The organism is Halomonas cupida (genome assembly GCF_900142755.1).
GTDB classification, from domain to species: domain Bacteria; phylum Pseudomonadota; class Gammaproteobacteria; order Pseudomonadales; family Halomonadaceae; genus Halomonas; species Halomonas cupida.
This window is the reverse complement of the sequence record NZ_FRCA01000007.1, coordinates 1-115,343: the sequence shown is the minus strand read 5'-3', so window position 1 is coordinate 115,343 and position 115,343 is coordinate 1. Positions and strand designations below refer to the sequence as shown.

101 protein-coding genes, 1 tRNA gene and 2 pseudogenes (1 of these 104 running past the window's edge) are annotated in these 115,343 nt (G+C 59.2%); 52 read left to right on the top strand and 52 right to left on the bottom strand.

Translation table 11 applies throughout. The features are described 5' to 3' along the window. On the top strand, positions 1 to 23 hold the 3' end of the coding sequence (locus tag BUE38_RS13660; RefSeq protein WP_200802185.1) for an alpha/beta fold hydrolase. 892 nt of this gene lie to the left of the window's left edge; the window shows 23 of its 915 coding nt (coding positions 893-915); its start codon lies off the left edge, out of view; the stop codon is at positions 21 to 23. 132 nt (positions 24 to 155) lie between these two features. Here BUE38_RS13660 and BUE38_RS13655 read toward each other — a convergent pair whose 3' ends face one another. The 11 genes from BUE38_RS13655 to BUE38_RS13610 all read right to left on the bottom strand — a co-directional run bounded on the left by BUE38_RS13655 (position 156) and on the right by BUE38_RS13610 (position 9,196). Further along, complete coding sequence (locus BUE38_RS13655) at positions 156 to 1,982, bottom strand: DUF4209 domain-containing protein (protein WP_084541937.1); 1,827 nt, start codon at positions 1,980 to 1,982, stop codon at positions 156 to 158. Positions 1,983 to 2,093: 111 nt separating this feature from the next. Beyond that, complete coding sequence (locus BUE38_RS22605; protein WP_143166324.1) at positions 2,094 to 3,068, bottom strand: hypothetical protein; 975 nt, start codon at positions 3,066 to 3,068, stop codon at positions 2,094 to 2,096. A 348-nt stretch (positions 3,069 to 3,416) separates the two neighbouring features. Beyond that, the gene (locus BUE38_RS13645) at positions 3,417 to 4,349 is read right to left on the bottom strand and encodes a Shedu immune nuclease family protein (protein ID WP_073435771.1); all 933 of its coding nucleotides are present in this window, start codon (positions 4,347 to 4,349) and stop codon (positions 3,417 to 3,419) included. Between the two features lie 637 nt (positions 4,350 to 4,986). Next, on the bottom strand, positions 4,987 to 5,469 hold the full coding sequence (locus BUE38_RS13640) for a LabA-like NYN domain-containing protein (protein ID WP_200802184.1): 483 nt from the start codon (positions 5,467 to 5,469) through the stop codon (positions 4,987 to 4,989). Positions 5,470 to 5,542: 73 nt separating this feature from the next. Continuing rightward, complete coding sequence (locus BUE38_RS13635) at positions 5,543 to 5,938, bottom strand: GFA family protein (protein ID WP_073435886.1); 396 nt, start codon at positions 5,936 to 5,938, stop codon at positions 5,543 to 5,545. A 27-nt stretch (positions 5,939 to 5,965) separates the two neighbouring features. Then, on the bottom strand, positions 5,966 to 6,346 hold the full coding sequence (locus BUE38_RS13630) for a VOC family protein (RefSeq protein ID WP_073435769.1): 381 nt from the start codon (positions 6,344 to 6,346) through the stop codon (positions 5,966 to 5,968). 178 nt (positions 6,347 to 6,524) lie between these two features. Continuing rightward, on the bottom strand, positions 6,525 to 6,677 hold the full coding sequence (locus BUE38_RS22600) for an NYN domain-containing protein (RefSeq protein WP_174788039.1): 153 nt from the start codon (positions 6,675 to 6,677) through the stop codon (positions 6,525 to 6,527). Then, positions 6,677 to 7,387: a class I SAM-dependent methyltransferase gene (locus BUE38_RS13625; RefSeq protein ID WP_073435768.1), complete on the bottom strand. Its 711-nt coding sequence runs from the start codon at positions 7,385 to 7,387 to the stop codon at positions 6,677 to 6,679. Before BUE38_RS13625 ends, BUE38_RS22600 begins: the two co-directional genes overlap by 1 nt. Before the next feature lie 51 nt (positions 7,388 to 7,438). Beyond that, positions 7,439 to 8,077 carry a glutathione S-transferase family protein gene (locus BUE38_RS13620; protein ID WP_073435767.1) on the bottom strand — a complete coding sequence of 213 codons (639 nt, stop codon included), beginning with the start codon at positions 8,075 to 8,077 and terminating at the stop codon, positions 7,439 to 7,441. Positions 8,078 to 8,148: 71 nt separating this feature from the next. Beyond that, a complete protein-coding gene (locus tag BUE38_RS13615) occupies positions 8,149 to 8,694 on the bottom strand; it encodes a DUF4256 domain-containing protein (protein ID WP_073435766.1) in 546 nt (181 codons plus the stop codon). A 109-nt stretch (positions 8,695 to 8,803) separates the two neighbouring features. Next, positions 8,804 to 9,196: an NUDIX hydrolase gene (locus tag BUE38_RS13610; protein ID WP_073435765.1), complete on the bottom strand. Its 393-nt coding sequence runs from the start codon at positions 9,194 to 9,196 to the stop codon at positions 8,804 to 8,806. A gap of 148 nt (positions 9,197 to 9,344) precedes the next feature. Between BUE38_RS13610 and BUE38_RS13605 the strand changes: the two genes are divergently transcribed. Next, complete coding sequence (locus tag BUE38_RS13605; protein ID WP_073435764.1) at positions 9,345 to 9,935, top strand: GNAT family N-acetyltransferase; 591 nt, start codon at positions 9,345 to 9,347, stop codon at positions 9,933 to 9,935. Positions 9,936 to 10,173: 238 nt separating this feature from the next. On the opposite strand, the pseudogene BUE38_RS23270 reads toward BUE38_RS13605, so the two are convergent. After that, positions 10,174 to 10,388, bottom strand: a pseudogene (locus tag BUE38_RS23270) (IS5/IS1182 family transposase); the annotation flags it as partial. A 261-nt stretch (positions 10,389 to 10,649) separates the two neighbouring features. Here BUE38_RS23270 and BUE38_RS13600 point away from each other — a divergent pair. After that, positions 10,650 to 12,161, top strand: a complete 1,512-nt coding sequence (locus BUE38_RS13600) for a hypothetical protein (protein ID WP_234986977.1) — start codon at positions 10,650 to 10,652, stop codon at positions 12,159 to 12,161. Positions 12,162 to 12,290: 129 nt separating this feature from the next. Here the strand turns inward: BUE38_RS13600 and BUE38_RS23510 are convergent, their stop codons facing one another. After that, entirely contained in the window at positions 12,291 to 12,491 is a 201-nt protein-coding gene (locus BUE38_RS23510; protein ID WP_371860412.1) for a helix-turn-helix domain-containing protein, read from the bottom strand. A 527-nt stretch (positions 12,492 to 13,018) separates the two neighbouring features. On the opposite strand from BUE38_RS23510, the gene BUE38_RS13590 reads away from it, so the two are divergent. Beyond that, on the top strand, positions 13,019 to 19,840 hold the full coding sequence (locus tag BUE38_RS13590; RefSeq protein WP_073435763.1) for a LysM peptidoglycan-binding domain-containing protein: 6,822 nt from the start codon (positions 13,019 to 13,021) through the stop codon (positions 19,838 to 19,840). A 131-nt stretch (positions 19,841 to 19,971) separates the two neighbouring features. On the opposite strand, the gene BUE38_RS22590 is transcribed toward BUE38_RS13590, so the two are convergent. Then, the gene (locus BUE38_RS22590) at positions 19,972 to 20,157 is read right to left on the bottom strand and encodes a hypothetical protein (protein ID WP_143166322.1); all 186 of its coding nucleotides are present in this window, start codon (positions 20,155 to 20,157) and stop codon (positions 19,972 to 19,974) included. 90 nt (positions 20,158 to 20,247) lie between these two features. Here BUE38_RS22590 and hemB point away from each other — a divergent pair, with 90 nt between their 5' ends. Beyond that, positions 20,248 to 21,222, top strand: a complete 975-nt coding sequence (hemB, locus tag BUE38_RS13585; protein ID WP_073435762.1) for a porphobilinogen synthase — start codon at positions 20,248 to 20,250, stop codon at positions 21,220 to 21,222. A 213-nt stretch (positions 21,223 to 21,435) separates the two neighbouring features. Here the strand turns inward: hemB and BUE38_RS13580 are convergent, their stop codons facing one another. The 4 genes from BUE38_RS13580 to BUE38_RS13565 all read right to left on the bottom strand — a co-directional run bounded on the left by BUE38_RS13580 (position 21,436) and on the right by BUE38_RS13565 (position 26,212). Further along, entirely contained in the window at positions 21,436 to 22,992 is a 1,557-nt protein-coding gene (locus BUE38_RS13580; protein WP_084541934.1) for an alpha/beta fold hydrolase, read from the bottom strand. 206 nt (positions 22,993 to 23,198) lie between these two features. Beyond that, entirely contained in the window at positions 23,199 to 23,585 is a 387-nt protein-coding gene (locus tag BUE38_RS13575) for a tautomerase family protein (protein ID WP_073435761.1), read from the bottom strand. Between the two features lie 96 nt (positions 23,586 to 23,681). Continuing rightward, positions 23,682 to 24,119 (bottom strand): VOC family protein, encoded by a 438-nt coding sequence (locus BUE38_RS13570; RefSeq protein WP_073435760.1) that lies wholly within the window; start codon positions 24,117 to 24,119, stop codon positions 23,682 to 23,684. 146 nt (positions 24,120 to 24,265) lie between these two features. Then, positions 24,266 to 26,212, bottom strand: coding sequence for a Na+/H+ antiporter NhaC family protein (locus tag BUE38_RS13565; RefSeq protein WP_073435759.1), 1,947 nt, complete (start codon positions 26,210 to 26,212; stop codon positions 24,266 to 24,268). A gap of 297 nt (positions 26,213 to 26,509) precedes the next feature. Here BUE38_RS13565 and BUE38_RS13560 point away from each other — a divergent pair, with 297 nt between their 5' ends. Beyond that, a complete protein-coding gene (locus BUE38_RS13560; protein ID WP_073435758.1) occupies positions 26,510 to 27,913 on the top strand; it encodes an aspartate aminotransferase family protein in 1,404 nt (467 codons plus the stop codon). Continuing rightward, a complete protein-coding gene (locus BUE38_RS13555; protein ID WP_073435757.1) occupies positions 27,910 to 29,415 on the top strand; it encodes an aldehyde dehydrogenase in 1,506 nt (501 codons plus the stop codon). The genes BUE38_RS13560 and BUE38_RS13555 overlap by 4 nt, the downstream gene beginning before the upstream one ends. A gap of 97 nt (positions 29,416 to 29,512) precedes the next feature. Here the strand turns inward: BUE38_RS13555 and BUE38_RS13550 are convergent, their stop codons facing one another. From BUE38_RS13550 to BUE38_RS13540, 3 genes are read right to left on the bottom strand one after another with little or no spacing between them, the layout of a single operon-like run. Next, on the bottom strand, positions 29,513 to 30,619 hold the full coding sequence (locus BUE38_RS13550) for a mandelate racemase/muconate lactonizing enzyme family protein (protein WP_073435756.1): 1,107 nt from the start codon (positions 30,617 to 30,619) through the stop codon (positions 29,513 to 29,515). A 13-nt stretch (positions 30,620 to 30,632) separates the two neighbouring features. Then, positions 30,633 to 32,057, bottom strand: a complete 1,425-nt coding sequence (locus BUE38_RS13545; RefSeq protein WP_073435755.1) for a YfcC family protein — start codon at positions 32,055 to 32,057, stop codon at positions 30,633 to 30,635. Positions 32,058 to 32,065: 8 nt separating this feature from the next. After that, positions 32,066 to 33,256, bottom strand: coding sequence for a M20 metallopeptidase family protein (locus BUE38_RS13540; protein WP_073435754.1), 1,191 nt, complete (start codon positions 33,254 to 33,256; stop codon positions 32,066 to 32,068). 483 nt (positions 33,257 to 33,739) lie between these two features. Between BUE38_RS13540 and BUE38_RS13535 the strand changes: the two genes are divergently transcribed. Beyond that, entirely contained in the window at positions 33,740 to 34,621 is an 882-nt protein-coding gene (locus BUE38_RS13535) for a LysR family transcriptional regulator (RefSeq protein WP_073435753.1), read from the top strand. Positions 34,622 to 34,663: 42 nt separating this feature from the next. Further along, positions 34,664 to 34,765, top strand: a pseudogene (locus BUE38_RS23505) (aldehyde dehydrogenase family protein); the annotation flags it as partial. Between the two features lie 465 nt (positions 34,766 to 35,230). Here BUE38_RS23505 and BUE38_RS13530 read toward each other — a convergent pair. From BUE38_RS13530 to gatC, 5 genes are all read right to left on the bottom strand, one after another. Further along, positions 35,231 to 35,764, bottom strand: coding sequence for a fimbrial protein (locus tag BUE38_RS13530; protein ID WP_073435752.1), 534 nt, complete (start codon positions 35,762 to 35,764; stop codon positions 35,231 to 35,233). A 392-nt stretch (positions 35,765 to 36,156) separates the two neighbouring features. After that, complete coding sequence (locus BUE38_RS13525; protein ID WP_073435751.1) at positions 36,157 to 36,708, bottom strand: cupin domain-containing protein; 552 nt, start codon at positions 36,706 to 36,708, stop codon at positions 36,157 to 36,159. 121 nt (positions 36,709 to 36,829) lie between these two features. After that, the gene (gene gatB / locus BUE38_RS13520; protein WP_073435750.1) at positions 36,830 to 38,296 is read right to left on the bottom strand and encodes an Asp-tRNA(Asn)/Glu-tRNA(Gln) amidotransferase subunit GatB; all 1,467 of its coding nucleotides are present in this window, start codon (positions 38,294 to 38,296) and stop codon (positions 36,830 to 36,832) included. Continuing rightward, entirely contained in the window at positions 38,296 to 39,756 is a 1,461-nt protein-coding gene (gene gatA, locus BUE38_RS13515; RefSeq protein WP_073435883.1) for an Asp-tRNA(Asn)/Glu-tRNA(Gln) amidotransferase subunit GatA, read from the bottom strand. Before gatA ends, gatB begins: the two co-directional genes overlap by 1 nt. 122 nt (positions 39,757 to 39,878) lie before the next feature. Continuing rightward, positions 39,879 to 40,166 carry an Asp-tRNA(Asn)/Glu-tRNA(Gln) amidotransferase subunit GatC gene (gene gatC, locus BUE38_RS13510; RefSeq protein ID WP_073435749.1) on the bottom strand — a complete coding sequence of 96 codons (288 nt, stop codon included), beginning with the start codon at positions 40,164 to 40,166 and terminating at the stop codon, positions 39,879 to 39,881. A 174-nt stretch (positions 40,167 to 40,340) separates the two neighbouring features. On the opposite strand from gatC, the gene BUE38_RS13505 reads away from it, so the two are divergent. The 7 genes from BUE38_RS13505 to tldD all read left to right on the top strand — a co-directional run bounded on the left by BUE38_RS13505 (position 40,341) and on the right by tldD (position 50,401). Continuing rightward, the gene (locus tag BUE38_RS13505) at positions 40,341 to 41,378 is read left to right on the top strand and encodes a rod shape-determining protein (protein ID WP_021817118.1); all 1,038 of its coding nucleotides are present in this window, start codon (positions 40,341 to 40,343) and stop codon (positions 41,376 to 41,378) included. Between the two features lie 73 nt (positions 41,379 to 41,451). Then, positions 41,452 to 42,345, top strand: coding sequence for a rod shape-determining protein MreC (mreC, locus tag BUE38_RS13500; protein WP_084541954.1), 894 nt, complete (start codon positions 41,452 to 41,454; stop codon positions 42,343 to 42,345). Further along, on the top strand, positions 42,345 to 42,833 hold the full coding sequence (gene mreD, locus BUE38_RS13495; protein WP_073435747.1) for a rod shape-determining protein MreD: 489 nt from the start codon (positions 42,345 to 42,347) through the stop codon (positions 42,831 to 42,833). The genes mreC and mreD overlap by 1 nt, the downstream gene beginning before the upstream one ends. Before the next feature lie 4 nt (positions 42,834 to 42,837). Continuing rightward, positions 42,838 to 43,440: a Maf family protein gene (locus BUE38_RS13490; protein WP_073435746.1), complete on the top strand. Its 603-nt coding sequence runs from the start codon at positions 42,838 to 42,840 to the stop codon at positions 43,438 to 43,440. Positions 43,441 to 43,591: 151 nt separating this feature from the next. After that, a complete protein-coding gene (rng, locus tag BUE38_RS13485; RefSeq protein WP_073435745.1) occupies positions 43,592 to 45,055 on the top strand; it encodes a ribonuclease G in 1,464 nt (487 codons plus the stop codon). A gap of 4 nt (positions 45,056 to 45,059) precedes the next feature. Next, positions 45,060 to 48,953: a YhdP family phospholipid transporter gene (locus BUE38_RS13480; RefSeq protein ID WP_073435744.1), complete on the top strand. Its 3,894-nt coding sequence runs from the start codon at positions 45,060 to 45,062 to the stop codon at positions 48,951 to 48,953. Then, entirely contained in the window at positions 48,950 to 50,401 is a 1,452-nt protein-coding gene (tldD, locus tag BUE38_RS13475) for a metalloprotease TldD (protein ID WP_073435743.1), read from the top strand. The genes BUE38_RS13480 and tldD overlap by 4 nt, the downstream gene beginning before the upstream one ends. A gap of 148 nt (positions 50,402 to 50,549) precedes the next feature. On the opposite strand, the gene yjgA is transcribed toward tldD, so the two are convergent. Next, on the bottom strand, positions 50,550 to 51,056 hold the full coding sequence (gene yjgA, locus BUE38_RS13470) for a ribosome biogenesis factor YjgA (protein WP_084541953.1): 507 nt from the start codon (positions 51,054 to 51,056) through the stop codon (positions 50,550 to 50,552). A gap of 119 nt (positions 51,057 to 51,175) precedes the next feature. On the opposite strand from yjgA, the gene pmbA reads away from it, so the two are divergent. After that, positions 51,176 to 52,516, top strand: a complete 1,341-nt coding sequence (gene pmbA, locus BUE38_RS13465) for a metalloprotease PmbA (RefSeq protein WP_073435741.1) — start codon at positions 51,176 to 51,178, stop codon at positions 52,514 to 52,516. A gap of 346 nt (positions 52,517 to 52,862) precedes the next feature. Then, complete coding sequence (locus BUE38_RS13460; protein ID WP_143166321.1) at positions 52,863 to 53,909, top strand: DUF1214 domain-containing protein; 1,047 nt, start codon at positions 52,863 to 52,865, stop codon at positions 53,907 to 53,909. Positions 53,910 to 54,036: 127 nt separating this feature from the next. On the opposite strand, the gene BUE38_RS13455 is transcribed toward BUE38_RS13460, so the two are convergent. The 4 genes from BUE38_RS13455 to BUE38_RS13435 all read right to left on the bottom strand — a co-directional run bounded on the left by BUE38_RS13455 (position 54,037) and on the right by BUE38_RS13435 (position 57,403). After that, a complete protein-coding gene (locus BUE38_RS13455) occupies positions 54,037 to 55,164 on the bottom strand; it encodes an HlyD family secretion protein (protein WP_073435739.1) in 1,128 nt (375 codons plus the stop codon). A gap of 5 nt (positions 55,165 to 55,169) precedes the next feature. Continuing rightward, positions 55,170 to 55,535, bottom strand: a complete 366-nt coding sequence (locus BUE38_RS13450; RefSeq protein ID WP_073435738.1) for a DUF3302 domain-containing protein — start codon at positions 55,533 to 55,535, stop codon at positions 55,170 to 55,172. A gap of 471 nt (positions 55,536 to 56,006) precedes the next feature. Further along, positions 56,007 to 56,372 carry a hypothetical protein gene (locus tag BUE38_RS13440; protein ID WP_073435736.1) on the bottom strand — a complete coding sequence of 122 codons (366 nt, stop codon included), beginning with the start codon at positions 56,370 to 56,372 and terminating at the stop codon, positions 56,007 to 56,009. 407 nt (positions 56,373 to 56,779) lie between these two features. After that, positions 56,780 to 57,403: a glutathione S-transferase family protein gene (locus BUE38_RS13435; RefSeq protein ID WP_073435735.1), complete on the bottom strand. Its 624-nt coding sequence runs from the start codon at positions 57,401 to 57,403 to the stop codon at positions 56,780 to 56,782. A gap of 136 nt (positions 57,404 to 57,539) precedes the next feature. On the opposite strand from BUE38_RS13435, the gene BUE38_RS13430 reads away from it, so the two are divergent. Together BUE38_RS13430 and BUE38_RS13425 are read left to right on the top strand one after the other, a co-directional pair. Continuing rightward, positions 57,540 to 58,115, top strand: coding sequence for a hypothetical protein (locus BUE38_RS13430; RefSeq protein WP_073435734.1), 576 nt, complete (start codon positions 57,540 to 57,542; stop codon positions 58,113 to 58,115). A gap of 216 nt (positions 58,116 to 58,331) precedes the next feature. Next, complete coding sequence (locus BUE38_RS13425) at positions 58,332 to 58,778, top strand: SRPBCC family protein (RefSeq protein WP_073435733.1); 447 nt, start codon at positions 58,332 to 58,334, stop codon at positions 58,776 to 58,778. Positions 58,779 to 58,900: 122 nt separating this feature from the next. Here BUE38_RS13425 and BUE38_RS13420 read toward each other — a convergent pair whose 3' ends face one another. Beyond that, positions 58,901 to 59,191, bottom strand: coding sequence for a hypothetical protein (locus BUE38_RS13420; RefSeq protein ID WP_073435732.1), 291 nt, complete (start codon positions 59,189 to 59,191; stop codon positions 58,901 to 58,903). Positions 59,192 to 59,681: 490 nt separating this feature from the next. On the opposite strand from BUE38_RS13420, the gene BUE38_RS22580 reads away from it, so the two are divergent. Together BUE38_RS22580 and BUE38_RS13415 are read left to right on the top strand one after the other, a co-directional pair. Beyond that, positions 59,682 to 59,942, top strand: a complete 261-nt coding sequence (locus tag BUE38_RS22580; RefSeq protein ID WP_143166320.1) for a hypothetical protein — start codon at positions 59,682 to 59,684, stop codon at positions 59,940 to 59,942. Between the two features lie 39 nt (positions 59,943 to 59,981). Beyond that, positions 59,982 to 60,203 carry a hypothetical protein gene (locus tag BUE38_RS13415; RefSeq protein WP_073435731.1) on the top strand — a complete coding sequence of 74 codons (222 nt, stop codon included), beginning with the start codon at positions 59,982 to 59,984 and terminating at the stop codon, positions 60,201 to 60,203. A 362-nt stretch (positions 60,204 to 60,565) separates the two neighbouring features. Here BUE38_RS13415 and BUE38_RS13410 read toward each other — a convergent pair whose 3' ends face one another. Beyond that, complete coding sequence (locus BUE38_RS13410) at positions 60,566 to 61,699, bottom strand: phosphotransferase (RefSeq protein WP_073435730.1); 1,134 nt, start codon at positions 61,697 to 61,699, stop codon at positions 60,566 to 60,568. 665 nt (positions 61,700 to 62,364) lie between these two features. On the opposite strand from BUE38_RS13410, the gene BUE38_RS13405 reads away from it, so the two are divergent. Next, positions 62,365 to 62,565 carry a glycine zipper domain-containing protein gene (locus tag BUE38_RS13405; RefSeq protein WP_073435729.1) on the top strand — a complete coding sequence of 67 codons (201 nt, stop codon included), beginning with the start codon at positions 62,365 to 62,367 and terminating at the stop codon, positions 62,563 to 62,565. 121 nt (positions 62,566 to 62,686) lie between these two features. Here BUE38_RS13405 and BUE38_RS13400 read toward each other — a convergent pair. The 6 genes from BUE38_RS13400 to bioB all read right to left on the bottom strand — a co-directional run bounded on the left by BUE38_RS13400 (position 62,687) and on the right by bioB (position 67,485). After that, positions 62,687 to 62,771, bottom strand: a tRNA-Leu gene (locus tag BUE38_RS13400). 44 nt (positions 62,772 to 62,815) lie between these two features. After that, positions 62,816 to 63,517: a dethiobiotin synthase gene (gene bioD, locus BUE38_RS13395; RefSeq protein WP_073435728.1), complete on the bottom strand. Its 702-nt coding sequence runs from the start codon at positions 63,515 to 63,517 to the stop codon at positions 62,816 to 62,818. A gap of 32 nt (positions 63,518 to 63,549) precedes the next feature. Then, on the bottom strand, positions 63,550 to 64,365 hold the full coding sequence (locus BUE38_RS13390) for a methyltransferase domain-containing protein (RefSeq protein WP_073435727.1): 816 nt from the start codon (positions 64,363 to 64,365) through the stop codon (positions 63,550 to 63,552). Beyond that, positions 64,362 to 65,174 (bottom strand): alpha/beta fold hydrolase, encoded by an 813-nt coding sequence (locus tag BUE38_RS13385; RefSeq protein ID WP_073435726.1) that lies wholly within the window; start codon positions 65,172 to 65,174, stop codon positions 64,362 to 64,364. Before BUE38_RS13385 ends, BUE38_RS13390 begins: the two co-directional genes overlap by 4 nt. Continuing rightward, entirely contained in the window at positions 65,171 to 66,367 is a 1,197-nt protein-coding gene (gene bioF / locus BUE38_RS13380) for an 8-amino-7-oxononanoate synthase (RefSeq protein WP_073435725.1), read from the bottom strand. The genes BUE38_RS13385 and bioF overlap by 4 nt, the downstream gene beginning before the upstream one ends. Next, positions 66,367 to 67,485 carry a biotin synthase BioB gene (gene bioB / locus BUE38_RS13375; protein ID WP_084541932.1) on the bottom strand — a complete coding sequence of 373 codons (1,119 nt, stop codon included), beginning with the start codon at positions 67,483 to 67,485 and terminating at the stop codon, positions 66,367 to 66,369. The genes bioF and bioB overlap by 1 nt, the downstream gene beginning before the upstream one ends. 184 nt (positions 67,486 to 67,669) lie before the next feature. Here bioB and BUE38_RS13370 point away from each other — a divergent pair, with 184 nt between their 5' ends. From BUE38_RS13370 to BUE38_RS13350, 5 genes are all read left to right on the top strand, one after another. Then, on the top strand, positions 67,670 to 68,299 hold the full coding sequence (locus BUE38_RS13370) for a ComF family protein (RefSeq protein ID WP_084541931.1): 630 nt from the start codon (positions 67,670 to 67,672) through the stop codon (positions 68,297 to 68,299). Positions 68,300 to 68,594: 295 nt separating this feature from the next. After that, on the top strand, positions 68,595 to 69,581 hold the full coding sequence (locus BUE38_RS13365; protein ID WP_073435724.1) for a serine/threonine protein kinase: 987 nt from the start codon (positions 68,595 to 68,597) through the stop codon (positions 69,579 to 69,581). A gap of 338 nt (positions 69,582 to 69,919) precedes the next feature. After that, positions 69,920 to 70,477 (top strand): GTP cyclohydrolase I FolE, encoded by a 558-nt coding sequence (gene folE, locus BUE38_RS13360; protein ID WP_073435723.1) that lies wholly within the window; start codon positions 69,920 to 69,922, stop codon positions 70,475 to 70,477. A gap of 87 nt (positions 70,478 to 70,564) precedes the next feature. After that, positions 70,565 to 71,011: a dihydroneopterin triphosphate 2'-epimerase gene (gene folX / locus BUE38_RS13355; RefSeq protein WP_073435722.1), complete on the top strand. Its 447-nt coding sequence runs from the start codon at positions 70,565 to 70,567 to the stop codon at positions 71,009 to 71,011. Between the two features lie 102 nt (positions 71,012 to 71,113). Then, positions 71,114 to 72,574, top strand: a complete 1,461-nt coding sequence (locus tag BUE38_RS13350) for an NAD-dependent succinate-semialdehyde dehydrogenase (protein WP_073435721.1) — start codon at positions 71,114 to 71,116, stop codon at positions 72,572 to 72,574. Between the two features lie 454 nt (positions 72,575 to 73,028). Here BUE38_RS13350 and purH read toward each other — a convergent pair whose 3' ends face one another. The 7 genes from purH to dsbD form a co-directional block, all read right to left on the bottom strand. Further along, positions 73,029 to 74,609 (bottom strand): bifunctional phosphoribosylaminoimidazolecarboxamide formyltransferase/IMP cyclohydrolase, encoded by a 1,581-nt coding sequence (purH, locus tag BUE38_RS13345; protein ID WP_073435720.1) that lies wholly within the window; start codon positions 74,607 to 74,609, stop codon positions 73,029 to 73,031. Between the two features lie 80 nt (positions 74,610 to 74,689). Beyond that, positions 74,690 to 75,022 carry a DNA-binding transcriptional regulator Fis gene (fis, locus tag BUE38_RS13340; RefSeq protein ID WP_084541930.1) on the bottom strand — a complete coding sequence of 111 codons (333 nt, stop codon included), beginning with the start codon at positions 75,020 to 75,022 and terminating at the stop codon, positions 74,690 to 74,692. Then, positions 75,019 to 76,077 carry a tRNA dihydrouridine synthase DusB gene (gene dusB, locus BUE38_RS13335; protein ID WP_073435719.1) on the bottom strand — a complete coding sequence of 353 codons (1,059 nt, stop codon included), beginning with the start codon at positions 76,075 to 76,077 and terminating at the stop codon, positions 75,019 to 75,021. Before dusB ends, fis begins: the two co-directional genes overlap by 4 nt. Before the next feature lie 91 nt (positions 76,078 to 76,168). Further along, complete coding sequence (gene prmA / locus BUE38_RS13330; RefSeq protein ID WP_073435718.1) at positions 76,169 to 77,083, bottom strand: 50S ribosomal protein L11 methyltransferase; 915 nt, start codon at positions 77,081 to 77,083, stop codon at positions 76,169 to 76,171. 121 nt (positions 77,084 to 77,204) lie between these two features. Further along, positions 77,205 to 78,545, bottom strand: a complete 1,341-nt coding sequence (gene accC / locus BUE38_RS13325) for an acetyl-CoA carboxylase biotin carboxylase subunit (protein ID WP_073435717.1) — start codon at positions 78,543 to 78,545, stop codon at positions 77,205 to 77,207. A 232-nt stretch (positions 78,546 to 78,777) separates the two neighbouring features. Next, positions 78,778 to 79,251, bottom strand: a complete 474-nt coding sequence (accB, locus tag BUE38_RS13320; RefSeq protein WP_073435716.1) for an acetyl-CoA carboxylase biotin carboxyl carrier protein — start codon at positions 79,249 to 79,251, stop codon at positions 78,778 to 78,780. 185 nt (positions 79,252 to 79,436) lie between these two features. Continuing rightward, a complete protein-coding gene (gene dsbD / locus BUE38_RS13315; protein WP_073435715.1) occupies positions 79,437 to 81,380 on the bottom strand; it encodes a protein-disulfide reductase DsbD in 1,944 nt (647 codons plus the stop codon). A 256-nt stretch (positions 81,381 to 81,636) separates the two neighbouring features. Here dsbD and BUE38_RS13310 point away from each other — a divergent pair, with 256 nt between their 5' ends. Beyond that, positions 81,637 to 82,848 carry a DUF2333 family protein gene (locus BUE38_RS13310; RefSeq protein WP_073435714.1) on the top strand — a complete coding sequence of 404 codons (1,212 nt, stop codon included), beginning with the start codon at positions 81,637 to 81,639 and terminating at the stop codon, positions 82,846 to 82,848. A 114-nt stretch (positions 82,849 to 82,962) separates the two neighbouring features. Here the strand turns inward: BUE38_RS13310 and ppa are convergent, their stop codons facing one another. Beyond that, a complete protein-coding gene (gene ppa, locus BUE38_RS13305; RefSeq protein WP_073435713.1) occupies positions 82,963 to 83,496 on the bottom strand; it encodes an inorganic diphosphatase in 534 nt (177 codons plus the stop codon). Between the two features lie 280 nt (positions 83,497 to 83,776). Between ppa and BUE38_RS13300 the strand changes: the two genes are divergently transcribed. Then, a complete protein-coding gene (locus BUE38_RS13300; protein WP_371860411.1) occupies positions 83,777 to 85,423 on the top strand; it encodes a bifunctional protein-serine/threonine kinase/phosphatase in 1,647 nt (548 codons plus the stop codon). Positions 85,424 to 85,543: 120 nt separating this feature from the next. On the opposite strand, the gene BUE38_RS13295 is transcribed toward BUE38_RS13300, so the two are convergent. Beyond that, entirely contained in the window at positions 85,544 to 86,494 is a 951-nt protein-coding gene (locus BUE38_RS13295; RefSeq protein WP_073435711.1) for a LysR substrate-binding domain-containing protein, read from the bottom strand. 153 nt (positions 86,495 to 86,647) lie between these two features. Between BUE38_RS13295 and BUE38_RS13290 the strand changes: the two genes are divergently transcribed. Then, on the top strand, positions 86,648 to 87,574 hold the full coding sequence (locus BUE38_RS13290; RefSeq protein WP_073435710.1) for a DMT family transporter: 927 nt from the start codon (positions 86,648 to 86,650) through the stop codon (positions 87,572 to 87,574). Between the two features lie 126 nt (positions 87,575 to 87,700). Here BUE38_RS13290 and BUE38_RS13285 read toward each other — a convergent pair whose 3' ends face one another. Next, positions 87,701 to 88,960 carry a 6-phosphofructokinase gene (locus BUE38_RS13285; protein ID WP_073435709.1) on the bottom strand — a complete coding sequence of 420 codons (1,260 nt, stop codon included), beginning with the start codon at positions 88,958 to 88,960 and terminating at the stop codon, positions 87,701 to 87,703. Positions 88,961 to 89,493: 533 nt separating this feature from the next. Here BUE38_RS13285 and mpl point away from each other — a divergent pair. The 3 genes from mpl to BUE38_RS13270 all read left to right on the top strand — a co-directional run bounded on the left by mpl (position 89,494) and on the right by BUE38_RS13270 (position 92,212). Further along, positions 89,494 to 90,876, top strand: coding sequence for a UDP-N-acetylmuramate:L-alanyl-gamma-D-glutamyl-meso-diaminopimelate ligase (mpl, locus tag BUE38_RS13280; RefSeq protein ID WP_073435708.1), 1,383 nt, complete (start codon positions 89,494 to 89,496; stop codon positions 90,874 to 90,876). Continuing rightward, positions 90,869 to 91,495, top strand: a complete 627-nt coding sequence (locus BUE38_RS13275; RefSeq protein ID WP_073435707.1) for a flavin prenyltransferase UbiX — start codon at positions 90,869 to 90,871, stop codon at positions 91,493 to 91,495. Before mpl ends, BUE38_RS13275 begins: the two co-directional genes overlap by 8 nt. A gap of 93 nt (positions 91,496 to 91,588) precedes the next feature. After that, the gene (locus BUE38_RS13270; RefSeq protein WP_073435706.1) at positions 91,589 to 92,212 is read left to right on the top strand and encodes a LysE family translocator; all 624 of its coding nucleotides are present in this window, start codon (positions 91,589 to 91,591) and stop codon (positions 92,210 to 92,212) included. Positions 92,213 to 92,231: 19 nt separating this feature from the next. Here the strand turns inward: BUE38_RS13270 and BUE38_RS13265 are convergent, their stop codons facing one another. From BUE38_RS13265 to BUE38_RS13255, 3 genes are all read right to left on the bottom strand, one after another. Further along, positions 92,232 to 93,635 (bottom strand): bifunctional DedA family/phosphatase PAP2 family protein, encoded by a 1,404-nt coding sequence (locus BUE38_RS13265; protein WP_234986974.1) that lies wholly within the window; start codon positions 93,633 to 93,635, stop codon positions 92,232 to 92,234. A 175-nt stretch (positions 93,636 to 93,810) separates the two neighbouring features. After that, positions 93,811 to 94,740, bottom strand: a complete 930-nt coding sequence (locus BUE38_RS13260) for a diguanylate cyclase domain-containing protein (protein WP_073435704.1) — start codon at positions 94,738 to 94,740, stop codon at positions 93,811 to 93,813. Next, positions 94,737 to 95,600, bottom strand: a complete 864-nt coding sequence (locus BUE38_RS13255; RefSeq protein WP_073435703.1) for a hypothetical protein — start codon at positions 95,598 to 95,600, stop codon at positions 94,737 to 94,739. Before BUE38_RS13255 ends, BUE38_RS13260 begins: the two co-directional genes overlap by 4 nt. Before the next feature lie 150 nt (positions 95,601 to 95,750). Here BUE38_RS13255 and BUE38_RS13250 point away from each other — a divergent pair, with 150 nt between their 5' ends. From BUE38_RS13250 to BUE38_RS13165, 18 genes are all read left to right on the top strand, one after another. Continuing rightward, positions 95,751 to 97,037 (top strand): glutamate-5-semialdehyde dehydrogenase, encoded by a 1,287-nt coding sequence (locus BUE38_RS13250; protein WP_073435702.1) that lies wholly within the window; start codon positions 95,751 to 95,753, stop codon positions 97,035 to 97,037. Positions 97,038 to 97,039: 2 nt separating this feature from the next. Next, positions 97,040 to 97,708, top strand: coding sequence for a nicotinate-nucleotide adenylyltransferase (gene nadD / locus BUE38_RS13245; protein WP_073435701.1), 669 nt, complete (start codon positions 97,040 to 97,042; stop codon positions 97,706 to 97,708). 102 nt (positions 97,709 to 97,810) lie between these two features. Next, entirely contained in the window at positions 97,811 to 98,173 is a 363-nt protein-coding gene (rsfS, locus tag BUE38_RS13240) for a ribosome silencing factor (protein ID WP_073435700.1), read from the top strand. Continuing rightward, complete coding sequence (rlmH, locus tag BUE38_RS13235; protein ID WP_073435699.1) at positions 98,170 to 98,637, top strand: 23S rRNA (pseudouridine(1915)-N(3))-methyltransferase RlmH; 468 nt, start codon at positions 98,170 to 98,172, stop codon at positions 98,635 to 98,637. Before rsfS ends, rlmH begins: the two co-directional genes overlap by 4 nt. A 27-nt stretch (positions 98,638 to 98,664) precedes the next feature. Beyond that, complete coding sequence (gene mrdA / locus BUE38_RS13230) at positions 98,665 to 100,566, top strand: penicillin-binding protein 2 (RefSeq protein WP_073435698.1); 1,902 nt, start codon at positions 98,665 to 98,667, stop codon at positions 100,564 to 100,566. Then, positions 100,563 to 101,720, top strand: a complete 1,158-nt coding sequence (gene rodA / locus BUE38_RS13225; protein ID WP_073435697.1) for a rod shape-determining protein RodA — start codon at positions 100,563 to 100,565, stop codon at positions 101,718 to 101,720. The genes mrdA and rodA overlap by 4 nt, the downstream gene beginning before the upstream one ends. Positions 101,721 to 101,844: 124 nt before the next feature. Continuing rightward, entirely contained in the window at positions 101,845 to 102,906 is a 1,062-nt protein-coding gene (mltB, locus tag BUE38_RS13220; protein ID WP_073435696.1) for a lytic murein transglycosylase B, read from the top strand. After that, a complete protein-coding gene (locus BUE38_RS13215; protein WP_234986973.1) occupies positions 102,903 to 103,865 on the top strand; it encodes a septal ring lytic transglycosylase RlpA family protein in 963 nt (320 codons plus the stop codon). The genes mltB and BUE38_RS13215 overlap by 4 nt, the downstream gene beginning before the upstream one ends. A gap of 76 nt (positions 103,866 to 103,941) precedes the next feature. Further along, positions 103,942 to 105,162 carry a D-alanyl-D-alanine carboxypeptidase family protein gene (locus BUE38_RS13210; RefSeq protein WP_073435695.1) on the top strand — a complete coding sequence of 407 codons (1,221 nt, stop codon included), beginning with the start codon at positions 103,942 to 103,944 and terminating at the stop codon, positions 105,160 to 105,162. A 59-nt stretch (positions 105,163 to 105,221) separates the two neighbouring features. Then, positions 105,222 to 105,377 (top strand): hypothetical protein, encoded by a 156-nt coding sequence (locus BUE38_RS22975; protein WP_159438888.1) that lies wholly within the window; start codon positions 105,222 to 105,224, stop codon positions 105,375 to 105,377. Positions 105,378 to 105,460: 83 nt separating this feature from the next. After that, entirely contained in the window at positions 105,461 to 105,769 is a 309-nt protein-coding gene (locus BUE38_RS13200) for an HP0495 family protein (protein WP_084541929.1), read from the top strand. Continuing rightward, entirely contained in the window at positions 105,769 to 106,446 is a 678-nt protein-coding gene (gene lipB, locus BUE38_RS13195; RefSeq protein ID WP_073435693.1) for a lipoyl(octanoyl) transferase LipB, read from the top strand. Before BUE38_RS13200 ends, lipB begins: the two co-directional genes overlap by 1 nt. Before the next feature lie 80 nt (positions 106,447 to 106,526). Then, entirely contained in the window at positions 106,527 to 107,528 is a 1,002-nt protein-coding gene (lipA, locus tag BUE38_RS13190; protein WP_073435692.1) for a lipoyl synthase, read from the top strand. A gap of 353 nt (positions 107,529 to 107,881) precedes the next feature. Beyond that, positions 107,882 to 110,470, top strand: a complete 2,589-nt coding sequence (locus BUE38_RS13185) for a DUF3141 domain-containing protein (protein ID WP_073435691.1) — start codon at positions 107,882 to 107,884, stop codon at positions 110,468 to 110,470. Positions 110,471 to 110,749: 279 nt separating this feature from the next. After that, positions 110,750 to 113,383: a type I DNA topoisomerase gene (topA, locus tag BUE38_RS13180; RefSeq protein ID WP_073435690.1), complete on the top strand. Its 2,634-nt coding sequence runs from the start codon at positions 110,750 to 110,752 to the stop codon at positions 113,381 to 113,383. Then, positions 113,380 to 113,859, top strand: coding sequence for a DUF6586 family protein (locus tag BUE38_RS13175; protein ID WP_073435689.1), 480 nt, complete (start codon positions 113,380 to 113,382; stop codon positions 113,857 to 113,859). Before topA ends, BUE38_RS13175 begins: the two co-directional genes overlap by 4 nt. Before the next feature lie 272 nt (positions 113,860 to 114,131). Beyond that, positions 114,132 to 114,644, top strand: coding sequence for a L,D-transpeptidase family protein (locus BUE38_RS13170; RefSeq protein ID WP_307725395.1), 513 nt, complete (start codon positions 114,132 to 114,134; stop codon positions 114,642 to 114,644). 177 nt (positions 114,645 to 114,821) lie between these two features. Further along, complete coding sequence (locus BUE38_RS13165) at positions 114,822 to 115,085, top strand: Lpp/OprI family alanine-zipper lipoprotein (protein ID WP_073435687.1); 264 nt, start codon at positions 114,822 to 114,824, stop codon at positions 115,083 to 115,085. Positions 115,086 to 115,343: the final 258 nt, after the last annotated feature.

The window sequence follows — 115,343 nt, the reverse complement described above, 5'->3', positions numbered from 1 at the left end:
TGGGCCGTAGCGTCACGACCTGAGCCACATCATCCTTGCGGATAGCGGGCCTGGCCGGAGAGTCGGCCATGGCTCGTACGTCGTCGGGAAGGAAGGTACCGTTGTAGCGGTATAGATGGTGTGAGGGCGGTGGGGGAATTTGTCCGGTGCATTAGTTATTGCCTCTTAGGATTTCCATCCACGATTGAGCGAATAACCAATCTAAGAATCATCCACCAAGCGTAAATGGTATGTATTGATGACGAGGTATTATCGTCCAACAAACCATGGGCCACTTCATTACGCAAATTAAATCCAAGCGCATCTGTAAAAACGCTCTTTATCTCAAAAGTTAAATCTTCGCCGAATAATTTAAGCGCTTCTTTCATCTCCATCAGTGTGCTTAAACCATTCTCATTTTCAATGCCTTTCCTATCAATATTACTCGTATGGGCACCTGCTTCCTTTAACTGTGATCGCACAATATGTTCGGTTTGCGGGCAAAGCAAGTGAATCGCGGCGCCAAATTCGTGTTCAAAACCTAGCCAAAGCGCATATCCCAGTAGCTGCTCTCGACTTTGTGGAACTATAGGCGAGTGGTGACAAGCGGCCACCATAAGCTCTTTTGTAAACCTATGCTCCATAAGCAATTGTCTAAGTGCTGGCAATACTTGACCTTCAACTACAAGCTGAATTTCAATAGAAAACTGTTGCTGAATTTGCCTGCGCAGCGCTGCTTGATTAGCAGGATCATCTTCACCAGCCCCCAAATTCATGGCAGGGGTTTTTGCGATTACACGCCCATCTCTGCTCATATGGCTTGATCCAAATAAGCTGGCAAACAGGCTTTTCTGCATTATTTCTTTCGCGCTTTCACTAAGCTCCTTGTATTTGGGCCCGCTAAATAATCCTGTAAAATACATTAGCGCTTCTACTGAACTTCGCTTCCCCGAAACAAGCTCACTTGATTTCTTCGCAATATCGGAAATGTCGATCCCTTGGGTTTTTACTATACCCATTTCGTCTAAGGAGGCTTTTCCTGAGGCTGCTACTTTGTCACGAATTGATATTATCTTTTCCTCGACGCCATAAGTAGCTCGATTCTTAGTAGGAATGCGGCGATATGCTTGTATAGCGTTTTCATAGAAGGAGTTAGCAACCATATTGCTCCCGCTAGATCGCGAATCTGCTTCTAGCTCGAAACACTCAGCTATCGCAATTAAAGATTCCAGCCATCCATTCTCATCGTCGCATTGCTGGTACTTCTTTGAAGCCAACTCAAAGTACGACCTGGCAGAATGGAAGTCACCATCTCCCAGTAAGTCTTTTGCTTTTCTGTGAAGAGAAACCGCTATATCTTCTTTAAAATCACTATCAATTTTAAGATTATCCAATAAATCCGCTATCCAAAGCGTCATAAATTTGCTTCTTGGATATTCAGAACAAAAGCCTGAAAACAGCTGACTCTTGATCGCGCTCAAGCGATCAAAGTCTCTGATTTGTATACACAGTCGTGCAGCACGTTCCCAACAGTCGTTAACATCACGATGCCATGTTTCATCGTCAATCGGTTGGGAAACATATGAATCTATTGCCACCTTCGCATGCTCTGGTTTTTTTGGTTTTCTTAACAGCCATAGCAGATCGGCGAGTCTTGCCTTTAACAATGGCTCATTGACGTCATTGAGAATTTCCTCAAAAAAGATCAGCTCTTCTTGCGTAAAGTCATCAGGCAGAGCTGATCTACGTCCTGCCTGAAAGTCTTGAAAGTAGGCTTTGAAGGGTTCATTGATACTGCTCGGTGCCAACATCATTGATGCCGATCGTGCTAGCAGATCGAGAGCTTTGGAATGCTCTTTCTTTCCCAGCTCTAACATTTCCTTTGAATACTTCTGCAGACACCTCCTAACCGAAGAGTACCCATAGCGGTCATCTGGTGGGACGTCATAAACCCAGTTGCATTCCAGAAATAGATCTCGAGTTAACTCTAAGAAATTTTCCATAATGACCTTTTTTCTTGGAGAGTCACGTAATTGCATAATGCCCGCAACAGCGGAAATTTAGGAGCTTTAGTGAGTAAATTTTCCGAATGTTTAAGATTGTTATATTTTAATTCACAACAACCTCCAGAAGCACTCTTCGTCAGCGATACAATCAATACCTTTCAGGTTTTTGTCTATATCTTCTAGGAACTTAGCTACTTCTGGATTAAGAGGTGATCGATAGGCAAGCGCGAGAGCAGCAATAAACGCAAACTGCGACACTATTTTCATGTCCTCAAGAAATGCTTTCGTTTCATTAGCAGATGCTTTCCCATAGGTAAGATATATACCATCTCGATAGTTGGCTTTTCCTCTGTATCGAAATGCACAATGCATAAATGCTACTGTTTTAGGAAGCTGCCTATTTCTCTCTTCTTTGGCGATTTTAGTTCGGAAATCACTATAGTCGGCCCTTTTGAGAACCCTCTCTTTGGCTAACCATGTGTAGTATTTTGCATTTCCTGAAAGATACTCCAGAATCATGCCTTTTGCGGCATCTTCATTCTCAGGAAACGATTTACTTAAGCTAAAGCTACTAGCCGATGCATACTTCGGAAGCAACGAGTTATATTTTTCATTATTTACATGCACTGCTTTCATATTCAGAGGGTGTGGCATCTGGTCGCACAAATTTGAACCAAACGCTCGATAAACAGATGCATGGTTATCGTCAACAGATTGACCCGTAGAGCCAAGCATTGATAAAACTGAAAAATATACTGAGTAATACCAGCTAACAATTGCACTAGGAAGCACCCATGACTCTTTGCTGGCATTTTTAGCTGATGTTTGTAGAGCGAGGCAGCCAGTAAGCGATGAGTACAACGACTCAAAAATATAGCTATTATTCAGAGGCGCCAACTTCCTTGGGTATGCAGCCTTAAAATGGCTAACGCAAGATTCAAACTGCTCTTTAGCTGAACTTCCATGCTCGTTTATTATTTCAAAGCGTAGAGCCTTCATCCAATTAATTGTACTTTGCCTAGCAAACGTCGGCACTCGAAGATCATCTTCTTTGATCACTTCCGTGTACAGCCAGTTGTCCATAAGCTCTCCGAAAATGTAATAATTATAATTTTCCACTCTACATAACTTCAATGAACCCGGCGGCGCGTTCATTCAGGTTACACAGCCCATCACTCACGATCTACCCCCATTGAAATTAAAATGAATTAAGCATAAATAGGCGAAATAATATAGATTATCGTGCCGGCTGCATAACACGGCTGAATCAGCATGCCGCTTTCGCAGTAAGGGCCGCTTTGGGTCCATAGCGCCTAAGCATGAGCATTGCTGTTTCGGCCAGAAGCTGCCTTTTAGTCGTCTCTGATATAGCGCCTGGCTTTGCGGCGTGCCGCAGCGCAGGCACGTACGGCAACAGCCACTTGTTAGGCATTACTTGACCATATCCAGAATATCTTGTGTTTTTTGGAATAGCTCATCGTAGGTCAGTATTTCAACATTTGTAGTGCTATTCCTGAATAACTCAAAAGACTTATATTGCGTAGCTTCTTGTAGCTCTGACTCTAACGTACCAGCAATAACAAGACACTTTGGGTTAAAGGCACTAAAGGTATCACTGCCATCATTATGGCTTAACTTATAATACTCTTTTATTAGTTGGTCTTTGTAATTAAGAACCTGAACAAAGGAGCCGGATAACTCTTCACTAATAGAGTAAGCATTCCCTCTATACTTTTTCCCTAATAACTTGGTCTTTGGCGTCTTGATTTCTACTAGCACTATGTTTCCTGTAAGCTTACTTGCATAGATGAAATCAACAAGATTACCACCTGAATTGCTTATGGATTTACCACCTACGTAGCATTTACTACCCAGCTGGAACATGCTTTGAGGAAATACCTGAGATAACACTGAAGGACATTTTTTAAGTAAGTTTTGCCAAACCTCTTCAGATGGATTTTCACTGTTATTTCGCCATACCCCTAAGGCCTGCTCTAAAGATATTTCCACCTCATCGTCTAACTTAACTTCCGCAAACTCTTTCGACGAAGAAATTATACCTGAAATATTTTTTAGATGATCTTCTCTTGCTTTTTTGAGCCATTCAGCTGAGTAAATTTCTGGCTGTCTATCGACGATAACATGGTGATTTGGACAAAGTAGAAGATAGTTATCAATCTCAAGTAGAGAAGTTTCATTTTTAGATGGGTTGTGTCTCGGCCCATGCGAATGAACAGCTTCAATCGAAGCCAATTGACCGATAAATGATGCTCCGTCGAGCATGAGATTTTGCTCACAGCCAGGAAATGAGCACTTGTAGCCACTAAGTACCGCTAGCTCCCTTTTAGCTTTTGCACTTAGCATGAGCCTTCTTTGCACTTTTCTTCCCTCAATTTCTCAGTCTGATTTTGCCTAACAGTGATTATACACCCCTCTACATAACCTCAATGAACCCGTCGGCGCGTTTCTGCGGGTTATACAGCCCTTTGTTCACGATCTACCCCATTGAAATTAAAATAAATTAAGTATAAATAGGCAGCATAGCATAGTTTATCGAGCCGGCTGTATAACACGGCTGAAACAGCATGCCGCTTTCCCCGGAAGGGCCGCTTCGGGTCGGAAGCCGTCACCCAAGCAAGCCACAGCCATGCAGACTTTCGAGCTTCCAAGCCTCACAACGCTCGCAAAATTTATCCAATATGTCTCTTTTAGCAGACAGTAATGCTTATGGCCACTTTTCGGTACAGTTATTCATCAACCTGCAGCCAACGAGGCTGGCCAGATGGTCTTAAAAAAGGGTAGCAGGGGGCCGTTAAGGAGTTGTAGGGTGAGCAGCCACTCACTTCCAGCCGGAGCAGCAGCATAGGCCCGCGCTACCCATCCGCTGGTCGGTTTGCACTGTCACTGGTGGGAACATTCTCGATGCCAAACGGGCGCTACCTTCAAGGCAACCGACCTTGAAGCCGTGATGGAGCATGGCTGGTCCGAAGGTTGGTAGGCGTCAGCTCAACAGCAGCTCACCGTCGATGGGAATGAACCTGTTGGCGGCTTTGATCAGTGAGTTTGCGGTAAGGCTGGAGACACCGTACACCTCGACATGCTTGCCTTTATCGATTCTCAGCTTGTCGACCAGCAGTGCAAAATCTCCGTCGCCGGTGACGAGTATCAGGCTGTCCGCGTTATCGGCGTACTCGAGTGCATCAATGGTGATGCCAACGTCCCAGTCGCCCTTGGCAGAGCCGTCGGCCCGTTGGATAAAGGGCTTGAGCTTCACCTCAAAGCCGATGGCGCGCAGGATATTCTGGAACTCGTATTGCTTCCTGTCGCCACGATCAATGGCATAGGCGATAGCCTTGACGATGTTGTAGTCCGCGGCGACCCCCGACCAGAATCGGTTGTAGTCGAAGTTGCGGCGAAAGGCCTGGCGGGTGGTGTAGTACACATTCTGCACATCGACCAGGATCACAACGTTTCTTTTCATCATCCGACACTCTCGTAAGTACGCTTGGCAAACCATACATGAACTGATGCTGCCTGTTGGTCGAATATGCCTTGAGCTATCGATCCGCTGGGTGGTTTGTCCCATCGCTGGTGGGCACGTTCTCGATGGCAAAGGGGTTGATACCATCGAGGCACCCGACATTGAATCCGTACTGGTGCGGGGTCGAGCGGGTCTTGTGGTGGGTGTAGATGCCGCAATTGGAGCAGAAGTAGTGCTCCGCCACCTGGCTGTTGAACTGGTAGGCCTTGAGGTGCTCGGTGCCCTTGAGGATACGTAGGCCATCCAATGGCACATAGCCCATGACGGCGCCCTTGCGCCTGCAGATCGAGCAGTTGCATCTCTTCAGGTCCATGAGGCCATCGGGCAGGTCAAGCTCCAGTTCCACCAGGCCGCAGTGGCAACAGGCTCGGTGTCTGGGCTGTATCTCCACGCCGCCGATGTGTTTGAGCACTGAGGCACCTCGCATTATACGGGCTTGTTATACGGGCTTGCTGGACACGTGACTGGAAAAGAACGTGATGACATGTCCAGCGGGCTCGCGGACGGTAAAGGTCTCATGGTCGATTTCCGGGCGCGGCTCGATGGGGGAGGTCGCAAGTCCCTGTGACGTCAGTCGCTGATGCATCTCGTGCAGGTCATCCACCATGAGGTCGAAGGCCGCGTCACCTGCTGTGACGCTGTCATCCTGCATCAGGATCAGGTGCGTGCCCCCACGCAACTCGTAGACGGATATCTTGGGCCCATCAAAGATGGGCCGCATGCCAATGGTGCGCATGAACTCGGCGGATGCTTCCATCCGGTCAGTCTGCAGTACGATGTGTGCCACGCTCACTGCAGGGCGTTGGTCGTTTGTGTTCATTTCGGGACTCCCATGCCCACCGCATCTGTGCCCCTGAGACGAGGCCGTGGGCGCGTTGGAAAGGTTGTCGCTAAAGCCTCCTTGCCCCATGATAGACGCCGTTTCCGATGTGGGAAGCATGCCAACACTGATAAAGAGAGCTTGAGTGAAGGAGCTGTCGGGAGCCGGTTGGTGGGTGTCAGTTCAACAGCAGTTCTGCGTCGATAGGGTTGAACTTGCTGGCGGCTTTAATCAGTGAATTGGCGGTAAGGCTGGGGACACCATACACCTCGACATGCTTGCCTTTATCCTGGCGCAGCTTATCGACCAGGATCACAACCTTGTCTGTCATCAGCAGATACTCTCGGAATTGCGCTTGGCGAACCAGGCGTGGATCACCCCGGATTGGAAGAACTGAACCGGTGTCGCAAAGCCGCCAGCCTGGATGATAGTTGCGGTTTCGGTGGGCGGAAGAATGGCGACATCCTTGGCATAAGCCTCCATTATCCTGCTCAGGTCCTCGGCGGACAGATTGGCTCCGGACATGACGCGTTGCCATACTTCCAGCAGTAATGGATATTCTTCGGAGCTGGTGTCTGATGCCAAGTCGGCGTTAGCCAGTATGCCGCTCGGTTTGAGTCTGGCAGCAATCTCCTTGAAGAATGCCGAACGAGAGTCCCTGTCCAGAATGAACTGGGAAACCAGCAAGCTGGTCGCGGCATCAAAGCGCGGCACTTCAGGGAGCGAGTCGAGATATCCTTCATGGAAGGAGCAGCGTGATGTTATCGATGCTGCTTCGGCAGATTGTCTGCAAACGTCGAGCATCGGACCCGAAGGCTCAACGGCGGTGAAGTGCCAGCCTGGAAACCGGCTGGCGAGATGGAGCAGTTCCCTGCCTGTCCCAGCTCCAACACATAACATTCGAGCATCCGCTGGAAGTTCGGCGAAAACGGACTCAAGAAGGAAGTACAGCCCATCATTGATGGGCGCCATTCTTGTCCACTGAGTGTTGTAATTCGAGGCCTGCTGATCGAATAGCGCCTTGAGTTGTTCCTGATTCATGAGCTTCCTTCTCTGTATCTCTATGGGCTTTGGTTCTCGTGCTCAGTCGCATCAGTCCGCTGCGGCGAAATGCGCCATCTGGTCAGCATGTGCTTTCACGAAGGCCGGGCGAGCGACGGCGCGGGCGATATAATGGCGGCAGGCGGGGGAGGCTTGCAGTCCGTCGAAGCGGTCGACAAGGCGCAGCACATCCACCATGACAATGTCGGCGATGGAGAAGGTGTCGGCAAGCCATTCGTGTTGGGCGAGCACCGGCTCCAGGCGTTCCAGCCGTAGTTTGAGAAAATCGTCCAGAAACTTCCACGCCGGTGTATCACCGTTATCACCCGAGAAGTTCAGTAGCGCCCAGGGCAGGCTGGCCATCTCCACGGAATTGAGGGCGGCGAACAGCCACTCAATCGCCTTGCTACGATGGAGCGGATCGGCGGGCAGAAGGGTGTCACTGAGACTCCCCAGATGCAGCAGGATAGCGCCGCTCTCGAAGATCGAGAGGTCGCCATCGATCAACCACGGCACCTGGCCGAAGGGCTGATGCGACAGGTGCTTGGCACTGCGTTCGTTGAACGGCACGCTCTCGACGCGGTAGGGTAACCCGGCTTCCTCCAGTGCCCAACGTATTCGCAGGTCACGTACAAAGCCCCGTGGCAGCTCGGGTACCCAATCGAAGGTGGTGAGAATCAGAGTGCTCATTCTGTGTCTCCTGCTGTTGGCGTCAGTGCTGCCATCCGGTTACTTGAGGGCGCGTCGAGATGCGCGATGGCCTACACGCGCAACAGGCCCCGGAAGCCGCGTGCGCCATAGTAGGAGTCGGCGCCATTGTGATAGGTGAAGACCGCGCCGTAGCGGTAGTCGCAGAACAGGGCGCCGCCGCGCTTGCGGATCTCGTCGGGGGTGGCGATCCAGCTTGATGTCTTGGCATCGAAGACACCGAGTTGCTGAAGATCGCGGTACTGGGCTTCTGTCAGTATCTCGATGCCGATTTCCGCCGCGACATCGAGGGCGCAGTTCTCCGGCTTGTACTTCTTGCGTGCCTCCAGCGCCTCGCGGTCGAAACACAGGCTGCGGCGTCCGCTGGGGCTCTCCGCCGAGCAGTCGATGAACAGGTATTCACCGGTCTTCGGGTCATGTCCCACCACATCCGGCTCACCACCGGTGCGCTCCATCTCGTGCAGCGCTTTCAGTTTGGCGGTCTTGCCCGTCAGCCTTTCCAGCACCTTGTCCCAGTCAAGGTCCTGATGCCGTTCCTTATGCTTGTCGAAGCGCTCCTGCAGGGTCTGAAGAAGCTCTTCACGCTGCTGTGCCTTCATGGTGATGATCCTGTTGTGAAAGACGATTCTGTGGTGAAAGATGATTCTGTGGTGAAAGATGATTCTGTTTTAAAAATAGTCGCTGGCAATATAGCTCAGTCATCCGACTTTATTGGCGCTTGGCCAGTTTCTGGTGCCATGCCCGAATGGATCTTGCGTAGCCGGCGGGTAGATTGCTCGGGAGGTTGTCCACGGGAAAGGTCTCGATCCGGCTGTGCTCATGGCTTACCACGGGATGGAAGGGGCCGGACAGGTGGCATCCATAGGTGACAATGAAGACGTGCCGGTCGGCAATTACCTCGAACAGATAACTATCAATGATGTCCCGGGCGCGGACATCGACGCCAAGCTCCTCCTTGAACTCCCGTTCCAGGCCTTCCTCGGAGCTCTCTGCAAGCTCGATACGGCCACCCGGCAACTCCCATTCGTCGCGATCATTGAGTGCCAGCACCACTTCGTTGGATGGGAGCAGCAACACACCTTTGATGGATACGGGAAACACAGCGGATTCTCCAGGTTGATCATTTCTAAAGGGGGACGCGCCCGGCGTAGAACGCGGCGAGAGGAGATGGTCGAGATCTTTGCGCCTCATTCCTGACGGAGGCACTATAGCCTCGTGAACGCGATATCTCCTGTACGAGGAATTGGATATGGACATCACACTTCTCCCCTTGCCTGTGAAGACCCGGCGGCTGACCCTGCGGCGCTTCGTGGCAGACGACTTCCCATCCTACGCAGACTATCACTCGCGACCTGAGGTCTATCAGTACCTCTATACCAGCCCTCCTGAAGGCAATGCACTACAAGCACAGTTCGACAACACCCTTGGCGGTGCGTTTGCCAAGGATGGCGATGCCCTTCATCTAGCGGTAGCCAACGAGAGCGAGGATATCGTCGGTGAAGTGCTGTTGAAGCTGGCCAGCAAGGAAGCCTGTCAGGCAGAGGTCGGTTATATCTTCCATCCGGGCTTTACCGGCAGGGGATATGCCACGGAGGCCGTATCGGCAATGATTGACCTGGGCTTCAACGACCTGGGATTTCATCGGATATTCGCCCGACTCGATACACAGAACCAGGGGTCCGTTGGTGTCGTGGAGCGACTGGGGCTGCGTCGCGAAGCCCACCTGATGGAAAACGACCTCTTCAACGGCGTCTGGGGCGATGAGTATATTTACGCCACTCTGGCCCGAGAGTGGAACCGAGAGGGCCGTGGAGATCCTCAACCATCGGATCTGGAATAACTGGTCCCGATACCGGGCCCTTAATACCAAACCCCGGCACCAGGCCCCCAATCCTGCGTCAGGACACTGTGATCTACTCCATGGTCTTCTCCGAGCTCTGCAAGGAGCCGCTGAGCAATTCATCGCTGGACGGTTGATGCGCTCAGCGCTGCTGATTCAATGTTGCAGCGGCCATGTTCCGACCTATTCGAGTTGTTGGTTTCCCTGCCGGGCGAGGTTGCCGGCTGGCAGGGCTGCTTCAGGACGTACTTGTCTCATCAACTCGGCCCTCGCATCGCGTCCCCAGCACCAGAATGGCCGATCCCAACAGGCTGAATCGCTGCGCCTGCTCCTGGCTAGCCCCTGGTAGCGCACCGTTCGATAGCCGAAGACGTTCTTGATGACATGAAACAGGGGCCCGACCGTGGCGCGGATGCTGGCCTTGGCATTCTCGTACTCCAGTAGCAGCGCTTCCTTAAGGAAAATGGCCTAAGTAGAGTCGAACTACTATGGTCAATAAGTACTAAATTAATAATAGTTTTGTACTAGGGTGCGTCGGCATGCCGTTGCTTCCGCGTAGGACGCTGCTACCGCCAGGGCCTTCTGCATTCGCTTCGAAGGTGTGCGGTGCACCCGGGGCAGTATCCGATCGATGTTCTCATCGACCCGCCCCGTCCCGGACCGAACGCAGCGGATCCGGGAAATCCCCAGCAGGTGGAACTGAAGGAGATAACTATGAAAAAGCATGCATTAGGGATCGCTTCTTTCGTCATGGCTGCAGCTTCGCCCGGTATTTGGGCATCGGAGGAGGCGACTCATGACGAGGACATCGCCAGCGAAGCCCCGTTCTTGACCATGACGGCGCAGAATTTGAAGCTGGCGGACTCTCCCATTCACCCTTTTATCAACTCTGCATTACCCGACCCACCACAGGATGTTTATTCAGGGCCTTTGTTTCAACTGAGACATGACTATCCGGAAGACCCGCCGTCAACACCAACGCTGCCCTGGAAGGAGGTCACCAATAACGGCCGTATTACGACTGAAAATTCGCTGGAATATGTTGATGCGTTGAAGCAGTACGTTTCAGACGATATGCGGCAGTTGCTTTATAACTATGAGCAATGGAATCCAAGCGAAGCGCCCTGGTGGGAGTCTATCTGGTTGGGCTCAGAGCGTGAGCCGATCCATGGATTTTATGTTGGCTCAGGCTTTCCTGCCGGAACCTTGCCTGAGCAAGATCTCGATTTCACAACCTATGTATTGACGCTATACGACGAAGCGGCCGCGGCCACGTTGGGAAATATATGGGGAACCACGCTTGAAAGTGCTCATAATCCAAACTTGAATACCGCGGATGCGCAATATGCCGAGGGTAGCGTTATTGTCAAGTTCGCTTTTGTGACGACATGTGGTGCTGACTGGGCGCCAATGGACGGCACAGTGTCCTGGCCTATTTACTCAACCTTGAATGAAAGCAATGGGTCGGGAAATAATCCTCAGGCTTCAAACTGTCCCAACAACGGCTCGGAAGGTTCTCCAACTGATCCCGCTCTGACCAATGTTTACCTGATGCAGTTTGATATTATTGTCAAGGATAGTCAGGCTGCTCCTGAAACGGGTTGGGTATTCTCAACGTTAGTCTATGACAAGAGTGCACAGGGAGATGATGCCTGGGATAAAATGATCCCGTTGGGTGCCACCTGGGGCAATGATCCGAATATCGTCAACACATCCAGTTCAGCCTTGACGCCTCCAGTGACGGTGAACACAGACCTGGAGCAGAACTGGATCAATCCTGACTCTCCAGCGTATGCGACAGCGACGCTAGGTTGGGACGGACGTCTTTCGGGGCCCAACGACGGTGCAGTGGTTACGCCTGCATGGGCAGGTAGCCATTATTACCCTGAAGGCCTGGCCTCTGCCGGTTGCCTGGGGTGTCATAGTAGTGCGCAATATCAACAGAAGTCCTTCTTGCTGCCTTCAACGACTTACCCGCCCAGAACATCGAATGCACCGGGCTCGGGTGCAAAAGCCCTGGTCCTGAATGAACCGGGATCGGAAGCCTGGATGAAATGGTTCCAGAGCCGCCCGGGAACAGACGCCATGGATCCGGGGGCTGAGCAAGTTGGCCTGGATTACGATATGGTGACGTCATTTAAAGCCATTCCCATGTGGCAAGCAGCGATGGAAAATATGCAAAAGGACGATGCAGAGAACGCTTCTTTGGAGCGGGTGACAAATTAGCCATGAATTTTGGCGAGTTGTTAACCTGGCATGCTTTCATGTTGGGTTAATCGCGGCACAGGGACGTGCCGACGAAAATCAAATCAATCAGGATGGGCTGTTTGATTGTCATGTGAATAACGGGAGACGTTATTGACTTTTGGTTCGCAGCGCCTGGCTCAGCCGAGTTGGGCGCTGACCGTGCCCAGAATGCGCAGCGTAACGTCTACCGCGCTCCTGGTTGCGTCGTATCTCTCGACTGATGGTCGAGGGAGAGCGCTCCATCAATCGATCGATCTGTCTCATGCTTGCGCCTTGGACAAGACTGACCTGGGTGGTCAGGTGTTGCACTCAGTTTCTGTGGCCAGGACCATTGCTCTGTTATGCCGGTCTGTGGACTGAACCGTAACCAGTGTGAAGCGAATAGTCCGGCGCAAACCACATAGCAGGAATCGCACCAGAGAAAGGCAGGAGCCCGTATTCGCAACGTACCCAATGCCTGCGTGGTCTCGGTATCCGGAGTGTTGCCTGATACCTATCGGGCTCGGGTATGGCGCTATGTTCTGTCAATGGTGTGGTGCGATTGCTGTGTTAACTGGATTGTGTCGCTTGATCGAAGTTTTTTTCTGCATGGGTGCGTGCGCGTAACTATATTTCCGGCATGAATGTGAGGTTTTTCCTTGTCCGGGAGTTCGCCGTGGCATGGGGAATTGCTTGTGTAGAAAAAACTTAATGAAAAAGGAGTAAATCTTTCACTTTTTCCTGTCTGTAGGTCTAGATTGATTCAGAGCCCCATCCCTGAGGCAGGGAAGGCCTTGCTCGACCGATGACTGATGGTCGATGGCCTTCGCCCCTCGGGACCAGGAAGGAGAAGTGCTTTGATCAATCTGGTACGCAGTGTCCATCAACTGTTCCGGCCCGACGCCGCGGATACGTTTTCCTCGATCCTCGGCTCGGCGATTTTCAGCAGGATCCAGAGCCCCCCTCCGTCACCTCCTACGCCACCTCCTACGCCGAGATACACCCCGGCCTTTGATGCTGAGCCTGCCTGGAATGCAGGTTTCCAGGCGCCGGTCTTCCACTATCAGCCGCCTTTGAATAATGGCGAGGGGCTGGGCGTCTATTCGCCCAGTTACTCACAACCGTTGCTGGCCCAGCAGACCAACCTCCCTTATCTGGACAATGATCCCTTCCAGACCCAGTACCCGCTCCTCGACACCAGCGGTCAGGGGCCAACATTTGACGTCACCCAGGTCGATAACCCAGGGACCGACAATGGCAATGGTCTCAGCGCCGATGATGCTGAGGCCATTGCCTCGGATATCGCCGATGGTAAAAGCATTGATCAGGTCGCCGACGACTATGAGATCAGCCGCGAGGAGATCCTCGAACAGCTCGAAGCGGATGGCCTCGACGTCGATATCACTGAGTCCGATGACGGCCAGGAAAGCACTACCGAGATCAGCGACCCGGAAAGCGGTGACACGGTTGCCAAACACGAGAGCACCGAGCAGCAGGATGGTGTCGTCGTCGAGGAAATCACCGATGCCGATGGCGAGACCACCACCGCGGTGATCGATGAACAAGGTCGGCGCACTGAGTTGAAACCCGAGCAGGACACCACTCGCGAGGGAATCAACGACATCGTCGAAGGTGTTGCCGACGGCCAGAGCATCGAGGAAATTGCCGAAGCCCAGGGGCTGTCCCCCGAGCAGGTGGTCGCCCAGGTCGAGGCCGCTGGTTACGAATACGAAACGGGGACCGAGGGGGAAGGTCCAGCCATTACCTCGACGACACGCATTACGACTGAAGACAGTGGAGATGAGGTCGTCAGCCATGAGGCAGGTCCCTCTGGGGCCACCACGTCGGTGGTGACCGACACCAATGGCAACGAGACTCGACGTACCGAGAATCGTGATGGCAGTACCACACAAACGGTCAGCGAGCCGGATGGCCGTGAGACGACGACCCGTGTGGATGCCGATGGCAAGACAACCACAGAAGTCACGGACAACGGTTATACCCTGATCACCCCGCCAGATGGCGATCTGACCTTGCGCCGCGACGAGGATGGCAAGGAATTCACTATTGCCCGGGGTACGGAGGAGCAATCTCTAGCGGAGGAGGTGCTCAAGCTCAATCCCGATGATTCGCAAGAGGACAAGGTGCTCCAGGCGGTCATCGAGGAAATGCTGGTGGATCGCACCGATGACGGCAAGATCAAGGATATCGAGGACCTGAAAACCGACCTTGGGGATAAAGAAGAGGCCGTTCAGAGTGCCATCGATGAGATCGTCGGTGAGGATGGTGATGAGAGCGATGTCATCAAGGAGGGTGAAAACACCAGCGACAGTGATCCCCTGGGTATCCCGCCAGACGAGGAAACTTCCAATGGTGAGGCCTGGGTCCCGATGCAGTATGACGGCAAATGGGTCTGGGTGGACCCAGGCCTGGTCGAGCCTCTTGAGGCGGCGGAGACTGCGCGTGTTGCCCTGACTCAGGCACAGGCAGAGGCCTGGCAACATCAGGAACAGGTCAATGTCTATGCGCTGGATCCGGATAATGAAGCGACCATGGACAATGTAAGCGAGCGGATCAATGAGTTGATCGCTCCCCATGGCCTGCGCTGGGACCCTCAGAAGCCTGAGGGAAGCCTGGCAGAAGCTCAGGAACGCCTGGAAAACGCCAATACCTGGATCGACTATCTCGATCTGCAGGAAGAGTACCGGGGCCTGCAGGAGGAAGCCAACGGGCTCAAGGAAGACGCCCTCGAGATCTATGCCAACGACGAACGCTTCGAGAAGTATTTCCAGAAAGACGGTTTCGAGGATGTTACCGAGAGAGGTCCGCAAAATTCCATCAAGGAAACGGAGCATACGGGAGAACTACTGTACCAGTCCGTCGTGGAAAAGGATGGGCAGCTATACCTGCGCAATGTCTATGCGGATCGTGATGAGCCCTTGCTTGTTCCGACTCCGCTGACGCGGGATCCTGCCGAGAATGCCAATGGATTGTCGGAAGCCCAGCAGGAACTCAATCAACAGTGGCATGAGCTGAAAGTCGGTGACGAGCCAGGGCAGTTGCAGGACGATGCACTGGCTGCTTTCCGCGAAGCCAACCCCAAGTATTTCGATCCTGACGGTTACACGAAAGAACCTCAGGGACGAGGAAATTACGCTCCAGAGACGGGCGAGTTGACGGATACCAGGGTTGTCGAGCGCGATGGCCAGCTCTATGTCGTCAATACCTATGGCGAAGGCTACGACAGGAATGAGGTAGAGAAGCCGCTCACCTATGCGCCAGGCGAGGAGCCCGAAGACCTGACTCAGGCACAGCGTGATGCCAACCAGGCCTGGCAGGATTTCGCTCAGGAGCGGGACATCAATCCAGACCTTGAAACACGCATGCTCGAGGATGTGCGCGACCGACACCCCGATTACTTCAAGTCTGAGGGTTTCACCAAAGTCACACCGAACCGGTCAGGACCTCCGAATGAAGACCCCAGTGGCGCCTTGCAGGATCAGCAGGTCGTCGAGCGCGATGGTCAGCTCTACCTTGTCAATACCTACGAGAACTGGGATGAGCCCCTGGAAGTCCCGCTGACCTATGAACCTGGCAGCAGTGAATCACCGACACGCACTGAAACCCAGCAGCAATTCGATGAGGACTGGGCGAGCTGGAAAGACATCCGTTATAGCGGGGATGGCAGCCTGGTGCAGGTCTCTCGGGAGCTTGCCGATGCAGAGCGTACGCTCACTGAAATAGGCATCGAGCAGGATCGCGGGACTGCGGCGGCGCTCGAGGATGCCAATCCTGATCGGGAACAGGCACTCGACGATGCCATCGACGAGCATGGCGAGGGCTCGGTGGTGCCGGGCGGCGAGGACGCCGAACAGGTCGAGATCGATGGTGAGATGCGTTGGGTTCATCCAGAAGTGGCCGAAGCACAGCGCGAACTGGTCGCGGCGCGTAATGCGCTGAACGACGGTGAGGATATCCTCGCGCGGGCCAGAGAGCTGTACGGCGAGCAGCAACCGGAGCATCTCGACCCCGATGGCTTTACCGAGTGGGAAACGTATGGCAATCAAACGCTCCCCAAGCCAACCGGTGACTTGAATGGAGAGGGAAAAGAATACTTCGTCGACGAGAATGGCCAGCTGTGGCTAAGGAACCGCTACGAAGATCGAGATGACCCTTATGAATTCCAGCTGACCTATGCCCCTGGCGAGACCCAGGAGGGACGCACGGAGGCCGAACAGGAGCTCGATCAGCAGTGGGCCGACTGGTGGGCAGAGCATGCAGGCGACAAGGGAGATCCATTGAAGGATGTGCAGCAGGAGGTCAACACTGCTGAAACCGCGAGCAATGACGCATTGGAAGAGCATGGCAGCGGCACGACGGAAAAGCTGACCGATACTTTTGATGAAGATGTGACGCCGGTACTGGTGACGCTGGAAGGCGAACAGCGCTGGGTGCACCCCGATGTGGCGATGGCACTTCAGGAGTTGAACACCACCAGCAACGATCTGGCGTCGACCCGGGCCGGCATCGAAGAATCGCAACTGGCACTGGAAGAAGCAGATTATCGCTCGGCGAGGCCGTCGACCTGGAAGCTGGTCGATGACACCTACTCGATCGAACATGAAGGAGAGGTCACAGCCGCGTGGCAGATGGAAGATGCCTATCTCGACGCCAATGGCACCCACGGTGCGCTGACGCAGGCAAGGCGTGACCAGGTAGAAACCCAGACGGCGTTGCTTTCGACACAGATCGGCCTCACCGAGGCAGGGCTCGACGGTAATGGTCTGGCTACAGGTGATGTACCTCTCACAGGGAGTACCGGGCTGCAAACTAGCGTATCCGACTTGCGTCAGGCACTGACAAGCACTGAAGCAGTCGGTGAGCAGCTGGATGAAGCGGGCAGATGGAACGACTTCCTGCGTGACGAGTCGCTGGCGGATCGTCTTGATCCGGAACAGTGGCAGGATCAACAAAATCGCTTCTTCGAAGAGAATCCCGAAGTGGCTGAGGAAGCCATCGAAGGGCGCCTGGATGGCCTGCCGGCTACGCTATCCATGGACGACGAGGACGCTCGGCAGCGGATCAATCAAGCGCTAGGTGGGGGAGCATCGGAGGATGTGAATTCGGATGTGGTGGATCCGGTGATCGACCAGATCCGCGATATCGCTGGTGATGATGCCGAGGTCGACATCATCCCGCTTCTCTATCGCGACAGCAGTGAAGGGGTGCGTGATACCGCACTGTTCAGATTCGAGGATCAGGATGGCAAGACCTGGCTGGTCGATGAGAGCGGCAGCAAGTACCGTAACTTTGATGATTACCGCCACAACAATTACCTGTCCGACAGTGGCCATATCTATGCCCCGGAGGACCTCAACCGGCTGACCGATGCTTCTGGCGACGTCAGATACGAGTGGCTGCAGGCCAGGGAGCTGAGCTTCACTGAAGAATGGCTGGATCCTGTCATCGGCATTGGTACCGGTATTGCCACGGTGGCCTCTTTTATTCCCCCGCTGGCACCGATAGCGGCACCGATAGCCTTCGCCGGAGGCGCCTACTTTGGCGCCCGCAGCGCTCATAACCTGCATGAAATGCATGAGTATGGCCGGCCGCTGGCCAGCACCGAAGGCCTCATGCAAGGGGCGATGCTGGTGACCTCTGTGTTGCCGATGGGAGCCAGTGCTTTCCGATTTGCTGGACTGGCTCGGACAGGAACACCGGTCGGTGTGTCAGCGAGAACCAGTATCGGTGCCGTCAATACCTCGCAAAAGCTCACGAGTCAGAACTCCGTATACCGAGAGGCTGCTGACCAGCTAACTGTGAATAACCTTGCGTTCAATACAGCGAAAGGCCTCGACCGGGCCGCGATGGGGGTCGGCATCCCGTTGATGGGCTATTCCGGTTACAGCATCCTGACGAACTGGGATGACATGACGGGGCTGGAAAGAGCTGATGCTCTGGCGGGATTGGGCAGCGGCATCTTTGGTGTCGGCATGAGCGCAAAGTCGTTGAGAGCTTCGCGCCCAGATTCGCAGCCTGCCGGTCCACTCATCCCGGACAAGTTGTTTTCTCGGCATGGTGACGCCACTCCGCCGGAAAAGATGTCTCGTCTGTATCGACTCAATGATCTGAATGTCTTGAATCAGGCCTCGGTGGATGGTGCCTTGCCACCGGGGCATCATGTGCACTTCGTTCAACCAGAACGATTGGGGGCCAGTGGTTTTGTGTTACACGAAGGGAAAGTACGGCGTGGCGGGTTTGTGGGCGAGAGTGGGCATATCAACAAGAATAATGTTGATCGTAGCAAAGGACCGAAAGGGCCTATGGAGCCGGTCACTTTTACCATGACTCGTAGTGACACCGGCCGTCAGACCGTCCAGCTCCATGGAAATGGCCGGGTACTGCATAGCGAACATTTCGACGGTGAAGTCTATGTGCTGGTGACCGACAAGTCGGCTAACCAACTTGGTAGGGCGATCAACCCTGATAAGCAAGGCTATAAAGCCGAACCCCACGACTTCGCCCTCTATAACGGCAGTAACGGTACCTGGTTATCGGCGCGAAGCCATGAAAACGCGATCCGTACCTTGTTGTTGAGTGCGGGAGCTCTTGGTGCAGGTTTGTCGCTGTCAGGGCCTCCTCAGATATCAATGCCCTTGAACGCCCTGGCATCAGGTGTTCGGGGAGCCAGTTTGTTGACGCGTTCGATGGCCCCCGACGCGACAGCGGTTCATACCGGCCTCGGGAGAACGCTGCGTGGCATCGAGTTTGTTACATTCACCATCAATACTGCAGGGACATTTGGCAATTATGTCACTAACGAGGGTGGAGGAATTAGTTTCCTCATCCCTGATAGCCCCCTCGGTGGATTGGATGCTGGCAAGGACGGAGTCTTTGCTTTCGGTAGTTCTGTGTATCTCGCCAAGGGCTTTCAGGAAGCCGTAACAGGCAGGTCAGCAATGAAATGGGCAGATGACTGGGCATTACCCGCTTTCGTGGCGGGCAGCGTTGAAGGTATGGGATCTAGCCTGGCATCAGGTTGGGGGCCGATGACACTCTACAATTCCATGTCGAACCTTCTGGTCGGAGGTGCATCAACACGCCTATGGTTTCGGGATGCTTCTCTGGGGAAGAAACTTGGAGCCAGACTGGGGGCCCCAGTATCCACCAAAGTTCCCTTCATCGGCGACCTCATGAAAATGCAAAAGCGGGATGTTGCCACGATCATCGGCTTCAGTGGCACCATGATTCCGGGCTCCGTCATGGCGGGAGTGAAGTTTGCCAATGAGCATATGTCGGAGGAGCCGGAAGATATCGATGATGAGCTTCCCGGCTATGTGCCCTCCGACTTCTCTCCCTCCACGGTACCTGTGGTCGATGGTGAGCGCGAGAATGCGACTCCTGTGCTCGATGAGCAGCCTGGAGCCGAGGAAGTGTCTGACCTGGCCGTGGTAGAAGATATCGGTGAGCAACCTGGCGTCGCAGAGGATGGCGGACGCATCAATCCTCTCCTGGAAGGACGATATCCTGTGGTCATTGTGGAACCTGATCAGACCCTGGGAGGGATCGCAGTCCACCAAGGGCGGGATGTCGAACAGGTCGTGATGCTCAACCTGGACCATATCATCGACCCCAACATGCTCTTTCCAGGGGATCGCATTTACTTGCCCGCGGCCTGAGGGCCGTGCTGGACCAGTGCCTGCAACGTCTCCGACATCCTGACAGTCCCGTCATGATTGTTACTCCCTCCATTTTGTTGCCCTTGAGCTGAATACCTCTCATGGCCAGCGAAATGGAGGAAGTAACATGTCTACGCCGAACCTTGAGCACTCATCTCGGCGTCTTCCTTAGCTTGATTAACATGGCAATCAAACAGCTCATCCTGATCGATTTGATTGTCGCCCGCACCACACTGGCGAAGATGCACGGATCTGCTGGTGTGGTGCGGCCTCGCGTCAGCCTGATGGCCGACGGCGACACGTCCCTGTGTCGCCATTCACCCAACATAAAAGCATGCCGGGTTAATATATACTGGTCGGCCGTCATCAAGGTGTTGTCAATCGCCCGATCATTGAAGGAGTGTTGTATGCCTGCTCAATTCCCCCAGGCTCGCCTGCGCCGTTTACGCCGGAGTGAAGCGCTGCGCGATATCGTGCGAGAAACAACCTTGCGCGCAGAGCATCTGGTATACCCGATCTTTGTGGAAGAAGACTGCGATGAATTCACGCCAATTGCCGGTATGCCTGGGCAATCCAGGGTGCCAGAAAGCAAGCTGGCCGACGAAGCGCGCCGCCTGAGCCAGCTGGGGCTCAGAAGCATCATGCCGTTCGGTATTTCGCATCATAAGGATGAGCATGGCAGCGATGCGATGGACGAGAATGGTCTCGTTTCACGCATGGTGCGCACCATCAAGGAAGCTGCGCCGGATATGGTGGTGATTCCGGATATCTGTTTCTGCGAGTACACCAGCCACGGGCATTGCGGCATTCTCAAGGGCAATACTGTAGATAACGACCTGACCATCAATAATCTGGGGATTCAGGCAGTGGCGGCAGCGAGGGCCGGAGCCGACATCATTGCGCCTTCTGCCGCTCAGGACGGCCAGGTCGCGGCGATTCGCCAGGCGCTGGATGCTGCTGGCTTCGACGATATACCCATCATGGCCTATTCCACCAAGCTGGCTTCTGCCCTGTATGGGCCCTTCCGCGAAGCCGCGGGCACCGAACTCAAGGGCGATCGCAAGACCTATCAGATGGACCCGATGAATCGTCGGGAAGCCTTGCGCGAGTCGTTGATGGATGAGGCAGAAGGGGCCGATCTGCTGATGGTCAAGCCGGCACTGGCCTATCTCGACATCATGGCGGATATCCGCCGTAACAGCCTGCTGCCGCTGGCGGCGTATCAGGTCAGTGGTGAATACGCGATGATCAAGTTTGCTGCCGAACAAGGTGTCATCGACGAATCGGCAGTGGTACGTGAAACGCTAGGCTCGATGCGGCGTGCCGGTGCTGACCTGATCATGACCTACTTTGCCCCCCAGTTGCTTGAAGAAGGACTGTGATCTGACAGCGCGGTGCTCATGAGGTGATGGTCGGACTGTCGCGATCACAGGTCCGGCACATGCTGATGGCAATGAGAATGGCGCACCAGTACGCGCAACGCAGCGGTTCTTTCTCGCAGACATTTGTGCATGGTTCCTGAGGCGTGAAATGAAAAGGCCCGCATCGCGGGCCTTGGGTAAGGGAATGGAAGGGGCTGACGAAATGGGGCTTGGTTACTGCGGTGGTTCGATGACCCAAGGCTCCAGTTCCACCTCGTTGCGGCAACTGGCGTCGACGGTGGCCATGGGGTCGTCGAGAAAGGCCTGAATCATCGTCGAGCGACATTCGTTCACGGGGTTGTGGCCCAGTCCCTGAAACTTGACTGCCTGGACGTTGGGCATGGTTTCACGCAGATGGTCGCTCCAGCGGGGGCCACAGCACGGATCCATCTGGCCGTGGATGGCCAGCGCCGGGGTATCGGATACCGGGGGATCATTGTGCTCAGCGGGAACATCGCCGTCCTTGCCCCACCAGCCGCACACCCAGGGCGGTTCGAAGCCGAGGATGGCCGGTTCACGCTGCACGGCGGCGAGGGAGTCCGCCCGGGAAGGACGGTTGCTGCCCATATCGCCGCAGACATGCGACAGGAAATAACCGAGCGCATAGTTAGGCGCTTCGGACTCGGCGGCATAGTCGTCGATCAGGAAGAAATCGTTGAGTCGCGTGTAGTCGCCGGCCTTGATGTCGGCCACAAGGCTGGGCAGCTCCGTATAGGCAGAAGGCAGCATCAGGTAGAGAGTGTCGAGGAAGGCCGCACCATCGAAGTAGAGCGTATCGCTATTGCCGTCGGCATCTTCGACATCGACGATGTAGGGTCTGGAATCCAGGCTACGGCGGGCCTGATCGATCGCCAGCAGCCAGTTGGGCAAGAGGTCACGGCAGGCTTCGTCATCGGCAACACAACGGGCCAGAGTGTCGGTGAAGGTCTGCTTGGCGGTGTAGAACTCGTCGACCGGAGGCCGGTTGCGTAGATGACTGAACCAGGGCCAGCCGAGAATTGCGCTGCGCACGCTGTCCGGGTAGTACTGGATGAACGAGACCACGGTACCGCTACCGGTGGAGGAGCCGAAGGCATCGATCTGGTCGTATTCCAGCAGCTTGCGTATCTCGTCGACATCCCGCGACACCGTGTACTGGTTGTACTGCGCCACGTCGATGCCTTCCTCGGTGAGCTTGTTATAGCAGTTCTCCACCTCGCTGGTGATCGTCTCCAGGCGCTCCATCGGCTTGAGCGAGGACGTGATCGCAGGCGTATGGATGATGTTGTGATAGGGCGAGACATCCGCGTAATCCGGGCACTCCAGTGCAGGTTCGGCATGGATATAGCCCCTGTGATCCATCGTCACCAGGGTACGATTGCCGACGTCCTTGAGTAACTGCTCGATATAGGCCTGGTTGCCCAGTGATGAATAGCCCGGCCCACCGGGGAAGAAGAACACCGGTACATCCTCGGCCTCGGCGGATTCCGGTTCCAGCACTGCCACCGGAAGCTGGATCAGGTTGTCGCCAGGCTCGTCCCAGTTCTCGTAGCCGTAGAAGGTGTAGCAGTCCGCGCCCAGCTCCTTGAGCGCGTCGGTGACGCATTGCGTGGACTCCAGGCGAGGTATCGTCTCCGGTGACGAGGAGGATTGCGCTTGAGCGGATGAAACCATGAGAGGGAGAGCAAGCAGGGCGACACCCGCCAGATACCGGTCTGGGTTCTGGCGGTGCCGCCGCAAGGTGAAGTTCATGACAGCCTCCATCGGCATTTCTTGTGATTTTTCGGCGTGTCCTCAAGCTAGTTAGCCGGCATGGAGGCGTCAAATGGCTGCTTACGTATCTCGGCAACGGTCACGTCGCTGCCGATGGCAGCGTCAAAGACGGCGAAGGAGTGATACCGGCAATGCACTGGTGGAGCCGTGCACGTGGCTAGATCGTTCACCTGATGGCTGAGGTGCTACACATTGATCGAGTAGGCGAGATCCCGAGCCTCGTCACCGGTTAATCCGCGAAATCCCCAGCAGTGCGCGGGTTGTTCCTTGATGGTTACTTCCACATCAATAGGTGCAATACCTATATCTGACTCGATCTTGCTGAACAGTGCCTTGATCAGAGCTTTCTGAGTATCCGGAGAGCGTCCCTGCATCATGTTGATCTCGATGACGGTATAGGCGGGGGTGCGGCCACCAGGGTAGTAGAAATCTTCCGCTGCAAGAGGAATGAATCGATGGGCTCTCTTGTCCTCCGGCATTCCCAGCACCGACTGCATGCATTCGTGAATGATGTCAGAAAGTTGGGCCTTGATGGGGTTCAGGTGTTCCTTGATTCCATAGATGACTATCACGATACCACCTGTATACGCGGTTTCCGCTGTGACTGGTGTACCCTGAAATCAGTGTAACCGATGAGTTTTCAGTACGTACTTCTTCAGCACCTACTTCTAGAGATCGTAATCATTCCTCTCAGCAGGGGCATCGGAGAAATACTCCATGAATTCGTACTGAATCCTGTTGTTGTCGAAGATATAGACATTTCGCCGAAAAGGGTGCCTGGCCCCTGCATGATCCACCGGATATCCGGCCTCATCCAGGCGGGTTACCAGCGAATCCAGATCGGGCACTACAATGCCGATATGCTTGACCCCGGTCCAGCTCTCCTTCCAGTTCTGTACGACGCCCTTGCCGCCTGTCTGGACGGCAATATAGGTGTTGTCATCACCGACATGAAACCATTGAATCTTCTCACCGAACCAATCCATCTCACCCTGTCCACGCACTGACCAGGACGGAATGGCTGTGGTCAGGAAGTCGATGGTTTCCTGAGCGTTCAGTACCGATATATTGGCGTGCTCTACGTAGGCCTTGTTCGCTTCTCGCATGACGCCCTCTGTCGAGATGGTTTGTGGTTGGAAGCCTGTTGGAGTCTTGAGATTGGCCTGGTATGCCGGTTGGTTGCAAGACTCCTGTCGCAGCAATGGATCAGAATGACAAGGGCCCACTGCTGCGGGCCCTCGGGGGAGAGTGGTCAGGTATGGGGCGTAGATGAAGGCTCAGGGCTTTCTTTGGGCTGAAACCCTGCCGTGGCGCGCTGGCCTACGGTGAACAGCACTGCCATCAAGCAGATGACACCACCAATCAGACCAAGCCACCAACTGATGCCATAACCGACGGCCAGGGAGCCGAATGCCAGGGCGACGGCGCCGACGAGCAGGGCGTAGGGCAATTGGGTGCGGACGTGATCGATCAGGTCGCAACCACTGGCCATGGCAGCGAGCAGAGTGGTTTCGGCCAGTGGCGAACAATGGTCGCCCCAGACGGCTCCAGCGAGGACGCCGGCGACAGAGGCATAGAGCAGCGGCATGCCTTCCGCTGTACCTGCCAGACCATGGTGACTGAGTACGGCCCATGCCAGTGGGACGACCAGTGGCATCATGATACCCATCACGCCCCAGGAGGATCCGGTAGCAAAGGCGGTGAAGCCGGCGAGAGCAAAGATCACTGCGGGCAGCCACTGCGGTGCCAGACTGTCACCCAATGCGGAGACGAGGAAATCGCTGGTATGCAGTGCTTCATTCACGTTGGCCAGCGCCCAGGCCATCATCAGGATGGTGATCGGCAACAGCATGGATTTCACACCTTCGAACCAGTAGTGCGCTGTTTCGGTCATGCTCATCAGACGCTGCGCCTGGGTCAACACCACGGCGACCACGCAGGCGGCCAGAGATCCCCACATCATCGAACTGAAGGAGTCGCCCTCGCCGAAGATGTCTCGCAGGTCATGCTCACCGCCACCCAGGGCGCTCAGGCCTGTGTAGTAGATGCCGCCAAGGGTGATGGTAACCAGCACGATCATCGGCACGATGGCATTGAAGGCGCGTGTCGGGATGCCTTCCTTGGTGGGAATGTCGGCTTCCTCGACGATCGACTCGCGATTGCTGATGGTGCTCCGGGACGCAGGTTCGGAAAGGGCGCGACGTTCGGCCTTGAGCATCGGGCCGAAGTCACGGCCGCTCCAGGCAACGAGAAAGACGAAGGCCAGGGCCAGCAACGGATAGGCGTTGTAGGGAATGGCATTGACGAATACCGAGTACGCCGATTCATTCCAGCCATCGATTTCCGACATGGCTTCACTGATCAGGCCGACCTGGAATCCGATCCAGGTGGTGACCAGCATGATGGCCGATACCGGTGCCGCGGTGCTGTCGACCAGATAGGCAAGTTTGGCACGTGAGATATTCAGTCGGTCTGTGATGTGGCGCATGGTGTTACCGACGATCAAGGCATTGGCATAGTCGTCGAAGAAGATGGCCAGGCCCAGCAGTGCCGTGGAGTTCTGCGCCTGACGCCGTCCGCGGATCAGCCGAGCGATGCGCTCGGCGATGCCTCTAGTGCCACCATTGCGGGAGATGATCCCGACCATGCCACCGATCAGCAGACAGAACAGCACAATGGACATGTGGTCGCTATCGCTGGCAGCCGTCAGCACGTGAACGTTGACCGAGTCACCGAAGGCGTTGACCAGGGCACCAGCGCTCATGCCGTGCAGCACCCAGCCGCCCAGTAATAGTCCAGCGAACAGCGCGAGGATCACCTGACGGAAGAGGAGCGCCAGGCTGATGGCGGCCATTGCCGGCAGCAGCGACAACCAGGCGGGGACAGCATCGATGGTGGTGGTAGCCAGTATCCTGCCGTTGCCATCGACGAGAGAAAGCGGGCCTGGCTCGCTGCCCGGGGTGATCGTGACGCTGGCAGAGTCGCCAGTGAACTGGATATCCAGTGCCGACTGCCGATATTCGACATGCAGGTCGCTGGTCTGCTCGATACCTTCCAGGGCAACTCCGGTAGGGATGCCTTCCAGCATGACGGGTGGAGGAGTGAGTGAGGGAGCGGCTTGCACCGGCACGGCGAACAGCAGGAGCAGGGAAATCAGCGGTGCGAGCAGCAGCCAGCATGGTCGTGGCGAGTGATTCATGGTGGTGTCCCCGGTTGTTGTTGGAGGCTGGGGTATTGTTCTCTGCCGGGTTGCGGCGTTCATGAAAGTTGACCAAAAAATGCTACGAGGTCAACAGAAAACAATGCAATTTATCCAGAATATCGACATTATACGATGGTCTAACACATAAAATCAGTGTGTTATGCGAATCATTGGCTCGGTTGTGCAAAAAGGGTTGGCATTCGGCATATGGATCGATATGTTGATTAAAACATAACAGTCGATTCTGGTGGTGAGCCGGATCGACCTCGATATTCTCTACCGGAGGAGTGAGCCATGACCCCGCCATCCACTGCGAGGCTCAAGCAGCTCGACCGCGACCATCACCTGCATCCCTTCACCGACTTCAAGGCGCTCGGCGAGGAAGGCAGCCGGATCATCACTTCGGCCGACGGCATCTATATCCACGATGCCGATGGCAATCGCATTCTCGATGCCATGGCGGGCCTGTGGTGCGTGAATCTTGGCTACGGTCGTCAGGAACTGGTGGATGCGGCCACTGAACAGCTTCAGCAACTGCCGTACTACAACAACTTCTTCAAGACCACTCATCCACCGGCCGTGGAGTTGGCGGAGACGCTATGCCGCCTGGCACCCGCGCACATGAATCGAGTGTTCTTTACCGGTTCGGGGTCGGAGGCCAACGATACGGTGCTGCGCATGGTGCGCCGTTACTGGGCGCTCAAGGGCAAGCCGGAGAAGCAGTGGGTCATCGGTCGCGAGAACGGGTATCACGGCTCCACCGTGGCTGGCATGAGTCTGGGCGGCATGGCGCCCATGCACGAACAAGGTGGCCCCTGTGTGCCGGGTATCACCCATATTCGCCAGCCCTGGTGGTTCAGTGAAGGGCGTGACATGTCGCCGGACGAGTTCGGCCGGGTCTGTGCTCAGGCTCTGGATGAGCGTATCCAGGAATTGGGGGCCGACAAGGTCGCGGCCTTCATTGCCGAGCCGGTGCAGGGTGCCGGCGGTGCCATCATTCCGCCGGACAGCTATTGGCCGGCGATCAAGGAAGTGCTGGCGAAGTACGACATTCTGCTGGTGGCCGATGAGGTCATCTGTGGCTTCGGCCGTCTAGGCGAGTGGTTCGGCAGTGTGCATTACGGCATCGAGCCGGACCTGATGCCGGTCGCCAAGGGGCTGTCTTCCGGATATCTGCCCATCGGCGGTGTGCTGGTCGGTGATCGTGTCGCCAATACATTGATCGATGAAGGCGGTGAGTTCTATCACGGCTTTACCTACTCCGGACATCCCACCTGCGCGGCGGTGGCGCTGAAGAACCTGCAACTGATGGAGCAGGAAGGCGTGGTCGAGCATGTCCGTGACGTGGCGGGGCCGTATCTGGCCAAACGCTGGAAGGAACTGGAACAACACCCGTTGATTGGCGAAGCGAGGTCGCTGGGCCTGATCGGTGCCCTGGAAATTGCCGCCGACAAGACAACGGGGCAGCGTTTCGACAAGTCACTGGCGGTGGGGAATCTGTGCCGCGACATCTGCTTCGAGACCGGCCTGGTGATGCGTTCGGTAGGCGATACCATGGTGATATCTCCTCCCCTGGTGATCAGCGTTGAACAGATCGATGAACTGGTCGACCTGGCCCGAGCCGCGCTGGATGAGACAGCGCGTCGCCTCGAGGCCCGGGGCGTTACTCTCGATCCTTCCATGGAGACTCTCGCATGACCCGCCCACAGGACCTGGCCGGGTGGCAGGCGCTTGCCACACAACTCAAGACTCGTCTGGAGTCCCGTGCCTGGATCAACGATGCCTTTGTTGACGCAGAAAGCGGCGCGACCTTCGACACCATCAATCCGGCCACTGGAGAAGTGCTGGCCAGCGTCGCCAGTTGCGATGCGGCCGACGCCGACAAGGCCGTGGCTCATGCCCGTGCCGCCTTTGCCTCTGGTGAGTGGTCACGCCTGGCCCCGGGGCAGCGCAAGAAGGTGATGCTCAAGCTTGCTGACCTGATGGAGCAGCATCGCGATGAACTGGCGCTGCTCGATACGCTTGATATGGGCAAGCCGGTCACAAGCTCGCTGGGTGACATGGCCGGCGCCATCGGCTGCATCCGTTACCAGGCCGAGTGCATCGACAAATTGTATGGGGAAGTGGCACCGACCGGGCAGGATTCGCTGGCGCTGGTGCTGCGTGAGCCGCTCGGCGTCGTTGCCTCCATCGTACCGTGGAACTTCCCGCTGATGATGACGGCCTGGAAGATCGGTCCGGCGCTGGCGGCGGGCAACAGCGTGATTCTCAAGCCTTCCGAGAAGTCGCCGTTGTCGGCCCTGCGGCTGGCGCAACTGGCCCAGGAGGCGGGCATACCCAAGGGCGTGTTCCAGGTGTTGCCGGGTTTCGGCCATACCGTCGGCAAGGCGCTGGCGCTGTCCATGGACGTCAATTGTCTGGCCTTCACCGGTTCTACTGGTGTCGGCAAGCAACTGATGCAGTATGCCGGGCAATCCAATCTCAAGCGGGTCTATCTGGAGTGTGGTGGCAAGAGCCCCAATCTGGTGTTTGCCGATTGCCGGGATCTGGACAAGGTGGCACGTCATGCCGCCGAAGCCATCTTCCACAATCAGGGCGAGGTCTGTATCGCTGGATCGCGCCTGCTGGTCGAGAACAGCGTGCGCGAGGCATTCGTCGATAAGGTGCTTCAGGCTGCCGAGTCCATGCAGCCGGGTGATCCGTTGGACCCGCAGAGCTTCATGGGCGCCATCGTGGATCGCACACAGTACGAGCGCATTCTCGATTATATCCGCAAGGGTGTGGAGGAAGGCGCACGGCTGCGTTCTGGCGGTGAAGCTCTGGAAGGCCCGGGATTGTTTATCCAGCCGACGATATTTGATGGCGTCAATGACGACATGACCATTGGCCGAGAGGAAATCTTCGGCCCGGTGCTCTCGGTATTCGGCTTCGACAGCGAAGACGAGGCCATTGCCATGGCCAACGACAGTGACTACGGTCTGGCCGCCGGTCTGTGGAGTCAGGACATCGATCGCATCATGCGGGTGACTCGACGCCTCGAGTCCGGCCAGGTGTTCGTCAACAACTGGGCCGGTGGTGATCAGACCGTGCCCTTCGGCGGCGTCAAACAATCCGGCAATGGTCGTGACAAGTCGCACCACTCGCTGGAAGAGTATTCCGAGCTCAAGAGCGTATGGATGGCGTTGACGACCGCGCTCTGAGGCGCGGCCAGCTTGCGAGCACTATCCGGGCTGCGTCATGCGAGCTTGCTTGTCAGTGCACGCAGCAGACTTGTCTGGCTGCGAGGCGTTCATGGAGTCAGTCGATGAAGTCCTCGAAGGCGCTGAGTTCGCGTACGCGGTCGCGGTCGATATCGACACCGAGTCCCGGTGACTCGTCCAGCATGATGTGCGTGCTGTCACCAGGCATCTCGGCCACATCGCATGAGAGCATTGCGGGGCCGACCAGGTCATTGGCGATAATATTGGGATGGGCAATAGCCAGGTGGGCACCGGCCAGAGTGGCGATGGAGGACTCCACCATCGAGCCCACCTGGCAGGGAATGTCGGCCGCCATACCCAGCTCGGCCATGGCTCGGGCCACATGTAGACCGGCGGACTTCATCAGCTTGATGTTGACCATGTCGGCCGCCTCGAGTCGGATGACTTGAAGCATGTCACGGAGGCCGTGAACCGGCTCGTCGGCCATGATGACCGCATCCGTGGCCCGGCTGACCCGGGCCAGGGACTCGAGGTTTTCGATGAATACCGGTTGCTCGTACCAGTTCACACGGAAGGGCTCGGCATGTCGAATCACATGCAGGGCCTGCTTGACGCTCCAGCCCTGATTGGCGTCCACCCTGAGGATCATGTCGGGTGTCAGGACCTCTCGCACTCGGGCGATACGTTCGATGTCGGTTTCCGGCATGTCGCCCAGCTTGATCTTGATCGAGCGGTAGCCTTGCCGGCAGGCTTCGTCGGCCTGGCGTGCCATCTCCTCGGGTGACAACATGCTGATCACGTAGGGAAGCTCAAGACGTTCATGGCAGCGCCCACCGAGCAGAGAATGAAGCGGCCGCCGGCACTGTCGGGCCATCAGGTCGTGGAGGGCGATATCCAGTGATGCTTTTGCCGAGGGGTTGTGCCGAATGCGCGCTTCGGCAGCACGGTGGAAGGCGCCGATGTCGGCGGCGGGCCTGCCGATCAGCAGGGGGGCCAGTTCCTCGGCGATGATGCTGCGCGCTGACTGCCAGGTTTCGCCCGATACGTGTTGATCAACCACAGCTTCGCCCCAGCCGATGTCTCCGCTGGTCGATTCGATGCTGATCACCAGACTCTCGATATCTTCATAGCTATCGTAGGCGATCTTGAAGGGGCGTTTGAGTGGTAGACGGAGACCATGTAGCGTGATGCGTTTAATCGTCATGGGAAGCTTCCTTTCAGGACCAGGATATCAGGTGGGCCAGGGTGATCATGCTACTGGCCATCAGCAATTGGATGAGGACAAGAGGAAGTATCCACTTGATCCATTTGCTCCATGACACGCCGGCCACGGCCAGGCCCGCCATGAAGTAGCCGGAGGTGGGGGTGATGATGTTGGAAATACCGTCGCCGAACTGGAAGGCGAGCACCGCGGTCTGCCGAGTAACGCCGACCATATCCGCCAGCGGCACCATGAGCGGCATGGTCAGGGCCGCCTGCCCGCTGCCCGAGGGCACCAGGAAGTTCAGCAACAGTTGTACCAGGAACATGCTGGTGGCCGTCAGTACTGCCGGCATATCGCCCAGCAGCCCTTCGAGCTGGTGAAGAATGGTATCCAGAATACTCCCATCCTTGAGCACGATCAGGATGCCGTAGGCGAACCCTACCACCAGGGCACCCATCGCAATTTCCTTGATGCCGCTGACGAAATGCTCTGCAATTTCGTTGGGTCCCATGCGTGCCAGCGCCCCGACGAGAATCCCCATCAGAAGGAAGACTCCCGACATTTCGCCGATATACCAGCCATGACGGATGACGCCATAGGCGATGGTAATGATTGCGCCGATGAAGGCCGTCAGTACTAGCTTGTCCGACAGACTCAGTCGCTGGTTGATCTGCATGGGTTCGGGGTTGCCGAACTGTCGGCGGTCGCTGTTGTAGACGGGGCTGTGCTCGGGCCGGGCCTTGACCCTGGACGCGTAGCGTGTCACGAAGGTGATGCTGACGCCGACGAAGATGACCCAGTAGCCGGCGCGCAGCGTCATACCAGAGAAGATCGGCAACTGGGCGATATCCTGAGCGACGCCGACGGTGAAGGGGTTCATGAAGGCGGCGGAGAAGCCAGCACCTGCCCCGACCAGGGGGACGGCAGCAGCGGTGATGGAGTCGTAGCCCAGCAGGCGCAGCATCGGTGCGAGAATGATGATGAACGCGATCGTTTCCTCGGCCAGGCCAAAGGTGGCGCCGCCAGCGGCGAACAGCAGCATCAGCAGGGGAATCAGGACGATATCGCGCTCCGACAGCGCCTGGCTGACACTGGCCACGAGTGTCTGCAGCACGCCGGTAGCCTTGAGCACGCCGAAGGCCCCTCCGGAGATAAAGATGAAAAAGATGATGCTGCTGCCTTCTCGCATACCCTCGAACACTGCCATGAAGGGCGTCAGCCAACCGGCCTTCTCGGTTTCAACCGGCGCGTAGCTGCCCGGCACCACTACGGTCTGCCCCTGTTCGGTGGTGGTGCGCTCGTAGCTGCCGGCATCTACCAGGTAGGTCGATAATGCCGCAAGGCAGATAAAGGTGAACAGCACCACGAAGATGTGGGGAAACTTCATGGTTCGCTGTTGTGCCGTCTCGCGTGTCGTTGTTCTTTCGAGATCGCTCATGCTGAACCTCAGTATCGAGTGGTTGTTGTGCTTGCCGGTTGTTGGTGATGCTCGTCAAGAAAGCGAAGGGCCACGTTGGAGAGAAAGTCGCTGCCTTGCGCGAGGATATCGTCGTTGAAGTCGTAATCCGGCTGGTGGAGATCCGGAACCGTGTCGCCCTTGCCGTTGCCGATCCAGCCATAGGCGCCGGGTATCGCTTCGAGCAGAAAGCCCATGTCATCGGCGCCCATGCTGATGGGGTGGGTGACCAGCCGGTTGTGGCCCCAGCACTCTTCGACGACTTTCCGACATAGCCTTGCGCAGTCGGCGTCGTTGACCACTGCGGGAGTCGAGGGCACGTAGTCCAGCGTCACGCCGCAACCGCTGGCCCGTGCGACGCCCTCGGCAACCTCGCGAATTCGCCTTTCGAGCTGGTGGCGGACATCGGGCTTGAAGCAACGAGCCGTGCCCTTCAGTATCGCCGAAGCGGGAATGATGTTGCTGGCATGTCCACTTTGCAGACACCCGAGACTGACCACTGCAATATCCTCGGGGGCGACGTTGCGACTGACGATCTGCTGTATGGCGGTGACGAACAACCCGGCTGCGACGATGGGGTCGGTGGTCAGGTGCGGCATGGCGCCATGTCCACCTTCGGAGTGAAAGCATGCCTCGAAATCATCGCTGGAGGCCATGTGTGGTACATCGTGGATGACGAAGGAGCCCGCCTCCACGCCTGGCCAGTTGTGCAGACCGAAGATAGCCTGCATCGGAAAGCGCTCGAGCAGGCCATCCTCCAGCATGGAGGGGGCGCCGGTACCGAGCTCCTCGGCAGGCTGGAAGACAAGAACGACTCGACCTTGAGGCGGGCGCGCCTTTACCAGGTTGAGTGTTGCACCCATCAACATGGCGGTATGTCCATCATGACCACAGGCGTGCATGACATTGGCGTGGGTCGAGCCATGGGCTAGTCCGGTGGCTTCATGAAGGGGCAGGGCATCCATGTCGGCTCTCAGTCCCACCGTTGCGCCTGGTTGATGGCCGTGGATGATAGCGACGATGCCATGACCGCCGATGGCTTCATGGACCTCATCGACTCCGATTTCACGCAGCATGGTCGCAATACGCCGTGCCGTGTGTTGCTCCTCGCAGGATAGCTCTGGGTATCGGTGAAGCTCTTGCCGGAAGGCAATCATTCGTTCTGCCTCTTGCTCTTGCATCGCATTGTCCTTGCTTGCTCTAGTGTTCCGTGTGCGCAGTTGATCACCAGTTGGTGTCGGCTGATTGGGCTGCCATGCCGCGTTGCTACTTATCGTCCTGGTCGGTTACTCGACGATTTGGCGTACTTGCTTCCAGAACGAGGTATCTGCGTGAAAGGGCGTTGATGAATCGGGAGGAGGCAATTCGTGAGGCGTCCGTCACCAAAGCCTGGTCGGCATGATTCTTGTCAACATGACAATCAAGACGCTCACCCTGATCCTCTTGATTGTCGCTCGTCTCATGCTGGCAGAGAGGGGGGAATTTTGCGGGCGTCTGTCAGGCTTGCGTCGGCCAGTCGGAACGTACCTGTGCGACGAGTTACCTAGCATGAATGCTTGTGGGGATAGATAGTATGTTCAGGTGAACAGGCGATAAAAATACTTCTTTCCTATGCGGTCATGCTTTTTTGATATGCTGATCGATCCGAGTGGTGAGGCAGCCCAATGGATAGCAAGAAGCTGAAGTATTTCCTGGCCGTGGTAGAGGCAGGTTCCATCACGCGAGCCGCTGGGCGCATTCCCGTCGCTCAGCCCGCGTTGACTCGTCAGATACGGCTGTTGGAAGAACAGGTTGGAGCTCGGCTGCTCGAGCGTGATCGCAAGGGCGTTTCGCTGACACATGCAGGCCAGTTTCTCTACGACAACGGCCGCAGGCTGATTGATGAGTTGGAATGGGTGGCCAGGAAGGCCCGTACCATCTCCGATGGCTATAGTGACTCCCTGTCGATCGGTATCACCACCATTCACTCCTGCATTCCTGGCATCTCGAACTTGATCAGTCGTTTTCGCGCAGAGCATCCGGGGATCCGATTGACCCTGGAATCGATGCTGTCGGGGCCGCAGGCTCAGGCCATTATCGACGGGGAGCTCGACGCTGGTATTCTGTTTACCGAGCAGGAAGATGATCCACGGTTGGGCTATTTGCCGATTGCCAGTTATCGCATGGCTATTGTTGCTAGCCGACGTCATCCCCTGACCAAGGCACCGCCGACCGCGTTACGTGCCTTTGCCGAAGCGCCTTTCATTCGTTTCAGCCGCGATTCTACGCCGGGCAGCTATGACAGAGTTGATCGTTGCTTCGAGCAAGCCGGTATCGTGCCCAATACCATCCTGGAGTGTCATGATGACATCACTATCCGTAGCCTGGTGGCCGCGGGTATGGGGTATGCCATCATGCCGAGTATCATGGCGCGGGGGGAGAGCGACCTAGTCGCCTATGAACCGGATGATCTGCAGATTTTTTCGCAACTGATGCTGGCCTGGCGCAAGGACTCCGTCTCGAAGACGATTGATGAACTATGTCGTATGGTCAGCCACCCGGCGTGACGAGATCTTGCGCCCTGCATGAGTGTCGGGGGCTCGTGACATTTCGGCGGCGTCAAACAATCCGGCAATGGTCGTGACAAGTCGCACCACTCGCTGGAAGAGTATTCCGAGCTCAAGAGCGTATGGATGGCTCTCGAGCTATAAGCCGCTATTGAGCTATTAACATGGCAATCAAATAGCTCATCCTGATCGATTTGATTGTCGTCCGCCCCACACTGGCGCAGATGCGCAGATCTGCTGGTGTGGGGCGGTCTCGCGTCGGCCTGATGGCCGACGGCGGCACGTCCATGTGCCGCAATTAACCCAACATAAAAGCATGCCGGGTTAATAACATGGCAATCAAATAGCTCATCCTGATCGATGTGATTGTCTTCCACACCACACTGGCGTAGATGCACGGATCTGCTGGTGTGGTGCGGTCTCGCGTCGGCCTGATGGCCGACGGCGGCACGTCCCTGTGCCGCCATTAACCCAACATGAAAGCATGCCCGGTTAATATCGGCTTGGCTGCCCATAGCGGCATTTCAAAGAGCACTGATGGGGCGAGAACTCGTCTCTCTTCTGGGTCACGCGATGCGTGACCCATTTTTTATGCGTCCCGTTGAGCCGTCACCGATATTCGAGGGTGTAGACCAGGTGTGACTCGACGTTGCCTGCTGTAGCTGCGCCGCCGACGGCGATGTACTGCGCCGCGTAGTTCAGTGTCGCAGTGTCATCGTCGATGGTGGTGTAGCGGTTGTTGCTGTTGTTGCGGAGGTCGATGGCATTCTGATTGCTGCCGTCGGTGATCTGAACCTGGACGTTGGCGGCGGGCGTGTTGGCTGCCAGATTGGTCAGGTTGCCTGTGTTGCGGTCCACATTCAGTGGCTCGAACCAGGCGCGCACACTGGCCTGGGGTGGACAGTCCGACAGCGCCATGGTCATGGGCGTCGCACCGGCAGTGGCTCCGGCCCGGGCCAGCGCATCCCGGGATATGACCGGTAGGGCGACAGATGAATGGCCTCCAGAATCTCCACCAAGGGTCACCAGACACGAACTTTCCACGATTCTGCCGGTAATGTTGATGGCGCCACTGGAAGCAAGTGCATTGGTGGCACTCAAGAGTCCAGTGATGGTCAGAGCAGGGATCATGCGACCTTTCATGTGTACCTCCCGGTGTGTCTTCCCTACCGCCCGGGTGTTGAACCTGGAGCGGCAGCCTTTCTTGTAGTGATGGGCAGGCCGATGTCTCGTTTATGTCACATTGATCTCACATTCAAATCCCGGAATAAAGGGGCAAATGGCGCCTTTCTCGTGGCGGTAAACTTTTCGATTGCCCCGTGCGATATGAAGGGTGGGCAGAATCAGGCCGGGAAAATGGTGGCAAGAGGGTGCTGTGACAGGGCTTTGGTCTTATGGGGCTTTGGTCTTATGGGACTTTGACTGATAGACCCCCCTGGTCTCACAGGCGGCGTGCCGGGCGTGTCAGCCGGTGCGCGCCCGGCGCGATGGTGGAGTCAGTATTGCCCGGGCGTCTGCGGGAAGGCGTTCTTCGGTTAGAAGGTTCTTGCCGGGGTGGCGCAACTGACCAGGCGGCACTGGGCCGTGCCGGGATTGCGGAAGCGATGGGGGACATTGGTATCGAAGTAGTAGGCCTCGCCAGCGGTGAGCAGACGGGTTTCGGCACCAATGGTGATCTCGATCTCACCCTCGAGGATGACACCGGCTTCCTCGCCCTGGTGGGCAATCATTTCGCGTCCAGTATCGGCACCAGGCGGATAGGTCTCGATCATGAATGACAGCGCACGACTTTCACGATTGGCACCAATCAGCTTGAAGATGACATCGCCGCTGCCGACATCCGTCAGCTCATCCTCGCTGTAGAACACCTGATTGCGGCTTTCCAGGTCCATGGTAAAGAAGTCGCCCACGCTCATGGGGATGGCGTCGAGGATCTTCTTCAGTGAGCTGACCGACGGGCTGACCTTGCCCTGTTCAATCAGTGACAGGCTGGAGTGGGTGACACCACAGCGCTTTGCCAACTCTCGTTGGGAGATACCACGCAGGGTTCTCAAAGCCCGGAGACGGGCGCCGACGTCATCTGACATCCTGGGTTCCTTGATCGGAGACTCGGATACGACAGGACCAGCGTGTCGCTGGCCCTGTCTGGATCATGCCACAATTGCAGGCTTTGACAACCGGGGTGGCATTCCGCGGTGTCTGGCGGGCTCAGCACAAGGCGTCGAGCTTTTCCTTCAGCAGGGTGTTGACCTGTTGCGGGTTGGCGGTGCCCCGCGAGGCCTTCATCACCTGGCCGACGAAGTAACCGATCATCTTGCCGCGTTTGTCTGGCTCGGCATCGCGATACTGCGCCACCTGAGCCGGGCTGTCGGCGATCACCTGTTCCACCATGGCGTCGATGGCGCCGGTATCGGTCACCTGCTTCAGCCCCCGGGCTTCGATGATGGCATCTGCACTATTGTTTTCACCCCCGCCTTCGCCGTTCCACAGTGCCTGAAAGACCTGCTTGGCGGCCTTGCCGTTGATGGTGTTGTCGATAACACGCTTGATCAGTTCACCGAGCTGGTCGGCGTTGATTGGGCTGTCCGAGATATCCAGCGCATCACGGTTGAGTGCGCCGGACAGCTCGCCCTGCACCCAGTTGGCCGCTTGCTTGGCATCGCCGCAGACATCCTTGGTGCGCTCGAAGTACTCGGCCATGGCTCGGCTGCTCGACAGCACTCCGGCGTCGTAGGCCGACAGGCCCAGTTCGTCCTGGAAGCGGGCGCGCTTCTCGGCGGGCAGTTCCGGGAGTGATTCGCGCAGGTGGTCGATATAAGCGCTATCGACCATCACCGGCAGCAGGTCAGGGCAGGGGAAGTAACGGTAATCGTTGGCTTCCTCCTTGGTGCGCATGCTGCGGGTCTCGTCGGCTTCCGGGTCGTACAGGCGAGTTTCCTGCACTACCTTGCCGCCGTCCTCGATCAGCTCGACCTGACGCTCCACTTCGTAGGCGATGGCGCGCTCGACGAAGCGGAATGAGTTGACGTTCTTGATCTCGGCACGGGTACCGAACTCTTCCTGGCCCTTGGGGCGCACCGAAACGTTGACGTCGCAACGCATCGAGCCTTCGGCCATGTTGCCGTCGGAAATGCCGAGATAAGTGACGATGGAGTGGATGGCGCGCAGGTAGGCGACGGCCTCTTTCGCTGAGCGCATGTCCGGCTCGGAAACGATCTCCAGCAGCGGCGTTCCGGCCCGGTTGAGGTCAATACCGGTCATGCCGTGGAAGTCTTCATGCAGCGACTTGCCGGCGTCTTCCTCGAGGTGCGCATGATGCACGCGGATGACCCTGGCGCTGCCATCGTCGAGCAGGATCTCGACCTCGCCACGACCGACAATCGGCTCGTACATCTGGCTGGTCTGGTAGCCCTTGGGCAGATCCGGGTAGAAGTAGTTCTTGCGGTCGAACACCGACACTTCGGGAATTTCGGCATTGATACCGAGGCCGAATTGAAGTGCCATGGCCACCGCCTGCTCGTTGAGCACCGGCAGTACGCCCGGCAGACCCAGGTCAACGGCGTTGGCCTGGGTGTTGGGCTCGGCACCGAAGGCGGTGGAGGACCCGGAAAAGATCTTGGACTGGGTCGCGAGCTGGACGTGGACCTCCAGCCCGATCACGGTTTCCCATTGCATCAGGCGTTCTCCTCGGCAATCTCGGGACGGCGCAGGTGCCAGTCAGTGGCCTGCTGGAACTGGTGAGCGACGTTGAGCAGACGAGCCTCGGCGAAGTGCGTGCCGAGGATCTGCAGGCCCACCGGACGCTTGCCGGAGAAACCGGCCGGCACGCTGATGCCGGGAATGCCTGCGAGGTTGATGGCGATGGTGTAGATGTCCTGCAGGTACATCGACACCGGGTCCTTGGTTGCGCCCAGATCGAAGGCCGGCGTCGGTGCGGCGGGACCCATCAGAACGTCGACTTCCTCGAAGGCGTCGAGGAAGTCCTGGCGGATCAGGCGGCGCACCTGCTGAGCCTTCTTGTAATAGGCGTCAAAGAAACCTTCGGAGAGGGTATGGGTGCCGATCAGGATACGGCGCTTGACCTCATCGCCGAAGCCTTCGGCGCGTGACCGCTTGTAGAGGTCGATCAGGTCGCTGGGGTTGTCGCAGCGATGACCGAAGCGCACACCGTCGTAGCGCGACAGGTTGGAGGAGGCTTCTGCCGGGGCGATGACGTAGTAGGCCGGAATCGCATAGGAGGTATGCGGCAGGCTCACTTCACGCACGCTGGCGCCGAGGGATTCGAAGACCTTGATGGCATCGCGGATGGCGCTTTCGACGCTGGGGTCGAGGCCATCACCGAAATATTCCCGCGGCAGGCCGATCTTGAGGCCGGCCAGGGGGGCGTCAAGTTCTTCGGTATAGTCGGGTACGACGCGGGCGACGCTGGTCGAGTCACGGGCATCGTGACCGGCAATGGCGTTGAGCAGCAGGCCACAGTCAGCCGCGGAGCGTGCCATGGGGCCGCCCTGATCGAGGCTCGAGGCATAGGCGACCATGCCGTAGCGGGATACGCGACCATAGGTCGGCTTGAGGCCGGTGATACCGCAGAAGGCGGCCGGCTGGCGGATCGAACCGCCGGTATCGGTGCCCAGCGCGGCGGGTACCAGACCTGCTGCCACGGCAGCGGCACTGCCACCGGAGGAGCCACCGGGAACCGCTGTCAGGTCCCAGGGGTTCTTCACTGGACCATAGAAGCTGTTCTCGTTGGATGAGCCCATGGCGAACTCGTCCATATTGGTCTTGCCGAGGCTGACAGTGCCGGCGGCTCGCAGCTTGCTGACTACGGTGGCGTCATAGGGGGCGATGAAGTTGTCGAGCATCTTCGAGCCACAGCTGGTCTTGACACCCTGGGTGCAGAAGATGTCCTTGATCGCCAGCGGGACACCAGTGAGAGGGCCGGCCTGGCCGTTGGCACGCTGTTGGTCGGCGTGATCGGCGGCACTCAGCGCCTGCTCGGCGGTGACGGTGATGAAGCTGTTGAGTTGACCGTCCATGCGGTCAATGCGTCCGAGCAGATCCTGGGTCAGCTCGCGACTGGAGATCGTGCCGGCGGCAAGTGCGCCGGCAATCTCGGTAATGGTCTTGTCATGCATGGGCCTGGCTCCGAAAAGGCGTGGCTCAGGGGTGATCTGGATCAATGGCTTGAGCGCAATTCCTGCAACTCTTCCCGTCCACAACGGATCTGTTCAATGGCTGTTCCAGGTCGGCAACAGCGTTATTCAACGACGCGGGGAACCAGGTAGAGGCCATTTTCCACCTGAGGGGCGCATTGCTGATAGTGGTCGCGCTGATCCTTTTCGGTAACTTCGTCGGCGCGCAGCCGCTGGGTAGCATCCATCGGATGGGCGAGGGGCGCGACATCCGTCGTATCCAGCGTTTGAAGCTGATCAACCATGTCGAGGATTCGTCTGATATCGTCCAGATACTTTGTTGCATCGTTGTCGGAAAGGTCTAACCGGGCCAGGTGCGCGGCGCGGAGTACCTCGGCGTGTTCAAGCGCCATGATGGTTTCCTCAAGGGAAGCTTGCGGGAAATGACCGCAGAAGGTACCACAGATCAGCGTTGTCTGGCAGACCTGGATGTGACGACCTATGCGCATGGCGCTTGCCGCTGGGGGGGCGCAGTGATACCGTTTGCGTCCGCACAGGGTTTCCGGTCAGCACTAGGTATCGTTTCCATGTTCAAACGTTTAAGAGGTGTGTTCTCCAGCGATCTGTCGATCGACCTGGGAACGGCCAATACGCTCATTTACGTGCGTCATCGCGGCATCGTCCTCGATGAGCCGTCGGTGGTTGCCATCCGTCAATCAGGCAACATGCGCAGCGTGGCTGCGGTGGGTGCTGATGCCAAGCGTATGCTGGGTCGTACTCCCGGAAACATCACCGCTATCCGGCCGATGAAGGACGGTGTCATTGCCGACTTCACCGTGACCGAGCAGATGCTGCAGCATTTCATTCGCAAGGTGCATCAGAGCACTTTCCTGACCCCGTCACCGCGCGTACTGGTCTGCGTTCCCTGCATGTCGACGCAGGTTGAGCGCCGTGCCATCAAGGAATCCGCCGAAGGCGCGGGTGCCCGCGAGGTCTTCCTGATCGAGGAGCCCATGGCGGCTGCCATCGGCGCCGGTCTGCCGGTTGAGGAAGCTCAGGGGTCGATGGTCGTTGATATCGGTGGTGGTACCAGCGAGATCGCCATCATCTCCCTCAACGGCGTGGTCTATTCCGAGTCCATTCGTGTCGGTGGTGACCGTTTCGACGAGGCCATCAGCGCTTATGTGCGTCGCCACTATGGCAGCCTGATCGGCGAAGCCACTGCCGAGCGCATCAAGGAAGAGATCGGCTGTGCCTATCCGGGCGGCGAACTGCGTGAGATCGATGTGCGCGGACGCAACCTGGCGGAAGGCATTCCGCGCAGCTTCACGCTCAACTCCCACGAGATTCTCGACGCGCTACAGGAGCCGCTGGGTTCCATCGTTGCCGCCGTCAAGAGTGCATTGGAGCAGTCTCCGCCCGAGCTGGCGTCAGATATTGCCGAGCGCGGCCTGGTGCTGACCGGCGGTGGTGCCCTGCTGCGTGATCTGGACAAGCTGATCGCCGAGGAAACCGGCCTGCCGGTCGTGGTGGCAGATGACCCCTTGACCTGTGTGGCACGCGGCGGTGGCAAGGCCCTCGAAATGATCGATCAGCGTACATTCGAGCTGCTCTCCAGCGACTAACCCTGGCCCTGGATCTCGAGGGAGACGGCCTATCAAACCGCTGTTCTCGCACGGCTCAGTGCCCGGCTACCGCATGTTTCTGTGTGCGGTCGTGGCCGGCGCACTGATGTTCGTTGATACCCACTTCACTCGCATGGAGTTGGTGCGCGCCCAGCTGTCGACGCTGGTGGCACCGATCCAGAGGGTGGTGAGTCTGCCCAGCGACATCCTCAACTGGGGAGCGCTTGCGCTGTCTGATCAGCGCGCTCTCGTTGAAGAGAATGCCCGCTTGCGTGAGCAGTTGCTCACGCTGTCACATCGTGTTCAGCGTATGGCCAGCCTCACTGCCGAGAATGTTCGACTCCGTGAGCTGCTCGACGCCGCTCAGGAGCGGGATGTGCCTTACCTGACGGCTGAGCTGCTGTCACTGGACCCCGACCCCTTTACCCATCAGATGGTCATCGATCGTGGCCGTCGCGATGGTGTTTATGCCGGGCAGCCGGTGATGGATTCTTCCGGGCTGGCGGGGCAGGTCAGTGAGCTGTCGGCCTATTCGAGTCGCGTGCTGCTGGTCACCGATGCCAGTCATGCGCTGCCGGTTCAGGTCAACCGCAATGGGCTGCGTTTCATCATTCAGGGAACCGGTAGCTACGACGCCTTGAAGGTCTTGCATGTGCCCGATACCGCTGACATCCGTGTCGGCGATCTGCTGGTCAGCTCCGGCCTGGCCGGGCGCTTCCCGGTCGGTTATCCAGTCGCTCGGGTCACCGAGGTGGGTCATGATCCCGGCGAGCCCTTCGCCGCCGTCAAGGCCGAGCCGGTAGCACGCCTGCAGCGTTCGCGGCACTTCCTGCTGTTGTTCCCACCGGAGCCAGCATTGAATGTGGTCGAGGGTCGCTGGGAGCCCGAACTGGATCCGTTGGCCATTGAGGCGGCAGTGCAGTTGGGGGCTCTCTTGTCGACCCCTGTGAGCGAGGAGGAGCGCTGATGGCTACGTCCGTTCGAGTCAGTCTGCTCTGGATCTGGTTCACCCTGCTGTTCGCCCTGTGCCTGCAGGTGATGCCAATGGCCGAGGGCTGGCAGGTGTGGCGTCCGGATTGGCTGGGTCTGATGCTGCTTTACTGGTGCATGCACCAGCCCGAGCGGGTCGGTGTGTTCCACGGCTTTGTGCTGGGACTGCTGCTCGACCTCATCGAAGGTGCGCCGCTGGGTCAGAACGCGCTGACGCTGTCGTTGCTGGCCTTCCTCAGCGCCCTGGTCTATCCGCGCTTTCGTACCTATTCACTGGTTCAACAGGCGGTGCTGATCTTTGTATTGCTGGGGCTGTCGCAACTGGTCGAGCAGTGGCTGCGCACCTTGTTTGGTCCCTTCTCCATGCATCTGTCGTTCCTTCTGCCATCGTTGATCGGTGCCGCCCTCTGGCCCTGGCTGGCCACCCTGTTCCAGGCACTGAGACGGCGCCCCACCGGTGAGTGATCCCATGACGTCTGTCGCTCAACTACGCCTTGCCTCGGCTTCGCCGAGGCGGCGTGAACTGCTTGCGTCGATTGGTGTCCAGGTAGAGGTGGCACCGGTAAACATCGATGAAACTCCCCATACCGGTGAGAGCGCCGAAGCCTACGTGGCAAGGTTGGCCATCGCCAAGGCCCTTGCCGGGGTGGCTCAATCGGGTTCAGCCTCCGCCTCCGCCGGGCTGCCGACGCTTGGCTCGGATACAGCGGTGGTCTGCGAAGGCCGGATCCTCGGTAAGCCGGAGGATGAGGCGCATGCCTTTGCCATGCTCAAATCGCTTTCCGCACGGCGGCATGAAGTGTTGACCTCGGTAGCCGTGGCCGGTCCGCAGGGGACATTGGAGACCACGGTGGTAACGGCAGTACACATGCGCGAGATCAGTGATGCGGAAATCTCGGCCTATTGGCGTACCGGTGAGCCTGTCGACAAGGCCGGCGGTTATGCCATTCAGGGGCTGGCCTCGGTATTCGTGACGCGCATCGAGGGGAGCTACTCGGCAGTGGTGGGTCTGCCACTGTTCGAGACAGCGCAGCTGCTGGCACGTCAGGGTGTGACCATCTGGCACGACTGACAGGCATCTGGCGTGCCATAATGGCCGCAGGCCGCTGGATTTCCATGATGCTGGCCGCCAGGTATGCGAGAAGAATCCAGCGCATGGGTCATCCTGAGCAGGGGTTATCCTGAGAATTGCTTAACCAGAACACCAGGACAAGGACTGCCGCATGAGTGGTGAAGTACTCATCAATCTGACGCCGATGGAAACTCGAGTTGCTGTGGTCGAGAACGGCGTGCTGCAGGAAGCCTTCATCGAGCGCGCACGACGCCGGGGTATCGTCGGCAATATCTACCAGGGACGAGTGGTCCGTGTGCTACCCGGCATGCAGGCGGCCTTTGTCAACATCGGCCTGGAGCGCGCTGCCTTCATCCACGCCCACGATGTGGTGGCAGCTGGTGTTCCTCCCGAGGAACAGCCGTCGATTTCCCAGCTGTTGCACGAAGGTCAGTCGTTGGTGGTTCAGGTCACCAAGGATCCGATAGGGTCCAAGGGCGCTCGCCTCACGACACACCTGTCGGTACCATCGCGCTATCTCGTCTATATGCCGGACTCGCCACACAATGGGGTTTCCCAGCGGATCGAGGACGAAACAGAGCGCGAGCGGCTGCGCGAGCTGATCGAAACCGCACAGGCCGAGCAGGATATCGAGATTACCGGTGGCTTCATCGTGCGTACCGCAGCGGAAGGGGTGACGCTGGAAGAAATGGCCGCCGACATGCACTTCCTGCTGCGCCTGTGGCGCAAGGTCAGTGAGCGCAAGATCACTGCACCGGCCCCCAGCGTTATCTACGACGACCTTCCGCTGTTCATGCGTACCTTGCGCGATGTCATGCGCGACGAGATCGAGCGGGTACGCATCGATTCCCGCGAGAATTTCGTCAAGCTGGTGGAGTTTGCCGAGGAATTCATGCCCGCTGCGGTGGGGCGTATCGAACACTATTCCGGTGAACGCCCGATCTTTGATCTCTACAGTGTCGAGGATGAGATCCAGAAGGCACTGGCGCGCAAGGTACAGCTCAAGTCCGGCGGCTATCTAGTGATCGACCCCACCGAGGCGATGACCACCATCGACGTCAACACCGGTGGCTATGTCGGGCATCGCAATCTCGAGGAAACCATCTTCAAGACCAACCTCGAGGCAGCAACCGCCATCGCCAGACAGCTGCGTCTGCGTAATCTCGGCGGCATCATCATCATCGATTTCATCGACATGGTGGATACGGAGCATCAGCGCCAGGTGTTGCGCATGCTCGAGAAGTCACTGGAACGTGACCATGCCAAGACCAAGTGCACCGGGGTCACCGAGCTGGGCCTGGTACAGTTGACCCGCAAGCGTACCCGCGAGAGCCTGGAGCAGACGCTCTGCGAACCCTGCCCGTCCTGCCAGGGGCGCGGCACCCTGAAGACTCCCGAATCGGTGTGCTATGAGATATTTCGCGAGATTCTACGCGAGGAGCGTGCCTACAATGCCGAGACCTATGCTGTGCTGGCGTCTCAGGCAGTGGTGGATCGGCTACTCGACGAGGAATCGGCCGCTGTGGCTGATCTCGAGGAATTCATCGGCAAGACGATCCGTTTTCAGGTCGAATCCCACTATTCCCAGGAGCAGTACGACATCGTGCTGATGTGATCCCATGGCGCCATTCCGCCTGCTGTCAAGATGGACGTTGACGCTGGTTGCGGTGGTGCTGGCGCTGGTCGCACTGCTGCTGTTGGTGCTGCGCCTGTCATTTGCCCAGGTCAACCAACTCGAGACCATGCTGGTCGACATGCTCGAGAACCGCTTCGATGCTAAAGCCAGCCTGACCCACATCGATGGCGCGATCAATGGCGTCGACCCGCAGGTGTCTCTTGATGGCCTGTCCCTCGAATCACGTACTTCGCTGGGCGACTATCCGTTGTTGCAGATCGATCATGGCGATGTGCGTCTCGATAGTCTGACCAGCGTTCGCAATCTGTTGCCGGTGGTCGAGCGAGCGCATTTCAAGGGCGTTACCCTGCATCTCTACCAGGATCAGCAGCGTCGCTGGACATGGCCAAGGCCGGCGCGGATTCCCCCCGAGCTGGTGCCGGAAGGCGAGTTCAGCCTGCAGCGCGTTGATTTCTGGGTCGGTGTTCTACTGCGCCAGCGAGCCTGGGTCGATGACCTGCGAGTGGTGCTGCATGGTCAGCGCCGTGTTACCGAGTTGCGGGCGCCGCGAGTGTTGATGACCGCCGATGAGAGCGGCAATACGCACATCGAAGGCGAGGTCTTCATCGAGGGCCGCGGTAAGGAAGCATTGCAGGTAGTGATGACGCTGAAACCGGGTGATGAGGATGCCGCGAACTTCGATGCGGCACTGCAGGGCACCATGCAGCTCGAGAGTCTTACCGGGTTATCCACCTTGCTGGGCATCGAGGACATCGTGCGGTTCGACGAAGCCAGCGGTGACGTCAAGCTCTGGGGGCGCTGGGATGGCGGGCGTCTGGTGGATGTGCGGCTCGATCTCACCGCCCCGCGCCTGGCCCTCAACCAGTCTCGCCCGTTGGATACCGATGTCGAGCACAAGGGTGGTGTGGTGCTCGATGGCGGTGAGCTGCGTGGCCAATGGGTACGTGAGGGTGTGGATGACTGGCAGTCCTGGTTCGAGGGGAGTGCCGAGGCGATCGAGTGGACCGGTGGCAATGGGCAGCAGGCGCCTGCCGGGACACCCATTCCCAAGTATTGGCACATCACCAGCCTGGACAATGGCTGGTGGGCCAATGCGTCCGGTTTTGAACTCGAGGCTCTGGCTGCATGGCGTGAACGCCTGCAATTGCCCGAGGGGCTGGCACGGGCCGTTGATGCCTTGCAGCCGCGGGGGCAGGTCTCGGGGCTGGGGTTTGGGCGGCGGGATGGCCAGTGGCAGGCTCGGGTGGCAGCAAACGCGGTTGAGGTGTCGCCCTGGCAGAGTGCGCCTGGCGGTGGGCCGCTCGATATCTGGGTCGAGGCCGACGGCACCAGCGGTCGGGTGGACTTCGTCAATGCCGACGGCGCATCGATGTATTTTCCCGAGATATTTGCTGAGCCCATGGCATTGGATTATGCCCGTGGTCGGGTTGGCTGGTCCTACGATGGACCGCGCAGTTTCGTCAGTGGCCGTGATCTTGAAGTGGGCTGGAAGGGCGCCGATGTTCAGGGCAACTTCGGCCTGGCCATCGCCTCGGATCAGCGTGGTGGTTTTGGCCTGAACCTGGACTTCCAGAACGTCGATGCCTTCGATCAGCCATTGTCGGGCTGGTTACCCATGCCGCTGTTGCGCAATGATGTTGACCCCGAACTCGCTGAATGGCTGGCCAGTGGCCTGGCCGGGCATGTTCCCCAGGGGAGTCTGGGGCTGCATGTGCCGTTACGGGAGCAGGACAGTCTGTCCGGTGAAGCATTGGATCCGAGTCTGGATCTCGAGCTGGACATTGTCGATGGGCGTCTTCCCTATGCCGAGGGATGGCCAGCGTTGACCGATGTCAGCGGACATCTGTCGGTCAAGGACGAGAACGTCGATGCCCGGGTCGACCATGCCGAGTCGCATGGCCTGGTCACGGAAGGTGCTCGGGCGGTGCTTGAGGACCAGCAACTCAATGTCGAGGGTCCGGTCAGTGGATCTCTGGATAACCTGTTTGCCTTCCTCGCCGAGATGCCGGTGGATGGAGCGGAAGCCGCAGCGGACTGGCAGGGACAGGGGCAGGTCGAAGGCCAGTTGACGCTGAATCTGCCGATGGACGATGGCGACGCGGCGCTGGATCTTGAGGTAGCGACTCAACTGCGAGCACCACGCATCGAACATCGTGGGATAGGGCTGCTGTTCACTGATGTCAGTGGTCCGTTGAGTTGGCACCAGAAGGGTGAACAGGGTGGGCTGCAAGGTCAGGTAGAAGGCGAAGTGCTGGGCGGTAGCATTCGTGCTGATATGGCGGAGCCCAATCGTCCGATTGCGCTGGCCGGTACCGCCAGCAGTGCTGCATTGAGCGAGTGGGCTGGGTTGCCTCCGGATACGCTGCTCAGTGGTACCACTGACTGGCAGGGTTCGCTGGACCTCAACGAGGAGCAGTTGAGCATCGACAGTTCGCTGCGCGGAATAACGATTGCCTTGCCTGATCCGCTTGGCAAGAACAGCAGCGAGTCGATGCCTCTGGCGCTGGATATCGGCCTGGGAGACAACGGCAACATTCGTGGGCAGCTCGGCCATGAGCTGGGCGGACGCTGGCGCGATGCCGCAGGTGGCCAGGGGCAGCTGTGGGTCGGACGTATGGCACCGAGCCGTTGGCCGAACGCCGCAGGCTGGGAGTTAGGCGCAACCTTGCCGCGACTCGATATCGTTGCCTGGGCGGATGCCATCAAGCCGCTGCTGAGCGGCGATCATGAGAGAGGCTCTGGTGGTCTGCCGTTTGCCATCAATCGGGTGCAGGCGGATACGGCCTGCCTTGTCAATGAGCAGAGTTGTCTGGGCTCGCTGGCGCTGGATGCCCACCCTCAGGGCAGGAACTGGCAGGCGTCGCTGAGCGGTAGTTTGATGGAAGGACAACTGGACTATCTGGTCGGTGCTGCACAGCCGTTGCGTATTCGTCTGGAGCGCCTGGATCTGGATGGTCTGGTGGCGGATATGAAGCCTGAGCCGGTCGTGGAAGGCGCGCCGGGGTCGCTGTTCGGTGAACTGGAGATTGCGGCTCAGCCAGCGCCCTTTGCCGAACGGCTTGGTGAATTGCCGGCCGGGATGCTGGAGATCGTCGATCTTGAATACCAGGGACATCGTTTCGGCCCCTTCAAGGGCCAGTGGCAGGCGCGTTCGGACCAGTTGTCTCTTGCTCCGGTTTCGCTTGAACTTGGTGAGCTGACCGCTGAAGGAGAGTTGTTCTGGGAAGCGTCAGGTAGCAGTGAGAGCCTGACACGTTCACGACTGACGATTACTGGCGGAGATCCCGGTACTGCGCTGGAGGCACTCGGTCAACAAGTGGCGGTAACCAGTGAGACCCTGGACGTCGACAGCCAACTGGCGTGGCCCGGCGCTCCCTGGCAGTTCGCCTTGGTGCATTCGCGAGGCAGTATCGACGTCGACATGGAGGATGGTACCTTCGCCAACGTCAGTTCACCCTCGGCGCGGGTGATTGGACTGCTCAACGTCGATAACCTGTTTCGCCGTCTGCGACTCGATTTTTCTGACGTTACTGGTGCCGGAACTGCCTTTGACCGTGTCAGAGGCACGGCAACATTGTATGGTGGGGTGTTGGAAACCCAGGGGCCGATCAGCATCGACGGTCCCGCCACGGACTTTACCCTTGAAGGGACAGCGAACCTGGCCAGCCGCGATCTCGACTTGATGTTGGGAGTCACGCTGCCAGTCAGCAACAACCTGCCATTGGCGGCCGTGCTGGCGGGAGCGCCGATGGTAGGTGGCGCGTTGTTCGTGGCCGATAAGCTGTTCGGTGATGCCATCGACAGCGTTACACGAATTCATTATCAGGTGCAGGGTCCCTGGACCTCACCGCAGATATCTCTGGAAAGTGCTCAATGACATCTCAACGCGAGTCCTTCGATGAAGCGGTAGCCACGCTTCTTACGCCTGGCGGCCTGGATCTCGACGGCCTCGATCGAGGCCTCGGGCACGCCCTCGGCGCAGGCATCGACTATGCCGACCTGTATTTCGAGCGTACCTGGCAGGAAGGCTGGGTGCTGGAAGACGGCGAGGTCAAGGAGGCCAGCTACAACATCGATGGCGGTGTTGGTGTGCGCTCCATGGCCGGTGAGAAGACCGGTTTTGCCTATTCCAACCAGATCACCGCAGATGCCTTGCTCGAAACCGGGCGCACGGCGAGTGGTATCGTGCGTAGCGGCGCTCGTATCGAGCGTGCGCCACGCATTCAGGTCAGTGCCGAGCCGCGTTATGCCGGTATCGACCCTCTGTCCGGGCTGTCCGCCGAGGACAAGGTGGCGATGCTCAAGCTCGCCGACCGCGTGGCTCGTGCGGCCGACCCTAGTGTGACTCAGGTCAGTGCTTCGCTGAGCGGAGTCTACGAAGTGGTGCTGGTGACCTCCAGTGATGGCACCCTGGCGACGGATATCCGCCCCCTGGTGCGTTTCAACGTCAGTGTGATCTGCGTACGCAACGGTCGCCGGGAGCGGGGTAGCGCCGGGGGCGGTGGTCGTTATCCCATGGCACGTCTGCGCGATGAAGGTGTGGCCGAAACCTATGCCAAAGAGGCGGTGCGCCAGGCACTGGTCAATCTCGAGGCCGTGGATGCACCGGCCGGGCAGATGCCGGTAGTGCTTGGTGCTGGTTGGCCGGGGATCCTGCTGCACGAGGCCGTTGGCCATGGTCTGGAAGGTGATTTCAACCGCAAGGGCAGCTCCGCTTTCGCCGGTCGCATGGGCCAGCGGGTTGCGGCTCCCGGCGTCACCGTGGTCGATGACGGTACGCTGCAGGACCGCCGTGGGTCGATGTCGGTGGATGATGAAGGTACGCCTTCGCAGTGCACCACGCTGATCGAGGACGGCATCCTTACCGGCTATATGCAGGACAAGCTGAATGCGCGTCTGATGGGCATGGCGCCTACCGGCAACGCGCGCCGCGAGTCCTTTGCACACATGCCGATGCCGCGTATGACCAACACCTACATGAAGGCTGGCTCGGATGATCCGCAGGACATCATCAAGAGCGTCAAGCGTGGCATCTATGCTGTCAGCTTCGGCGGTGGCCAGGTGGACATCACTTCGGGCAAGTTCGTGTTCTCGGCCAGCGAGGCGTACATGATCGAGGATGGGCGCATCACGGTACCGGTCAAGGGCGCGACCCTGATCGGCAATGGTCCGGAGGCCATGGGGCGTGTCTCGATGATTGGTCACGACATGGAACTGGATACCGGCATCGGGGTATGCGGCAAGGAAGGTCAGGGAGTGCCGGTCGGTGTGGGCCAGCCGACACTCAAGCTCGATGAGCTGACCGTCGGCGGGACGCAATCGTGACGTTGGGCGGCAGAGCCGCCCAACGAGCTGTAAGTGAAGAGCTTTAAGCTGTAAGTCGCCCAGGTACATGGGGAAGGCACGGAAACCGAGTAGACTGCTGTGGCTTACGGCTTACGGCTTACGGCTTACGGCTTACAGCTTATGGTTGCTAAAGCCCCGCCGTTTCGCGCATCAGCTTGAACAGCCGTTTGGCATTGGTCGGTGGCTTCTGCTGCTGACGTTCACGCACGGTGTTGCGGACCAGTTGGCGTAGTGCCTGAATGTCGACGTGGGGATATTCGGCGATGAAGGCCTGAACGGCGTCATCGCCTTCCTCGAGCAGTCGGTCACGCCACTTCTCGAGGCGATGGAAGGCGTGGTCACGCTGTTCCTTGGTCTGTTCGATCGCGTCGAATACGGCCTGGATGCCTTCGAGGTCTTCCTTGCGTATCAGCTTGCCGACGTATTGCATGTGGCGGCGACGAGCTTCACGAGCGCGAATCCTGTCGGTTTCCTCGATGGCGCGCTTGAACTCGTCAGACAACGGAAAGCGATCACGCTCTTCGGGCTTCATGGCAATGAATTGTTCGCCCAGGGCCTGCAGCTCGTGCATTTCGCGCTTGAGCTGGGATTTACTGGGTTGTTCTTCGGCGGGGTTGTGCTCGGGTTGGGTCATACCGGTGCCCATGGTTCATGAATCGGGAAGTGTGCGCAGTATACCAGTACGCGCTGCCGATCGCGGCGCGCAAATGTAATACAGTAGTGGCCGCCAGCGGTCACGATAGGAGAACAGTCATGACACAGGCGTTCGATGCCGCGGCTCAGCAGAAACTGCTCGAGGAACGCGCAGCCGCCGCTCTGATGATGGCCCGGCAGTTGGGGGCTGATGCCTGCGAGGTGGGAGCCAGTGTCGACCAGGGCATTGGAGTCAGTGTCCGTGAGGGTGATGTGGAGTCGGTTGAACTGTCCCGGGACCAGGGCGTTGCTGTGACCGTCTACGTCGGCCAGCGCAAGGGCAGCGCCTCTTCTACCGACGCCGGTGATGAGTCGATCAAGACCGTGGTCGAGAAGGCTTTGGCTATCGCTCGCTACACCGGCGAAGATCCGGCCTCGGGATTGGCCGATGCTGACTTGATGGCAACCCGCTTTCCGGACCTCGATGTCCATCATCCCTGGGCGCTGGGAACGGACGAAGCCATTGAGCTGGCGGTGTCCTGTGAAGCGGCGGGCCTGGCGGCAGAGGGCATTCGCAGTTCCGATGGTGCCAGCCTATCCAGTGGCGAGGGCGTTCGGGTCTATGCCAACAGTCATGGCTTCATGGGAAGTCAGTGCGGCAGTCGGCATTCGCTGTCATGCATGCTGATCGCCGAGGACGGGAACGGCATGCAACGTGATTACGACTACACCTCGGCACGCAAGCCTGGCGAATTGCGTGATCCCGCTGAGGTGGGGCGTAGCGCAGCTGAGCGCACCTTGCGCCGCCTTGGCGCACAGACACCGCAGACCGGGCGTTTCCCTGTGCTGTTTGACCCCAGTCAGGCGAGCGGCCTGATCGGCCACTTGATGTCGGCCATCGCGGGCGGTGCCATCTATCGCGATGCCTCCTTCCTGTGTGGCCGCCTTGGCGAATCGCTGTTCCCGGACTGGTTCACCCTTGGCGAGAAGCCGATGCTGGTGGGTGGCCTTGCCAGCAGCCCGTTCGACGGAGATGGCGTCCAGACCCGTGACAATGTCTTCATCGACAAGGGAGTGCTGGCGAGCTATATGCTGTCGGCCTACAGTGCCCGCCGCCTGGGAATGCAGACCACCGCCAATGCCGGTGGCGCGCGTAATCTTCGCATTGGTGCCGAGCTTCAGTCGCGTGATGAATTGCTGGCGCAGATGGATCGGGGAATCCTTGTCACCGAGCTGATGGGGCAGGGCGTCAACAGTGTCACCGGTGACTACTCGCGCGGCGCGGCAGGTTTCTGGGTCGAGAATGGCAGGATTCAGCATCCGGTCGAGGAGTTCACCATCGCCGGTAACCTGGCTTCCATGTTCGCGGGCCTGGCGGGGGTCGGCAGTGATATCGATACCCGTGGCAGTATCCATACCGGCAGCTGGCTGATCGATGAGATGACTGTCGCCGGAAGCTGAAGGCCTCCGTTCTCCGTATACCTACCGGGTTCAGTGCTTACTTGGTCTCTTGATCAAGTATGTACTCGAACCCCGCTCAGGGCCCATCCAGGTGATGGGCCCTGACGCATCTGATGTATCTACCTGCTTCAACGCTCTCTGGGTAAAACAATCTGCCAGACTGGGGTGATGCCTCAAGGCTCGAGTCGTGTTGCCGGGTTTTGATGGTGTCTTGTGATGGCGTCTCGTGATGGCGAGGTGATTGCGTAGACATTCTGCTTTATCGGGATTTTCTGTCGATGCTCGTGGGTAACCGGCACAGCACGTCTATCCTCAGGATATTGCAGTGGTGATCAGGCAGGCGAGCATGAAGCGAACAATACCAGGCAGGGCACTGGCAGCCATGATGCTTCTGGTGCTGGTCAGTGCACTCATGGCACGGCCGGTACCGGCGAGGGCTGCGGTTGCCGTCACTCTCGACAACTATGTGCGGGCGCAGACTGATCTGCATTTTCGGCGCTACGCCGAGGATGGGTACTTCGGCACTCTGCGTCATGAGCGAGAGCCCCAGCCTGTCGAGGGCAGGTTGGTGCGGCCCAATCGCGACGTACTGTACAGCATCGGGCTGTTTGATCTTGCCCATCCGGTTCGCTTTGTGACACCGGAGCGTGCCACGCGGATGCAATCCATGCAGGTGATCAATCAGGACCACTACACCCCGATCATGAGCTACGGCGGAATCGAGCAGGAGTTGACCCAGGAAGATGTCGGGTCACGCTATGCGCTGGTGGTGTTTCGTACTCAGGTGGATGCTGATGATCCCGACGATATCGCCGATGCCAATGCCATGCAGGATGAAATCAAGTGGCATCAGGAGGCTTCGGGAAACCTGGAACTGCCTGACTGGGATGCCCAGCAGATGACCGCGCTGCGGGAAGCCATACTCGATCTCTCTCCCTGGGTCAGTGGTAGTCACGATATGTTCGGCGCGAAGGACGAGGTGGATCCGATTCGCCATCTCTGGGGGACCGCCGCCGCCTGGCTCGGCCAGCCAGAGTCGGCAGCCTTGTTCATGACCTTTACGCCTCTGCATAATGAAAGCGATCGCGCTCAGGTACTGACGGTGCCGTTCGATGTACCGATCACGGCGTTCTGGTCGGTGGCGGTTCATGACCGGGACGGACGATTGCTGCCCGACGCTGAGGGCGCCTGGTCATTGCAGAGCAGCAATGCACATGCCAACGAGGATGGGTCTGTCACGCTGCTTTTCGGAGGCAACGCCGAGGCACACAACTATCTGGCGATCGAGCCGGGGTGGAGCTACACCTTCCGCTTCTATCGTCCTGCCGGGGCCCTGCTTGATGGCGACTGGGTGCCGCCATCACCGATTCCGCTGGAGGTTCCCGAGGAATAGTCGAGGTGTGTCGATGTCGGCGGGGAGTGGCACACCGCTCCGGTCATGGCCAGAGCGGTGAGGTAGCGGGACCAGTACGCAATAGAGAATGACTGGCCTGCCCAAGGGGGATGGAGCCAGGTAAAGGTCAGTGGTCCAGATAGAGATAGTGCTGCCAGCTCAGCATACGCAACAGAATCTTGCGCATCACCGACAGGTGGTCACGGTGCTCGCTGTAGACGGCCGCCTGTGCTGTCACACCAAGTGGAAGGGGAGGAAGGTCCTGATCTTCTTCCAGCTTGAAGGTGACCAGTACGCGGCTGTCCGGGTTGGCAAAGGCGGCCCCTCCGACCAGACGATCACCGGCGACCAGTTGCGCCTCGGCAATAGCCGGCAACACTTGATCGACTCGAGCAGAGAAGACCTTTCCGGGCAGGGCGTTGAAGATCAGCTCGGCCTCGGAACCGGGCTGGATACGTTGCAGTGATTGCTGGCGGAAGGCTCCAGTGAAGTGGCCTTCCTGCTTGTGCAGAAACACCCCCAGGGGCCTCAACGGCAGTGTGACCGCCATCATGCCGGGGCGCACGGCCAGTTGCGTCAGGTAGCCATCGGTGGGCGCGCGAATCACGGTATGTTCGAGGTCGAGTTGCGCCTGCTCGAGTTGCGCCTGCTTGGCGGCGACCAGCGGATCCAGTTCACCATCTCCAGTTTGTTGCTGAGCCTGAGCGCGCTCAAATGCTGCCTGAGCCTGGCCAACGCCTGCCGCGGCGGTATCGAAGTTGCGCTGCGCCTGATCAATCTGCTGCCGACTGAAGGCACTGGACGCATTACGATAGCGTGCCAGGGTGCGGCTGGCCTGGTCCCGCTGTGCCTGGGCGGCCACCAGGGCTGCCTGGGCTTCGCTGACGGTTGCCACGCGCCCCTGTGAATTGCGCAGTGCATCCTGAAGCTCAGCACTGAGCTGCTCGACGACGGCCTCGTACTTCGCGGAGTCGAGCGTGAACAGTGGTGTGCCCGCCTTGACGAGTTCATTGGGCTCGACATCAATGGACACCACGCGTGCCCGTACCTCGGAGACCAGTGGGGTCACGACGTAGGCTTCACGCACCTGCCGCGAGAAGGGGTGATTGTAGTTCATCACCAGCACCAGACTGCTGACGAGGATGATCCCGCCCAATACAGCAGTCGGTACGGTCCATTTGTTCTTCGGAATGCGGAACAGCTTGAAGATGAAGATACACAGCGCCGCATAGATCAATACGATCAACGTTTCCATTCGGTTCAATCTCCCTGCGAGGCTGAGGAATCCTGGGTGGAGCGGCTCTCGAGAGCGGCAAGGCGCGTCTGCATGGCACTGACTTCAGTGCGCAAGCGGTCAAGTTCCTCGCGTTCACGGGCCTGTTCATCCTCGATCTGGCGGAAGCCCCAGCCGCGCTCCGGGCGATAGAGCGTTGCCCAGATCCACAGGAAGGGCCACAGCACGTGCAGGGTAAAGAGGCTTACCCAGCCGGCAACATGAATGGCATCCTGGTGGGGGTGGTTACGTTTCTTGGCGATCAGGTAGGGGATGTCGTGGATGGCGATAATGCCGTAGAAGAACATCAGCACGGCAAAAATCAACAAGCCAAGGGCGACATTGTTGAGCATTAATGGATCTCCTGGTGAGCCTGCTTTCCTTGCATGGTCTTTCCACCATGCCGGGGTGACAGCTCGAGGTCATGAGCAATACAGTGCCGCCGCGCGCAGGGCGCCCTGGCTCCAGCGTAGAAGCAGGACCAGGTTGGGCCCGGCGCGGGCGACATCAGACATCATCAGAGGGGGAGGCGTGTGGAAAGGCGTTTCTGACGTGAGAGTCTGTGCTCTCATCGCCGCCGGGCTCAACGTCCTGAAAGGTTCCATGGCGTCGGTATCTGCCATGGTAGTGTGCCTATCCATTCAGCCGCCGCAGTTTATATCACATTCACGCTATGGCATTGGTCAGGGACGGACTTCCGTCATGCGGCAGATTGCCGCTATGCACCACCTGGACTGGATTGCCCGGGGCCTTGGTGGCTGGCGTGAATGGACAATCCAGGGGCGGAGCCGCCGTTCTCGAGAATATCCGCTACAGGCCTTTCCCTATAGACCTTCCGCCTTGCGGCGGTACTCGGTAACTGCTGTCATGGCTGCAGCTCGATCATCGGCATCGCCGAGCTGTCGAGCAAGGTTCTCTATGGCGTTGGCCGCCACTTCGGCATCGCGGTGAGCAAGGCCAATTGCTGGCGCTTCGGCGAGCACGGCTTGCCAGTTATCTTGCGCGGCAGCGGGTTCCGCCTTGCCGGCGAGGGCACTGGACAGATTGCTGCCCCGTTGGGTCAGACGCTTTACGTAGGCTGCCAGAGCATCGCGCTCCATTTCCATCTTGACCAGTTGTCTGGCCAAGGCATAGGCGCTTTCGCCATCCGAGAGGTCCCGGGCCTTTTCGTCAATCTCGAAGTTTGTCATGTCGTCACTGTAGTCCCTGCGTAGTTTCCCCTTTATCGAAGGCGACTCAGGTCGTAACGGCAGGGGCCGCTGTGCGACAGAGTCACCCGCGGGGCTCTGGTGCCTCGCTGGCGGGGAAATTCAATGGCCTATGATGCCATATCTTGACCATTGCATAACTCATTGCTGTTGGTCCATAAGGCATGTGTATTATTAACCCGGCATGCTTTCATGTTGGGTTAATGGCGGCACAGGGATGTGCCGCCGTCGGCGATCAGGCCGACGCGAGACCGCATCACACCAGAAGATCCGCGCATCTGCGCCAAGTGTGGTGCGGACGAAAATCAAATCGATCAGGATGAGCTATTTGATTGCCATGTTAATAGCCCGGACGGTCGTCGGCAGGGGATGGCTGCTTCCTGCATCGGTCAGTGCAGGAGCTCCTCCATGGCTCTGGCGATGCGCTGGGGAGCTCCGGAGCGTTGGTACATGCGTTGCAGATAAGCGAGCAGCGCAGTCTGGTCGTCGATCAGGCCTTCCTCGTTCGCCCAGTCCATGAGGTATGCAGTGACGCAGTCGGCAACAGTGATGTCATTACCGACGATGAACTGCCTCGCCTGCATATGCTGATCCAGCACGGCCGCCATGGAGACGAAATCCTGCCTTGCCAGCTCGATGTCCCGGGGGAGTCGCTGGTTTTCTGGATACAGCGTCGTGTGTCGCGCTATGCGCCACAGAGGTTGCTCAAGCTCGGTCATGGCAAACATGGTCCAGCGGTATACCTGCGCGCGCTCTTTGATATCGTTGGGTAACAAGCCTTTGTCCGGGTACTTTTCCGCCAGATATAGAACGATGGCGGCTGATTCGGTCAACACTGTGTCGCCGTCCACCAGGACAGGAACCCGAGCTGCGGGATTGAGGTGGAGAAACTCGGGGGTCAGGTGCTCTCCCTTCATGAGGTTGATCGATATGAACTCGAAGTCGACATCGAGTTCGTTCAGCGCCCAGAGAACGCGCAATGAGCGTGTGGGGCCAAGGCCATAGAGTTTCATCGTTGGGCTCTCCTGTGGTCAGAGGTAGGTAGCAGGCGTGACGAAATTCACGACTTCCTCAAACCTTGACGAATGAGCAGCACGGAATTCGACCAGGCTTCTGGTCATGAGCTGGTGACCACAACAGGCCGAAGCGATGGGCAGAAGTCGCATCAACCACTACTCTGGACGTGGTGATGCCCAGCAGGATGATGTTCAGCGAGAGGAAATGATGATGCGTCTGCAGTTTCACAAGGGAATGAAGGTAGTGGCTTTCTCGGTGCTGGTCACTTTGGCTCTGACCTCCTGCAGGTCGGGTGCGGAAATGAGTGGGGCAGCCGAGCCTATACCGACAACAGATACCACGGAGAGCGTTTCGTCCAGTCCGGTTGCGACGGCTCAGCACTATTTCGACCTGTTGGCGGCGGGGGACTTTGATCAAGCCTATGAGATGTGGGCACCTGAAACACCGACTCGCAAGGGCGGACGCGACCTCTTTGAAAGCTCGATGCTTGCCTACCAATCTTTCGATGGGGAAACGCTGGGGGATGCCCGAGTCGAAGGTGCCGCGGGAACCCTGTATGCAGAAGTGCCGGTGCAGATGTCGGGAGCGCGCCGCGGTGAACCATTCACGAATGCCGGCTCGATGACGCTGCAGCGCTGCAATGATGTGCCGGGGTGTAGCGAGGAAGACCGACGTTGGCGGTTACGCTCGATAGATATCGAGGACTGATCCCGGCTGATCGATGCCTGCTGGCGACGACAGCGGGCAGAAATCCGGTTGGGGAATAACTTGAATGGAGCCGATTGTCGAAATCGGCTCCATTCGTTCGTCTACAGGAGGCAGCAAGACATCATCAATGCCGGTCATCAAGATACTTATCTTGTGGAGTACAGGTCTTCAAGCATTTGTCTTCAAGTGCCGGCGCTCAATACAGGAGTCGTCACCATGCCCAGCACCATCCGCCTTCATCGTGTCCTGTGCGCAACACCCGAACGAGTCTATCGAGCGTTTCTCGACCCGGATGCCATGGTCAAATGGCTACCACCCAACGGCTTCACCGCGAGGGTCCACCACCTGGATGCCCAGGTTGGTGGTACCTATCGAATGTCATTCACCAACTTTACGACGGGGCAGGCACACTCCTTTGGTGGAGAGTATCTCGAGCTGGATCCCCACAAGCGTATCCGTCACACGGATGTTTTCGAAGACCCCAATCTGGATGGCGAGATGCAGGTGACTGTCTCGTTCCGTCAGGTCTCGTGTGGAACCGAGCTTGATATCGTCCAGGAGGGGGTACCTGATCTGATTCCTGCGGAGGCCTGTTATCTCGGTTGGCAGGAGTCGCTCACCTTGCTGAAGCAGTTGGTCGAGGCCGAGATTCCCGACGAGTAGAGACGCTCTGAGCCACAGTCGCCGATGGTATCGCCAGTCAGCGTGGTGTTGTCCGCACAGAAAAAGGCCCCTGCAGGGGCCTTTTTCGTCATGCCTTGATGTACTCGCTGCTCTGGATGCCGTTAGTGAGCAGCATCCCAGGAAAGCTGCAGAGAGTTGCCGGTTTCGGCGATGTTGGTGGCCGTATCCTGTTGAGCACGGAGCTTGAGGCGTGACTCGGCCATGGCGGCGCTGTTGCCCTGGGCGACGACATCGAAGGAGACATCGGTCACCGGAGGACTGACCCGGCTGGTCTGAGTGGCGGTGGACAGTGGCTCGCTGAGCTGCAGGGCGCGCTCGGTGGCCGGATCGGCCTGGGCAGCCAGAGGCAGGGCGGCGAGCAGTAGGCTGGCGGTGATCAGTTTGATTTTCATGTGGCTATCCTCTGGTGATCGAGTTGATAGCATGCATTTTATTAGTTAGCTAATTTTAATGATAGTGAAATATATTAACTGGATCGATCGATACAGACGATGAAGCTGCCTTGGTGACTCCTCTCGGGCCAATACCCTGTAGTTTCGGGTGATGATATCCGGACCTGAAGAAGGAATACCGGTTGCAGCACGCAGTGCGTGAGAGAGGAAAGGGGGGAGAGGAAAGGGAAGAGAAGAGTAGAGAAGAGCTGCGGCGGATCAGCCATGCCTGTTCAAGCCGAAAAGGGGTATGTCGAGGCTGGATAGGTTTGCCGAGTCGGGATGGATTTGAGGAAAGTTATCAAACAGTGTTTGCGAACATTGTTTTTCTACTATACTGGAGGTGCTGGATCAGAGTGGCTCGGTCCCGGGTAGGGTAATGACTCCGATGCCCAGGCAGTAAGCCACGGAGAGTCAATCACTGCAGAACCATACGCGGTTGGAGGTGACAATGATTCGGACATTACTGCTGACCCATACGCCCTTCGAGAAACGGATGAATCCGGAAGCTCGTATCGTAAAGCCCGCCAGACGCGCCTGGCCAAAGTCCTGGCAAAAGGCTCGCAAGAAGGTGGAAGTGGGCTGCCTCTCCCATGCTTCAAGTGAGTCTCCAGGGCTGGGAGAAATGGCCAATGCCAAGCGGCGCCTTGATTTCTACTCCCGCTGGCATGGCCTGAAACCTGCAACCCTGCAGATATGGAGAGCTTCCTGAGTCGGTATTCGACCGGGATGTGTGAGGAGGGATGATCCCATGGCACCTGACTTGCAGACTGCGAAGTGGCGGCACATACATGCCGATTGGTGGCAGGACGACCAGGGCAACGAGATTCATCGAGTCGAAGTGGATGAAGACGTGCTCTATCACTGCCACTTTGCCGGCTCTTCGCTACCCTGGAATGCCGTGGCCCTGGATCGGAATGAAGCCATGGCCGTGTTCGACGACCAGATTCCAGAGAAACCTCGATGGCAGTGATGGAAGTGGCATCTTTCATCCCATTCATGCATCGGTCGGGCGTCCGTCACGGTCAATCTCGAACCGTTCGGGCAGCCATCCGGCAGAGCCGAAAATTCAGCGGCGAAGGAGGATGATGGATGACGTTCGATGATCTGCTGTTGGGCATGGCTATTGGCGTATTGCCTGCCCAGATCTACGTGATTGGTATGCTGCCCACCTGGATATAGGGCGGCTCACCAGGCAATAGGATGGCTGCAGGTATGGCCACTGATCCCATAACCTATCGTGAGACAACATAGCCCCCGACAAATGTCGGGGGCTATGTTGTCCTGCATGTGACTTGAACAGGGAGGTGCCTGGGCCTGGGGTCACCGGGTGGCTCATGACCTCTCGGCGAGTAGCCGGCAACGCCGACGTAATGCCTCGCCCTCGTCGGAATTCACAAGGCCTGGTCGATCAAGACGCTGAAAAAGATAAGTAAAGCCGGCGACGCCGAAGCGCTGCATCTGGCTGCCTCCGGCAAGTTGCTCTGCGATGTCGCCGGGAAGGCCACGCATCAACCGTGCCAGGTCGAAACCGATGGGAAGGTAACCCCAACGGTCCCAGTCGACCAGGGCGATGTGACCACTACCAGCGTCCACCAGAACATTTTCGCGATGCAGGTCTCCGTGGGACAGCACCCGTGGCAGGCGATGCAGTCTTCTCAGTAGCCAGAACAGGAAACCGCGCTCTCCGTGAGCGCGATCCCAGTGCAGGGCATCCCCCAGGGCATGACGAATGAGACGGGCGACCAATGTGAGTTTTCGGCTGCCTGGCTGCCACAAATATTCTCGGTGCTGCTCTCCGAAACGTTGCAGACGCTCCAGCTCAGCCTTGATGGTAGGCAGCCACGCCTCCCACCCTGGGCCATGCCGGTCCAGTGGTTGCCCGGGAAAGAAATCGAAGATCAACGCCTGTCGTTCGCCGATGTTGAGCTTGTGGTATAGCGTCGGACTGGCGATACCAGCAGGTGTCAGCACTTGTTCATGGAAGTGATGAAGGCGGCTGACGGAATCAGCTGAGACACCAAGGTGTGCCACCCTCGGACCTTCTCCGGAATCAAACTTCACGGCAGAGATATGACCTGGTTGGCCGAAAAGTGGTCGGAACTGCTTCCATGACAAGTGCTCAGAGAGATCTGCAATCTCTGAATACTCCGGGTGACAGGCGGTCAGTGACACCGGCAGCCAGTCTTCACCGTTCCTTGTCACGTAAAGCCAGGGGCTGTGGCGCAACGGCTTGTCCTGTGGAGTGGTTACCCGAACGATATCCCCGTCACTGAGGGATAGTGGAAAGGAGAAACCAACGCGTCCATCGGGTGACAGTCCTGCCGCCTGCACATCGGGCCGAGTGCCCGTGCAACGGGTGCTGCCCACAGGAATGCCATTGACCGACACCACAACATGCGGGGAGGGACTCCAGCCTGATACGCCCTTGGCCCACACGCGATCGATATAGCCGCTCACTACCGACATGACGGCTCCGTCCTCCTTCTGGCCATGTTGATCAGGCCGTGATTGTGCACTCCACTCGCCGAGAGCCGCCACACCACATCATTAACCCGGCATGCTTTCATGTCGGGTTAATGGCGGCACAGGGACATGCCGCCGTCGGCCATCAGGCCGACGTGAGACGCACCACACTGGCGCAGATCCGCGGATCTGCGCCAGTGTGGTGCGGACGACAATCAAATCGATCAGGATGAGCTATTTGATTGCCATGTCAATAGCGGCTCTCGTTCGAAAGCGGCCGCGCGCGGTGTTCAGGGTTGCAGGATAAGTACTGGTTTCGATTGGCAACATAGCTCCATGCGCCCAGTGAATCGGGGCTGAAACACTCCTCGATCATATCAGAAGGAAGAATGGGGATTGCGCAGCAACGGCGCTCGCGATTTCACCTGCCATAGGGTAGACCATTACGGCCACATCGCTTTCCAGGCCCCGACCGCAGCCTGCATTGAAGGCGCGCTGGCTTGGTGATCGGGAAATATCGAACGGTGTGGGCGCAGCGCCATGATGTTGAAGGCGCGAGGGTGTCACAAGCGGCAGCTCGTTGCGGCGCCGATGGAACGCTATCGATAAACATCCAATACTGCCAGTCGCGTGTTGCCGGTGTTGGTAACGAGAAGCGAGGAGGATATGTGGTCGACAACAAGCAGAAGGAAACGCCAAAGGCCAGGCGCCCCATAGCGGCAGGGCTCGGTATTGGACTGGCAACAGGAGTGGCGGTAGGCATTGCCACTGAAAACCTGGCCATCGGGATAGGCGTAGGAATAGCGATTGGTGCCGCAATGGGGGCGGCTCGCAAGGAGAAAGGCGGCAATGGCGAGTCGAAAGACTGAGTCGTTACGCTATCGGGTGAGGGAGGCAGTCAATCGGCTCGGTCACAATCCGGTCACAGTAGATTCTCTACTGCGTCGAAACAACGTGGTCGAAATCGGGAAAAACTGAGGGGAATCAAAATGGTGCGGATGGGGAGACTTGAACTCCCACGCCCGAAGGCACTAGAACCTAAATCTAGCGTGTCTACCAATTCCACCACATCCGCACTGCAGGTAGGCGGCCCGTATTTTACGGGACCCGCTCCGCAAGTCAATCGATTCTCGGCAAGTGCAGGTAATCTGCGGCCTTTCCTGCACGCTCTATGGGGCTGGCTTCGGTGAGACGTGGCACCACACCAAGGCAGGGCGCGGGGATGACCCGGGTGAGATGGGCCAGGTTGGCCTGGTAGAGTGTATCGTCCACGGCAAAGCCGGGATCGAGTAGGTTGCCCACCCAGCCGGCCAGTTCCAGGCCATCGGCCTGGATTGCCTCGGCGGTCAGTTGGGCGTGGTTCAGGCAACCGAGTTTGAGACCAACCACCAGCACGACGGGGAGGTCGAGGCGCGAGGCCAGCTCTGCCAGGTTTTCCTCGGGGTTGAGCGGTACGCGCCACCCGCCGGCGCCTTCCACCAGTATCAGGTCGCGAGGCTCTGCCAGAGCGGGGGCCAGGGCGCCTTCCAGGCGCTCGAGACCCAGGTCACAACCGGCGCGTTGGGCGGCGAGGTGGGGTGCAATGGCGGGCTCAAAGGCAAAGGGGTTGATAGTGGCGTAGTCAGTGGCGGGGAAGGTGTGGGCCATCAGGCTCAGGGCGTCGGCATTGCGCAGGCCAACGCCGGTGTTCTCGCAGCCGGAAGCCACTGGCTTGAGGCCCAGGGTGGTCAGCCCGTCCCGGCGTGCTCTCGCCAACAGGGCAGAAGCAATCAATGTCTTGCCTGTGTCGGTATCAGTACCGGTGATGAAGTAGCGTTGCATCCAGGTAGCTCCGCAGATTGATACTGTTTGGTTCAGGCGTCCAGCACCAGGGTCAGGCGCTGATAGGTAACGGGAAGACCTCGGTGATCCCGCAACGTTTCGTATCGGCGCCGGGCCCGTTCAATGTCTCCCCTGGTGCGTCGTACATCACGGCCGCTAACCTGAGCGCCTACGCCCTTGATCGAGTCCATCACCGCCCGGAGGTCAGGGTAATGGAAGCGTTCACAGGCTTGATCGACAGTGATGCCTGACCAGCCGGCGGCATGGGCGGCAAGGCGGTGGCAGGCGGCATCACGAAAGCTCAGCACTCCCGCTGGCGCATGGGGCTGGCGCCAGACCTGCTCGATTTCGCTCAGGGTGCCCGGGGCCAGGGTGTTGATCACGGCCCGCCCGCCGGGACGGATGACTCGGCGCAGCTCCTCGAGTGTTGCTTGAAGATCGGGACACCACTGGATCGCCAGGTTGGAGACGATCAACGCCTGACTGGCATCTGCCAGCGGTAGTCTCGCAGCATCGGCGCATAGCCAGGTGAGCTGCTGTTGATGAGGCTGTTTGCGTGCCTCGTGGAGCATCGCGTAGGAAAGATCCACGCCAGTCAGCCGTGCCCCGGCATAGTGTGCTGCCAGTGCATACGCCAGATCACCCGGCCCGCAGCCGATATCCAGGATGTGATCGGCGCTGGCAGGCAGATATGACCAGAGCGCCTCGGCCATTGCCGCCTGGGCTCGGGCATGGCGGCGATAATGTGGCGCCGCGCGGGAGAAGGCGTGGGCGACCCGCTGCGACCAGTCGGTGTCATTCGAGGTGTTGGCAGGGGCAGAAGGGGCGAGTGATAACGGTGCATTCATGAGTTGATCTCCTCCTGCTTGCGGGACGAGGACCGGGATGGCAGAAGGCTTTCCTTTCCAGGCAGCTGAAGGCTCTTGTTATCAGCCAGCTGAAGGCTCTCCTCGATAAACCGGGCCTGATCTTCGATCAATCGGGCCAGAGGTGCGGGCTGACTGACCATGGGGCAGTGACCGGCATTGGCGAGTCGCGCGTCCATGGCATGGCGTACTGATTCGGCGAGCAGCGGATCTCGGTCGCCGCAGAGGTGGCGGACCGGACAGGACAGTGTTGCCAGTGACTCGGTGATATCGCAGTTGGCGAGCCACTCCAGACCTGAGGCAAGGGTGTCGACATCATGGAGGTGGTTCCTGTCGACCAACTCGCCGAGCAGGCGCAGGGCGTTGCCCGGTGACGGTTCGCCGCTGAGCTGCCAACGCAGGAAGTGTCTCCGGGCCTTGTCTGGTGAGCGTTCGAAGGCATTCCGAAAGCTGGTCAGATCTGCCTCGGTGACGCCCTGAGGATGGCAGAAACGTGATCCCATACCGAGCAGGATCAGCCCTCTGGGCGAGGGTAACCGGTGAGCCAGCAGCGTGGCCTGCAGGGCACCAAGGGACCAGCCAACCCAGATGGCATCCTGAGGTAGCTCTCCGGCCATGGCGGTTGCCAGTGCCTGGTGGTCAGCATCTAGCGCGGTGACGGGCAGGGCCGGATGCTGGCCCATGCCAGGCCAGTCCGGGGTGGCGACGTCGACGTCGGTCGACCAGTGAGGGGCGAGAGGGCGCCAGATTCGAGCATCCACTGCCCAACCGGACAACAGCACCAGCTTCATGTGTGGTCCTCCTGCTGGCCCTGCCCTTGCTGCTGCCCCTGCTCTTCCTGCTGACATCGTTGCAGGGCCTCGAGCAGCCGATGGACATCATTGAAGTCGTGGCGTGCGCTGAGCGTGATGCGCAATCGTGCCTGGCCTCTAGCCACCGTTGGAGGACGAATGGCGCCCACGCGAAAGCCGAGCTCGCCGAGCTGTCGACTCCAGTGCATCACCCGCGACTCTTCGCCCAGCAGCAATGGCTGGATCGGAGAGGAGGAGCCCATCAGCGGCAGCCCGATGCTGGCAGCCTCGTGGCGGAACCGGGCAATCAGCGCCTGAAGATGGTGACGCCGCTCGGGCTCGCTGACACAGATGTGCAGGGACGCCAGGCTGGCACTGGCGACGCCCGGGGGGAGCGCAGTGGTGTAGATATAGGGGCGCGCAAACTGGATCAGGTGTTCGATCAATGCCGTGTCGCCGGCGACAAAGGCGCCCGCGGTACCCAATGCCTTACCGAGAGTGCCGACCAATACCTGAACCTGGTCGCTGGCATAATGTCGTCCAACGCAGCCGTCCCCGTCGTTGCCCAGGACGCCGAGGCCGTGGGCGTCGTCGATCATCAGCCAGGCTTGGTGCTGCGCCGCGATGGAGGTCAGGTCATCCAGTGGGGCAACATCGCCATCCATGCTGAACACGCCATCACTGACGATCAGGCGCCGCTGGCTGGCATCAGCGCGGGCCAGCAGGCGCCGGAGATCCTCGCCGTCGGCATGGTGGTAGCGTCGCGAGCGTGCTCCCGCCAGTTTGGCTCCGTCGAGCAGCGAGGCATGGTTGAGACGGTCCTGAAACAACTGCGTGTCGGTGTCGCACAGGGCCTGCAGCACACCCAGATTGGCCATGTAACCGGTGGAGAACAATAGTGCGCGTTGACGTCCGGTGTGCTGCGCCAGGGCTTCTTCCAGCTCATGGTGGGCCTGGCTGTGGCCGGTCACCAGGTGCGAAGCGCCACTGCCGGCTCCATGGAGTCGAGCGCCTTGATGCTGCGCCGCGATGACCCTCGGGTCATTGGCCAGCCCCAGGTAGTCATTGCTGGCGAAGTCGATCAGAGCATCATTGGTTCCACGCACCAGGCGACACCGCCAGCGTCCGGCCTGGCGCTGTTCCGCGGCCTTGTGGGCCAGAAACCGCTGCCAATCGTTGCCGGTGCTACTCATCAGGCACTGGCGTCGTAGTAGAGGGACTCTGTGGCCTGACGCTGGATGGCCGCCTCCAGATGTTGCTGTTGTTCACTATCGCTGTGGCAGACTTCGCGTTGTTCCGGGTGCAGGCCAAGCTTGTCGAACAGGGCGCGATCTCGTTCCAGCTGCGGGTTGGCCGTGGTCAGCAGTGTCTCGCCGTGGAAGATAGAGTTGGCACCGGCGAGGAAGGCCAATGCCTGAGTGGATTCCGACATCTGCTCGCGTCCGGCGGACAGGCGCACGTGGCTTTTCGGCATCAGAATGCGCGCCACGGCGATGGTGCGAATGAAGTCGAGGGGATCGAGGTCGTCGACATCTTCCAGTGGCGTACCGGCCACCTTGACCAGCATGTTGATCGGTACCGACTCCGGATGTGGATCAAGGTTGGCCAACTGCTGGAGCAGGGAGGCGCGGTCGCGGGATGACTCGCCCATACCGACAATGCCGCCGGAGCAGATGCTCATACCGGCCTGACGCACGTTGTCCAGAGTTTCCAGGCGCTCACCGTAGGTGCGAGTGGTGATGATCTCGCCGTAGTATTCCGGCGAGGTGTCCAGGTTGTGGTTGTAGTAGTCGAGGCCGGCATCGGCCAATTGCGTGGCCTGATCACCATCGAGCATACCCAGAGTCATGCAGGTTTCCAGCCCGAGAGCCTTGACCTGGCGAACCATTTCCAGCACCACGTCGAGATCCTTCTGACGAGGGCTGCGCCATGCCGCACCCATGCAGAAACGGCTGGCGCCGGCATCGCGTGCGGCACGCGCCTGATTGACGACCTTCTCGATCTCCAGCAGCTTTTCCTTGCCGAGTCCGGTGTTGTAGTGGCCCGACTGCGGGCAGTATTTGCAGTCTTCGGGGCAGGCTCCGGTCTTGATCGACAACAGGGTAGAAATCTGTACCGCATTGGGGTCGAAGTGCTCGCGATGCACTTGCTGGGCGCGGAACAGTAGATCATTGAAGGGCAGAGCCAGCAGTGTTTCGATGTCATCCAGCGACCAGTCGTAGCGAACCCCGCCGTTGGCCGGAGCTGGATGGGGGGATGCAGATGATGAAGTAGCGGGTGACGAAATGGCGGACAGGGAGGTCGATGTCATGGTCAACTCTACTGGTTTTTAGAAGTTTACACGAAGGATAAAGACTTGGCGGGAGCTGTCAACCTGGCTTTATTTCAGGGTTAACAGATTGCTGGGCAGTTGGTTGCAAGGCAGCTGTCTGCTGTGTCGTGGACCGGTGCTCCGGCGGCGCAGGAAGCTTGTGGGTGAGGGGAGGACAGTGGCGATGTGTCAGGACTGTCACCACCACCTGCCGTGGAACCACCACGCCTGTCGGCGCTGTGCCGAGCCGCTGGGCCAACGTCACCCGACATCGGCTGCGGCGGAGCTGTGTGGGCGTTGTGTGGCCCGTCCACCGGCCTTGACGTCCTGTCATGCGCCTCTTCTCTACCATGCGGAAGTCGCCCGGTTGGTGCACCGCTTCAAATTTCATGCTGACTGTCATGCAGGCCATATGCTGGTAGCGCTGTTTGCCGAGCATCTGCTGGATGATTCGGTCGGCGATCGTCCTGATGTGTTGCTGGCGGTACCTGCGGATGGTGTGCGGGCGCGGCAACGTGGGCTGGAGCATGCTGAATGGCTGACATGTCAGTTGGCGGGGTATCTGGCGTTGCCGGTGATGGTGGCGCGGCGTCGCCGGGGAGTCGGTCAGGCTCAGCGTGGCTTGTCTCGCAGCGCCAGGTTGCGCAACCTGCGTGGCAGCTTTGTGATCGATGGCCCTCTGCCGGCTCATGTGGCGCTGGTTGACGATGTAATGACCACCGGGGCGACCATCGAACAACTGGCGCGCTGCTGTAAGCAGGCCGGTGCCCGTCGCGTGGATGCCTGGGTGATGGCGAGGACACCTGTCTGCTAGTGTGGTGTCCCGCAAGTTCATCGTGTTTCAGAGCCATCAGGCGTCGCTGGGGCTAGACGCGTCCTGTAGTCCATATCGACTATATGGACCAGGGAGGCAACACAGCACCAGCGGCGCCTGATGACTCCCAGGGGGCGCGCCATACCGGGCCGCTGACGGAGTTGTCGCTTTTAGCAAGGGGAGCAGCCATTCCCTGCAAGCGGCTTTGGTCATCGATCCGGTATGACGCGCTGAAATCATGCCAACTTGTGGGATACCACGCTAACATGCAGCTGGAACCTTGCCTGGAGTCGTCATGACTACGCCCTTGCCTCCCTTTGCAGAACTGTCTCCAACACTGGTCGTATCGGCCATCGAGTCGCTGGGCTTCTGGCTGCCGGGTGAACCCTTTGCCCTCAACAGCTACGAGAATCGCGTCTACATGGTCCATGACGAGGAGCGCAAGCGTTGGGTGGTCAAGTTCTACCGCCCGGGACGCTGGACCGACGCCCAGATTCAGGAAGAACACGACTGGCTGTTCGAGCTGGCTGACGCCGGGGTTCCGGTGGGGGCCCCCTGGCGCAATGATGACGGAGAAAGCCTGCATCATGTGGAAGGCTTTCGGTTGGCATTGTTTCCACAATTGAGCGGTCAGGCGCCTGAACTGGAAAATCCGTCGCATCTGTTCGTGCTGGGGGAGCTGATTGGCCAGATGCATGCGGTTGGCGAACGTTCGGCCTTTACCCAGCGTCTGTCGCTGGACCCGGTGAACATGGCCCGCCAGGCGGGTGAGGTGGTGCTCTCCGGCAACTGGATGGATCGCCGCCAGCGCCAGGCATACGAGCGTATCTCTGCCGCTATGCTTCGGCAGTTGGACGCCATCGATTGGAAGAGTGTTGCCTGGCTGCGAGTCCATGGCGACTGCCATATCGGCAATATGCTTGGTCGTGATGAGCACTTTGCCCTGGTCGACTTCGATGATGCGCTGATGGCGCCTGCCGTACAGGACCTATGGATGCTGCTGACGGCGGAGGATGCCGAGGAGCGTTTCATGCAATACAGCGAAGTGGTCGAGGGGTACGAGCAGGCTCGCGAGTTCGACCGGAGCGAGTTGGCGTTGATGGAACCACTCAGAGCATTGCGGCTGGTTCGCCACAGCGCGTGGATCGTATCGCGCTGGGAAGATCCGGCATTTCCTGCAGCCTTCCCCTGGATCAGCGGCGCCGAGTTCTGGGATAGCCACATTCGCCAACTGGAACATCAGCGTCTGGCAATGGATCAGGCACCACGCTGGCTGGCATGAATGCAAGGCGCTGCGTAGCGACGTTGCCTGAGGTAAACTATGCCGCCATGTGGCTCGGTTGTACGTTGCGCTCGACGATGTGCTCGGTTGTACTGAAAGAGTACAGGAGTTGTATATGAGCTCTCGACGCAATATGGCAAGCCGCCACATCTTTCGTTCGGCACGGTGTAGACCCAACGGTTTGTGCTGCGTCGATTACCGGACTGCATTGCTCGCGTGCTCTGTTCTCTGGATGAGACCAGTAGAGGCGCGAGTGTGAAACCTGCATCAGCCATTCGCAATGTGATGGCCAAGCGCCATCGCAGCCGTTTGCTGGATTTCCCCTGAAGGGCCCAACAATGACCGACACTCTTGCCAACCACTATCGCGGTATCATCACGGAACTGGGTGAAGATCCGGACCGTGAGGGTCTTGTCGATACTCCTCGGCGCGCGGCCAAGGCCATGCAGTTTCTCAATCGTGGCTACACCCAGTCGCTTGAGGAGATCGTCAATGGAGCGGTATTCAGCTCCGAGACCGACGAGATGGTGTTGGTCAAGGACATCGAGTTGTATTCGATGTGCGAACACCATCTATTGCCGTTCATTGGCAAGTGCCACATCGCTTATCTTCCCAACGGCAAGGTATTGGGACTCTCGAAGTTCGCCCGTATCGTCGACATGTATGCGCGTCGCATGCAGATTCAGGAGAATCTGACTCGGCAGATTGCCGATGCGGTACAGCAGGTGACCAATGCCCAGGGCGTTGCGGTGGTGATTGAGGCTCGTCATCTATGCATGATGATGCGCGGCGTCGAGAAGCAGAATTCCAGCATGACTTCCTCTGTCATGCTGGGGGCCTTCCGCGAAAAGGCGACGACGCGCCAGGAATTCCTGACTCTAGTAAATGGTCGCTGAGACCAGGTTGGCGGCGAAATGCCGCCACACGCTGCACTTGTTGGCTGAATTCCAGGCCACAATCCACAACAACTCAAGGAGGACGGGATGGCGTTACATGTATTGGACGATCAGCACCTCGATCATTCGCTGGCAACGATACGCATCAAGAATCTGCGCCTGAGAACTTATATCGGTATCAAGGATGAGGAAGTGCGCAATCTGCAGGATGTGATCATCAATGCGGTGATTCGCTATCCGGCCGATGAGGCAGTGGCCTTCGACCAGATCGAACAGGCGCTGAACTACCGCACCATCACCAAGGAAATCATCGCCCATGTCGAGGGCAATCGTTTCATGCTGCTGGAACGAATGACCCGTGAGCTGCTCGACCTGATCATGAGCCATGAACAGGTACTGACGACCCAGCTCGAGATCGACAAGCCGCATGCGCTGCGCTTTGCAGACTCGGTGTCGGTGACTCTCTCGGCGTCACGCCAGACGCGGCAGCGGGAAAATCTGCAACTCCCCGGGCGAGATTCAGATAAATCCTGATCTGGTTCTGGTGAATCTTGAGTAGCGAACAGGTTGGCTATCCGGGGGCGTAGCGCTTAGCATGGAAGTGATTATCCATTGCTGTTCCCCAGGAGCTCCCCGATGACTTCGCTACAGGACATGCCGCTGTTTCGTCCCTTTGCCTATATCGACGGCAGTTGGGTCGCCGCAGACGGTGATGAGCAGATTGATGTTGTGAACCCGGCCACCGGTGAGGTAATCGCCCAGGTACCTCGCCTTGGTCGTGCAGAAACCGAAACTGCCATTGCGGCTGCCGATGCCGCCTTGCCTGCCTGGCGAGCCCTGTCCGCTCAGCAGCGTGCCGATATCCTGATGAAATGGTATGAGCTGATGCTCGAACATCAGGATGAGCTGGCTACCATCATGACGCTGGAGCAGGGCAAGCCGCTCAAGGAAGCCGCTGGTGAGATCGCCTATGCCGCCAGCTTCCTGCGCTGGTTCGCCGAGGAAGGTCGCCGTGTCTATGGCGAGACCATTCCGGCAGCCCATGCCAATCAACGTATTGTTGTCACCAAACACCCGGTGGGGGTGTGCGGTGCCATCACGCCCTGGAACTTCCCGGCAGCCATGATCACTCGCAAGGCGGGAGCGGCACTGGCTGCAGGCTGCACCATCGTCTGCAAGCCGGCGAGCCAGACACCGCTGTCGGCCACGGCGTTGGCGCTGCTTGCCGAGCGTGCCGGGGTACCGCGCGGCGTGTTCAATGTCGTGCCTGGTGCCGCCAGTGAAATTGCCAGTGCGCTGACCGAATCTCCCGTTGTGCGCAAGGTGACCTTCACCGGCTCGACCGAAGTGGGTCGTAGCTTGATGGCTCAGGCCGCACAGCACATCCAGAAGATTTCTCTGGAGCTGGGCGGCAATGCCCCCTTCATTGTCTTCGAGGACGCGGATCTCGATGCCGCGGTGACCGGTGCCATGGCGGCCAAGTTCCGCAATGCCGGCCAGACCTGTGTGTGCACCAACCGTTTCCTGGTGCAGTCCAGCGTGGTCAATGCCTTCAGCGAGAAGCTGGCGGTAGCCATGAACAGTGAGCTGAACGTGGGTGATGGCACCCAGAGTGGCGTCAATATCGGCCCATTGATCGATGACAAGGCGGTGGCCAAGGTCAACGAGCATGTTCAGGATGCCGTGGACAGCGGTGCGGAACTGTGGATCGGTGGGCACCCACACCCACTGGGTGGCAACTTCTTCACCCCGACCTTGATCAGTGGCGCTACCGCGAAGATGAAGGTGGCCAGCGAGGAGACCTTCGGGCCTCTGGCCGCGGTCTTTGCCTTTGACGACGAAGCCGAAGCGGTGAGCATGGCCAATGATACCGAGTATGGCCTGGCGGCGTATTTCTATACCCGTGATATGGGTCGTACGTGGCGTCTCGCCGATGCGCTGGAATATGGCATGCTGGGTATCAACACGGGCATGATTTCCAATGCTGCAGCACCCTTCGGCGGTGTAAAGGCATCGGGTCTGGGGCGTGAAGGTGGCCACCAGGGCCTGGAAGAGTTCCTCGAGACCAAGTATCTGTGTATTGATCTCGGGGAATAATGGCTACGAGCTGGCCCATGTTCGTTCCCGACGAACATGGGCACTTCCCACATCCCTGTGGGTCGCGAGCTATAGGCTATGAGCTGGCCGATGTTGGTTCCCGATGAAGATGGGCGCGTCCTATAGCTATATGGGTCGGCTATTCGTGTTCCCGACACGAACACGCACTTCCCACGTCCATGTGGGTCGCGAGCTATGAGTTGGCCGCAGGCTATAAGCTGTAAGTCATAAGCCGTAAGTTAACCCCTGGCCTTGGGGTTTGCGGCTTATTGAGTGGTAAGTGAAACTTCAAACCCTTTTGTCTGCGTCCCGCTCGGGAAGTAGAGGATTGTTCGTCAGAAAGTCGACAAGACCAGCAGCTTGAAGCTGCTGGTCTTGTCTATCTCTGTTCCAGGTTCCTGCCCGTGGTCCATGGAGCGGCACCAGACCGCTCGCAGCTCGGAGCTCGGAGCCTTCAGTGCCGGAAGTGACGCATCCCGGTAAATACCATGGCGATACCGGCTTCGTTGGCGGCGTCGATCACTTCCTGGTCACGCATTGAACCGCCCGGCTGGATCACGGCCGAAATGCCGGCGCTGGCGGCGGCGTCGATGCCGTCACGGAACGGGAAGAAGGCATCGCTGGCCATCACTGATCCCGGTACCGACAGGCCTTCATCGGCGGCCTTGATGCCGGCAATGCGTGCCGAGTAGACACGGCTCATCTGGCCGGCGCCGACGCCAATGGTCTGGCCTTCACGGGCGTAGACGATGGCATTGGACTTGACGTACTTGGCCACTTTCCAGGCAAACTCCAGGTCACGCATTTCCTGCTCGGTGGGCACGCGCTCGCTGACAACGGTGAGGTCGTCGCGGCTGACCATGCCGAGGTCGCGGTCCTGAACCAGCAGGCCGCCGGTGACGCGCTTGAGGTCGAGTCCCGCATCTGGCTTGTTCGACCAGTTGGCGCTGACATCGAGCAGGCGGACATTCTTCTTCTCGGCAACGATGGCGCTGGCCTCGTCGCTGACGCCCGGGGCGATGATCACTTCGACGAACTGACGATCGATGATGGCACGAGCTGTCTCGGCATCAAGCGGTACGTTGAAGGCGATGATGCCGCCGAAGGCGCTGGTCGGGTCGGTAGCAAAAGCCTTGTCATAGGCTGCCAGTGCGCTATCGCCAACCGCGACACCGCAGGGGTTGGCATGCTTGACGATGACACAGGCCGTTTCGGTGAAGCTCTTGACGCATTCGAAGGCAGCATCGGTGTCGGCCACGTTGTTGAAGGACAGCGGCTTGCCCTGCAGGGTAACGGCGGTGGACACGCTGGGCTCGCTGGCCCTCGGGTCGACGTAGAAGGCTGCCTTCTGGTGCGGATTCTCGCCGTAACGCATCGACTGCTTGCGCATCAACTGCATGTTCCAGGTGCGCGGGAAGCCATCCTCGGCGTCTTCCACCAGGCGACCGAGGTAGTCCGCGATGGCGCTGTCGTAGCCGGCAGTGTGCTCGAAGGCCTTGACGGCGAGATCGAAGCGCGTGGCCTGGCCGAGTGCGCCGCTGTTGCTGCGCATTTCGTCAATCACCCGAGAATAATCACCGGCGTTGACCACGATCGATGTCCAGGCATGGTTCTTGGCACAGGCACGAACCATGGTCGGGCCACCGATATCGATGTTCTCGATGGCGTCCTCGAGGGTGCAGTCTGGACGCGCGATGGTCTCGGCGAAGGGGTAGAGGTTGACCACCACCATATCGATGGGGGCAATGCCATGCTGCTCCATGACCTCGTCATCCTGCCCGCGGCGGCCCAGAATGCCGCCGTGAATGGTCGGGTGCAGGGTCTTGACGCGACCGCCCATGATTTCGGGGAAGCCGGTGTGCTCGGAGACTTCGGTCACCGCAATACCCTGCTCGCTGAGCAGGCGGAAGGTGCCGCCGGTAGAGAGCAGTTCAACGCCCTGGTCCTGAAGGGCACGCGCGAAGTCGACGATCCCGGTCTTGTCCGACACGCTGATCAGGGCGCGGCGAATGGCGATGGGAGAGGAATGGGCCATGGGGTAGGTCTCTATTGCAGTCAGATGATCGAATGGTTGGCTGGAGCAAACGCAGGAAGGGAGCCATTGGCTCCCTTCCTCTAGATCAGGTCGTAATGCTTGAGCTTCTTGCGCAGCGTGCCGCGATTGAGGCCGAGCATCTCGGCGGCGCGGGTCTGGTTGCCGTTGGTGTACTCGAGCACGGATGACAGCAGCGGTGCCTCGACCTCGGCCAGTACCATGGCATGCAGGTCGGTCACGGTGCCGCCATCAAGATGATTGAAGTAGCGTCGCATGGACCACAGCACGGCTTCTCGCAACGGTCGGTCATCGCTGCTGGCCATATCGGTGGGGGCCAGACCGTCAAGATCCTGGTTGGCGTCGCCCAGTGTGGAGAACGATGACGTCTGATCTATGGTTTGTCGGCTAGTCATGCGGCGCGGATTCCATGGTGTGCCACGGCCCTCGCCACCCGCTCGGGGGCGTCGGCTGGGTCGTGACGAAAGAGTTCGTCGATAAAATCCAGTTGGCACTGGGGACTGTCCAGGCCATTGAAAGTGGCGCGTAGCTGGCGTCGCGAGTCCTCATCGAGGCGAGTATCTCCCTCCAGATACCAGCCCAGGTGCTTGCGGGCGATACGTACACCCATATGCTCTCCGTAGAAGGCATGCAGGGCGTGGAGGTGTCCTCCGAGCACGTCGCAGCGCTCGGTGAGGCTCGGGGCGGCCAGCCTTTTGCCATGTTGCAGGTAGTGATCGATCTCGCGGAAGATCCAGGGATTCCCCTGAGCGCCACGGCCGATCATCACCGCATTCGCACCAGTATAGTCGAGCACGGCGCGAGCCTTGTCAGGTGATGTAATATCGCCATTGGCAAAGACCGGAATCTGCACGCGAGATGCAACTTCAGCGATGGTGTCGTACTCGGCTTCGCCTCTGTAACGCTGCTGGCGATGGCGGCCATGCACGGCCAGGGCCTGGATGCCGCAATCCTCTGCCATTCGGGCGACCCGCACGGCATTGTTGCTGTCAGCGCACCAGCCGGTACGAATCTTCAGCGTCACCGGGATGTCCACGGACTTGACCACCGCCTCGAGTATCTCCGCTACCAATGTTTCATCACGCAGCAGGGCAGAGCCGGCGGCCTTGTTGCAGACCTTCTTGGCTGGGCAGCCCATGTTGATGTCGATGATCTCGGCGCCCTGATCGGCATTCAGCCTGGCCGCAGTGGCCAGCATCTCGGCATCGCCGCCGGCAATCTGTACCGCGCGAGGCCCCGGCTCGCCACGATGATCCATGCGCAGGCGTGATTTACGCGTGTTCCACAGCGCTGGATCGGCGATCAGCATCTCGCCTACCACCAATCCCGCCCCCAGTTGTCGGCACAGGGCGCGGAATGGCCGATCGGTCACCCCAGCCATGGGTGCGAGAATCACGCGGCTGGTTAGACGATGTGGGCCGATGCTGGGCAGTGGGCGAGTGTCGGACATGTATCTGGTCCTGGATCAAGGGTTGCATATCATACGCGCCCAGCCATCTTTGGTGAAGGCGCGGGCGCGGGATATTCGATGGGCTATTGTCTCAATTCAGCGGGCGGTGGCCGTGGAGGCGTACCCAGCCCTCACGATAGCAGGGGGTATCCATGATCAGTCCCTGAGCGCGGTAGGCGTCGAGTACCTCTTCTGCCTGGTCGGCAAGGATGCCGGACAGTGCCAGGCGTCCGCCTGGCGCGACATGTTGTCCGATGGTTGGAGCCAGTTCGACCAATGGACCCGCCAGGATATTGGCCACTACCAGCGGGAAGCGTTCGGCGCCCATCTGTTCGGGATAACGCAACTCGAGGCGTGACGATTCGATGTCGTTGCGTTCGGCGTTGTCGCGGCTGGCAGTCAGTGCCTGGGGGTCGATATCGGTGCCGATGGCGCTAGCGGCACCGAGCTTCAGCGTGGCAATGGCGAGAATGCCCGAGCCACAGCCGACGTCCAGTACGTCGAGGCCATCCAGACCGCCATCGAGAGCTAGTCCATCCAGCCACTCGAGACACAGTGCGGTAGTCGGGTGGGTTCCGGTGCCGAAGGCCAGACCCGGATCAAGCTTGAGGTTGATGGCGTCGTCCTGGGGTGGCTGATGCCAGCTCGGTACGATCCACAGGCGCTGCCCCATGCGTAAAGGTTTGAAGTCCTCCATCCACTCGCGTTCCCAGTCGCGATCGTCGAGCAACTCGTGTTCGATGACCGGGCAGGGATCGTCGGGCATGTGCTCGGCCCAGGCCGCTGCCAGCCGTTCGAGCATGTCGTGAATGCCCTCGAGGTCGTCGTAGAGGCCAGTGAGCACGGTCTGGTCCCACAGGGGAGTGGTACCTCGGTCAGGTTCGAACACCGGATCGTCATGCGCGTCCTGCAGGGTGATGGCAGTTGCGCCTTCCTCCAGCAACAGTTCCTCGAGCAGCTCGGCGTGCTCGGGTGGCACCTCTGCCTTGAGTTGAAGCCATGCCATGGCGAGCCTCCAGAATGGGGTAGGTCACAGGGAGTACGTATACGTAGCTGGGCAGAAACCCGTAGAAGCAGTCGGGGCGGCCAAGGCCGCCCCGTCGAGGAGAAGTCGTCCGCTGAGCAAATCAGAGGCCGAGCTTCTTCTCCAGGTAGTGGATGTTGACCCCACCCTGCTGGAAATAGCCATCGCGGACCAGATCCTTGTGCAGATCAGTGTTGGTCTTGATGCCTTCCACCAGCAGTTCATCCAGAGCATTGCGCATGCGGGTCAGCGCCGTTTCGCGATCGACCCCCCAGGTAATCAGCTTGCCGATCAGGGAATCGTAGTGCGGCGGCACGGTGTAGCCGGTATACAGGTGCGAATCCATGCGCACGCCGAGACCACCCGGAGGGTGATACAGCGTAACCTTGCCCGGGGAGGGCATGAAGGTACGCGAGTCCTCGGCATTGATGCGGCATTCGAAGGCATGGCCTTCGACCTTGACGTCCTGCTGGCGGATGGACAGCGGCAGACCGGAGGCGATACGCAGCTGCTCGCGGACGATGTCGACACCAGTGATCATCTCGGTGACCGGATGCTCGACCTGGACGCGAGTATTCATCTCGATGAAGAAGAACTCACCGTCCTCGTACAGGAACTCGAAGGTACCGGCACCACGATAGCCGATCTCGATACAGGCTTCGCGGCAGGACTCGAGTACCCGAGCACGAGCGTCCGGGTCCAGTCCAGGTGCCGGTGCCTCCTCGAGCACCTTCTGATGACGACGCTGCAGCGAGCAGTCGCGATCATAAAGATGAATGGCGTTGCCCTGACCGTCGGCCAGTACCTGGACCTCGACGTGGCGCGGCTTCTCGAGGAACTTCTCCATGTACACCGTGCCGTCGCCGAAGGCAGAGTGTGCCTCGGTGCGGGTGACGTTCACCGCAGAGATCAGATGAGCCTCGGTATGCACCACGCGCATGCCACGACCACCGCCGCCGGCGGCAGCCTTGATGATGACCGGATAGCCGATACGTTTAGCGGTGGCGAGCAGCTCACCTTCATCATCGGACAGCGGGCCGTCGGAGCCGGGCACGGTCGGAACTCCGGCCTTCTTCATGGCTTCAATGGCACTGACCTTGTCGCCCATCAAGCGGATGGTGTCGGCGCGCGGGCCAATGAAGGTAAAGCCGGAGCGCTCGACCTGCTCGGCGAAGTCGGCATTCTCGGAGAGGAAGCCATAGCCTGGATGAATAGCACTGGCGTCCGTCACTTCAGCAGCGCTGATCAGCGACGGAATATTCAGGTAAGACTGGGCGGAGGCGGCGGGGCCGATACACACGGCTTCGTCGGCGAGACGCACGTGCATGAGTTCGCGGTCGGCCTTGGAGTGTACCGCCACCGTCTTGATTCCCAGCTCCTTGCAGGCGCGCAGGATTCGCAGTGCGATCTCGCCTCGGTTGGCGATTAGAACCTTGTCCAACATGTTGGTGTCCGCTGAAAGTGGGGGAGACACTGACCGGTGACTCAGGAGTGGCGACGGGAGGGCAATGACAGACATGCGTTGCGTTGCCCTGTGTTTCCGTTCCCGGCGCTGGCCCTTGTATCGGTTGCTCAGTGCGTCCTGAGATGACAACTGGAAGATACTGGTTCTCGGAGCACTATCTGTAAAACGGCCTGTTCAGGCGGCATCAGTGCTCCGGAGAAGACGCGATCTCTCAGGCGATAACGACCAGAGGCTGGTCAAACTCGACGGGCTCACCATCCTCGACGAGAACCGCTTCGACAACGCCGTCACGGTCAGCTTCGATCTGGTTCATCATCTTCATGGCTTCAACGATACACACGGTGTCGCCCTTGCGAACGGTGGAGCCCACTTCGACGAACGCCTTGGCACCCGGTGCCGGGGAGCGATAGAAGGTACCGACCATCGGTGACGCCACGGCATGACCCTGGTAGCTCGGACCACTGTCGGCGGCAGGCGCAGCCTCGGCAGAGGCAGGCGCTGCAGGAGCTTGCTGTGCCGCGGGGGCCGGCCAGGGCTGAGTAGGCGCAGGCGCCTGCCAGGCAGCACCCATGCCCTGGAGATGACGGCTGATGCGGACTGATTCTTCGCCTTCCTGGATCTCGATTTCGCTGATGTTTGATTCTTCCAGTAGCTCGATCAGCTTCTTGACCTTACGAATATCCATGACAGTGTCTCGACAATCAGATGAAGAATGGGCCGGGTGCTGTAAACCCGGGCGAAGTTTCAATAGATCGCAGCAAGATGGCGTGTCTTGCTGCTCTATCCAGTAAAAAACCACGATTGGAGGGGAGTTTGCCGAAAATGACCAGGCTTGTCCAGAAAAGGGCGAACGCTGTTCGCCCCTCGCGATCAAGTCTGGGGTTCGGCGTGTGCAGACAGCCATTGGCTGACACCTCTGGCGTGCTGTGCCAGTTCATCAGCCTCCAGTTCTCCCTGGATGCGTGCCTCGCGGATCTCGTTGTTACCGTTGAAGAACAGCAAGCTGGGAGGGCCAAACAATCGCAGATGCTCAAGCACTTCACGGCTGTTGGCATTGCTCTCGGTCACATCCACGTCGATCCAGCGGTAGTCGGCCAGCGCTTGCTGGACCCTGGCGTCAGGAAAGACCTCGCGTTCCATGATCTTGCAGGAAATGCACCATTCGGCGGTGATGTTGACGAAGGCCGGTTGCGTCGAGCTCGCCAGTAGCTGCTGAAGCTCGTCCAGGCGATGCACCACAGTGACGTCCGCGTGGGCGGTGCTCTGAGCTGCTCCCGCCGGAACTCCGGAGAACTGTGCACCTGCCAGCGGGCGTAATGGGTCTTCGGCACCACGGGTGGCTCCGACCACCAGCGCAATGCCCCATACCAGCAGCATGACGCCGGCGGTCTGACGTACTCTTGGCCAGCCCGGAGTGGCCTGCAGGTTGATCGCGCCTAACGTCAAGCCGGTGCCGACCGCAAGTCCAGCCCACAGCAGCAGGGCGACAGGGCCCGGCAACAGGCGTTCGATCAGCCACACCGACACACCCAGCAGGAGGATGCCGAAGGCCACCTTGACGCCATTCATCCAGTTGCCCGAGCGCGGTAATAGCGTGGTACCAAAGGTGCCGACCAGCAGCAACGGTACCCCCATGCCCAGCGCCAGTGCGAGCAGAGCCGCACCCCCGACCATGGCGTCGCCGGTCGTGGAAATGAACACCAGAGCACCCGCCAATGGTGCGGAGACGCAGGGGGAAACCACCAGCACCGACAGGGCTCCCGCTACCGCCAGGCCCAGCGGTCCACTGCGCTGGGCACGCTGCTGCCAACCATCGACCAGGTTGTTGAGACGTGGTGACAGCTGCAGGTTGAAGACCCCGAACATGGCCAATGCAAAGAGTCCGAAGAGAATCGAGAAGGTGATCAACACCGGTGCCGACTGCAGGCGGGCCTGAAGGTTGAGACCCGCGCCGAATAGCCCCATCAACACACCGACTGCGGCATAGGTCAGCGCCATGCCCGCGACATAGCTGGCAGAAAGCGCCAGAGCGTGGCGGCGACCAGGGTTCTGATTGACCGAGCTCTGGCCGACGATGATCGATGACAGGATCGGGATCATCGGCAGTACACAGGGAGTAAAGGTCAGGCCCAGACCCGCAAGGAAGAACAATCCGAGCATCACCGGGAGGCCGGCATCCTGGATCAGCGCCTTGAAGCGACTGTCCTCGCTGACTGGTGCGCTGCCCGATACCGTCGGTGCTGGTACCTTGCTCGCCGCCTCGCTGTCGCTTCCTGTGGCGGAGGACCCTTCACTGGTCGCCGGTTGGCGGTGGGCGTCTGAATCAGTGGCGGCAAGCTGCTGCGCGTCGGCAGCAAATTGCGGGGGCGGAGAAGTTTCCGCGGCAGTAAGCTCAATGGTCTCGGGGGGATAGCACAAGCCTGCATCAGCACAGCCCTGATAGGTCAGCTGAATCTCCACCGGCCCTTGTTGAGGCGTGGTGAAGGGCACTGTGAATACCATCTGGTCGTAGAAGACCCGAACGTTGCCGAAGAACTCGTCGGTCTTCTCCTCCCCGGCGGGCAGCTTTGGCTCGCCGAGGATGTCGTCGCCGGTCGAGCTTGTTACGCCAAACTGGTGCCGATATAGATAGTAGCCGTCCGCATTCTCGAAACCGATATAGACCTGATTGCCATCATGCCAGGTGCTGGGGACGAAGGCCTCGTGCACCGGCAGGAAGTTGGACGAGCTGGATTGTGAAAAGAACTGCGCCTGGGCGCTCCAGGGCAGAAACATGCACAACAGTAGTACGAGAAGTCGTGTTGCAGACAGCACGTCATATCCTTGAGTAGTGTCGTCAGGGTGGCGATGAGAGAAACTCGCCTGTCTGACCCCGGGGCCCGAGACAGGTTCCGGCCTCGACGACCAGAATTCTGGATGCAATGGTATTGTACCAGTAGCATCGCTTTACCTTACTTGTTCATGGGCATCCGGTTAACTTCATGGGCATCCGGTTAACGGAGCCGCGACGCGAAAATTCCCACAATGACAGCGCAGGAGATCAAATCATGACAACGCAGGAGAACGCATCATGACGAGCCGTCGATTGCGTGCTGCCCAGCGCAGGGAAGCGCTGGAGACCCCGCAGTATGGATGGATCTGGAAACCACTGCTGGTGGTGTTGATCGTGGCACTGGTGGTCATGGTGGGGCTGGGCGTGTGGTGGAGCAAGGCGCCGAAGGCCTTTGATGTCGAGGCGGTGACCGAGCAGCAACGCCAGTCCTCATCGCCAGCCGGGCGCGGTGTTGTCACTGTTGCCACCCTGAAACAACTGCTGGATACGCTGCAGGACAAACCGGGCGGCTATCTGCGGGACGATGTACTGCCTCCGGGGGTGGTGATGGACAACATGCCTTCCTGGGAATGGGGGGTATTGCAGCAGGCGCAGGTCATGAGCCACCAACTGGCGAGCCTTGATCCTCGTACAGCTCCGCCAGTCGAGGCCCTGGACGCCGCCATGCGCGGTAATGCCGACAACTGGATACTGTCGTCGACCGGCAAGAAACTGGCGGAGGCCAGCGGCCAGGTGGGTGACTATCTCGAACAGTTTGATCAGGCTTCAGGGACGGCTTTTGCCGCCAACGGCCAGGGGCTGGCGGCCTGGTTGGGGGCCGTTAGAACGAAGCTGGCACCCTTGACGGAGCGCTTGTCGGCCTCGGTAGGTGATGCCGATATGCTCAAGGAATTGGGAATAGCGGTGCCTGAGTCCGCCGATGTGCCCTGGTACCGGGTCGATAACGATCTGCATCAGGCACGTGGCCAGAGTTGGGCATTGTCGCGCTTGATGGCCGCCATGCTGCGTGACCAGCGCGATGCCATCGAGTCCGCCGGCATGCTCGATCAGTGGCAGCGCGCTCAGGCAGAGCTGGAGCGTACCCAGCGCCATTTGTGGAGTCCGGTCGTACTACGGGGGAGTGGTTTCGGTATCTTTGCCAACTATCCGTTAACCATGGCCCATCACCTAACCCGCATCGATGCCTCGCTGGTTGAGCTGGAAGCAGGGCTGGCGATTGAGCCATCCAGGTCGTCGCGATCAGAGCCTTCAGCGGGAGAACAGCCATCAGCGGAAGAACAGCAGCCTTCAGCGTCAGAGCCGTCTTCAGAGCAAGAGGGGCAGGAAGCTCCGGCCGAGGAAGCTTCTCCGGAAGCCGAGCAGGGTGCCCCCACCGACGAGACTTCATCGGAAGCTGAGCAGAGCGCTCCGGCTGAAGAGGCTTCACCTGAGGATCAGGCCGCAGCTTGAGTGACCTGTCGTCCTGATGCCGGAAGTTCGTGTCACCTCAACAAGAATGCCCTTGTCCATGGACAAGGGCATTCTTGTTCTGCAGGGTGGTGCCGAGACGGCACCGACCGCTGATCAGTCTTCGCGAGAGTAGGCAGCCGCTGACTTCTCGATCGCCTTGCGAGCGGCCTCGACACCTTCCCAGGATTCAACCTTCACCCACTTGCCCTTCTCGAGATCCTTGTAGTTCTCGAAGAAGTGAGCGATCTGCAGACGCAGCAGTTCCGGCAGGTCGGTGACTTCCTGAACGTCGTCATACAGGGTCGAGATCTTGGGGTGAGGAACACACACCAGCTTGGCGTCCTCGCCAGCTTCGTCGGTCATGTTGAGAATGCCGACAGGGCGAGCACGAATGATGCTGCCCGGCGCCACCGGATAGGGTGTCACTACCAGGGCGTCAAGGGGGTCGCCATCATCGGCCAGGGTGTGCGGGATGAAACCGTAGTTGGCCGGGTAGAACATTGGGGTGGCCATGAAGCGGTCAACGACCAGCGCGCCCATGTCCTTGTCGATCTCGTACTTGATCGGCTGATGGTTGGCCGGGATTTCTATGGCGACATAGATGTCGTTGGGAAGGTCCTTGCCAGCGGGGATATTGTCGAAGTTCATGAATACGTGTCCTTCGTTGGGCGAGTACAGGCTGTACGGGCGTAAAATCGCCGGAATTATACGAATCCCTCAGGCCGATTACCAATACAGCTGTAATATGACGGCATCAAGGTGCCACAATGGCCGCGCCTGACGAGGGCCGAGCCAGAGTGGGTCGGTGATGTGTATGATATAGAGCTGATGTAAGGCACCGCAGGAGGTGAGTTTGGCCACTGGGCGATTATCGTTGAGTTACGGACAGGCGTTCGTGGCGCCTGATCGTCGGCGTCATCGCAGTAGCATGTCGGTATTGGTGCCGTCTGCCCAGCAGATGGGTACCAAGGGCGCCTGCGCTCTGATCAGTGATTCGGCATCCCGTAATGCATTGGCTGCTCAGGCCGGTGACCTCTGTGTGCGTGGTTTTCTCGCCGACTACTACTCCACACCTGAGCACTGGAGTGTCAAGGACTCGGTGTACCGAGTAATGCGTGCGCTCAATGCCTGGTGTCATGGTCAGACGCGGCAGGTGCCGGAGGGCAGTTATGTGTCCTCGATGTCGGCGCTGGTTCTTGCGGGGTGTGATGCCCACCTGTTCCACGTCGGCGATACCATGGTCTTCCGCTTGCGCGGTGCTGAATTCGAACAGTTGAGTCGCGATCATGTTACCGACCTGGGAGGTTACCGTTACCCGGCTCGGGCTCTCGGTATGGATGCAGGCGTCGATATCGACTATATCCAGCCTGGCCTCAAACAGGGCGATATCTTTCTGTTCACGACCCAGGGCGTGCGTGGCACCTTGATGCCATCGGATTACGTGGGCCTGATTCGCCAGAATGCCAGTGACCTCAATGCCGCCTGTGAGCGCCTGGCTCAGGCAGCCCGCGAGCGTGCCGGCGAGCGTGGTTATGGCAGTGATTCCTTCTGCTTTCAGCTGGTGCGTGTCGACGAACTGCCTGATGCCCAGCCGGATGCGCCTGGTCGAGTATACGGCGACCTGCCGATTCCCCCGGAGCTTAGCCCCGGTGAGCGCATCGATGGACTCGAGGTGGTGGAAGTGTTGTCACGCACGGCGCACTCGCGGGTTTATCAGGTGCGCGACATCAGAACCGATCGCGATTGCGTGCTCAAGGCACCGAGCCCCGAATTGTCCAACCGTAACGCCTATCTCGAGCACTTCCTGCTGCAGCAGTGGGTGGTTGAACGGGTACGCTCGCCCTTCGTGGTCAAGGTGATCGAACCTTCTCGCCCCCGACGTTATCTGTACTACCTGATGCGCCATGTTGGTGGGACCACGCTCAAGGCATGGATGGAGCGGCATCCCCAGGCCAGTCTTGTTCAGCGGCTTGATCTAGCGGTGCAGCTTGGCAAGGCATTGCAGGCCCTGCATCACAGGGATCTTCTGCATCAGCAGGTGCACCCCGAGAATGTACTCGTCGATCAGCACGGTCAGGTGGTGCTGGTGGATTTCAGTGCCTGCCATCTGCGTGATGTCGATGGCCATCGGCGTTCGCGCCTGCTCGCTCAGCAGGTTGGCCTCAACGAGCACAGTGCTCCGGAGTACGCTCTTGACGATGAGGTGGGGCGGCGTAGTGACCAGTATGCAATGGCGTCGACCGTGTACTGGATGCTGACCGGCGAACTGCCCTATGCGGTGCCCAGTCACAAGCTGCGCAGTCATACTGATCTTGAACAGCTGAACTATCGCAGTGCCCGTGCCCGCAATCCTGAAGTCAGCCGTGAGCTGGATGAGGCCCTGCGTCGAGCCCTTGATCCGCAACGTTCACTGCGCTTCCGACGCCTATCCGAGTTCCTCTACAGTCTGCATCCCGGACGTCAGTCCACGGATGAGGCCAGCGTACCCGGCGCATGGCGTTCACCGGCCAATGTCTGGCAGATCGTTGCCGGTGTGTTGCTGGTGTTGTTGATTGTTTCCTGGTGGCTTCGCTAGCTACGAGCTACGAGCTACGAGCTACGGGCTGCGAGCTGTCCAGTGCCGCCCCATGGATCACAGGCAAAAGCCCGGGGTCTAGACTCGAGCGAAGCGTGCTCGCAGCTCGACGCTCGCGGCTTACCGCTCCGGCATCCCGGGGGTGGCTTTGCTGAAATAATGGGCCTCGTCGATCAGCCAGTCGATGAACTCGCGGATGCCTTCCGGCGGAGTGCCGTTGTCGGGCATGACCAGCTCATAGCGGAACGGGGAAGGCAGCATCCATTGGTCCCCGAACGGACAGGTCAGGACGCCGCTGGTCAGTCGATCCGCGACCACCGGCAGGCTGGCGAGAATCAGGCCGCGACCGGCGATGACCTGGTCCAGGGCGAGGCCATACAGCGAGTAATGGCGTAGCGTCGGAAGTGCTTCTCCGGCCAGGCCCGCGGCGGCAAACCAGTCTCTCCAGCTCGGAAAACCATCACGTCTCGGCGTTGACCAGCAGACATCGAACAGGGTGTGTGCAAGCAGGTCGCGCGGTTGCTCGATTGGGCTGTGCTCGAGCAGAGCCGGTGAGCAGACCGGGACCAGTACATCCCCGAACAGTGGCAACGTGCTGACGCCAGGCCAGGGGGGCCTGCCGTAGCGCAGTGCCAGACGAGCGTCTGTGTCATGCCAGCTGGGTTCGCTCAGCGCCTGGCTGGCGTCGATCGATATCTCCAGTTGGCGGTGGTGGAGTTCAAAATCAGCCAACCGTGGCAGCAGCCAGAGCTGGGTGAAGGAGGGCGGTGCACTGAGCAGCAGGCGAGTGACGTCAGGTGTGATGTTGGCAATGGCCTCCATGCCGGCGGCAATGCGTGCCAGGCCCGCATCGACATCCTCGGCGAGGCGTCGCCCGGCAGCGGTGGCACGCACACCGTTGGCATGACGCTCGAACAATGCCACCGCCAGGCGCTCCTCAAGCTGCTTGATCTGACGGCTGACCGCTCCAGGCGTGACGCCAAGTCGGTCTGCCGCCACCTTGAAGCTGCCCTCACGAGCCGATTCTGCGAAGGCACGTAGACCATTCAGAGGCAGACGTTCAATTTTCATGAGTTGAGTTTTCCTGAGTCTGGCCCACCAGGATAATCGCTTGGCGGCATGGACTGCAAATGCTCCACTTCCCGACCTGATTCATCAGGTTTTCCAGGCACGGCGCAGACATCGCCGATATCTGTGTGAGCCGTATCGAGGGAGGGAGGTTTCATGTCTTGTTCTTCCGCATCATCAGCATCCGGGGTGGCGCTACCGACTCGTCGTGCCATCGATGTGCCGGCCGGCGCGGCCATGGTGGTGTTCTGTGTGGCGCTGGGCCTTCAACAGGTGGCGATCAAATCGGCTGCGGCAGACATTGCCCCCTTGAGCCAGATTGCTCTGCGTTCGATGCTGGCGGCCATGCTTGTATGGGGGCTGGCGGCCCTGCGAGGCATCAGCTGGCGCGACTTTGTGGCGGGCCTCGGGCCGGGGGTGTTGGTTGGCCTGGGCTTTACCTTCGAGTTCGTCTTTGTGGCACTGGGGCTCCACTACACCACGGCATCCCACATGTCGGTCTTCCTGTATACCGCGCCGGTATTCGCGGGTCTTGGGCTGCACCTGATGGTGCCGGGGGAGCAACTGATCAGGCGTCAATGGTGGGGTATGGCACTGGCTTTTGGCGGGCTGGTGCTGGCCATGGCGCCCAGCGACGATGGTGCGGATGCTGGCGCCATGCTGGTGGGGGATATCTTCGGCTTGCTGGCGGGCATGAGCTGGGCGGCTACGACGTTGGTGCTGCGGCGTACCTCGTTGTCGGAGGCGCCACCACTGCAGACGCAGGGGTATCAACTGCTGACTGCGGGGGTGTTGTTGTTGCCGGTGGCACTGTTCAGTGGCGATCTCGCTGCGATGCAGTTCAGTTGGATTGCCGTTACCAGCATGGCCTTTCAGACGCTGGTGATCTCCTGTGCGGCGCTGTTGCTGTGGTTTGCGCTGCTGCGTCGCTACTGGGCATCGCAACTGGGGGTATTCTCGTTTCTGTCGCCGATCTTCGGGGTAATGTTTGGTGCACTGCTGCTTGATGAGCCATTGACCGTCAGTTTTGTGGTCGGCGGTGTGATGCTGCTGGCCGGGATCGTCATTGTCTCACGCGGTTGATTCAGTGTGGTGTCGCACAAGTTGGCATGATGCAGACGCAGAGCGCCCCGCACGTTGGCGGGGCGCTCAAGGGCAGGGCGAGGCCTGCTGCAGCTATTCCATGAAGTCAGGGATAATGGCCGCAGGTTAGATGGTGAATTCAGGCAAACGCTTTTCCACCCGAGCCAGCTTGAGACGCGCGACCTTGGGCAAGCCATTCTCGAAGGGAGGGAAGTCCTCGCCCTGGATCAGCGGTGACAGGTAGGTGCGGCAGGTCTCGCTGATGCCGAAGCCATCCTCGCTGATGAAGTCGCGTGGCATGAACTTCTCACGATTGGCCACCTCCGCCAGCGGAGCGGATTCGATTACCCAGCGGTAGGGGTTGTCGCTGACACGCTTGATCGCCGGCATCTTCGCGTTCTCTCCCGCCACTGCCAGTTCCACCGCTTTCTCACCGACCGCGTAGGCCTGCTCGACGTCAGTTCTGGCGCCCAGGTGGCGCGCAGCGCGTTGCAGGTAGTCGGCAACGGCCCAGTGGTACTTGTAGCCGAGGTCCTGCTTGACCATGCCGGCCAGCGTTGGTGCTACGCCACCCAACTGGCGATGGCCGAAGGCATCAGTGTTGCCGGAATCGGCGAGGAAGGTGCCGTCTTCATAACGGGCTCCCTCGGAGACCACGATGACGCAGTAGCCGTAGTTCTTGACCGCATACTCGACACGCTCCATGACCTTGCTGCGATCAAAGGGCACTTCCGGGAAGATTACCAGGTGCGGTGGCTCACCTTCTCCCTGACCTGCCAGGCCACCGGCAGCGGCGATCCAACCGGCGTGGCGACCCATGACCTCGAGCACAAACACCTTGGTGGAGGTGGCACACATCGAGGCGATATCGAGGGACGCTTCCAGCGTGGAGGTGGCGATGTACTTGGCGACGCTGCCGAAGCCCGGGCTGTTGTCGGTGATCGGCAGGTCGTTGTCCACGGTCTTGGGCACGTGGATGGCAGTCAGCGGATAGCCCATCTTCTCCGACAGCTGTGAGACCTTGAGGCAGGTGTCAGCACTATCACCACCACCGTTGTAGAAGAAGTAGCGAATGTCGTGGGCCTTGAACACCTCGATCAGTCGTTCGTACTGAACACGATGACTCTCGATGTCCTTGAGCTTGTAACGGCAGGAACCAAAGGCACCACCGGGCGTGTGGCGGAGTGCGGCAATACTCTCGTCGCTTTCCTGGCTGACGTCGATCAAATCTTCCGTCAGGGCGCCGATGATGCCGTTGTGGCCGGCGTAGACCTTGCCAATGGAATCACTATGGCGGCGGCATGCTTCGATGATGCCACAGGCGCTGGCGTTGATCACGGCAGTGACGCCGCCTGACTGTGCATAGAAAGCGTTGTGCTTGGCCATGGGGCTGGGGGGCTCCTGATCCTGATGATTGAAACGGTGCGTTGCGGTCATCGGGCACCGTCGGTCGCGGGTGATAAATGGTTATAGGATTGGTCGCCGATAATAGCCCATCGTCCAGGACGCTGCATCTGTCGGAATCGGGCGTCGCCTGTCGTCGCTGGAGGCCGACGGGGAGGGCGTGCCAGTCGCTGCTGTGATATCGTCGCTGCTTTGCAATGTATGCGGCGTCGTTGATGGGGTTTTCTCCCCGTCCTGCGCATCTGCGCCCCGAGTTCAACGGATCAGTGTCGCGTGGACGGCAAGCCTGGGGTGGAAAGAATCCTGGGGCTTGCCTGGTTATTAACCCGGCATGCTTTTGTGTTGGGTTAATGGCGGCACAGGAACGTGCCGCCGTCGGCCATCAGGCCGACGCGAGACCGCACCACATCAGCAGAACCGCGCATCTGCGCCAGTGTGGTGCGGGCGACAATCAAATCGATCAGGATGAGCGATTTGATTGCCATGTTAATAATAGTGAGCGCGTTGGAGGCGCCATGCATCTTCATATCGTCGGAATCTGTGGCACCTTCATGGGCAGCCTTGCACTGCTGGCAAGAGAGTTGGGATACCGGGTGACAGGGTCTGATGCCAATGTCTACCCTCCCATGAGCACGCAACTTGAGCAGGCGGGCATCGAACTGATGAGCGGCTACGATGCGGATAACCTTGATCCGCGTCCGGACCAGGTCATCATCGGCAATGCCTTGTCGCGGGGTAACCTGGAAGTCGAGGCCGTTCTTGATCAAGGACTGCCCTATATCTCCGGTGCACAATGGTTGGCGGAGCATGTCCTGCCCGGTCGTCGGGTGATCGCGATCGCCGGTACCCACGGCAAGACCACCACCTCGAGCATGTGTGCCTGGCTGCTGGAGAGCGCTGGCCTCGAGCCTGGCTTCCTGATCGGTGGTGTGCCGCGCAACTTTGGCGTTTCTGCACGGTTGGGCGCCACATCCGGGCCTTTCGTGGTCGAGGCGGATGAGTATGACACTGCCTTCTTCGACAAGCGCTCCAAGTTTGTTCATTACCGCCCGGAAGTGGCCGTGCTGGGTAATCTCGAGTTTGACCATGCGGATATCTTCCCGGACCTTGCGGCGATTGAACGTCAGTTCCACCATTTGGTGCGTACAGTGCCCGGCAAGGGGCGTTTGCTGGTGGCGGCAGGAGAGCCGGCGCTGGAGCGTGTGCTCGAGCAGGGCGCATGGACACCGGTGGAGCGCTTTGGCGGTGTCGATGATGGGGCATGGCGACTGGAACTGGAGAGTCAGGATGCCAGTTGCTTTAGAGTCTCGTACCGCAATGAAGATGGCGGTGAGGAATCTGCAGTCATCGAATGGTCGTTGACCGGGGAATACAATGCGCGCAATGCCCTGGCAGCGCTGGCTGTGGCGCATTTTTATGGGGTATCCGTCGCTGACGGTGCGGCTGCGCTGATGCGTTTCGAGACACCGCGGCGGCGTCAGGAAGTGCGTGGAGAAGTCGGTGGCATTCAGGTCATCGATGACTTTGCTCACCACCCCACGGCGATCGAGGCTACCCTGAGCGGGTTGGCGTCTTCGTCGCGGGCGGGGCGTCTGCTTGCGGTTATCGAGCCACGTTCGAACACCATGCGTCTGGGTACATTGCGTGAACGCCTGGCGGCCAGTGTCGGCGCTGCCGATCTCGTCTGGTGGTACCAGCCGGAAGGGCTCGACTGGTCGCTGGAACCGATCATTGCTGCATCCCCGGTTCCAGCGCGTTGTCTGGGCAGTATCGATCGCCTGGTGGCGGATATCGTTGCCGAGGCTAGAGCAGGGGATCGTATCGTGGTGATGTCCAACGGCGGCTTCGGTGGTATACACGAACTCCTGTTGACGGCACTGGAGGGGGGCAATGGCTGAGGAATTCAAACCACCGGTGACGGTGGCGATTACCGGGGCTTCAGGTGCGCAGTATGGACTGCGCCTGATCGATGTTCTGGTTCAGGCCGGGCACGAGGTCTGGGTGATGGTGTCGAAGGCTGCGCTGTTGGTCATTGCCACAGAAACCGATGACGACCTGCCGCCACGGCCCGATCACCAGGCCGAGGTGTTGAGTCGGCGTTTCTCGGCGGCTCCCGGGCAGATCCGTTGCTTTGCCCGGGAGGACTGGATGGCACCGGTGGCCTCGGGTTCCGGTGCCAGCTCGGCGATGGTGATCTGTCCGTGCTCCACGGGAACGCTGTCGGCGGTTGCCTGTGGGGCGAGTAATAACCTGATCGAGCGGGCCGCCGATGTGGCGCTCAAGGAACGTCGTACCTTGATCCTGGTACCCCGCGAAACCCCTTTGTCGGCGATACATCTCGAGAACATGCTCAAGCTGACGCAGATGGGGGCAGTGATACTGCCCGCTGCACCGGGGTTCTACCACCGCCCCGCCAGCATCGACCAACTGGTCGACTTCATCGTGGCCCGGATCCTCAACCAACTGGGCATCGAGCAGCGGCTGTTGCCGCGCTGGGGTGACGATACACCCGCATGAAAGACTCACGCTTGAGTAACTGTCGCGTCAGCAACTCTCACATCCGTAATTCCCTCATGAGCATTTCCCGGCCTACCGGGTAAGGATACTTCGATGCCGTCGCTGTCGGTGCTTTCGGTATTTGTTCCGACCTTCTTTCTGGTCTCGCTGACCCCGGGAATGTGCATGACCCTGGCCATGGTGCTGGGCATGACCCAGGGCGTGAAGCGCGCCCTGTGGATGATGCTCGGTGAGTTGGTCGGGGTCGGGCTGGTGGCCTTTGCTGCGGGGGCTGGAGTGGCGGCGTTGATGCTCAAGCAGCCTGCGCTGTTCGAGCTGTTCAAATGGGTCGGTGGCGCCTATCTGCTCTATCTTGGTGTCATGATGTGGCGCTCCCGGGGGCGCATGGCGATTCCCGATGAGGTCGTCGATACGGCACCAGCGAAGCGTCGCGAACTGGCCTTGCAGGGATTCGTGACCGCCGTTGCCAACCCCAAGGGCTGGGCCTTCTTTGTTGCTCTTCTGCCGCCTTTCATTGATGCAGGCCGCCCGGTGATCGGCCAGTTGCTGGGCCTGATCGTCATTATCCTGACCCTCGAGTTCTGCTGTCTGCTGCTTTATGCGACGGGCGGCAAGAGCCTGCGTCACCTGCTCGGTAGAGGCGGCAATGTGCGCCTGCTCAATCGCATTGCTGGCACCTTGATGATCGGCGTCGGCCTGTGGCTCGCCCTGGGCTGAGACCGAAACCTGATCTCCGCTACACCGGTGGCAACCACAGCAGCCGAGCCGTCAGCAGTGCCAGTGAACTGATCACCAGAAGCGTCAAGGGGCAGGGGGCCAGTTGTCGTCGAGGCCGGCGCACCCAGGCCAGGTTGACCATGGCGCACACGACCAGGCCGAGTAGTGCGCCGCCGATCAGGTCGCTGAGCCAGTGGACACCCAGAATCAGCCGCGATATCGCCATGGGCACCACAATCACAATGGCCAGCCAGTAAGGCCAGAACCGCTGTGAGCGTGGCATGGCCTGAGCAATGAAGGCTGCTGCCATGCCATAGAGCACAACCGCCGTCGAGGTATGAGCACTGGGGTAGGATAGCGAGTGGGCAAGGTAATCCGGTGCATCCGGGCGCATTCGACCGATGACTTCCTTGCCCAGGGTGTTGAGTGCTGCCACACCCAGCAGACCACAGAGCACATGGCTGAGAGCCGCATAGTGGCGCCGCACCAGCAACCAGATAAGCCAGGGCGCGACGAGAGCCACCACACCGAGGACATCACCCGCGCGAGCCAGTACCTGCGACCAGCCATTGAGGATCGGCAGGCTCAGACTGCCGATCAACTGGTTGAGCTGAGCATCGATGGCCAGAGGACCGTCAGCCTGAAGGACGACCAGTGTCCAGGCGCTGAGCGCAGTGAGTGACGACAACAGCAGTAGCCAGGTGGCCAGTGGGGGCTCGTCCTCGTGTTGCGGTGCCAGAGCCTGCCACAGTCGCTGCCCGTTCGGTAGCCGCTCGGTAAGCCAGGCGAGGCTGCGATAGACGAAGCCTCTGGGGTAGGCGTGGTGACGCACCAGCGAGAACAGCATCGCCAGCACCACGACAGTGATACCCAGAGCGGTCAGCCAGGGGTGAAGGGCGTCGGGGGCCGCCAGCCATTGTTGCCAGGTGCGGCCGAGTAGGTAGCCGGGTAGCACATAGGCGGGCGCCCACAACAGAGCTGAACCGACATTGGCCCACAGGAAGGTGCTCGGTGGCATGTGCATGATACCGGCAATGAGAGGGATCACTGGTCTGACCGGACCGACGAAACGACCCAATAGCACCGATAGTGCGCCGTGGCGCTGGAAGAAGGTCCTGCCACGGTCCAGCCATTCCGGGTGACGTGATAGTGGCCAGATGGACGTGACCTGATCACGGTAGCGATAGCCCAGGAAGTAGCTGACCCCGTCGCCGATCACGGCACCGATGAAGGCTGCCAGCATCACCAGTAGAGCGCTGATCTCCTGATGGCCCGCCAACGATGCAGCGGCAGTGATCAACACCACTCCCGGAACCACCACGCCGACCAGCGCCAGCGACTCGGTCAAGGCGATGAGCACGACCAGCAGCAGTAGCATGGTCGGTGATGGCGTCAATTGCAGTAGCCATTGTTCGGGGTTCACGTCAGCGCCTCCGGAAGGGAGATGCATGGGCCGGCTGACCGGATGGTGGCGATGCCTGCGCCATGACGCACCGGGTTCAGGTCGCTGGAATCGGTTCTGGAATTGGTTCGATGCTGGATCATGCTGTCCCTGTCGATATCCAGAAGGGCGCATACCTGGCGCCCGGAAAGGTCAATTATGCCTCAGTCAGGGATTGTGTGCGGATAGCGAGGCGTTGTTCGAAGTGGTCCCAGTTCTCACCGCTGCGCAGGGCACATAATTGCGTGCGCAGGGTAAGTGGGCCGGTATCGGTCAATCGCACCTCGTCAAGGGCCTGTTCGAGCCGCCGTAGCACCAGCAGAGCACCGCTTTCGGTGGTGTTGGGCAATACCAGCCAGAAATCGGCGTGGCCCTCGCGGCCGAGAAAGTCGTGGTTGCGGCAGTGTGTGCGCACGGCGCGACAGAGCAGGTCGAGTTGTGCCAGTTGAGCGCGAGGACCGAACTGCTCGCTGGCGATGTCGAGTTGCGGTAGATGGAGGATCAACACTGCCAGGCGCTGGTTGAGGTGCAGAGCACGATCGAACTCACCGGACAGGCGCTCGTGGAGTGTGGTGCGATTGATCGCATCACAGTCAGGGTCGGTGGGATCAGTGGCCCTGGCGAGGTCGCGTTGTCGTAGATGCTCCCAGGCGGTGAGCGAAACCGTACCGAACAGTGTCAGGTAGGGTAGCGCGTGAATCAGTTCCGCTATTCCACCATGCAGTGATATCAGCCACACCGGTAGCATCACGATACCGAGCAGCAGAGCCGGCCCGATCGGCAGCAACAGCAGCGGGAGCGGAACCAGTGCGCCGAGCCAGAAGTCGTGGTAGCTCACCAGGTCCGGCAGTCGATCCACCGCCATCAGATACCCACACATCAGCAGCAGCCAGCCGGTGAATGCGGATTTACGCCGGAGGTCCGCCAGGGCGGCGAACAGCAATACGCAGGCCAGTACCGCCGGCAGGATGATCTCGATGTATTCCCCTAGCAGGTAGTGCCAGAGTGCCAGCCCCGCCAGCATCAGTGTGGCGATCATGTCGGAGATGGCGCGCAGGCCGACTGACCACTGTGGTGCCTCGTTCATGACACCTCCTCAACAACGCTTGTCGACGGTGGTTGTTGGTCTAGAGCAACCAGTGCTTGAGACAGGCTGGTGAGTCTGCTCAGCGATACGGCTCGTACGGTAGCCGGGTGAGTCAGGTTCTCGAGAATCTCGGTCCGCCGCAGCTCGGCCTGAAGTCCATCCTGGCTGGTGAGCATCACCGCTATGGTTCGACCGTCTACCCGATAGACATTCTCGAAGGCGTGAATGCGGTTGCAGATCTGTTGTGCCAGTGACCAGAGATGGCGAGCCGGGGTCTGGATCAGCAGCAGTTCAGCGAAGACGTTGTCACGTGCTGCCCGCCCGTGTTCACGGGGCAGGTCGCGTTCCAGCTGGGCGAGGGGCCACAACGGTAGGCCGGGGGCCAGGCGGGCGCGCTTGAGCATGCTGCGATGGGTCTGGCCAATCGGCAACCAGCGAGCCACTGCGACCAACACCATGCACAGTAGTGCCGCTCCGCTCAGTAACCAGTGATGCAGCGTCAGGGAACTGAGCAGCCACCACCAGCACAGGCTGGTAAGGCCGATGTTGAGCGCCAGCATCCAGGCGGGCTGGGCCAGCATCAGCAGGCATGGCCAGGCCCACAGCCAGGGCGCCTGGGCATCGGGTGACAGCAGGATCAGCGCCGTAAGCAGCGTGCTGACACCCAGCAGCCAGCTACGGTGGGAGTGGCGGCGATGGCTGAATTCCAGCAGCAGTCCAGTGATCGCCAGCCAGATCGCGGCGAGTCCCAGAATGATGGCATCGGCGATATACAGTGCAGTGAATGCCTGGTAGCCAAGCAGCAGTGCGCCGATGAGCAGGTTGGTCTTGAACAGAGTGACTTTGTACTTGTTCCGCATGCTGTCTTAAGATGGTTGTCTTCCAATGACAAGGGCCGCGCAGCAGGAGCTGCCACGCCATTCACCGATATTCTCGACACTGATGTTTCCAGCACGATTTTTCCAGTTGCAGAGGCGTCGGTGGTTCCCCCACAGGAGAAACCTGGCTGTATGAATGCCGAAACCGCTGTCACCGTGATCGACGACGTCGACGCCTACATGACCGAGGTCGGTCAGGCCGCGCGCGCTGCGGCCGCCACCTTGCGTCGTGCGACTACCCGGAGCAAGAACGAGGCTCTCGCTGCCATGGCACGTCAGCTTGATGGTGCGCGTAGCGAGGTCAAGGCCGCCAACCAGCGTGATCTCGAGCGGGGTCGTGCCAATGGCCTGGACGATGCCATGCTCGACCGCCTCGCGCTGACCGACGCGCGCATCGATGCGATGGTCGACGGGCTGCATCAGGTAGCGGCGCTGCCGGATCCGGTGGGAGAGGTCGATGGCCTGCGGTCGCTGCCGAGCGGCATTCAGCTTGGTCAAATGCGCGTTCCTCTTGGAGTTATCGGCATCATCTATGAATCGCGCCCCAACGTCACCATGGAAGCGGCAAGTCTGTGTCTCAAGTCGGGCAATGCCTGCATTCTGCGTGGTGGTTCGGAAGCCAGTGAATCGAACGCTGCACTGGCCGCCTGTATTACCCGAGCGCTCGAGGAAACCGAACTGGCAGTCAGTGCCGTCCAGGTCGTTGCCACCACTGACCGTGCGGCGGTAGGCCGGTTGATTGCCATGCCCGAATATGTCGATGTCATCATCCCTCGTGGTGGCAAGTCGTTGATCGAGCGCATTTCGCGTGAGGCGCGCGTGCCGGTGATCAAACATCTTGATGGTATCTGTCATGTCTATATAGATGCCAGTGCTGATCCTGATATGGCGCAGTCCATTGCCATCAATGCCAAGACGCACCGCTATGGTGTCTGCAATGCCATGGAGACACTGCTTGTCGATGCGGCAATTGCCGACAGTATCCTGCCGCGGCTGGCGGACGCCTACCGGGAGCTGGGTGTCGAGATGCGTGGCTGCGAGCGCTGCCGAGTGATCGTGTGCGATATGTTGCCGGCCACCGAGGAGGACTGGGGGACCGAGTATCTGGCCCCGGTATTGGCGATTCGTGTGGTCGATGGTATTGATGCGGCCATGGCGCACATCGACCGTTACAGCTCCCGCCATACCGATGCCATCGTCACCAGTGACTATCTGCTGGCGCGACGTTTCGTTGCCGAGGTGGACTCCGCTTCGGTGATGGTCAATGCGTCGACTCGTTTTGCCGATGGCTTCGAGTATGGCCTGGGGGCGGAGATAGGTATCTCCACCGACCGTCTGCATGTGCGGGGGCCTGTGGGCCTGGAAGGACTCACCACCCGCAAGTATGTGGTGTTCGGTGAGGGGCAGATTCGCCAGTGAGCATGACTTTCGCGCTGTCAGAAGGCGGTGGCCCGGCACGCATTGCCATGCTCGGTGGCACTTTCGATCCGGTGCATCTCGGCCATCTGCGCACGGCAGTGGAACTCCACATGGCGCTGTCGTTGGATGGGGTGCACATGGTGCCGGCCGCTCAGCCACCTCTTCGGGGTCGCCCTCAGGTATCCTCGCAGCAGCGTCTTGCGCTGCTGCGTCTGGGGATCGGCGATACGCCGGGGCTGATGGCAGACCCGTGTGAACTCGAAAGGGAAGGGCCGTCGTGGAGTGCCGACACCCTTGCCGACCTGCGATCACGCTACGGCAAGGAGGCTCGGCTGGTGATGGCGGTGGGCCATGATGCCTTCCTCAAGCTGGCCGACTGGCGCCAGCCCGAGCGGATTCTTGAACTTGCCCACGTGGTAGTGGTCGACAGACCTGATCATGAGCAGCCTCTGCCGGATGCGCTCAAGCAACTGTTTGCCGGACGCGAGGTGGACAGTGTCGAGGCGCTGATGGCTTACCCCGAGGGCAGGTTGCTGCGTTTACGGCTGCCGTCGCGAATGGCAATTTCAGCGACCTTCGTCCGCGACAGTCTGGTCAGTGGCACGAGTGTGCGCTACCTGCTCAGCGAAAGTGTCGAAGCGGAAATTCGTCGTCTGGGTCTGTATCGCTGACGCGGTGTCCTGAACTGATCCCCTGAGCGTTATTTGTCACTGCCAGAAGTCGGCACACAGGTTACAATGACGGTCTTACCGAATACCCATAGATGAGGGGCTATGCAGATCGACGCACTGAAGACGATCGTGATGGAGGCGTTGGAAGATCTCAAGGCCAGGGACATCGCGGCACTGGACGTTTCACGCCTTACCAGCGTAACGGATTGGATGGTGGTTGCCAGCGGTACTTCCACGCGCCATGTTTCGGCACTGGCCGACAGCGTTGTTACCGCGGTCAAGGAAGCCGGCATTCAGCCAATTGGCATCGAGGGCGAGAACGGCTCTGACTGGGTGCTTGTTGATATCGGTGAACTGGTGGTGCATGTGATGCTGCCGGCAACACGAGACCTTTATGATCTCGAACGCCTGTGGGCGGACCTGCCAACTGATGCCGCTCCAGCAGGAGAAGAGGTCAAGGCATGAAGGTCCGCCTGTTGGCGGTGGGTACACGCATGCCGGGGTGGGTCAACGAAGGCGTCGAGGAATATCGCAAGCGCCTGCCACGCGACTTTACTCTCGAGATCGAGGAAATTGCACCAGGCCATCGCGGGCGCAATGCCGATGTGGGGCGTGCCGTCGCTCAGGAAGCGGAGCGTATCGTGGCTCGCCTCAAGGGCGATGAACACCTGGTAGCTCTGGAGGTACTCGGCAAGACCTGGAGTACCGAGAGGCTTGCCGGGGCCGCTGAACAGTGGCGCCTGGACGGTCGCGATGTCGTGCTGCTCGTTGGCGGTCCTGATGGCCTGGCAGCCGAGCTGTCGGCACGCGCACATCAGCGCTGGTCGCTTTCCGCCTTGACCCTGCCGCACCCACTGGTCCGTCTGGTGCTTGCCGAGCAGCTTTATCGCGCCTGGACACTGATGGTGGGGCATCCGTATCACCGATGAGCCTGTCTGCCAAGGATTGCCTCTTACATGCGCGAGCCTCGTAATACCCTGAAGAACCCCGAGCACGCGCTGCGTATCTTTCGTGTGCGTGCCAGCCTGGCGGTGTTGGTGGTGTTGTTGCTGTCGAGCCTGCTCGTGGGCCGACTTTGTTATCTTCAGATCGTCGAGCATGAAGTCTACAGCACACGTTCCGAGAACAATCGTGTGCGCGTGGAGCCGCTGCCACCCACCCGTGGCCTGATCTACGATCGCCATGGGCGCCTGCTGGCCGAGAATCGTCCCACCTACAACCTGACGCTGGTCAGGGAGCGTGTCGATGATCTCGACGCGACCCTGACCTTGCTGGTTGATCTGCTCCAGCTTCCCGCCGATGAGGTCGAGGAATTCAAGGTGCGTTCGCGCCAGCGTCAGCGCCCCTTCCAGCCGGCGCTGCTGATGAGCGATCTTACCGAGTCACAGATCGCACGGCTGGCAGTCAATCGTCACCGTTTGCCCGGGGTCGAGGTCCAGGCCCAGTTGCTGCGCTACTATCCGCAGGCAGAAATCATGTCGCATGCCCTTGGGTATGTCGGACGGATCAATGCCGAGGAACTGAAGGAGCTCGACCCGGGCAATTACGCTGGTACTCATTTCATCGGCAAGACCGGGATCGAGAACTTCTATGAGGAGCAGCTGCATGGTCGCGCCGGGCTGCGCAAGGTGGAAACCAATGCGCGCGGTCGAGTGCTGCGCGAATTGGGGCATACAGCACCACAACCGGGTAGTGATCTGACCCTGACCATCGACATTGATATGCAGCAGTTGGCCTATGACCTGCTCGACGGTCGACGCGGCGCCATTGTGGCGATCGCTCCCCAGACCGGCGAGATTCTGGCCATGGCATCGGTACCCGGCTTCGACATCAATCAGTTCGTCACCGGCATTGATGTGGCCTCCTATCGAGGGTTGCAGGAGGACCTCGACCTGCCGCTGTTCAATCGTGCCACCCGTGGCAGCTATCCAGCGGGCTCGACCATCAAGCCGTTCATGGCCATGAGTGGGCTGATCGAAGGTGTCATCACGCCTGAGCAGGTGATCTATGACCCTGGCTACTACCAACTGCCCAATGATGATCGTCGCTATCGCAACTGGTTGCGCTGGGGGCATGGCCGAGTCGACCTCGAGCGAGCGCTGGCGGTGTCCAACAACACCTATTTCTATTCGCTTGCGCATGACCTGGGCATCGACCGTATCCACGACAACCTCGAGCATTTTGGCTTCGGTACTCGAGTTGCCGCCGATGTTGCCGGGCAAGGCGATGGTCTGTTGCCGTCGCGGGACTGGAAACAGGCCCGCTTCGAGCAGTCCTGGTACCCGGGGGAGACGCTCTCGGTGGGGATCGGCCAGGGCTATCTCCAGGTGACGCCACTGCAGCTGGCATCGGCCACTGCGGTGCTGGCCAACCGTGGGCATTGGGTGCGTCCGCGCTTGGCGCGGAGTATCGGTGAAGAAGACGTTCCGGCGGATCTGCCGGATACGCCAGCGGATATCGAAGTCAGCAATGACAGCTATTGGGATCGGGTTTTCAGTGGCATGGAGAAGGTGTTGTCCGGTCGCGAAGGAACCGCACGACGTACCGGTGCTGGCCTGGAGTACCGTATGGCCGGCAAGTCCGGTACCGCCCAGGTGTTTTCGCTGGGTCAGAACCAGAAGTACAACGCCTCGGAGCTGCGTGAGCGCTTGCGCGACCACGCTCTGTTCATGGCCTTTGCACCGGTCGACAATCCGCAGATTGCAGTATCGGTGATCGTCGAGAACGCCGGTGGCGGTTCGACTCACGCCGCCAGCCTGGCCAGAGCCATGACTGATGCCTGGATTCTCGATCACAATTGCGGGCTTCCCGAACAGGAATCCTGTCTCGGGGGGAATGATGCGGAGAGTCGCCCATGATCACTGACCTGTTGCGCCCATCACGCGCCTATCCGGTCAAGCAGTCACAAAGTGGTATCTCGCGGCGCAAGACCATCTGGCAGCGATTGCATCTCGACCCCTGGTTGCTGGGTATGCTGCTGCTGTTGATGTGCAGTGGGCTGGTGGTACTGTACAGCGCCAGCGGTGAAAGCAGCCATATGGTCATTGCCCAGGCGATACGTTTCGGTGTTGCGCTGGTGGTAATGCTGGTGCTGGCGCAGTTCTCGCCACAGACCTTGATGCGCTGGGCCTTGCCTGCGTACCTCTTCGGCTTGTTGATGCTGGTAGCGGTGGAGGTGCTGGGGGATATCGGCATGGGTGCCCAGCGCTGGCTGGAGATTCCCGGACTGATTCGTTTCCAGCCCTCGGAATTGATGAAGCTCGCCATGCCCATGATGGTGGCGGCCTGGATCAGTCGCCATGAATTGCCGCCCAACTGGCGTGTGCTGTTGGGCTGTGCGGTGTTGATCGCCTTGCCTGTTGGCCTGATTGCCAGACAGCCCGACCTGGGGACTTCGTTGCTGGTCGCGGCGGCAGCAGTATTCGTGATTCTGCTGGCCGGTCTGTCCTGGCGTTTCATTGGTGTCATAGTGGCACTGGCCAGCGCTGCTCTACCGCTGTTGTGGATGAACATGCACAACTATCAGCGCCAGCGGGTGCTGACCTTCCTCGACCCGGAAAGTGACCCTCTCGGGGCGGGCTGGAATATCATCCAGTCGACCACCGCCATCGGCAGTGGCGGCATCTGGGGCAAGGGATGGCTGCATGGCACCCAGTCTCAACTGGAGTTCCTGCCGGAACGTCACACCGACTTCATTGTGGCGGTGTTGGGCGAGGAGTTTGGCCTCATCGGCATGCTGGCCTTTCTGATGCTGTACCTGTTGATCGTCGCCCGAGGCCTGTGGCTGGCAGGGTCGGCTCAGGACACCTTCGGTCGCCTGCTGGGAGGCGGCATCATGCTGACCTTCTTCATTTATGTGTTCGTCAACATCGGTATGGTCAGCGGCATTCTACCGGTGGTTGGAGTGCCGTTGCCGCTGGTAAGTTACGGCGGCACTTCCAGCGTGACCTTGATGGCCGGTTTCGGTATTCTCATGGCGGTTCACGCACACCGCCGCTTGTTGCCGCGATAGCAGTCAGAGGAAATGAGAGTCGTCTCATTCTGATTGCCGGATCTGAAATTACCAGATCTGAAATTGCCAGGTCTGAAAGGACCTGGAAATCGTGCCGGCAGGCGCTGATTCAGGGAGAGGATGAATGAAGGTGCCCCCGTTCCAGGGAAAAGGTGGCGTTGGTGCAGCGCTTTGTATGCTGTTGGCCGCGATGCCGATGATGGTTCAGGCCGCAGATTTTGACCCTGCCGAGTCGGCGAAGGTCAGGGCCATGGTGGATCGGGTGGCGGCTGAGGGCGTCGACCGAGAATGGCTGGATGATGCCATGAGCCATGCCCGCTTCCAGTCATCGGTGCTTGATGCCATGAGTGGTGCTGCCGAATATCACATGACCTGGCATCGCTACCGAGGGATCTTCCTTGGTGACGAGCGTATCAATGAAGGTGCGGCCTTTATCGAGGCCCACCGCGATGCGTTTGAACGTGCCGAGCAGCAGTACGGTGTGCCGCCGGAGATCATTGCCGGCATCATCGGTGTTGAAACCCGTTATGGTCAGATCACCGGTGACCATCGGGTGCTTGACTCACTGTCGACCCTGGCTTTCCATCATCCGCGGCGTGGCGACTTCTTTCTCGGCGAACTCGAGGCGTTTCTGCAGATTGCCTATGAGCAGGAGGTCGACCCCGCGGAGCTCAAGGGATCCTATGCGGGCGCCATGGGCTACCCGCAGTTCATTCCCACCAGCTATCAGGCCTATGCGGTAGATTTCAATGGGGATGGCCACCGCAATCTGTGGACCGATCCTGAGGATGCCATCGGCAGCGTGGCCAATTATTTTGCCGAGCACCGCTGGCAGCCGGGCGGGGTTATCTACTGGGACGCCGAAGGGCCTGCCACGCCACCGAGCAGTATCGACTTCAATCGGGATGATCGCCCCGATGTCAGTGTCGCGGAACTGGCGGCAGTGGGCATCACGCCGGTTGAGCCCTTGCCTGCAGATCAGCAGGTCGTGCCTCTGGCTCTGGATATGGGCGATGGGACCACACGCTATCGTATGGCGGGCGAGAACTTCTACGTCATTACGCGTTACAACCACAGCTATCTCTATGCCATGGCTGTCACCGAGTTGGCCGAGGCGATTGCCGAGGTGGAGCAATTGGGTGGGCGGTCATGGTTGCAAGCCACAGAGACGGAGCCGCAGACATGATGCGACGATCTCTCGTTCCTTCGGCACTGGGCATGGTGCTGGTACTCGCCGGTTGTGCCGGCAACAGCACTGCCCCGGAGTCGTCTTCTTCAGCATCCACGGCACCCGATTCGACGGCACAAGCGACCAGTACCGGTGGGCGTTATGCCATGAGTGGCGATGCCTATCCGGAGACGCCGCCGGATGTCAGCCAGGTGCCTGATGCTGTGCCACGAGTGGAGCCGCGCTCCTCGGCCGGCAACCGTTCGACCTATGAGGTGTGGGGCAAGACCTATCATGTCATGGACGATGCGCGGGGCTATTCACGGGAGGGAACGGCCTCCTGGTATGGTCAGAAATTTCATGGATACGCCACATCCAATGGCGAGATCTATGACATGTACAAGATGAGCGCGGCGCACAAGAACCTGCCGCTGCCCAGTTACGCCCAGGTGACCAATCTGGACAACGGGCGTTCGGTGATCGTTCGTGTCAATGATCGGGGGCCGTTCCACGATGATCGCGAAATCGATCTTTCCTATGCGGCAGCCGCGCGTCTGGATATCCTTGGCCACGGTACCGGGAATGTCCGGGTAACGGCCATTGATCCGCAGCAGTGGCAGGCCAGCGGTGGCCAGGTATCGGCACCGACCTCATCAGCACCTGCGCAGGCGTCAACGGCTAGTCAGCAGGCTGCTTCGGTCAAGCAGGCTACGCCGGTGGCCAGCGCGGCTCCAGCACCATCCGGCGGCGGTTCTGAGGTCTTTCTGCAGGTCGCGGCATTGGGCTCGGCAGATGGCGCTCGTTCGCTGCAATCGAAGCTCCAGAGCGAGCTGAACCAGAGTGTGAGGGTGGAGGGTGCCGCCGGGCTGTACAAGGTCCAGGTGGGGCCGCTGGCCAGTCGTAGTCAGGTGGAGCCGGTGCGCCAGGCGTTGAGCCAGGCGGGTTATCCGCAGAGTTTCGTTGTCGGTGGTCAGTGACCTCAGACAGCTTGTCATCATGAGGTGGCCCCAGGGTCACCGACGTTTATCATACGATGCATAGAGACATATCAACATGATCTCCAGATTGTCCTACCGACGCATCATTGCGTCGACACTTGTCTGCTTGTCACTGGTGGCACCCTGGGTGAGCGCTCAGCAGACGCCGGCGGTGCCTCAGCCTGATGTTCCCGAGCCGCTGGTAATGATTCCTGCGTCGCCGCAGATCGCGGCGACATCGTGGATCCTTATCGACGCCAACAGCGGTCGAGTGCTGGCCGAGCGCAACCCTGATGAGCGCGTGCCACCGGCCAGTCTGACCAAGCTGATGACTGCCTACCTGGTCGAGCGTGAGCTGGAACGCGGCAATATCCAGCCGGATGACATGGTGCCGATCAGTGAGAACGCCTGGCGCACCGGTGGGTCCAAGATGTTCGTCGAAGTGGGGACTCGGGTCTCCGTGACAGACCTGTTGCACGGTATCGTCATTGTCTCCGGCAACGATGCCAGTGTGGCCATGGCCGAGTACCTGGCCGGTGGAGAGGCGCCGTTTGCCGATCTGATGAACCAGCATGCCGCTCAGTTGGGCATGGAGAATACTCACTATGTCAACGCCACGGGCCTGCCTGCGGATAATCATTATTCATCGGCCCGTGACCTGATGCGCCTGGCGCGTCACATCATTCTCGACTACCCCGAGCACTACGCGATCTACAGTCAGAAGAGCTTCAGCTACAACGGTATCGACCAGAACAACCGCAACCGCCTGTTATGGCGTGATGATAGTGTCGATGGCCTGAAGACCGGCTGGACTGATGCAGCAGGCTATTGCCTGGTATCGTCCGCACAGCGTGAGGATATGCGCTTGATCTCGGTGGTGCTGGGCACGTCCTCCGAGGAGGCCAGGGCTCAGGAAACCCAGAAGTTGCTGAGCTATGGCTTCCGTTATTACGAAACACTCAAGCTGTACGATCAGGGAGCGGTACTCAATACCCCGCGAGTCTGGGAAGGGACCAGCAGCGAGCTGAAAGTGGGTGTGGATCGTGATGTCTACATGACGGTGCCGCGCTCGCGCAATGACGAGTTGACCGCGCGCCTGGATATCAACGAGAGTCTGGTGGCGCCGATTGCGGCAGGACAGCAGGTTGGTACCATGGAAGTGCGACTGGGCGATGAAGTCGTCGGTGAGCGTCCGCTGGTGGCGCTGGAGGCCGTCGAGCAGGGTGGCTTCTTCAAGCGCATGTTCGACAAGGTCCACCGTTTCTTCTCTGAGCTGATCGGTGGCTGGTTCGACTGAGTTTCGTCTCGTTTCGAGCAGGATGAAATATGAACTCGGCATGCTTTCATGTTGGGTTCATGGCGACACAGGGATGTGTCGCCGTCGGCCATCAGGCCGACGCGAGACTGCACCACACCAGCAGATCCGTGCATCTGCGCCAGTGTGGTGCGGACGACAATCAAATCGATCAGGATGAGCTATTTGATTGCCAGGTTGATAACACCGGGAGGTGACCAGAGGTCCCTCCCGGTGTTTTGCTTGGTCGGAAACGGTAGGTTGAGTAGAATGGTCGGGTATACAAGCACAGAGGCAACGGATGACTGAGCGTAGCTTTCGTGATCTGCGCACTGCTGGCGGGCCGAATCCCGAAGATGTGTCGATCACTTTTCCCTGTGACTACCCGATCAAGGTAGTCGGCGATGCTGCCGAGGACTTTGCCGCTCTGGTCGGCGAGGTCGTCAAGCGTCATGATCCCGGCTTCGATGTTACCAGCGTCGAGGTGGTCAACAGCCGAAATGGTCGATTCCAGTCTGTACGTCTCACCATGCGGGCCACCGGAGAGGCGCAGCTCAAGGCATTATTCGATGAGCTCAAGGCCACTCAGCGCGTGCATATGGTGGTCTGATGGAGCCGATTGAAGTCTACCGGCTCGGGCGTCGTGACTATCCGCCGGTCTGGCAGGCGATGCGCGACCTCACGGACAGCCGCGATGCGGCGACGGCGGACCAGATCTGGGTCGTCGAGCATGAGCCGGTATTCACTCAGGGGCAGACCGGCAAGCCCGAGCATGTGCTTGCACCTGGCGATATTCCGATAGTGGCCACGGATCGTGGCGGGCAGGTCACCTATCATGGCCCCGGCCAACTGGTGCTTTACCCGCTGTTGGATGTGCGACGCAGCCGCATTGGTGTACGCGAGTTGGTGACTGCGCTGGAGAACAGTGTGATCGACATGCTTGCCGAGCATGGTATCGAGTCCCATGCGCGTCCCGATGCGCCAGGTGTCTATGTTGGCGATGCCAAGATCGCTTCTCTGGGGCTGCGTATTCGACGGGGTGCCAGTTTTCATGGTGTCGCGGTCAATCTTGACGGCGACATGACGCCCTTTTCGCGAATCAATCCCTGTGGTTATGCCGGACTGGCCATGACCCAACTGGCCAATCTGATTGCGGGAAGAGTGGACTTCGAGGCCGAGACGCAGCGACTGTTGCGAACTCTGGCGCGCCGCCTTGGCGATCGACCTCTGATCGAGCGTAGCGGGTTGCCGACAGCACTCAGCGCATCCGCGACTCTGGTCACTTGATGTCATCCATCACCCAGCATTCATCACTCATCACCGACTGACCAGCATGGAAACAGGCTGGTCCTTCACAGGACAGTGACATGACAGACAACTCAGCCATTCAGGCTGCTGCGGCAGCCGCGAAGGCCAGGAAGAACACCCGAGTCGAACGGGGTGTGAAGTTGCGTGGCGCCGAGAAGATGGCACGCATTCCGGTCAAGGTCATTCCCACCGAGGAGTTGCCCCGCAAGCCGGATTGGTTGCGCGTGCGTATGCCGGTGTCGAAGGAAGTCACCCGGATCAAGGACACCCTGCGTCGCCATGGTCTGCACACCGTCTGTGAAGAGGCTTCCTGTCCGAACCTCGGCGAGTGCTTCCATGGCGGCACGGCGACCTTCATGATCATGGGCGATATCTGCACACGTCGCTGCCCGTTCTGCGACGTGGCTCATGGTCGTCCCAATGCACTCAATGAGCGCGAGCCTCGTGAGTTGGCTGAAGCCATCGCCGAGATGCGTCTCAAGTATGTGGTGGTGACCTCTGTCGATCGCGATGATCTGCGTGATGGTGGTGCTCAGCACTTTGTCGACTGCATCCGCGAGATTCGCAATGACAGCCCGCAGATCGAGATCGAGGTGCTGGTACCGGATTTCCGTGGTCGTATGGACGTGGCGTTGGATATTCTCGAAACCACGCCGCCGGATGTCTTCAACCATAATCTCGAGACGGTGCCTAGCCTGTATCGCAAGGTGCGCCCGGGCGCGGATTACCAGTGGTCACTGGATCTGCTCAAGGGCTACAAGGAGCGTCGTCCCGAGGTGATGACCAAGTCCGGCTTGATGCTGGGCGTTGGCGAAGCCGACGAGCAGGTGATCGAGGTCATGCGTGATCTGCGTGCCCACAACGTCGATATGCTGACCCTGGGCCAGTATATGCAGCCGTCGCGCAATCACTTGCCGGTGGATCGCTGGGTGCCGCCGGCGACCTTCGACTGGTTTGCCGAGCAGGGCAGGGCCATGGGCTTTACCCATGTAGCTTCCGGCCCGTTGGTCAGGTCGTCCTATCATGCCGACCAGCAGGCGCATGGCATCGAGGTCAAGTGAAGCTCTGCTGACTTCGAGAATGTGTCGTTGCCGTTCCTGCGACGGCTAGTGCAGTAGAGGGGCTCGAACAGCCTGCCTGCAGCGTATCGCCCGGCCCTGGTGCCGGGCGATTTAGTACCGGGCGATGTCGTTGGCAGATAACGCGAGCCCGTATGAAATACCTGTAGGACTTTGCTGATTCGAGTGTGCCGGTATTCGCATGACCGGGGGAGGTGCGCTATATTGCACTGCAATATATTCGTGTGTAATGGGCTGAACAGTGCTGGATGTGCCTGTGCACCAGGGCCTGTTGATGTTCCGCGTGAGCCGCGACGAAACGCCAACCGGCCCTGAACAACCCTCGGGAGTCACCCATGAACGCTCTAATGCCGCAAGTCCCCGAATCCCTGGTCTCGATGGTCGATCCCTTCGGGTTCGGTCGCGCCGCGGTCAATTACTGGCGCGACGCCGTCGAGCGTAACGTCCTGTACTGGGATGTGATGCGCCAGCGTGGCAATGAGTACCTCGAACACATCGAGAAGACTCGCCCCAGTGTGCTGGGCTTTGACGCCGATATCATCATGATGGGCGAGGATCTGTCGCGTCCGGTCAATTACGAACTGCTGCGTGTTCATCCTCCTGAAGGCGTGGTGACTGATGAGCAGTCGCGTCCTTTCGTGGTGGTTGATCCCCGTGCCGGGCATGGTCCCGGGATTGGCGGGTTCAAGGCGGACAGCGAAATCGGTGTGGCGCTGCGTGCCGGTCATCCTTGCTATTTCATAGCGTTCATGCCGTATCCGGTACCGGGCCAGACCGTGGAGGATGTGGTCGAGGCCGAGGTGGCCTTCCTGCACCATGTGATCGAACGCCACCCGGATAGCGAAAAACCAATGGTGGTCGGCAACTGTCAGGCAGGTTGGCAGATCATGATGGCGGCGGCGCTGGAGCCTGATGTATTCGGGCCGATTCTGATTGCCGGTGCGCCGCTGTCCTATTGGGCAGGGGAGCATGGCAATGCGCCGATGCGTTATACCGGGGGCATGACCGGGGGCAGTTGGATGACTCACCTGCTTTCCGATGCGGGGGATGGGTTGTTTGACGGTGCCTGGCTGGTACAGAACTTCGAGCGTCTCAATCCGGCCAATACCTGGTGGGACAAGCAGTATCAGCTGTATGCCAATGTCGATACCGAGGCCGAGCGTTATCTGCGTTTCGAGCGCTGGTGGGGCGGCCATGTGGTGCTGGGTGGCGAGGAAATCCAGTATATTGTCGATAACCTGTTTGTCGGCAACCGACTGTCCACCGCGCGTCTGGTGACGTCCGATGGCCGGCGCATCGATCTGCGCAATGTCCGCTCGCCTGTGGTGGTGTTCTGCTCCAGGGGGGACAACATCACGCCGCCCCCACAGGCGTTGGGCTGGGTGCGAGATCTGTATGGCGGCGTCGATGACATCCTGGCCAACGAACAGACCATTGTCTATTGCGTCCACGACAGCACTGGCCATCTCGGCATCTTTGTTTCCGGCAGCGTATCGCGCAAGGAGCATACCGAGTTCACCGCGAACATGGATTACATCGATGTTCTGCCGCCCGGTCTCTATGAAACTCGTGTTTCGACTGCCGCCGAGCGCCCGGATGCCGAGCTGATCGAGCGCGACTATCTGCTTGAGTTCGAGACGCGCGATCTGGACGATCTGAACGAGGTGGTCAAGTGGGACGCCGAGGACGAGCGTCGCTTTGCCACCGTGGCGAGAGTTTCCGAGATCAATCTGGGCCTCTATCGCCAATTCCTGCAGCCCTGGGTGCGTGCGGTATCAACGCCCGAGAGTGCGCGCCTGATGCGGAGCATGCATCCCAGTCGTCTGGGCTATCGTCTGCTGTCGGATCGCAATCCATTGATGGCGCCCTTGCCGGTACTGGCGAATATGGTTCGTCGTGACCGGCAGCCGGTGTCTGACGACAACATCTTTCGAGTCTTCGAGGATATTCTCTCCGGGCATGTGTCGCGTAGCCTGGATGCCTGGCGAGTACTGCGTGACAATGCCACCGAAAGTCTGTTTCTCGATGTCTATGGGCAACCGTTGTTGCAGTCAGCGGTGGGTCTGCATGGTACACCGGAGGCACGGCCGCGCTTGCCGGGAGCCGAACCCGAGCGCCGTCGTTTCATTGAGAACCGGCAGCAGGAGCTACGTGCCCGTGTGGCGGAAGGTGGCAGCCATGAAGCCGTGATGCGCTCGATGATCTACGTGTTGGGTGGTGCTCCTGCAACGGATGGACGCAACTTCCGGCGTCTACAGGCATCCCGCGCGGAACTCGAGCCGCGTCTGCAGTTGGCAGACTTCAAGGAGCTGCTGCGTGAGCAGTTCTTCATCCTCAAGCTGGACAAGCAGCAGGCGCTGGAGTCGATACCTCGGTTGCTCGAGGGACAGACGGCGGCCGAGATCGACGCCCACATCGAACACATCGAGCATGTGTTGGCTGCCAGTGGTGAACTCAGCGAGCGGGCGGCAGGGCGACTCGAGCGCGTCAAGGCACTGTTTGCCGAGGCGCGCCCGAAGGCTCGCAGTACGGCTCGTCGCAGCAGCAGTGGCTCCTCCGGCAACGGTACGTCAGCCAGGAGCGCGGGTACGACTCGCCGTCGCAGCACGGCGTCGAGCACCGATAAGAAGGCTGATGTGGTCTCCAGCGACGCCGCCTCGAGCAAGGTCTCACCTCGGACTGGTGTCGAGTCTGACAAGAAAGCCGAGTCGGAGAAGAAAGCCGAGCCAGAGAAGAAGGCCGAGCCGCGGAAGAAGGCCGAACCTCGCAGCAAGGCGGTGACCGAGAAGAAGACCTCTGCCCGGACAACTGCAAAGTCCAGGGAAGCGACACCCAGCAGCGCATCATCCGATGTCGAAGCCGGGGACGACAAGCCGGCGCCATCTCGGCGTGGGCGGAGTACCCCCAGACAGCGTAAGTCATAGGTCGAGAGAGCACGTCATGATGCCTCCGCGGTTGTGCGGAGGCATCATGCGTTGCAATCGAACACCATCAATGGGCTTGTCGGCGCTACAGCCTTGCGTCTAGTCTCTTGGCGATACCTCCTGCTCGAGGTGTCATTTGCCTTCCCGTGATCCATGTGACTGGCGTGATGCTCGGGGCTGGGGTAGGGTAAGCGCATTTTTCCGTCATCCTGTCGGGATGAGGCAGTCATCCATCGACGTGCGCAGGAAGCCGCGACGTCGCGAATATTGTGGAGTGCTATGGGCAAGTCTCTGGTCATTGTCGAGTCGCCAGCCAAGGCAAAGACGATCAACAAGTACCTCGGCGACGAATTCATCGTGAAGTCGAGCGTGGGTCATATTCGTGATCTGCCGACCAGTGGCTCGGGCAAGTCAGCCTCCGATCCCAGTGAGCGTGCGCGTCAGGCGGCGGCGACGCGCAAGATGTCGGCAGAAGACAAGGCGGTCTACCGCAAGCAGAAGGCTCAGGCACAACTGATTCGGCGCATGGGCATCGATCCGGATAACGGCTGGGATGCAACCTACGAAGTTCTGCCGGGCAAGGAAAAGGTGGTCGCAGAGCTCAAGAAGTTGGCTGCCAAGGCTGATACCGTCTATCTCGCGACCGATCTTGATCGCGAGGGGGAAGCCATTGCCTGGCACCTTCGCGAGACCATCGGTGGGGACGAGCAGCGTTATCGTCGGGTGGTATTCAACGAGATCACTCGCAATGCCATCAAGGATGCCTTCAAGGATCCCGGTACGTTGAATATCCCACGTGTGGAGGCGCAGCAGGCACGCCGCTTCCTCGACCGGGTCGTGGGTTTCATGCTGTCGCCGTTGCTGTGGTCCAAGGTGGCTCGTGGGCTATCGGCCGGTCGTGTGCAGTCGGTTGCCATGCGCCTGATTGTTGAGCGCGAACGTGAGATCCGTGCCTTCGTCCCGGAAGAGTTCTGGGACGTACACACCGACCTCGCGACGCCGAACGGCGAAGTGGTGCGCTTCGAACTGGTGCGCGATGCTCAGGGCGCCTTCCGTCCCACCAGTGAGGAAGAGACGCTCAAACGGATCGCTGGACTCGACAAGGCCAGCCTGTCGATCACCTCGCGTGAGGACAAGCCGACCCGTTCAAAGCCCAACGCGCCCTTCATCACCTCGACGCTGCAGCAGGCCGCGAGTGGTCGTCTGGGATTCTCGGTCAAGAAGACCATGACCCTGGCGCAGCGCCTCTATGAGGCGGGTTACATCACTTATATGCGTACCGACTCCACCAATCTCTCGCAGGAAGCGGTGGACAGCGTGCGTGAGTATATCGATGGTGAGTTCGGCAAACGCTATCTGCCCGAGGCGCCGAATCGTTATTCGAGCAAGGAAGGGGCTCAGGAAGCGCACGAAGCGATCCGACCTTCAGAGGTCACCCGCCGCGCCACAGAACTGAGTGGTATGGAGCGTGATGCCGAGCGCCTGTATGAACTGATCTGGCGTCAGTTCGTGGCCTGTCAGATGACGCCGGCAGAGTATCTGTCGACCACGCTGACGGTCGAAGTCAACGGCTTCGAGCTCAAGGCACGGGGCCGGGTGCTCAAGTTTGATGGTTATACCCGGGTGATGACGCCCATGGGGCGCAAGGACGAAGATCAGTCGTTGCCCGATCTCGAGAAGGGCACCACGATGACGCTGGAAGCGTTGGATCCTCGCCAGCACTTCACCAAGCCACCGGCTCGCTATACCGAGGCCAGTCTGGTCAAGGAGCTGGAAAAGCGTGGTATCGGCCGACCGTCGACCTATGCAGCGATCATTTCCACCATTCAGGACCGTGGCTACGTCAAGCTCGAGAACCGTCGTTTCTACGCCGAGAAGCTTGGCGATATCGTCACCGAACGCCTCAAGGAGTCGTTCCCTGACTTGATGGACTATTCCTTCACCGCGCGCATGGAAGACAATCTTGACGAGGTGGCGGAAGGGGACCGCAACTGGCGCGAACTGCTGGATGCCTTCTATCACGAATTCCGCAATGAACTGCAGGAAGCCGAGAGCGATGAGGGTATGCGCCCGAATCAGCCGGTTCCTACAGACATTGACTGCCCTTCCTGTGGACGCAAGATGCAGATTCGGACAGCATCTACCGGCGTCTTTCTGGGCTGTAGCGGATACAATCTGCCGCCGAAGGAACGTTGCAAGACGACCATCGACCTGCTGCCCGGCGAGGAAGCCGTGGCTGCGGATGCCGGCGAAGATGCCGAAACCGACGCCCTGCGTGCCAAGCAGCGCTGTCCGGTCTGCTCGACGGCGATGGATAGCTATCTGATCGATGAGCACCGCAAGCTGCACATCTGCGGCAATAGCCCGGACTGTTCCGGCTATTCGGTCGAGGAAGGCAAGTTTCGCATCAAGGGCTATGACGGGCCGACCATCGAGTGCGACAAGTGTGGATCCGAGATGCAGCTCAAGGCGGGGCGTTTCGGTAAGTACTTCGGTTGTACCAATGATGAGTGTCGCAACACCCGCAAGCTACTGCGCAACGGAGAGGTGGCACCACCGAAGATGGATCCGATTCCAATGCCGGAACTGGCCTGTCAGAAGGTGGAGGATCATTATGTGCTGCGCGACGGTGCCAGTGGCCTGTTCCTGGCGGCCAGTAAGTTCCCGCGTAATCGCGAGACGCGTCCGCCATTGGTCAAGGAACTCAAGTCCCATGCCAGCGAATTGCCGGACAAGTACCGTTACCTGTTGGATGCGCCCAGCGAGGACCCGGATGGCCGCCCCGCGCAGATTCGTTTCTCACGCAAGCTCAAGGAGCAGTTCGTGATGACCGATGATGACAAGGGCAAGGCCAGTGGTTGGAAGGCGACCTTTGACGGCAAGACCTGGCAGGTCGAGGACAAGCGCAAGTGACACCCAGGGCCAGAACCAATCAGTTGCTGTATCAGGCAGAGTTGTTGCTCGACATCGATACGCGGGATGACGAGCACCGTGAGGCTCGACTCAGGGCCGGCGAAGAAGGTGCACTCGCCCTGCTCGAACTGGCCCTGAATGCCTTGCTGCGGGACGTATCCAGTCACGCTCAACTGGGCTCCCATGATTGGCGGGAGCTGTTGGTTGGGGAGGCGGATGATCAACCAGCGCTGGCCGAATTGCAGCGCCTGCGCAGCCTTGCCTCGGATGGTGAGAGCTGGCTGGGCTGGTTGATGCTCAGGCTTGAGGCGTTGCACAGTGATCAGGGAGCGGCCTCAACCAGACGAGGCCCCGTCAATGCCCAGTTGATTTCGGTCAGCGACTCAGTCGGGCCGCTGGAAGAGCAGTTGCGTGGCTGTATTCGTGCGGCGCGCCGCGAGATTGCCTCGCTGCGAGAGACGAGTGAAGAGTGGTAAAGTATATTTGTCGCAATATAGATACACTAGAGTTGCGACACTGGTAATAAGTTGTAAAGAAGGTGTCGTGCGGGTGGTATAGCTATCGGAAAGAGTGGGGTATATCCTGCTGATGCCGTTGTTACAGAATTTAACCAGACTTCTTGAAATTGGAAAGTGAGCTCAATCGTATGTCAGGAATCACCCGCCGCCGACTGATCCAAATGATACTTGGGACATCCTTGCTACTCCCGGTGACTGGTTGGGCTAGTACCGGGGTGATGGAAGACCTGTTGCGACGTGCCATTGTGCCCACTTCCATTGGAGAGGTGTGGGTGTTGATCGACAATCAGCAATCCAACCTCACGGTATATCAGGGCAATGTCGAGCTGGCTCGTTTCGCGCCGATTCGCTTTGGTCGAGGCGGCGCTGACCTGCAGCGCGTCATGGGTGATAGAACCACGCCACTCGGGGAATTCCACGTCAATCGCTTCAATTATGACAGCAAGTTCGACATCTTCATCGGCCTGGACTATCCGACACCGTTGCATGCACGGATGGCGTTGGAATCGGGGGTATATACGGAATATGATTACGACGCCTATTTCGATTACTATCGGCGTCATCAGTCGCCTCCTCAGGATACGGTACTGGGTGGTTACATTGGCATCCATGGTGTCGGTGAAGGTGACATGAATATCCATCGTAACCTCAACTGGACGGATGGCTGTGTCGCCGTCACCAACCAGGAAATTGAACAGCTGGCTTCGTTAATTGGAGTTGGCACTCGCGTCGTCATCCGCTAGTCTTTAGATGCGCACAGGACGACGAAGACTCTGGACAAGCGCCGTTTTCTATAATAAAACAGCGTTTGACTCCCGTGCTTCGCAGCACAAGTCGCTGCAAGAAAGGCCTGCCTTTGCAGGAAGCCTGATGCGAAAGCATCACCAACGAAGTACCAAGGAAGACTCAAGGAGAACACCATGACTCTCAAGACTACTCTGAAGCTGACCGCTGCCGCTGCTTCTCTGGCCGTTCTGGCTGGCTGTGCTTCTTCCAGCGCTCTGGAAGAAGTTCGTGTTACTGCCGAGCAGGCTCAGGCTGACGCTTCTCAGGCTCTGAGCGTTGCAAACCAGGCGCAGGCTACTGCGACCCAGGCTCAGCGCGACGCTCAGGCGGCTCTGCAGCTGTCTCAGCAGAACCGTGAAGAGATGAACCGCATGTTCCAGACTTCCATGCGTAAGTAATCATGCTTTCTCCCTTCGGGGAGTGACATGATTCAGACAGAGGCCCTGCCGCAAGGCAGGGCCTCTGTCGTTTGTGGAAGTCGAGCGACGACGAGCATGGACCCCAGCTACTAGCTACTAGCTACGAGCTACGAGCTACGAGCACGCTACTGGTGTGCCCCCGAAAAAGTAGACACCTCGGTTCAAGCCGCCAACTCGTATGCCCTGGGCGCTAACCCGCCCAGGGTTTCGTGAGAGCGGACATTGTCATAATACTCG

Coding starts and splice junctions, on each gene's coding strand:
- rng (WP_073435745.1), top strand. CDS start 43,592: ATGAGTGGTGAAGTACTCATCAATCTGACGCCGATGGAAACTCGAGTT.
- accB (WP_073435716.1), bottom strand. CDS start 79,251: ATGGATATTCGTAAGGTCAAGAAGCTGATCGAGCTACTGGAAGAATCA.
- BUE38_RS13165 (WP_073435687.1), top strand. CDS start 114,822: ATGACTCTCAAGACTACTCTGAAGCTGACCGCTGCCGCTGCTTCTCTG.
- BUE38_RS13540 (WP_073435754.1), bottom strand. CDS start 33,256: ATGCAAGAGCAAGAGGCAGAACGAATGATTGCCTTCCGGCAAGAGCTT.
- BUE38_RS22580 (WP_143166320.1), top strand. CDS start 59,682: ATGATTCGGACATTACTGCTGACCCATACGCCCTTCGAGAAACGGATG.
- BUE38_RS13365 (WP_073435724.1), top strand. CDS start 68,595: ATGACTACGCCCTTGCCTCCCTTTGCAGAACTGTCTCCAACACTGGTC.
- BUE38_RS13200 (WP_084541929.1), top strand. CDS start 105,461: ATGACTGAGCGTAGCTTTCGTGATCTGCGCACTGCTGGCGGGCCGAAT.
- folE (WP_073435723.1), top strand. CDS start 69,920: ATGACCGACACTCTTGCCAACCACTATCGCGGTATCATCACGGAACTG.
- mpl (WP_073435708.1), top strand. CDS start 89,494: ATGCATCTTCATATCGTCGGAATCTGTGGCACCTTCATGGGCAGCCTT.
- bioB (WP_084541932.1), bottom strand. CDS start 67,485: ATGACATCGACCTCCCTGTCCGCCATTTCGTCACCCGCTACTTCATCA.
- BUE38_RS13620 (WP_073435767.1), bottom strand. CDS start 8,077: ATGAGCACTCTGATTCTCACCACCTTCGATTGGGTACCCGAGCTGCCA.
- accC (WP_073435717.1), bottom strand. CDS start 78,545: ATGTTGGACAAGGTTCTAATCGCCAACCGAGGCGAGATCGCACTGCGA.
- BUE38_RS13290 (WP_073435710.1), top strand. CDS start 86,648: ATGTCTTGTTCTTCCGCATCATCAGCATCCGGGGTGGCGCTACCGACT.
- gatB (WP_073435750.1), bottom strand. CDS start 38,296: ATGCAATGGGAAACCGTGATCGGGCTGGAGGTCCACGTCCAGCTCGCG.
- BUE38_RS13600 (WP_234986977.1), top strand. CDS start 10,650: ATGAAAAAGCATGCATTAGGGATCGCTTCTTTCGTCATGGCTGCAGCT.
- BUE38_RS13275 (WP_073435707.1), top strand. CDS start 90,869: ATGGCTGAGGAATTCAAACCACCGGTGACGGTGGCGATTACCGGGGCT.
- bioF (WP_073435725.1), bottom strand. CDS start 66,367: ATGAGTAGCACCGGCAACGATTGGCAGCGGTTTCTGGCCCACAAGGCC.
- purH (WP_073435720.1), bottom strand. CDS start 74,609: ATGGCCCATTCCTCTCCCATCGCCATTCGCCGCGCCCTGATCAGCGTG.
- BUE38_RS13185 (WP_073435691.1), top strand. CDS start 107,882: ATGAACGCTCTAATGCCGCAAGTCCCCGAATCCCTGGTCTCGATGGTC.
- BUE38_RS13410 (WP_073435730.1), bottom strand. CDS start 61,699: ATGTCGGTAGTGAGCGGCTATATCGATCGCGTGTGGGCCAAGGGCGTA.
- BUE38_RS13310 (WP_073435714.1), top strand. CDS start 81,637: ATGACGAGCCGTCGATTGCGTGCTGCCCAGCGCAGGGAAGCGCTGGAG.
- BUE38_RS13555 (WP_073435757.1), top strand. CDS start 27,910: ATGACCCGCCCACAGGACCTGGCCGGGTGGCAGGCGCTTGCCACACAA.
- lipA (WP_073435692.1), top strand. CDS start 106,527: ATGACAGACAACTCAGCCATTCAGGCTGCTGCGGCAGCCGCGAAGGCC.
- BUE38_RS13525 (WP_073435751.1), bottom strand. CDS start 36,708: ATGTCAGATGACGTCGGCGCCCGTCTCCGGGCTTTGAGAACCCTGCGT.
- BUE38_RS13440 (WP_073435736.1), bottom strand. CDS start 56,372: ATGACAAACTTCGAGATTGACGAAAAGGCCCGGGACCTCTCGGATGGC.
- BUE38_RS13560 (WP_073435758.1), top strand. CDS start 26,510: ATGACCCCGCCATCCACTGCGAGGCTCAAGCAGCTCGACCGCGACCAT.
- BUE38_RS13505 (WP_021817118.1), top strand. CDS start 40,341: ATGTTCAAACGTTTAAGAGGTGTGTTCTCCAGCGATCTGTCGATCGAC.
- tldD (WP_073435743.1), top strand. CDS start 48,950: ATGACATCTCAACGCGAGTCCTTCGATGAAGCGGTAGCCACGCTTCTT.
- BUE38_RS13580 (WP_084541934.1), bottom strand. CDS start 22,992: ATGAACTTCACCTTGCGGCGGCACCGCCAGAACCCAGACCGGTATCTG.
- lipB (WP_073435693.1), top strand. CDS start 105,769: ATGGAGCCGATTGAAGTCTACCGGCTCGGGCGTCGTGACTATCCGCCG.
- folX (WP_073435722.1), top strand. CDS start 70,565: ATGGCGTTACATGTATTGGACGATCAGCACCTCGATCATTCGCTGGCA.
- BUE38_RS13640 (WP_200802184.1), bottom strand. CDS start 5,469: ATGATGAAAAGAAACGTTGTGATCCTGGTCGATGTGCAGAATGTGTAC.
- mrdA (WP_073435698.1), top strand. CDS start 98,665: ATGCGCGAGCCTCGTAATACCCTGAAGAACCCCGAGCACGCGCTGCGT.
- BUE38_RS13645 (WP_073435771.1), bottom strand. CDS start 4,349: ATGCTAAGTGCAAAAGCTAAAAGGGAGCTAGCGGTACTTAGTGGCTAC.
- BUE38_RS13535 (WP_073435753.1), top strand. CDS start 33,740: ATGGATAGCAAGAAGCTGAAGTATTTCCTGGCCGTGGTAGAGGCAGGT.
- BUE38_RS13455 (WP_073435739.1), bottom strand. CDS start 55,164: ATGGAAACGTTGATCGTATTGATCTATGCGGCGCTGTGTATCTTCATC.
- nadD (WP_073435701.1), top strand. CDS start 97,040: ATGACTTTCGCGCTGTCAGAAGGCGGTGGCCCGGCACGCATTGCCATG.
- rodA (WP_073435697.1), top strand. CDS start 100,563: ATGATCACTGACCTGTTGCGCCCATCACGCGCCTATCCGGTCAAGCAG.
- mreC (WP_084541954.1), top strand. CDS start 41,452: ATGTTTCTGTGTGCGGTCGTGGCCGGCGCACTGATGTTCGTTGATACC.
- yjgA (WP_084541953.1), bottom strand. CDS start 51,056: ATGACCCAACCCGAGCACAACCCCGCCGAAGAACAACCCAGTAAATCC.
- BUE38_RS13300 (WP_371860411.1), top strand. CDS start 83,777: ATGTCGGTATTGGTGCCGTCTGCCCAGCAGATGGGTACCAAGGGCGCC.
- mltB (WP_073435696.1), top strand. CDS start 101,845: ATGAAGGTGCCCCCGTTCCAGGGAAAAGGTGGCGTTGGTGCAGCGCTT.
- gatC (WP_073435749.1), bottom strand. CDS start 40,166: ATGGCGCTTGAACACGCCGAGGTACTCCGCGCCGCGCACCTGGCCCGG.
- pmbA (WP_073435741.1), top strand. CDS start 51,176: ATGACACAGGCGTTCGATGCCGCGGCTCAGCAGAAACTGCTCGAGGAA.
- BUE38_RS13625 (WP_073435768.1), bottom strand. CDS start 7,387: ATGAATCAGGAACAACTCAAGGCGCTATTCGATCAGCAGGCCTCGAAT.
- gatA (WP_073435883.1), bottom strand. CDS start 39,756: ATGCATGACAAGACCATTACCGAGATTGCCGGCGCACTTGCCGCCGGC.
- bioD (WP_073435728.1), bottom strand. CDS start 63,517: ATGCAACGCTACTTCATCACCGGTACTGATACCGACACAGGCAAGACA.
- BUE38_RS13450 (WP_073435738.1), bottom strand. CDS start 55,535: ATGCTCAACAATGTCGCCCTTGGCTTGTTGATTTTTGCCGTGCTGATG.
- mreD (WP_073435747.1), top strand. CDS start 42,345: ATGGCTACGTCCGTTCGAGTCAGTCTGCTCTGGATCTGGTTCACCCTG.
- BUE38_RS13260 (WP_073435704.1), bottom strand. CDS start 94,740: ATGAACGAGGCACCACAGTGGTCAGTCGGCCTGCGCGCCATCTCCGAC.
- rlmH (WP_073435699.1), top strand. CDS start 98,170: ATGAAGGTCCGCCTGTTGGCGGTGGGTACACGCATGCCGGGGTGGGTC.
- prmA (WP_073435718.1), bottom strand. CDS start 77,083: ATGGCATGGCTTCAACTCAAGGCAGAGGTGCCACCCGAGCACGCCGAG.
- rsfS (WP_073435700.1), top strand. CDS start 97,811: ATGCAGATCGACGCACTGAAGACGATCGTGATGGAGGCGTTGGAAGAT.
- BUE38_RS13420 (WP_073435732.1), bottom strand. CDS start 59,191: ATGAAAATCAAACTGATCACCGCCAGCCTACTGCTCGCCGCCCTGCCT.
- BUE38_RS13435 (WP_073435735.1), bottom strand. CDS start 57,403: ATGAAACTCTATGGCCTTGGCCCCACACGCTCATTGCGCGTTCTCTGG.
- BUE38_RS13270 (WP_073435706.1), top strand. CDS start 91,589: ATGCCGTCGCTGTCGGTGCTTTCGGTATTTGTTCCGACCTTCTTTCTG.
- hemB (WP_073435762.1), top strand. CDS start 20,248: ATGCCTGCTCAATTCCCCCAGGCTCGCCTGCGCCGTTTACGCCGGAGT.
- BUE38_RS13630 (WP_073435769.1), bottom strand. CDS start 6,346: ATGAACACAAACGACCAACGCCCTGCAGTGAGCGTGGCACACATCGTA.
- BUE38_RS13530 (WP_073435752.1), bottom strand. CDS start 35,764: ATGAAAGGTCGCATGATCCCTGCTCTGACCATCACTGGACTCTTGAGT.
- BUE38_RS13295 (WP_073435711.1), bottom strand. CDS start 86,494: ATGAAAATTGAACGTCTGCCTCTGAATGGTCTACGTGCCTTCGCAGAA.
- fis (WP_084541930.1), bottom strand. CDS start 75,022: ATGACTAGCCGACAAACCATAGATCAGACGTCATCGTTCTCCACACTG.
- ppa (WP_073435713.1), bottom strand. CDS start 83,496: ATGAACTTCGACAATATCCCCGCTGGCAAGGACCTTCCCAACGACATC.
- BUE38_RS13570 (WP_073435760.1), bottom strand. CDS start 24,119: ATGCGAGAAGCGAACAAGGCCTACGTAGAGCACGCCAATATATCGGTA.
- BUE38_RS13210 (WP_073435695.1), top strand. CDS start 103,942: ATGATCTCCAGATTGTCCTACCGACGCATCATTGCGTCGACACTTGTC.
- BUE38_RS13425 (WP_073435733.1), top strand. CDS start 58,332: ATGCCCAGCACCATCCGCCTTCATCGTGTCCTGTGCGCAACACCCGAA.
- BUE38_RS22605 (WP_143166324.1), bottom strand. CDS start 3,068: ATGGACAACTGGCTGTACACGGAAGTGATCAAAGAAGATGATCTTCGA.
- BUE38_RS13250 (WP_073435702.1), top strand. CDS start 95,751: ATGAATGCCGAAACCGCTGTCACCGTGATCGACGACGTCGACGCCTAC.
- BUE38_RS22975 (WP_159438888.1), top strand. CDS start 105,222: ATGGCGACACAGGGATGTGTCGCCGTCGGCCATCAGGCCGACGCGAGA.
- BUE38_RS13480 (WP_073435744.1), top strand. CDS start 45,060: ATGGCGCCATTCCGCCTGCTGTCAAGATGGACGTTGACGCTGGTTGCG.
- BUE38_RS13430 (WP_073435734.1), top strand. CDS start 57,540: ATGGGCAGAAGTCGCATCAACCACTACTCTGGACGTGGTGATGCCCAG.
- BUE38_RS13550 (WP_073435756.1), bottom strand. CDS start 30,619: ATGACGATTAAACGCATCACGCTACATGGTCTCCGTCTACCACTCAAA.
- BUE38_RS13460 (WP_143166321.1), top strand. CDS start 52,863: ATGAAGCGAACAATACCAGGCAGGGCACTGGCAGCCATGATGCTTCTG.
- BUE38_RS13565 (WP_073435759.1), bottom strand. CDS start 26,212: ATGAATCACTCGCCACGACCATGCTGGCTGCTGCTCGCACCGCTGATT.
- BUE38_RS13655 (WP_084541937.1), bottom strand. CDS start 1,982: ATGGAAAATTTCTTAGAGTTAACTCGAGATCTATTTCTGGAATGCAAC.
- BUE38_RS13285 (WP_073435709.1), bottom strand. CDS start 88,960: ATGGCCAAGCACAACGCTTTCTATGCACAGTCAGGCGGCGTCACTGCC.
- topA (WP_073435690.1), top strand. CDS start 110,750: ATGGGCAAGTCTCTGGTCATTGTCGAGTCGCCAGCCAAGGCAAAGACG.
- BUE38_RS13390 (WP_073435727.1), bottom strand. CDS start 64,365: ATGAATGCACCGTTATCACTCGCCCCTTCTGCCCCTGCCAACACCTCG.
- BUE38_RS13490 (WP_073435746.1), top strand. CDS start 42,838: ATGACGTCTGTCGCTCAACTACGCCTTGCCTCGGCTTCGCCGAGGCGG.
- BUE38_RS13350 (WP_073435721.1), top strand. CDS start 71,114: ATGACTTCGCTACAGGACATGCCGCTGTTTCGTCCCTTTGCCTATATC.
- BUE38_RS22600 (WP_174788039.1), bottom strand. CDS start 6,677: ATGACAGACAAGGTTGTGATCCTGGTCGATAAGCTGCGCCAGGATAAA.
- BUE38_RS13215 (WP_234986973.1), top strand. CDS start 102,903: ATGATGCGACGATCTCTCGTTCCTTCGGCACTGGGCATGGTGCTGGTA.
- BUE38_RS13545 (WP_073435755.1), bottom strand. CDS start 32,057: ATGAGCGATCTCGAAAGAACAACGACACGCGAGACGGCACAACAGCGA.
- BUE38_RS13370 (WP_084541931.1), top strand. CDS start 67,670: ATGTGTCAGGACTGTCACCACCACCTGCCGTGGAACCACCACGCCTGT.
- dusB (WP_073435719.1), bottom strand. CDS start 76,077: ATGTCCGACACTCGCCCACTGCCCAGCATCGGCCCACATCGTCTAACC.
- BUE38_RS22590 (WP_143166322.1), bottom strand. CDS start 20,157: ATGGCGACACAGGGACGTGTCGCCGTCGGCCATCAGGCTGACGCGAGG.
- BUE38_RS13415 (WP_073435731.1), top strand. CDS start 59,982: ATGGCACCTGACTTGCAGACTGCGAAGTGGCGGCACATACATGCCGAT.
- BUE38_RS13615 (WP_073435766.1), bottom strand. CDS start 8,694: ATGAAGGCACAGCAGCGTGAAGAGCTTCTTCAGACCCTGCAGGAGCGC.
- BUE38_RS13605 (WP_073435764.1), top strand. CDS start 9,345: ATGGACATCACACTTCTCCCCTTGCCTGTGAAGACCCGGCGGCTGACC.
- BUE38_RS13255 (WP_073435703.1), bottom strand. CDS start 95,600: ATGCGGAACAAGTACAAAGTCACTCTGTTCAAGACCAACCTGCTCATC.
- BUE38_RS13385 (WP_073435726.1), bottom strand. CDS start 65,174: ATGAAGCTGGTGCTGTTGTCCGGTTGGGCAGTGGATGCTCGAATCTGG.